Genomic DNA, 90039 nt, shown 5'->3' on the forward strand with positions numbered 1-90039 from the left:
TAAGATTGCCAAAGCGGCGGGTTTCAACCCGCCGAGAGAAAATACACCTTGATGATAAATAATTAAGGAGGATAAGATTACCTGTAATATCGGTTGTTAAATACCAACCCGTTTTGTTTTTGCTGTATAAACGGCCACCGTGCAGGGCGCACCAACAAATTATCAATGTATAAGAGTTCATTGGGCTTGGCTCCGTCTTTTAAAAGTTGTACGCGGGCTTTGCCGTTTGTGGTGGTGTAATTGTATTCTACCAGCATCCAATCGTCCATCACGGCTTGCACATGGTTAAGCACGTGCACCCGTTCAGTCCCTTTTGCCTCATCCACCAGCAGCTTCAACTGTGGTAATCCTTCGGTGCGGGCATATATCCAAAACGATACGGATATACTGTCGCCAAGCTCTACGGATGTTGTATCTATAAGTGTTGTGGTTTCAGTGCCCTTTATTTCCAAAGCACCCGCCCCTTCAAAAAACAGTTTAGAGGGGTGGTTTTCATAGGCTTTAAAAATAAAAGGACTTACCTCGTATTCCGTATTTCCCACAAAATCTATAATGTGCTTTGCCCTTCGTTGTATCAGCGTTTCCAGCTTTTGAGCCGTAATTTCATAAAGCCTGAAACTATCGGTTTGCACAATGGGGTGTAACTCCCGGTAAAAAGGGAGCGACACGCTATCCCGCAAAAAGTGCAGTAATAGATAGGGTTTTGTTGCTTTTTTTAGCAGCGCAGGCACTTGTGTAATCTCGTAACCCATTTCTAATTGCTGCAAGGTTTGAGTAAGCGATGTTCTGCTCATTTTCACTGCCTGCAACGGTATGCCCGTTTGCCACGATAACAGCATACTTTGCCCCACAATGGTATCAGACAAGGGGACTTTGCCAATATTCTCAGAACCTTCGTGGTAAAAGGGAATAGGTATAATGGCTTCGTATCTTTCGGGGGTAAGGTGCTGGGGTACCCACGCAAGCGGTTGGCGAGGATTGTTGATAATACCGTGGGTGTGAATGTTGTACAATACGCCTTCTACGGCCAAAATGCCAATCATTGCCCAAGGCAACCATTGGTATCGGCTCTTTGCACGCACTTTAGTAAACACGTACACCAGCATAAAAATATTAAGCCCATAAAACACCACCCAAAGCAGGCGACCCAAACTGCGGAACTGCTTTAACAATCCTAAGTATTTTGAGATGGAAGGAATATTGAACAAAAAGGGGACAAACGCCGCATACACAAACACCATACAGGCTGCAAGCAGCAACACCCGCAAAAACTGTTGATTATAGGTAGCGATTGATGGAGTTTCCTCAGCCTCTTTTTTAGTTTTTATTTTAGAATAGATACCGTTTCCTATCGCCCACAAAACAAACAGCAACACAGGCAATCCGGCATAGGCAATGGTTTCTACCGATACTTTGCGAACGCCCAATGCCTGCTTCAGCGGTTTAAAATAATCATAATCCAGCGGCAGCAATAAGCCCTCCCAGTAGGCGGCGTATTCAACAATACCGTAAGGTTGGGTGGGGCGGTCGGTAACGGTGTCTGTCAACTTCAGCCACAAAAAATACAACCCAAAAGGCAGTACTATTTGTATGAACAGGTGGGGAATTGCCTTTTTCAGTGTGATACCGTTTCCCTTGCTCACTAAAAACACCAACCAAACACACAGCACCAAAGCTCCCACAATTACCAAGTAATACACGTGTATAAACAGCAATAGCAATAGGGTAAGCCCCATGGCAAGGCTAAGTGTAACAACGGGTTTCTCAAAAAACCGGTATAACCACCAAATAAACAGGGGAACTACAAAGCAATACGCAAGTGCAAAATGCCCGTCGAAACGGTCGATTTGTGGCGACATCATGCCCACGGCAACCGCAGCTGCCACTGCAAACCATTGGTGATTGGTAAAAGCCAGAAACAGTTTATACAAGATGCCGATGGCTACCAGTAAGCCGATAAACAACAGCAGATTATTAATGCCTACGGCAACATTGCCCACAGGGGTAATGTTGTTGTTTACAAAACGGGCAGCATTGCTGATAAGGGGTTGGTTATCAGTAAACACTACGTGTTCGCCCCAAGGGTGATTCATCCCCCTGAAATGGTTGTAACTGCTATCGTACTGTACGTGCCACGCGAAGGTGTAGTAGTTTTTTATCCCATCACCACCGGGACTAAACAAATAGCTGTTAGGGCTAAAGATAAATTTACCGTAAAACAGCAGGATAACTGCACAGCCTATACCCAGTGCCCACCAAATACCGTATTTGCGGGTGGTACTATTCATAAGGCTGGTGACGGCGCACAATGCGCAGTATTTTTATAAAGTTCCAGAATTCGCCTGTAAGAATTTTCAGGTTCATTTTAGAGAAAACCACATCGCTGCGAAGTACCACAAACACGGGTTCCATTTTCACTGTTTTGGTTTTACTGGCAATGGCAATAAACTCCATGTCAAACAAAAACCGTTCAATGGTGGTACTCATAAATACCTTTTTGCCGCGCTGATTGAAGCCTTTTAAACCGCATTGGGTATCGGTAATGGGTAGCCTGAATACCACTTTAAACACAAACCTCAACACCTTCGATATCCATTTACGCTTTAGCGGGGTGTTCTCGTAGTATTCGTTATCGCGGGTGCCGATGGCAATATCACTTCCCTGTTCCAAACTCTGCACAATCTTCACCATGCTTTCGTACTCGTACGGAAAATCAATATCGGTGTACAGTATCAGCCCGTCTTCAATACCCTTTATACCTTCACGCAAGGCATATCCTTTACCGTGATTAACAGGGTAAGTGATATAGGTAACATTGGGCAGGTGTTGGTGCAGGTATTGTAATTGTGCTTCACCGATGCCGGTTGAGGAGGCGTCATTCACCACCACTGGGTGAATCTGATAGGCGGGCAGGTATTGTTTTATATCGCTAAAATGATTGCACAATTGTACTTCCCAGCCCTCATGGGGATTGTAGCAGGGCACAACGATATGCAGGGCTTGGGTCATGTAGCGTTTGTGGCAAAAATATACAAAAAAGGGATGTAGTGTTGGAATATCGGTTAGGTATCGGGGCTTTTAGGTTAGAGTTATTTAAAAACAATTGCTGATTGAGACAAGTTGTTCAAGCTGCAAATACACGAAAACACAAAGCCATAATACTTAGTGATTTCGGGCCGTTGCAGCAAACATAACCAAGGGAGGCAACGATTTGAAAGTCGGGTTAATGTGTTATCAGATAAGGTTGCTTTTCGGCGGATTGAAATCCACCACTTTGGCAATTACCGTATTGTAGCGGACTTAAGTCCGCTACAATACGGTAATCTTAACAGAGCAGGATTTTAATCCTGTTAATAAATAAGGGGAATTTACCTAAAACGCTATTCCCAACTTTGTTCCCAGTTCAGTCAAGTCGTTTATTACCGCTTCGGTAAGAGGTATACCGCCGATTAGTCGGTTTGCGTACTCAAACGTTTCGGGTTCACCCGGTATTAGCACGGTTTGTCCTTCAATGGCAGGAGATGATTTAAACCGTTCAATCCAGTTTTCTATGTGTGTGTTATATTCTTCCAACGGACGGAAACCGTCAACCCGCATTGCTCCCAAAAAATGACCGATACCTTGACCGGGCATATCAGGGGCAAGAGGTAAGAAGCTGACAAACGGCGGTACCCAAGGACCGTAATTTGCTCCCGATAAAACCGCCGAAAATATATCTACTACAGATGCAAGAGCGTACCCTTTGTGGCCGGCTTCTTCCATACTTCCTAATGGCAATAATGCGCCCCCCTTTTTCAATTCGTTAGGGTCGGTACTGGCTTGTCCGTCTTTGTCTTGCACCCATCCTTGCGGAATGCTTTTGTTCAAACGTTGAGCAATCTCCAGCTTACCGTTGGCCGCCGCCGAAGTCGCCATATCGCTCACCACAGGCGGGTATTTACCCCCCGGTATTGCAAAACACATGGGGTTAGTACCCAATAAACGTTCTTTACTATTTGTAGGGGCTACCAGCGGGCTGGCATTCGTCATGCTGATGCCCACCATGTCTTTTTCAACGGCCATTAAAGCGTGGTACGCTCCGATACCAAAGTGGTTAGAGTTTTTAACCGATACCCAACCGCTTCCTACTGCTTGTGCTTTTTCAATAGCCACCTGCATGGCAAAAGGGGCTACCACCAAACCAAGTCCGCCATCACCGTCAATAGTTGCTGTTGAAGGAGTTTGGTGTACTACCTGAATGTTGGGCGTGGCGTTAATCCTACCGGCTTCCCACAACCGCACATAGCCTGATAAACGAGCCACTCCGTGCGAATCGATGCCGCGCATATCGGCCTTTATCAAAACATCAGTCGCCAGCGTAGCGTGTGCATCGCTGCAACCCATTTTGGTAAATACGTTTTTGCAAAAATCTTCGAGGTGGTTTTTTGAGAAATTTTTCATGCGTAACAGCGTTTATACGTTAGCCTTTAGCTAAGTATCGCAGCTAAAAAGACTACCCTATTGCCCTTGCCAGCAAATCTACTATATGTACAGATTTTAGGGGGAGATTTTTCTTTTTGATATAAGCATCCATGTGCATCAAGCAGCCGGGGTCGTTAGAAACGATGTACTCAGCCCCTGTTTTCAACGCATCATTTACCTTCTGCTCGGCTAACGATACTGAAATATCTTCGTGGTCGGTGGCAAAAAAACCACCAAAGCCGCAGCATTCTTCAGGGCGGGTCATTTCAATCAGCTCAATCCCTTTAATATTGTGCAACAAGGTACGCGGAGCAGTTTTAATCCCGCTTTTCAACGATTGGCAACTATCGTGGTAGCAAACTTTGGCGGCAAGGCTCAAACCCAAGTCTTCTTTTTTCAAAACATCCACAATAAACTCGCATATTTCGTGCAGGTTTTTTTGCAAGCGTTTGCAAGGGTTGTGCAGCATACTGTTGTTAAACAAGTGCGTGTACCACTGGCGCACGGCACCAACGCAAGCTCCCGAAATAGAAACCGCATGACGGTCATATTGAAACTCGCGGATAAATTTTTCGCCGATTAGTTTGGCATCATCAAAATTACCGTTGGTATAGGCAGGCATTCCGCAGCAGGTTTGTTCGGTATCATAATTCACCTTACACTCAAGGTATTCCAATACCTTCACCATATTAAACCCTGTTTCGGGGTTTAACTGGTCGATAAGGCATGGGATATGAATGTCCACCACTATTTGCTTGCCTCTCACCTGAACCATCTTAGTGCAAACCTACATTTTTTTGTTGTGATGCCCTTGCCCCGCATACAACATTTGTTAACAGGTGGTTAATAAGCTGTATTTCAATCAATGGTAAAATATGCTTCGTTTGCTATGCAGTTGTAGGGGGTTGTTCGTATTCGTTTAAGAACGGTGATAGGTCCTCTCATCATGTTTATACGTTATTGAAGGTTTGTGCATCTTTACAAAAACCCAATAGGTAGCATATTAAAATAATCGTTTTGTAACTTTCGTTTTCTTTGATTAAACGACCTTACATGAAGAACCTTGCCAATTTTTTGTTGTTGCTTGTATTGATTTTTTCTTTGGGATGTACTTCCAAAAAGAAACAAGCCCGATACCTCGACTATAAGAGTTTTAAAGACGGCTACGCCAAGGTAAACGACAGTTTGTATGTCGGTATTGGTGAGGTAAGCAATGCTGAATTCAATAAATTCCTGAATTATTTGAGAAGTAGCCAACAGGCAACATTAGCGGAAATGTACAACTTTGATACTGCCCAATGGAGTGTCGGCTTGAATGTTTGGGGGCCTATGGGGAAATATTACCACAGCCACGTCGCATACAAAGACTACCCGGCTGTAAATGTAAGTTATGAAGGGGCTGTAGCATATTGCCAATGGCTTACTGATGAATACCAAAAGAACCCTAAGAGGAGGTTTAAGAAAGTTATTTTTAGATTACCCACGGAAACTGAATGGAAACAGGCTGCGCGCGGAGGGAGAGAAAATTTTGAATTTCCTTGGGGAGGTCCATTCTTGCGGAATTCAAGAGGTAATCACTTAGCGAATTATAGAAGCATTCCGGAAAGCAGTGCAAAGGATACTGTAATTAATAATTTAGATGTGGTGATTATCAACCGTAATGTTGCAGGGAGCTTGGCAAGTGCAGTAAGCGACAATAGTATCATCACTACTCCTGTAAAAAGTTACTGGCCAAATTCATACGGACTTTACAATATGGCAGGAAATGTGAGCGAAATGCTGGCTGAAAAAGGACATACTAAAGGTGGGAACTGGCGAAGTTTAGGGTATTATTTAAGAATTGACGCTGAGGATGAATTCGGGGGAAAGCAATTAACACCTTCGCCATTGGTGGGCTTTAGAGTATTTGCAGAAATAGTTGAGAAATAAAAGGAATCAAAAAATCTCAAAATCAAAAATCATTAAATATCAAGGGCAAACCCACAACGGGCGGCGACCGTATTTCTCAAGATTTTGCCCCATAGTTTCGGGCATGGAGTGAAAATAAAAACGGTAATGGTGGTAGGTTAGTGAGTCGTTGCCAAGCGCGGGTAATACATTTATTCTTGTATTAAACACAAACACAGTAACAGCCAATCCCAGCACAATATACATGGGCAGCATATTTCCGTCGCGTTCCCACGTTTTTATCACCCCGAAAACAAGCAACAAAATAAGGACTACGGCGGGCTGGTAGATACGGGCAATCCAATCACCACGCATTTGCCATCCCTCGTAATAGGGAGCCATGTTGTTAAACACAAATACCGTAAGCATACTCACTGCAATAGCCCAAAAGGGCAAATCAAGCACAATGCTGCGGGTCACTTTTCCCATTACAATTACCACACAAAACAGCACCGCCAAATAAAAATACGTAGCATCAAAAAAGTTACGGTACAGCAAGTAGGGTAGTTTTTTGAAATTAGCCCACAACACATCACCCGTTGCGCCCAAATACGCATTGATAATGTTGCCGTATATGTCAGTATTTCCGCTGGATTGTGGTAACGTTCTCCCGCTCAAAAACCATAGCCAAAGGGCAAGGGGTAATACCAACATCACCATTGATACCGGAATAGCGCGCCACTTTTTTTGCAGCAACAGCAACAAACCAAAAGCAGGGATAAAAAATATGTAGGTGTCGTACGCCAAAAAGCTGATACCCGCCAACAGACTATACACCGCCGTTTTACGTAAACTGCGGGTTTCCCAAACTTTATACAGCAATATGGTAAGCACCAGTGTGCAGGCGGTTATTAAAATATGCGGATAGGGCATCCCGCTCCAATACATAGTGGCGGGGTAAGCACTCAGCAACACCAGCCCCACGAAGGAGGCCGTTTTGCCCCAGCGTTTTTTGGCCCACAGGCAAAACCACACCAGTGCGGCAATATTCAGTACTATGGCTATTACAAAACCTCCCCCCGTAAAACCAAACATCTTCATAAACGGGTAGCTTACCATGTACAGCAACGGACGACGCAGTAAATATGCCCAGTTCCATTCTTCCTTCGGTTTGCCATCAATCAGTTTATAGTTAGCTATGTAGTGCTTGTGGTCGTAATTGGCAATGTAATAACAGCCCAGTTCATTAAAATCCGTATCCCCCTCAATGCTAATGTAATCCCCTTGGTCGTTTACCAAATGCGGATTGGCTAGCGTTGCCGCATAGGGAGCCAGCGTGCCGCTGCACAACCACATTTGCAGGGCAAACACCATGCAAAAAAACACCAACAGCCAAGTAAAATACCTTTTTATAAAGGGCATGGTGCAAGTATAACTATTTTACAGATTATGAAGTAACGCCTTATTGCAGGTGTTTACTTTAGGCCACGCAAAGGGCACTACTGTATAATGCTTAAAATGTATTTACTTTGCCGCGATTTTAAATGCGTTTTGCAAGGTAAACTCATCATCATATCAGCCCCTTCGGGTTCAGGAAAAACCACTATTGCCAAGTATCTTCTGGCACAAATGCCTGTGCTCGAGTTTTCAATATCGGCCACTACACGTTCAAAACGTCCGGGCGAAGAACACGGTAAAGATTATTATTTTATCTCAGTAGATGAATTTAATACCCGTGTGGCAAACGGCGAATTTGTAGAACACGAAGAAGTGTACGAAGGTGTTTTTTACGGCACATTGAAAAGCGAAGTGGAGCGGATATGGGCCAAAGGCCATCACGTGGTGTTTGATGTGGATGTGGTAGGAGCTAAAAATTTGAAGCAGATGTACGGCGATAAGGCTCTGCTGATGTTTATTACTCTGCCAGATTTTGAAACCCTCGAAAACCGCCTGCGCAGCCGCAGTACCGAAACTGCCGAACAGCTGGATATGCGACTTGGCAAAGCCCGCCACGAGCTTGAGTATGAAAAATACGCGGATGTGCGGCTGATTAATGATGTGCTGGAAAATGCCCAACAACGGGCACAGCAAATAGTAACCCGGTTTATCCAATCTTAACCCCTGCCCCCTTGAATATAGGACTGTTTTTTGGCTCGTTTAATCCCATACACATTGGGCATCTTATCATAGCCAATTATATGCGCCACTTTGGGCGGTTGGATGAAGTGTGGTTTATTGTATCGCCCCAAAACCCTTTTAAAACCCACAGCGATTTATTGCCCCAACAGCAACGCCTGCAAATGGTGAAACTGGCCATTGGCAACAAAGGATATTTAAAAGCCAGCGATGTTGAGTTTGGCTTGCCCCTCCCCTCGTACACGGTTGATACATTGCGCCATTTGCGCAGCAGTAATCCGCAGCACGTTTTTAAAATAATTATGGGGAGCGATAACCTTGCTTCGTTTAATAAGTGGAAGGATTTTAAGGAGATTTTAGCACACCACCAATTACTGGTGTACCATCGTTTCGGGTATCGGAGCGACGAAATGGAAAAGCATCCTAACATTATTTTTTACGATGCTCCGGTGTTGCATATATCAGCTACATACGTCCGTGATTTAATAGGCCAAAAAGCCCCTATCGGGTATCTTGTTACCCCGGAGGTAGAAGAATACATTGCAGCTAATAAATGTTTTGAAGCGGGCAATGCCTAGGGGAACAGACCACCGCGCTCCTTCGGCAGGCCCAGGATGGCAACCGTACTAATACGACTATCGTCGTGCGGAAGTCCCCTTTTAGGGGATTTAGGGGTCGGGTTTGCTGTCATGCTGAACGATAGTGAAGCATCTTATCACCCCTTATTAACAAATTTGCGATAAGGTTCTCCCCTGCGGTCAGAATGACAACAGTGGTTAATTCTTTCCCAAAAACATACTGCTGTAATGGTCTTGTGCGGCTGATTCCCACTAGTAAGGGGGAACACAAGGGGGTGTCGGAAAGCTTTAACCCATCGCGCTCCTCCGGCGGGCTTTAGATGGCAACCGCACTAATACGACTATGTCGTGCGAAAGTTCCCTTTTTGGGGGTTTAGGGGTCGGGGTTGCTGTCATGCTGAACGATAGTGAAGCATCTTCGCTCACTCTGTTAACACATTTGTAAGAAGGTTCTTCCCTGCGGTCAGAATGACAACCGTGGTTAATTCTTTCCCAAAAACATACTGCTGTAATGAACTTGTGCGGCTGATTCCCACTAGTAAGGGGGAACACAAGGGGGTGTCGGAAAGCTTTAACCCTCCGCGCTCCTTCGGCAGGCTCAGGACGGTAACCGCACTAATACGACTATCGTCGTGCGGAAGTCCCCTTTTAGGGGATTTAGGGTTCAGGTTTGCTGTAATGCTGAACGATAGTGAAGCATCTTGTTTCATCCTTTTTACATACTTGCGATAAGATTCTTCCCTGCGGTCAGAAGGGCAAGCGGATGCACTAAATTTCAACAATCCCTTTTCCTTGGCGTATAATTTCGGGTACTTCACCCGTACAGTCTATCACCGTTGAGGGTTGATTGCCTCCCGCCCCACCGTCAATTACCACATCGGTAATCTTTTCATACACCCCATAAATTTCTTCGGGCTCGGTTAAATATTCCTGAATCTCGTCTTCGCTATGTATCGACGATGAAACCATCGGATGTCCCAGTTTTTCAATAATAGCCTGGCAAATAGCATTATCAGGCACCCGGATACCCACCGTTTTTTTGTTGGTCTTAAAAATTTTAGGCACATTGCTGTTGGCCTTTAAAATAAAGGTATAAGGACCGGGCAGTACCCTTTTCATCAGCTTAAAGGTAGGCGTGCCTATGGGCGTGGTAAATTCTGATAAATTGCCCAAATCTTTACAAATGAGCGAAAGGTTGGCCTTCTCGGGTTTTTTGCCTAAAACACGGCAAACCCTTTCAATAGCGCGGTTATTAAAGGCATCGCAGCCCAAAGCATAAATACTATCGGTGGGGAAAACAACAATCCCCCCTTTAGCAATTACCTCCACTACTTTTTCAATTAATCGGTCTTGGGGGTTATCGGGGTGAATTTCAAGAAGCATACTACAAAGTTCGGTAAAAAACAGCCAATAAACAGGGGTTAAGAAACCGGTAATAAAGCCTGTTATTTATGCCTGAAAAAGTAAGTTCGTGTCATAATCAACACTACTTTGTGTAAAATAAAAGGTGCTATATAACAACATTTAGGAAACCTGAGCTCCCGAATATTAAAAATTATAGGTATGATTTACACTATTTTAGCCCCAATTAAGTACTTTCGCAGTTAACATACCTTACATGGCAAAAAAGTTACTTGCTGTAGATGACGAAAAGTCGATACTGATGATTCTGAACCACGTTTTCGGAAAAAAATACGAGGTGGTGCAGAAAACCAATGCAAAGGATGCACTTGAGTGGATGCAGCAGGGTAATATTCCCGACGTAATTATAGCTGATATGAATATGCCTGAAATGAGCGGTTTGGACTTTATACACCAAATACGTTCAAGCGGCTTTTTCAGAGAAATTCCGTTGGTAATGCTTTCAGGTAACGAGAGTACCGCTGATAAAATAAAATGCTTGAAAGCGGGTGCCGACGATTATATGGTGAAGCCTTTTAATCCCGAAGAATTAGAAGCCCGCATAGAAAATATTTTCCGTAGGATAAAGAATGACTAAGCCCGACGTGAATACTCTACCCCGTATTGCCCTTATTCATCCCGACCTTGCTTATGCCGAAAATATGGTGGAGCGGTTTAAGGATAAATACGAGATAGCCATTTTTAAAAACGGGTTTACCTTTTTTGAGTGGCTTACCCCTGCCGAAAAGTTTGGTTTGCTGTTGGCCTATGGTCCTGTAAACGGCCCCAACACTGCCGGCTTGCAAATGCAGCTTAGGGCTTCACACCAACTTACCAATGTACCGATGGCAGTAGTGGTTGACAAAATCAACTCTACAGTTCGCAAAGAGGCTTTAGAGGCAGGAATTGCCGAGCTTTTTGATACAAAAACTACTGACGATGAGTTTGCCCTGCGTGCGGATTACTTAATTGCCAACCCGCCGATAGCCCCCGGAAAAGAGAAAAAACTCCCTGCAATACCAGAATATTCAATGCCTTGGAACAAAAGGGCGTTTGATATTTTCTTCTCTTCGTTAGCATTATTAATGCTTTCGCCGTTGTTTTTACTAGTTGCCCTTGCGGTGCGATTAGAATCTAAAGGCCCTGTGTTTTATTACTCGCTAAGGGTGGGTACAGGTTATAATATTTTCAGGTTTTACAAATTCCGCAGTATGTACACCAATGCAGATGCGCGACTTAAGGACTTGAAACACCTGAACCAATATCAAAACAAACCCGAAGCAGAACAAAAAGAAAGCAGCGCTCCCCAAAAACAGGTAGCTGATAAAGAAAAACTACTGTTGTATGCCGATAACAAGGTAATGACAGAGGACGAGTATAAGCAGTACCGCCTGCAAAAAGACGGCAGCACGTTTATTAAGATTAAAGACGACCCCCGCGTAACTAAAGTGGGTAAGTTTATACGCAATACCAGTATTGATGAACTGCCCCAGTTGTGGAACGTGCTAAAAGGCGATATGAGTATTGTGGGCAACCGTCCGCTACCCATGTATGAGGCTGAGAAGCTGACTACCGACCGCTTTGCACTGCGTTTTATGGCTCCTGCGGGTATTACAGGACTTTGGCAGGTGACCAAACGCGGTAAAAAAGGCGAAATGAGCGAAGAAGAGCGCATTGGCCTTGATAACGACTATGCCCGCAACTACTCGCTATGGTTTGATATCAAACTGATACTAAAAACCATCCCCGCTCTTTTCCAAAAAGAGAACGTATAGTCCACCTGTCTTGAGCTTGCCGAAAGAAGCTTGCCGAAAGGCTCATCGGGAATAAATCCTAACCCGCCATCCTTCGACAGGCTCAGGACATTAACAGCCGCACAGATAACGCAACAGTTATCAAAAACCATTCGTCGTTCAACGGGCAGTGCGTGGCTTCTCTCCTTGAGTAAGGAGGGACAGAGGGAGGTTTGATATATTATCGGGAATAAATCCCGATGCTATTGGGCGGTTCTTACTTCATATAACCCAACTGCCTTTCCCAACTTGTTTTTAATCCGTTGCTGAAACCTTCGTGGTGATAGCACCTTCATCCGTTCGCCAAAGCCCAGTATTTCGCGCTCCAGCTCAAAATTCATCACCACATTAATAGTAATATAAATACCTTCCTCATCTTGTCGCCTCACCTCTTGTGAGGGATGCAGGGGTTTGGTAATCACATACGGTGCGTTATCCTTATCCACCCACAGTTCAATAAGCTGCGGCCGGTCTTGCAATGTTTTAGTTACGCCAATCACATCGTCAAAAAACGTGTGCGGGTTAAAGGCAGCTTCCACAAAAGGCTCGCCGGGCATCTCACTAAATCCAACAATGCGGTCAAGTGCCAACAGTGTAGTAGTGGTTTCCTTATGGTCTTTACGTCTGCCCAATAAAAACCAGCGGTTGCGGTACTCCTTCAATAAATACGGATACAGCACCAATACCGTAGGCTGTGTTTTCTTAAACGATTGGTAAGTAATCAATAACGGTTTTTTACTCACCAATGCCCTGTGCAAAGGGTCAATATGCTCCAGCCCCTTCAACAATTCATTCTTCTCAAAATCAATGTACGATACCCCCTTGTGTTGCTGTTTATAAATCTTGTCCTCCAAGCGGCTCACCATTTCGGTAAGCTCATCAAAATAGCTAAAGCCCTTAAACTGTTTCAATACCCCCACTACTTCCGTCAGCGTGTCCACATCCTGTTTACTCAGCGGGTTGCTGGTAATGCTGTAATTGCGGTCGTCGTAGCTGTAAAACTTCTTATCCTGCACCACAATGGGTGCATTGTAGCCCAACTTATCACTGCGCATATTCTGCAAATCAAGCTGCACCGTGCGGCGGCTCACGCCTTGCGTAATGCCCTCGTACTCGTACAATGCATTTGCACAGGCTTCCACAAGGTCGTCAAGCGTCCATTTTCTAAAGCGGTTTCGCAGGCATTGGTCGATGGTTTTATAGCGCAAAAGTGCCAGTTTGTTTAAAGGCATGGTTAAAAACGGGGTTATTTACATCCAAAACTACAAAATACTACGCAATGTATTTGCGTACTTCTTCAATTTTCATTTATCATTTAACATTTATTTCAATGATATTAAGTAAGTTAAGTAAATATTTATAAAATACTTTAACTGCGCAATTCGGCTGCGTAGTACGTCCCAACCTTTGTATCAGCAAAACAGCTAAAAAGAATTAAAACAAAAGGAGGACACAAAACATGCGTTTCAACATCTTTAAAAAAGAAAACCCAACAGTAAAGGCCATCAAGCCTACTGTGAACCATGAAAACGCACCTGCGTATACACTTACCCCTGAGGTGGAGTTGTATACTGCCGTAGCAACTGCCGGACTTAGCGATAATTTTTACGAAAAGGCCGGTAACAAGCTGGAGCGTATTCAATCGCTTATTGCAAAAAACAACCCTGAGTTTGTGGCAAAACTGGCGGTTTATACCCGTACCAAAATGCACTTACGAAGCGTGCCCCTTGTATTGGCGGTTGAGTTGGCAAAAACCAACAACGGTAACGGTTTGGTAAGTAAAACGGTGAACGGTGTGGTGCAACGTGCGGATGAAATTGCCGAGTTGCTTGCCTACTACCAAATGGCCAACACCCGTACCGGGGCTAAAAAACTGAACCGTTTATCAAAACAGGTGCAAAAAGGTTTGGCAATGGCATTTAACAAGTTTGATGAATACCAATTTGCCAAATATAACCGGGCTGCCGAAGTGAAACTACGCGATGCGCTGTTTCTTGTGCACCCAAAAGCTGCCAACGAAGAACAACAAGCGGTATTTACCAAAATTGCCAACGATACGTTGCAAACGCCCTATACATGGGAAACTGAATTATCAGCCCTTGGCCAAAAGAAGTTTGAAAGCCCTGTTGTGAAAGCAGCCGTTTTCAAAGTAAAGTGGGAAGAATTGATAGCGAGCAATAAAATGGGCTACATGGCTACTATGCGTAACCTGCGCAATATGTTAGAGGCAAATGTATCAATGGTACACCTTGAAAAAGTAGCTGCTTATTTAAGTAACGAAAAGGCTGTGGCCAATTCAAAACAGTTGCCCTTCCGTTTCTTGGCGGCCTACCGTGAGTTGAAGGAGTTGAATTATAAAGGCGTGAGCATTTTGTTGGATGCACTTGAAGACGCTGTAACCGCAAGTGCGGCAAACATAGCGGGTTTTGATAGCAATACCAGCGTAGTTATAGCCTGCGACGTTTCAGGCTCGATGCAAAAAGCAGTATCGGCCAAAAGCAAAATAATGTTGTACGACGTGGGTTTGATGCTGGGTATGTTGTTGCAATCGCGTTGTAAAAATGTGGTGAGCGGTATGTTTGGCGACCGTTGGAAGATAATAAATATGCCTAAGCGCAATGTGTTATCAAACGTGAACGAATACTATCGTCGCGAAGGCGAAGTGGGTTACTCGACCAATGGTTATTTGGTAATTGACGACCTGATACGCCGCAACGAGATAGTGGACAAAGTGATGATGTTTACCGATGTGCAATTGTGGAGTACAGGTTTGATGGCTAACCAAATGGAGATAAAATGGAAAGCCTACAAACGGATAGCTCCCAAAGCCAAACTGTATTTGTTTGACTTGGCAGGTTACGGTAATACGCCTTTGCGAATGACACGCCACGATGTGCACCTGATAGCCGGCTGGAGCGATAAAATATTCGACTTGCTGGCGGCTATGGAAAACGGCCAAACCGCCGTTGAGGTGATTAATAAAATGGAGTTGTAACTGTTGAACACCCTCTCAGCACTCTCCCTTAATAGGGAGAGGCCGCGCAAAGCTCTGCGCGTTGGATCCCCCCTAAAAAGGGGGAACACAAGAGGGTGTTTATTTGGACCGTAGGCCTAATGGTTAGGGCACCCCACTGTCTATGGGATATTCAAACGGGTTCGACTCCCGTACGGTCCGCAACAACAAACTGTCATCCTGAACTTGTTTCAGAAGCTCAGTATTTATTTGTTGACTTTTGTTATTCTCTGTCATTACTGATGTTTCGTCGAATAATTGACTTTTCTATTTGCTACTTTATGCCACATTTTGTTACATTTGTTGTACCTATGTTGTACCGATTAGGGGTGCAACATGGGTTTAACAACAAACTATGGCGACCATAAAATTACTACTTAGAACGTCCAAAACATTAGCCGACGGTTCCCATCCGATTGTAATCAGGGTAACAGTCAACCGCAAGTCTAAGTTTATCTTCACAGGAAAGACAGCAAAAGTATCCCAATGGGACGCAGCTTTGGGGCTTACCAATAAGAAACACCCTTTACATTCTGAACTAAACATCTATTTAAGCCAACGGTTATTGGATGCCCAAACAGAACTACTCGAACTCCAACGCCAAAAGAAAGGGTTTTCAGCCGGAACCGTTCGGGAGATAATAAAGGATAATAAGCCCTCAATGACCTTTGTTCAATTCTGCGATAAACTGCTTGCAGAACTAAAAGAACAAGGACGCATCGGCACAAGAGGTACTTACCGCAGTATTAAGAACTCAGTCCTTCGATTTACCAACAACAATCAACAGTTAACCTTTTTAGATATTGACCTTGCTTTTTTAGTGAAATACGAACAGTATTTAAAAGCCAACGGGTTTAAAAACTCGTACATCAAAACGATGCTGAATAAACTACAGGCTCTTTTTGGCAAAGCTATCCTTGAGAGAGTAGTTAAAAAGAACAACAACCCGTTTTTAGAATACAGTTTAAGCCATTTGCGCCCCGAATACCAGCACCGCTCCCTTGACAAAGCCAAATTAGAAATTCTGCTCAACTATATCGCCGAAACAGGGTCGATTAAACACGATACCATTAACTACTTTACCTTTTCCTATTACTGTTGGGGCATCAATTTCACCGATATGGCCAAACTGCAATGGAAAGACATCTATAATGGAAGGTTGGTGTATAACCGTGCCAAAACAGGAAAGCTATACAATATATTACTGTTAGAACCTGCCTTAAAGGTAGTGGAGTATTATAAACAACTTAAATACGGTGAGAATGTTATCCCGCCTGCCGAGGATTATATTTTTCCCATCCTCGACCCTGTGAAATATAATACTCCTTCAAAGGCTACCCATCGTATAGAAATGAAACTTTCTTTGACCAATAAATACCTTAAAATCATAGAAGCCGAACTGGGGCTTGGGGAGAAAGTAACCTTTTACATGGCAAGGCATACGTTTGCTACCCAACTGTTACGGAAAGATGTAGCCACTGCCAAAATCCAAAATATGTTAGGGCATTCTACTGAACGCATGACGCAAGTGTATTTGGATAGCTTCAAAAACGATGAATTAGACGAAGTGTCCAAGCTATTGGTGGGATAACCGACCCGTGTCAACCCATACACGGATTAAGGCAACTTTTCCAACAACGCGTTGTTGCAGTCAAAAAATACGTAAAGAGTTAGTAATAAAATAATTACTTAATAAATCAAAAAACACGGTGTTTTTTGGTAAAATTAACTGATTACTACTGAAACACTTGTAAAAACGTCGCGTTGCGGATTTTCCAACACAGCGTTTCTCAGGAATTGTATAACTAATTGGTTACTAATATTATTTGAAAAAACACCTGCAACAACGTGTTGTTTTTTAGCCCCCCTTGCTACCTATGGGGTGTAATACCCGTCATTACATAGTTTGTCGAAAATGTTTAAAAAACTGGCACGTTTTTTACATAATTGCGTTCTACTGAAAAAACAATCGGTATTAACACCGTTGGTTTTACAGTTATGATTTTAGGACACACATTTGTAAGGAAGGAGACCAAACTATGAATTTTCGCAACAACATCTTTGTTGAGGTGATGCACGCCCATTTCAACCATTATTTACAGTATTACAGGCACGAACCGTTAAACAGGGGTAACAGCCACCCCAACCAACCGCCCCCGACACATGGCTACCCTGACGACTTCTTCAGCATCTTTGAGATGATTACCGACCCCACTGAAGAGAAGCGCAAAGCTGTTAATGAAAGGTTGGAAAAGTTATTGGAGGACAATGCAGACCAAATGCCGCAACTGGAGAATGTACCCAAACCGAAGGTAAAGTACAATTCGATATTAGGTGTGCGGATGAACCTTAAACAAATTAAAGTCGGTCACCCCGATAATCGGGTAACTATTGTAACCTATCGGTATCAGTTTTATAAACTGCATTATGTATTAATGTTTCTTTTGAGTCGTGATAAGATGAAAAGGACACACATTTACAACAACCATTTAAGAGCGGCGCATCGGGAAATCTATCCTGACATCCTACCTCAAAGACAAACAAAGGCCGAACGTAACAAACAAGTGGTTGAAAAATTGGAGGTAGCACCATTGAACGATGCAAAATCGCCTGAGTTTACTTTACGCCGTCGTGTAATTGCTTTAATAAATATGTTAGGAGCGTTAGGTGTGGATTTTTCCCGAACTGACTTAACCCAAACAGCAAGGTTTATTCATGTGATACTTGACAAAGAAATACCTACCGATAGGGCAGGAAATGTTAAAATGGACAACTCACCGATATACAAGATGGCCAAAACGCTAAACAAAGTGTCCGTATTTAGGCTAAAAACTGACCTGCTTTCAGTGAAAAATCTGTTCCAGCAATTTCCAAACCTACGCGAAAATGCACCCATGCAGGAGCTAATTAAACAACTGGAAATCAAAGTCAAAGAAAGCGCTAAATAACCTATGGGGTGGGCTTATGGGGTGGGTAACGGGGTAGTCCGACCAACATGACGGGTTACCCCACCAACCCACCCCGACAAAACGGCCAAAAATTAGGCACAAAATTCGGGGTAGGTTGGATGCCCACCCCATGCACTTTTTCTTCTCAGATTTGCTGCACTTACTCGAAACACAAAATGGCAGCAAATCCATTCACCGAACTTTCAGAAAAATTAGATGCCCTTACTCAACAAGTGGCAGAAATGAACCGCAAGATGCAGGGGCAGACTTTTCAAATTGACAAGCCTTTAACCGTGCAAGAGGCAGCCACCTATTTATGCCTTTCAAAAAGCAGATTGTACCATTTAACCTCCCAACGGGCACTTCCGTTTTTTAAGCGCGGGCAAGCTACCCTATTCCGTAAAGAGGAATTGGACAAGTGGCTACAATCCAAACGCCAAAAATCAGCCGACGAAATCAGGCAGGACGCTAAAAGTTACAAGGGCTAAACGTTTAACCATTCGTTTGTATGGACATTTACAAGCCCCAAACCCATCCCTGCACAGGGTGCAAAATGCCTTTGCAAACTGAACCTAACCTTGCTTTGGGTGCTTTTTCAGTAACGGCGGGCATTTTCCGTTGCAATCGTTGCAACAGTGTTTTGGCAGTATCCCTTTCACTCCCTCAAAATCCCAAACAAAACGTATAACAATGGCAAAGAAAACCACAACGCCTGCCCCAGCTATTTCGATAGATGCGGTAAAGGAGCAGGTAAAAACGCACCTCACTCCAAAAGATACAAAGGGCAACCCTGCCCACGACAGGCATTTGACCGACAGCCAGCGCACATGGCTGATTATTGATGAGATAACCGACGGACTAAAATCTCAAAATCCACAGGGAGGTATTACCAAAGCTCTGGTAGTAAAAGCCGTTACCGAACTGGTACAGGAAGGGATAATTAAACAAAGGTTGCGCAAGCCCCCACACATTAGCGAATATACATCCGTTCATTAACAATGCCCCCTCACAAGCAAGTGAACAATAAGCAAGCGCAGGGGGCTGAATAGCCCCCTTTGCCGCTTGGTGAAGTAGTTAAGTAAATTAAGACAGGGGAACTGCAAATGTACCTTCAAAAAGCCAAAGCAGAAACCGAAAAAATACGGCACATACAGCGGTTGCTATTGTTTCCGACCGTACCCCATAACCAAGGGGATACCGAACTGTTAACCCGTCAAATCGCTACCCACCAGCGAATACACAAACGTTTCATCACCCTTGCCCAAAAACACCAACAAAACCCCAACAACACGTTGTTTTTATGAGAACCGACCGCACCACACCTCAAAATACACACCCTGCCCCAATAGACGGGTTTGATTACCGCAGGATAGACATTGCAGAAGTACGCAAGCACCTCAACCAGTTTGTAAAGGACTTCAACCAAAAGGCAGCAACCCCAAAAGAGCGTATCAGAGGCGGTTTATTCCTAACTTTATTAAAAGTATGCGATGCCTACGTGCGCCAAAATAATCGTGTAGGGTGTCTAACAATTAACCCCATACCCTGCCGCATGAACAATGTGCGGTTAGCCCACCTTGTCAAAGTTGATAAACGCACCATTTTAAACCACCTTTCCAAGCTGGAGCAAATGGGGATTGTACAAAAGACCTTTCGGGGTACGAAAGCTGATTACGAATTAACCGTGCCGGCGTGGATACTACTTTACGACCCCCAAAGCTCCAACAATACGTTGTTGGGAAACCAACCCACTGCCGATAGCACTGAAAATACAGATAAAGCGAAAAATGTGCGCCAAAGCAATCTTGTAAACTCTTTAGAAAAGAGTAATATACACTCTATTCCCTGTGAATTGGGGGATAACGGGATAGAAAACAATAGTGGCCAGCCTCCTTTGTCGGCTGATACTGCAAAGCCTCTTGGACTTTTCTCTTGTACACCCCTCAAAGCAGATGGTTGTGTGGAAAACCCACCCTTATCCACAGACGAATTTCCTGAACAAAGGCTGGGCGGCGGCGCGGCGGCCAAAAAATACCCCGCATGGCAGTTGGCAATGGTGTTGGAGTTTTACCGCTATGCTATCAGCTCCCTGTATCCTTACCACCAGTTCGACAAAGAAACGGAGCGTAAAATCAAAAACAAGTTGTTTAACCACGTGTACGGCAGTTTTAAGCAACCACTAACCCGTGATGGATGGGAAAAGTACCAACAAACCTTAATCCAACGGGTGGATTTGATAGCAGCATGGAAGGAGCGGCCATTGGAAGGGGATAAAACCAAAAAGTACCAACAGGGTAAGTTCATTGTGAATCCGATTACCTTTTTTGACAACAAATGCCCTTACGGGTTTATCCAAACCGAACAATGGCTGCTATTGCAATACAAGCGAAAGGCACTGATAAAAGCAGAATTGGAGCTTGACAAAGCCCGCAAAGAGTTGCTGACCGATACCGACCGTTTAAAGGTGTACCGCAAATGGGAAACCCGATTTAAAAACAAGAAGCTGCCGGAGGCTGAGGTAATGTTTTACCACGCTATGACTAATATCCAAAAACAATGGGCACTGCAAAAACAACGTGTTGTTGCCCCAACAACCTAATCTAAACACACAAGCAGAAACATGGAACAAAATCCGCATTTTGTAAAGAAACAACAGGGGTACAAAGCCCGCGCAAAGTACAAACTTATCATCTACTTTAAAGATAAAGCCCATTTACCTGAAGGGATGCAGCACACCACCTTGTTTTCATGTGAATACAGGGATAAGAAAGGAGATACAGGACTGTATGCACTGAAAGGACTGGTAACAGGCCGATACAAAAGGAAATTCTTAACAGCCCTGATTTATGACAACCAAACAGGGGCATTGCTTCATAAATGGGTGTTTGACGGGATAACGGATGAAAAAAGACTATGAACCAACAACGTGTTGTTGGACGTTACTAAACCTGTCAAATCGCATTATTTGGAATTAGGTAAATACTACCAATATATACAACAAAGGCGGGTGTTATCCCGCCTTGCTGGTGTCCATAATTAGATTAATAATCTATTTACTTACTGTAAAACAAACATACTAAAATTCAAACATTGAAATGGCGAACAAAATAAAGTTAGTAAGCAAGAATTTAAGCACATTGAAGGATGAATACGGTGTATCCGAACCCACCATGAAAAAGTGGTTACGCAAAGTACCCAATTTGCTGGTGGATAAACGGAGCACTAAAGATTACACCCCAAAAGAGGTTGAAATGATATACCGTCATTTGGGAGTGCCGGGCATTGAATACGAAGAATAGCGGAATTAATCAATTATGCTATTTTAAACACGGAAGGGATTAGTATTACTCATTCAATATTCTGCTATCTTTCATTAATACACTAAGTATCGACCTTCCGTTGCAACGTCCGTAAATTTTGACCTGTTGCCCCTTAGCCAAGGACTCAAGTCCATTATTGTTCGCGAAATAGCATTGTACATTATATCCATAGTTGTGGCCTTTAATAATTACATACGGGTCGTCGAAAATATCTTTTCCGATGCTTTCTACAATCCCTTCAACGGCAAATAATTTGCCTTTGTAATTATTATCGGCTGCCACCTCGTTTTCGTCATAAGAAACTGTGAGGCTTTCAGCCATTAAAGTAATAACAGCTTCTTTCGGCTGCTCTTGTTTAACATCCGTAGCTAGTTTACTGGTAATATTTGAGTCGGAAGGGTGGTTTTCAGCCAATACCCCCATTCCAATAAAGCCTGTAATAAAAAAGAGGATGCTAAGGGCTATTTTACCTTGAGAAGACATTTTTAGTACTTGCGAAATATAAGCACTGGTAATTGGTAAGATTAATAACCCTGAAAAAACAAATAGTGGCATCAATACTAAATTTATCCCGATGCTTGCAAGCCCGCAGACAAATACAATGACTGCAATAATTATCCGAACCGAAGTGTTTTGTTTCATGTAATTTGGGTGTTAATCATTGCAAGCTAAAATCAGCCATTTACAAAGGGTAAACGGTTTTCCAAAGAAGGTGGTTCTCTTTCCCGAAGCGCATAATAGAATGTATGGTTAACCAAAAGACCATCGCTCCCAATAACAAGTTATTCCTAAAATCTTAACTGTGCAAACGTTTGACGTTATTACAGTGCAGCAACCATAAGGATGAAATGATTAAGGTCAAAGTTTGAGCAATGAAACACTTGACTTTTAAACGACATTAAGAGTATATTTCCATTATACAAATCCTATCAGATTATGTTTGAAATATTGAAGTTTTATACAGACGAGCCTCATAAGTTTACAAAGTTGATTTATGAAGTCTTAAAAGTCCTTTTATCATTGGCATTAATGTTTGTTCTCTATGATTGGGTATTGGGAAGAAAGATTGCCGAAGACTTAACCAATATTACCCAATGGGTTTTGTTATTCAGAGAAGGATTTGTATTAGTAATGATTTTCCTTTTTTTCATCTCCTACGTATTCTTGTTTGAGATTATAGATTTTATAAGATTTTGGGGGCAAGAACTACTCTTACTGATTTTAAGGCAATTCGGATTAAAAAACCCGGTTGTATTATCAAATAGCATTGCAACAACACTGGTAATTGCTAAAGTAATTCATAGACCTGACCCAACACAACGCGGGGTTGCAGGAAAAAATTTTGATGAGTTTTATGATTTTTTCTATTCAATCATGGAGGAGGAGGAAAATGGAAGACTCCCAAGTGCAAAGCAACTTCTTCAATTGTTAATCGCTTTTGCAATCATATATCCAATGTACGCATTAACAACGTATAATATCTCAATAGGATGGTTATCACTAATAATAATCGGTATAATTATAGTTTTTGGTATTTTGATTAAGAGTGTAATACAAGCAATTAAGAATAATAAGACTCAGATTGAAGATACCCTTAATTGGTTAGGAACTGAGAAAATTTTGTTGCACCTAATGCAAAGAATGGGGTTTGAGGAAATTAAGCCAAATAAGATAATCGAAAACACCAACTCAACTGATAATCTATACACAAAATTCAAATATGAAGGCATAGAATATATTGTTTATATACAATGTTCAGACAGTTCAATTAAAAGACCCCAAGTAATTGCAGCTATTGAAGTAAGTAAAATTATGAGAGACTGTCATTTAATTTATGTTGTAAGCAATGAATTAAGTGAAAAAGCAAAAGAAGTTTGGAACAGCTACTCCATAGCCGAAAAGACTTTAATACAATTTGAAAATGGAGAAGATTTGATAGAGAAATTTATTGCAGAATTTGAGTAATTTGTGATATGTGCGGAACTTTTGGACAAAAGAAACTACCTCTTAAAAAGGTAAAACAAGAGTTTTTACCTGAAACCGATATAGCCCCCAAAGAGGGTATGCAGTTAAACTTAAACACTTGGGTGGGCAAGTTTGCAGGTATTTTAACTCCCGAAAAACCCGTCGCTTATCAATGGGCAATGTTTGGTTTATGTCCGGTGTGGAATGATAAAAAGATGTACTTGTTTAATGCACGTGTAGAGGGAAAAGAAAACCCATCCAACGACCCATCTTATAGCGAAACGAAAGGAATATTTACTATGCCGAGTTTTCGGAATGCTATAAAAAGCCGCCGTTGCATTATCCCGATGGATTTTTTTATTGAAGGCTCTGAAAAGGAAAAGTATAATAAGCCGTTTCTAATCCACCGTAAGGATAGCGAACCATTTTTTTCAGCTGGTATTTATGAAGATTGGACGGACAAATCAACAGGGGAAACTATCCGCACGTTCTCAATTCTTACCACAGGCGCAACACCGCTATTACAGGAAGTTGGCCACCACCGTTCACCGCTGCTACTTGACCCTGAAACAATACCCGTATGGCTTGACCACAAAGCTGATTTAGATTTCATCGCAGAACTTATGAAACCAGCAGATACCTCAGAATTTGAGTGTTACCCTGTGGATAGTAAGATTGTAAAGTCAAAAGAGAATAATCCTGAGATTGAAATTGCCGTTAAAGAATAAGTAAAATAAAAAATACTAAATTAGCTTAGTTAAGCATTATGGAAACATTAATTTTATATAGAACCTCCTACATACCCAATGCAGGTAAGTTTAGGGTATTTCTAACCCTTAATGAGGATGTTAAAGAATATACTGGAGAAATCATAATATTCTTTGAACAAACCGATGGTAAGCCATTACTTTGGGGAATAAGAATAAAAAGGAACATTCAGGAATTAATTCTTAAAGCCCTTACAAGCTTTGATGATGATATTCATGACTTAAAGAAAGAGTTTTACAATGCAGATGTCATTCAAATTATATATAACCAAATTGAGTTATTTCTTAATGCAAAAGATATAACTATTCACCGCACAGAGATTGAACTCTATGTTTTGACTAACTACAACTTGGCGGTATTAATTGATATCAAAAATCGATTTCCTCAAGTATTTCAGAAAGTAAAAAGTCTTACGAAGTCTAAGCTATTGACACATTTTATAGAAATAGCTGAAGCGTACCCTGCCTTGGATTTTTCAGAGACAATTAATTTTGATGGGCAAAATTCTAATGGAGCTAATTAGTTGTATTTATTTTTCTGTCTATGATATTACTGAGTGAAGATGATTTTATGCGTTTATTGTCGGAAAAATGAAGCAGGCAATTCAGAACACGTTTTTCCTAAAGCTTTAGGGGGTGCAGATGTCTATCTTGATTGTGTGTGTGACTCCTGTAATAACTTTTTTTCAGGTTTTGAGAGGGATTTTATACAAAAATCCCCAATTGGCTTAATTAGAAGTGACAAACAAGTGAGGGGTTATAAATCCGCTAAACATAGAAAGAACACACTTAAATTTGATGAAATATTCTCTTATGATGAAAAGTCAGGAATAGTTCTTGAGGCAGGCACGGAAAGCGGATTTAAGTCTTATTTAAGACCTCAAATACATTTTCAGGATAATTTATTTGCATCAGTAGGTTCATCCAAAGCAGAGCTTGAGGATTTTTATCGCCTTTTAAATCTCTGGGTTCACGCAAGCCGTAAAGTGGCAATATCTTTTCCCAAAGCAAAAGGAGAGCCATATCAATGCATTAAGTTTGATGTTGAGGATGAAACAGTTCTTGTTACGAATTTTACTGAGTCAAGGATTAATGATAAAATATATCTTATACATAGAAATGTTTCAAATGTAAGTAGTCATAGTGCTTATTTTGAGCCCCGTATTTTTCTTGATGATAATTTAAGACTAATTATACGAAGTAGGTCTGCAAAAGAAAGTATAAACTTTCTTTCTGAATTTTTTAAAAGAATTATAGAAACGAAAAAGCTAAAAATTACAGCTCTTAATGTTGGTTCAACTGATAAAGTCAATACGAGTATGGTTTTTAGTCATGTAAGTTTTTTGGGGGCAACACTAAAAATTGGGCTTAATGCACTTTTCTATTATTACCCTCAATCCAGAGAAGCTAAGTCACTTGACCCATTTAAAGATTTCATCCTTATGGATGAAAATATTCCACCAATTAAAGGTGAGCTTTTTTCCCGACTTTTCGAGTTTGATAAAACACATGAAAATTGTCATTCAATAATTTTTTCACAAACAAGAGATGGCTTAGGAATAAGAGTTTCGTTTTTTGGGTCGCTGGTAAATTTCTTTGTAGTTCCTGAATTGTATTTAGAGAATAGTAGTTTACTATTGATAGATTACAATGAAAGACGTATGTCAATATTACCCTTATAAGATAAAAACTATCAATACTTAATATAGCCTTATTTATTAAAGTTAATTCTTTGTTCCTTTAGTTTTTCGTTTAAGGTTTCTAGCTCTTTTTCGTAACTTGTTAATGGGGCTGAGCGATGTCTGTTTTTTAACATACACTCAATATCATCCAAACGTTTAAATAGTATGACCTGATTGTCTAATATCTGTTCGAGTAATTTTATAGTTTCTTTTTCCATTATTGCAATATTCGGTTAATTCCACTTATTTACACAACCAATAATCAACGCCCCCGTGTCCTGAACAAGCACCTGACCCGGTTGCAGTTGACTCTGTCCCGCCCTTACATCTTGCTCCGCGTCGTTTACTTTGGTGATTTTGACAATCGGTAGTATTTGGTGAAGCACTTCCACTATCTTTTGAACAATTTGACAAAAGAATGCTCAAAGTTAATAAGGTAGGTAAAATAATTTTTTCATATAGCTAAATTACATCATTTGCAGGATTGACATCTGTTTTTTCTTCCTTTTCCAGCTTCATGGAGCTTGTAATTATTTTTTCAAAAAGCAACGGGATAATATCGAGAAAAACTAATGAAGTAAGTAATAATATAATTGCTGTCAGAGCAAGTAAACTGCTAATCGAAAGCCACCACCATCCGAAATTTTGCACGAAAATTTTAGCAAGAATAAATGCTACAACTGCTTTTTGTAGCACTTTTATTGTGTCTTCAATTGGTTTTTTGTTTAAGGCTAAAGCTAATTTTACCTCATCCATATTGACTGTTGCCAGTTGTTGTGCAATAAAAGCGTGAGCTTGAAGAATTTGTTTCGGAGTAATTGTTAAATTGAATTTTTTTTTCGTTTTTTTAATTGTGGCTTTAGCCGCCTCTTCAATGTCAGCTAATGACAGATTATAGTCTGAAACTTTTTTCATCCAACGCATAGAATAAACCCTATTAATATAGGATATTAATAGAGCACTGAAAATTTCAAAGAAGGCAATCACAGATGCAACTAAGCATAAGGGAATGATAAAATCACCAAGCACAAAAAAATTTAGTATTCCCTTATAATCACTTATATCAAGCCAAGTATAATCACCGTATATCTGTTGATATAGTTTTGCTGCAATAAATGCAGTAAAACAGATATTTAACGACTTCCTTATTGGTGTATTTACTGAATTGCCCTTTACATATTCGGCTATAACGAATGTAAACTCAAACATAAAAATGCGTATTTGATTGGAGTAAATTTACAAAATGTTTCAATACCTCGGGTCAGCCACCGCAGGCAACTTTTTAAGCCTTCTTACTTCAATACAGGGATACCCAAAATCCAATACCACTTTTCCAATGATTTGATACACCCCTTTACCGTGTATGGGGTAGTATTTGAGACTATCAGGAAAATGCACCGTATCAAAAAAAGCCCCGTTTTTATCCAAAAACGCTGCAAAGGCCATTTCCTGCCCGTGAACCGTCCTAACAGGTTTGGGAGCAACAAAATTACCTGCAATGCTAACCGTTCGTCCTGCATTGGCTTTCAGTTCTTGGGCGGTGATTAGCCCCTTTTGGGGTATTTCCACCAAATCAAAGGCAGACATCGACAAGGAAAACCCCAACAACTCCATTTCGTCGTATGCGTCTTCTACCATGCTGTGCTCCAACACAGGTAATTCAAACTTCTTTGCCTTGGTCTCGAATAAACACCGGGCATCGGGGGCAGTATCAATGTGGCCTGTTAACAGGTGCGCATCCCATTGCAGGGTTCGTTTGCCCTGTCCTGTAAACCGCAATGCCCCCACACGGATTAACAATAACAGTTGCTCAAGGGGGGCTTTGGTGCGGGTGGCAAAGTCCTCAAAATCTTTGTACACTCCATTGTAAAACCGTTCGGTAATTATGCGTTCGGCCACCCCTTGCTCCAATCCCTTTACATGGATAAAACCTAAATAGGCATCGTCCCCGTTTAGGTTGGTCAGCCAGTCGCTATTGTTCACACACGGCAGATGCATTGTTACTCCTGCCTTTATCGCTTCATGTACATACACCCACGTACTGTAAAAGCCCCCGAAATTGTTTATTACAGCGATATAAAACTCTTTGGGGTGGTAGGTTTTCAGGTACAAACTCTGAAAACTCTCTACTGCATACGAGGCACTGTGTGCCTTGCTGAAAGAATACCCCGCAAAACTCTCAATTTGCCGCCACACCTCTTTGGTCAGTTCTTCGGAATATCCCTTTTCCCTGCAATTGGTAAAGAACTTCTCTACCAGTTTATCAAACTCAATCTTTGAACGGTATTTACCACTCATTGCCCTGCGTAAAACATCTGAATCGGCCAAGTCTAATCCTGCAAAGTGGTGACATACTTTGATAACGTCCTCTTGATACACCATTACCCCAAAAGTTTCTTTCAGTTGTTCCTCCATCACAGGGTGCAGGTATTGTACCGACTCAGGGTGATGAAACCGTTTGATGTATTCCCCCATCATTCCCGACGAAGCAACACCCGGACGGATAATCGAACTTGCCGCTACCAATGTGAGGTAGGTATCGCAATGCAGTTTGTTTAACAATCCCCGCATGGCAGGACTTTCGATATAAAAGCAGCCGATACTGTCCCCCGATTTTAGCTGTGCTTTCACATTGGGGTCGTTCATTATGGGGGCTACCTCGTGAATATCTATCTTCTTGCCCCTGTTTTGCTGCACAAGGTCGGTCGCGTCTTTGATATGCCCCAACCCCCGTTGGCTTAGAATATCCAATTTATCCATGCGGATGCGTTCGGCTTCGTACATATCCCATTGTGCGGTAGGCAAGCCCTTTGGCGGCAAATCAAGGGCGGTATAATAGCTGATAGGCTCTTCACTAATCAATACCCCGCCTGCATGAATGGTGCGGTGGTTCGGAAACCCGTTCAACATTCGGGCAAAGAGGGCTATTTCCTTTGTTACCGTATCCCTGTTAAAATCAAACCGTTTGTTGGCCGCCATTTCGTCAATATCATTCTTGGGCAACCCGTACACTTTCCCCAACTCCCGCACCGCTCCCTTGCGCTGAAAGGTGCTGATAGCCCCTAACAAGGCGGTATGCTCCCTGCCGTAGCGTTTAAAGATGTATTCGTGAACATCGTCCCTGTCTTTCCACGAGTAATCAATATCAAAATCGGGGGGGCTGGTACGCTTGGGGTTTAAAAAGCGTTCAAAGTATAAATCCAGTCCAATGGGGTCAACATCGGTGATGCGCAGGCAATACGCCACAATGCTGTTAGCCCCGCTGCCTCTGCCTACGTGAAAGAAACCCCTTGACATGGAATAGCGGATAATATCCCACGTAATTAAGAAGTAGGCTTCAAAGCCCAAATTTTCAATTACCTCCAATTCATGCAATGCCCTTTTGTGGGCTTCGCGGTTGCTTTTACCGTACCGTTGTATTACCCCGTCTATGGCCAGTTTTCTTAAAAGCTGTCGGTCATCGTAGATGCTGGTAGTAAACAACCGCTTGTTTTTGATGCGGTCAAAGTCCACGGTAAATTGGCAACTCTCCATTAACCGCTGTGTGTTTAGGATGATTTCAGGGTAGGCACTGAAACGCCTTACAATGCGGTCGGGTTCAATTAGGTATTCATCATCGGCAACTCCCATTTCTTTATTCAGCATTGTCAACAACACGTTGTTGTCAATCGCCCGCAAGCGTTTGTGCAGTTCCCTGCCTGTTTGGTTCAGGTAGGTTACAGGTTGCAGTACCACTGCCTTTTTTAATTCCCCCCGTTGCAGGGTAAGCTGGTATTTGGTGAGTTCTGAGGGACGGATACCAATGTATTCATTGTCCCGCAAAGAAGTCCCTTCAGGGGGCAGGTTGTGGGTAGGGTACACCACCGTTACGTGCTTAAATTCGGGGGCTTGTGCGGGTAAAGGGGTTTTGTTGAGATTGTGGTCGGTCAAAAAGACGTTCAGTTCCCTAAATCCTTCCTTGTTGCGGGCAAGCCCAACAAACAACAACGTGTTGTTGCGTCTAAATTCTATCCCTACTATGGGGCTAATACCGCAGCTATTGCATTGTTGCACAAACTCAAACACCCCTGTGGAGCAGTTAATATCCGTGAGTGCCAACACACGAATACCCCATTGGGCAGCTTGGCTAACCAATTCTTTAATGGGTATTGTGCCGTAACAAAGACTATATGTGCTATGGCAATTAATGTACATTGTTTTGTGTCCTCTCTTTCCTTTCTGTGTCCTAAATAGCGGTAGGGTATCACTCAGTCACCACCGGAATAGGTGCTGAGGGTGGCTGTTAATTTTTTTTTTCCTTTCTTATGGTTGCAGCAACTGCCGATGGGTATGCAGCCCCGATGCACGGGTTATTTTCTCTTCGCCGTAGCGCAATTTTATCTTGTCAAGGGCTTGGTAGAGACTGTGCAACTCAATACGGTCTTCAAACATATCCAGTTGCTCTGTGCCGTGTACCAAATGCGATACCCGTACCCCGACCAAACGTATCAGCATCCGCCGCTGGAAAAGCTGGTCAAATTGCTGCAAGGCTTCTTTTATTAAAATATGGTCGCTCGAAGTATAGGGGATGCGTTTTTGTTTGCTTTCCGTGTCAAAATTGCTGTACCGTATTTTTACCGTAATACAGGCGGTTAGCTTTTGTTGCACCCTTAGTTTATGGGTAAGTTCACACACCATATTGGTAAGGATGGACTTGATGGTAACAACGTCTATGGTATCTTTATCAAAGGTGCGTTCGGTGCTGATGCTTTTTTGTTCAGAATACGGCACTACGGGGGTACGGTCGATACCGTTGGCACGTTCCCAAATCACCCTGCCGTTATCCCCTAATACATTCACCAAAAGAGGGGCGGGCATTTGCCGTAGGGTATAGATAGTGCCAATGCCCAAATCGCGTAGCCTGCGGTAGCTCTTTTCCCCCACCATAGGTATTTTGTTGATGGGCAAAGGGTCTAAAAACTCCTGCATGATGTGCTGCAATATTTGCTTTTCGCCATTGGGTTTGGCTTCGCCCGTTGCAATCTTGCTAACAGTTTTATTAGGTGATAACCCGAAGGAAATCGGCAGCCCTGTTTCTTTAATGATGCGCAGCCTTAATTCGTGCATATAGCTGTATGTGCCGTGAAACTTATCCATGCCCGTCATATCTACGTAATGCTCGTCAATGGATGCCTTTTCAAACAGGGGTACTTTCTCGGTAATAATCTCTGTAACCATGTGTGAAAACTTGCTGTAATCCTCATAATCACCGCGAACAAATATGGCATTGGGGCACAGGTAACGGGCTTGTCGGGCTGGCATAGCCGCATGAATGCCGAAAGCCCTTGCTTCATAACTGCACGAAGCCACTACACCTCGGTCAGAAGTACCCCCTACAATAACAGGTTTACCCAAAAGGGCAGGGTTTTTAAGCCGCTCAACGGACACAAAAAAGGTGTCCAAATCGAGATGTACGATTTGATTTTCCATTGTTGAAATTACCGACAAGAATACGTTATATAATTAAACGGGTTTGTGTTAAACAAGTCAACAGGAAATTTGTTACTAACTGATTGTCAATCTGATATTTTACTAAAAGTGTATAGAAAGCAAAACAGTAAACAGGGTGTTATCACCCTTGTCACGATTAGAGTACCCGACTACTTTTGGTTTCCTTTTGATTTTTAGTTGTGCATCAATATATATACTATCAACTTGCCCTTGTTGATGTGTCATCACAAGATTAAAACCGCTCCAATGGGCGGTTTTTTGTTTTGATACAGCACACAACTGTTTTATCCGAAAAACTGGATGATATAAAAGTGTTCCACTGTTTCACCCGTTCCAACATGGAACAAAGTGGAACGGGTGGAACGGCCAACAACGTGTTGTTGGGAAAACTCCCAAAACGATGGATTTTACTTCTATTTGAGGTCATATTGCTTGGGTAGTGACACGCTTAATATTACATGTGCACATACGCTAAAAGCCTGTAAATACTACATTCCTTGTTTAAGAAGTGTAGTATACAGCTTAAAAAACACGGTGTTTAACGGTTAAAAACACCTCATTGAAAAACCCCAACAACACGTTGTTGGAAATCTTCAACGCTTTGTTTTTTGGTTAATCGACAGGTACTTTAAAAGTACATTGATATTGGGTGTTTTCACCCTTGAAAACTTAGCCTGCACCTTCTAATTTTGCTTGGTGTAAATATTTTTAAAACATTGATTTGATAAATTATCTATCCCAAGATAAATAATCAAGTTTCCACGGAGGCAGCAGGGATGAAGCCCTTTTTAATATTGTCTATTCTTTAGCACTCAAAAAACGGGTGTTTTCACTGTATTATTAATAATAAATATGGTTAATGTTTGCACTATTGTTTTACTGTTTGGGTGCAATAGCACCAAAACCATGCTCTTTATACAAACAAAAACAGTGTGTTTCTAAAAACAACGTGTAGTTGAACCGGTGTTGGTGTAGTTTGGGTAGTTTACTACCTTTGTGTAAACGATAGACGTAGTTAGAAACAATAACCTTAGACTATAAGGGAATACATATTATGTGTCCTAAAGATAGTTCTGCACAGAAAATCGCGAAATTTATGTACCGCAGGACTGCATTTAAGGACACGCCCTCAAAAAAGGGCGTGTTGCTTCTATGCTGTTACGGTACGGGCTTTCGCGAGCCTTCTGTGTAGCAGTTATATGGGGTACACGCCCTTTTTGAGTTTCTTAATGTTTACCTAATGAAAAGTATCAATTTGCAAAATTCCGTAAAAGTAAAATATATGCTTGCAATTAGTGCAAGTGGATTAAAAATCGTAATTGCTACCTTAGTAATTGCAAACTAACCTGTTTCAAACTATGAAAAAAACAATTACTTTTTGTCGAAAGGTTAGGTTACAACAAACGATTTACAACAATAAACCGTTATTTATGTATCTTATAAATATGAAGAAATTACTTGTACTATTTGCTTTACTGTGCATCGTTTCCTTTAGTGTTAACTCATGCAAACCCGACGACGATTATGTAGCCAAAGACTGGCCGATACCTCAAGAAGTATTGGATTATTATTTCTTTAAAAAAAGTACGTTTTGGGTATTTGAAAACGATAAAACAGGTGAAAAAGACACCCTCAGAGTTGAGAATACGAATAAATACTGGATTGACGGTAGCAGGGGAGATAGGTTTGAACAAGGGGATGTTTTTATAAAAAGTTCACTGGACGGTTATACATACCATTATTATGTCAACACTCAAGGCAGTGCTGGTTGTATTAGAGATGGCAAAAACAATAGACCATGCTATAGCATTTACTGTACAAAGTATAAGCCGGGAAATTTTGTTGGTGAAAGCTCTTTCTTATTTTATCCCTTCCAAAAAGATTATGGAGGACAAGCTGACGGGTCATTACAAACATCTATAATTCGAATGGTTGACAAAAAGGACAGCATGGAAATTGAAACACTGTCACTCAAAGATGTCCTGATAGTAAACATCTCAAACTCAATAGTATCAAATAGAAAAAATATGACTTTTTATTGGGCAAAAGGAAAAGGACTCATACAAAAAGATAATTTAACCGATAACCAGACATGGAAGCTGATTGACCACATGATCACCATGTAGTCGCTTTTTATACCCATTTCATAAATTTTAGTACATGAAAAACAAACTACTTTTAGTGGTAATGGCATTGATATGCCTGTTACCCACCATTACATTCGGGCAAACATCTCCCGACCCTAATCTTGCCGCAAACCTTAAAAAGTATTGGGAAAACCGAGACCGTTTTCAAAAATTTTTTGTAAAAATAGGGCTTGGGCAAGGCGAAAGCATACCCGCTTCACGCCGCAACCGTTTTGACAATGCACACATTATGCGCTGGCAGGATGCTACGACCCATTTGGGATACTACATCGGCGTATTGGCTACCGAGTACAAATTGTTAAAAGATGCTAATCAACCTACACAAGCAACCTTGAACGAATTGTACTTTGCGATAGAAGCCTTTAATAGATTAGATTTAAGAGGGGAGTTTCATTATGCTGGCAGGCTTAAAGGTGAATTTGCAAGTGAAAGTTTGAATGGATGGTTTATTCGGGACGACGTCCCTGCATTATTTTCACAAAATTGGGCAGATTTGGGTATGCACAAATCGTTTTCAGACTTTTTCAACCCCGATTTACCAACAGGCAAAGAATTTGGTGCAGGCAGCGACCCCAGCCACGACCAAATAATTGCATTATTTTTTGGATTTGCCTTTGTAAAAAAATACGTGGATAATGTGTTTGTACAACCCGTAAGCGGCCATAGGGGGTTCAATGTCGTGTCAGAAGTGCAGGACATTACCCGAAGGATAATGGGACGGTTGCAGGAATTTAAAGATTTTAAAGAGAATGAATTTACCCCTGATGAAAATTCGGCATGGACAGTGAAACGTAATTACTGTTTCGGGAACCCAGTGTACGGATGGGAAACAATTGAAAAACACGATAGGTGGACTTTTGGAATGGCATATCCAATCGTACGGTTGGCGCAAACTGTTACAGGCGACAACAGCTTTGAAGAAGATTTTAAGTTTCAATATTTCAACGGAGATGTAAACTTTATTTTCCGCATTCCGTTTTCAAAGTTGAGTGCCATTTATTACAACCAAATTTGGGATAATAACGCACAAGGGTGTATTGATTTTGCTCAAATAATGATAGACCTTTTATCATTACATGGCCTACAATATGTTGATATCAACAGCCTCCAAGACGTATCAACCCCCATTGATTTATTAAATCCTGCGCACGTTGCCATAGCTATTGCCGGATTAACAAGTGTTTTAGACCTTTTACATGAACCGTTTACAGAGTGCATAGACCCTAAAGGAATTAATGATTTAATGAATATGCGTATTGTTTTTACAGCAGTTGCACAATCAAACATTCAGGATATTTCGGAGTTGGAAGAAAAATGTACCGACTATCTACCATTGCCCATATTTCCGATGATTGCCAAAATATATAACGGTTTATATATCACCGAGGGTAATAGAGACCATTGGCTATCAATATTAAATGAAATGTCAGCGTGTGAAGGTTCTTTTATGTACACAGCCAATAACGACCCGAATAATCCCTTAACAGGTCACGGCGGAGATTACTGGTCGTATGAAAACAGGTGGTTGAAACATACTGATGGATTTCATGAGTTCAAACCCGGAGAAGCCTTTGTTCAGGCAGGTAATTATTCAGCACTGGATTTTATGCTGATGTATAACCTGTTTCACATTCAATTTGGGCAATCCCTAAGCATTCCAACCTATACCCGCGATGTTATTTGCCCCTGCAAATCCGTCAAATTTTCCGAAGTCAGCAATTCAGTAAACAACAGCAATTGGAACGAGTTTACAGAGATTATCCTACCCAATACATCCAGCCTACAACACTTCCATATTGTTAAGAAATACGTAAATGACTATAAAGACATCGGATTAAACCTTGAGCGTTACATTATGCAGGATTTAACCGTGATAGGCACAGGTAATTTACAGATTAGGGAAGATATAAAAGCCTGCAACAATGCCATCCTTAAAGTTGAAAAATTCCCTGCCCCTCAAAACACACAAGGCAAAATTCAAGTGGGTAATACGACTGGTGCTCCCGAAGACCATGCCAATGTAACCTTGCGCTTTATCGCAGGAACGCAATTACAAATAAAAGAAGGAGGTATCCTTGAAATCCATAACAACTCACGGGTGATTATTGAAGAAGGCGCAACCCTAAAGGTTTGGCCAAACAGTACCGTTTTCTTAAACGGTTCAAATGCTGTATTGGAAATAAGAGGCAACATAGAATTAATGACCAACGGTGTGTTTAAGCCCACAGGCACTGGCCATGTGCTGTTTAATATCCCCAAAACAAACAACAACCCCAACATTATTGTAAACGGCAACAACTGCCAAATGGTGTTTGAAGATGCCACAGGAACACGCCCAAAGAAAATGGTAATTGCAGCCAATACTATCGTTTTTCCCCCTGCCAATCTTAACCTGTTTAAAATAGAAGGGGTAAGAGTAGAGTTACTGGGAGCAACAACAGGAATAAAGTTAGGATGTCCCTTTCATCTTGTCAACAGCGATATAGCTGGGACTAATTCTGAGGGCATAACGGTTTATCATTTAACACAAACCAATTACATAACAGGTAATAATTTCAGTAATCATAACAGGGCATTAACCTTCACAGGTTATTCCTCATTGTTTGATATAAAAATACGCTACAACCAGTTTTCAAACTGTGTCAACTCTATTGTATTGTATCAACAACCCGCCCACGTAGGCGGTAACTACTTTGACAACAGCGGAGGTGTTTTAGCAGGAGGTGCAGTTGCAAGTGCAGGGCCAATAAAAGCAGGTTTATATCGAGGGCCATTGCGCGTAGAACTAAACCGCTTTCAAAACTCATCGGCAGTATCTGTTAATGGTTCATCATTTCCCACCGTTAATCTGATGGGTAATGTGTGTAATTGGACAAGTACCTCGCCTTTTGGCAAAGGTTGGGGCTATGGTGGAGATAGGACTACCAGCACCCTTACCTGCAACTATTTTGAAAACCAAGCCGACGCCGTTTTTGTGAGTTCAGGAGGTGAACTCAATCTAAGTACCAATCGAATCAGCAACATTCCCACAGTAACAGGCGGCAACATTGCTGGAGGAAACAACTATTTCAAAAATAATCAACGCAGTATAGCTTTGTTTAGTAACGGAAGTACCCCCGTCACTAATGCTTACTACTACCTCAACAACGGATACAACTCTTTTGATGCTAACCCTGCATTGCACGGTTCCTCATTGAACATAGACAGACAATGGAATTATTTAGGTCTTAACCACCAGTTAAACGCGAACGGTAATATAGTACTTAACAACAACTATTTTGCCCCGCTTCTTGACCATTCCAATTACTCATTCCCACCTGTAAACACAATAGAAAAGAACGGCTATCCTGGATATCATTTCAAAGTGCTTGAATTTGGGGCGAACACTCCTTTTTATATTGTAGGTACCATGCACAACCCAACTCATACTTGCCCAGTTTCGTATTGGAACGATGCTGTGGCCAATCCTACCAGTTTTGACCCGATGACAGTGGGCAGCTTTGGGACTAACAAGCGCAATCAAGAACGTCCCTTTGCCTCTGATGGAGTAACTACTGCTATCGTACCATCAGGTACGTATATGGGTCAAAACATGGGTACTGCTTTTAACAATGCATTAGGGGGCGTATCTGCACCCGCAACAGACCCCGAAGAAGGAGCTGTACTTCGCCCTGTTCCGCAAGGCTTGCTCAACTTAGCCAATTTATTAGCAAGTACAGCTTCGTGTACCGATGTTGCAGGTATGAGCATTTATAAAGACGGATATTCTATTTATCTGAAAACCTTAGCCGATGCTTATGCACTAAATGTGTTTGAGGGCAACCCTACGTTGGAAAACAACCAAATTACCGCAGCTTTAGCGGTATTTACAGCTATTGATGCACACAATCTGCAATTTCAGTCCACCCAACCCAACCGATTTTATGAAACCAAACTAAATACCCGCATTGACAAAGCACACGTTTACAGGGCATTTAAGCGGTTTGATGATGCCTTAACAGTTGTGTCAGACCTTCTTTCTTTTGCCAACAGCACCGACCAAACCTCTGTAATGTTTTTGAACTGCTATATTGAGAATGAAAAGCAGCTAAAAAACAATGTGATTAACTGGTTGGAGTTTGAGGAGTTCACGACCAATTGCGGAGTATTGTACAACCAAAGCTGGCCAACTTATACCGATAGCACAGGCGGAGGGGATACCACCCAACAAGGTGGCGGCACAAGTGAACCTTATGTAACCTACACCTTAAACCCAAATCCTGCCACCGATATTATTACAGTGGATATGAATTTAAACACGGACGGTAATGTGAAGATAGCCGTGTTCAATAAGTTCGGGATTAAGGTGGTTAATGATATACCATTAGGTGTACTATTGGCAGGCAATCACACTCATACTGTAACAATAGCAGGTTTGCCTGTTGATGTTTACAACATGGTGTTGTATGTAGATAATGTGCCTTTTGTAGAGCATTTTATTAAGCAATCGGAATAAGCGTAGAAACTTTTTGAACGTAAAGCAGTTTGTTCTGCTTTACGTTCATATTTATTGAAAAAACTTAATTTTAACTCATTATGAAATACTCGTTTACTCTGTTAATACTTGTTTTAGTATTTGTTTCATTTCAGAGAAAAGCTATTGCTCAACCTACACGTGAGGACTTTGAAAAAATGATGGTTGTGCCAAAAGTCCATTTGGATTGGCTAAAAGAAAATACAAAAGAACTCACCACCCAAAAGTTTAATACTAATAATTCTTTGTGGGAGAACCAATTAAAGGATATTTATGTAAAGGATGCTGAGGGACGATTTACAAAAACTGCATTGTTTAGCTGGCAGGCCAATAATTGGGATACGGTAAGTGCTACCAATTATTACTATCAAAAAGATGCCAGCAATAATGTAACAGGATTGACCATTTTAACCTATCCTTACTATGCTACAATGAAAGGCTCGAGAGTAAATTATTTCTACAAACAGGGGTTAATAGACTCTGCTTATGTTGAAGATATAAAAAGTTTTGGGTCATCCACTGACGGTTATGTATTGTACCGTTATAACTCCAATTTCCAAAGGGTTTTAGATTCTCTTGTTTTGCAGAACGGCTTAATTCAGTCAAGGCATTATTGGTACGATGCCAATGGTAGGTGCATAGGTCAAGCCTACACTAAGATTAACTCCATGAATACATTGGATACTTTGTTAAAAGAGGTAGTGGAATATTCCATTAGTGGTTTGTTGTTGAAGTGGACTCGGTTTTCGTCAAATGGAACTGCGTTATACAAAAGCGATGAAAATGTTTATACCTATACACCAAGCGGAAAAATAAAGTCAATGGAATATTTTTCAATCAATGGAGTCAAGCGTTACTCCTACTTCAACTATTACAACAATTCAGATAAGTTGGTCGCAATGGTTAAGAAGGCAGATTATATTGCTGCCGGTGCAAATGAAGATAGTATTGTGTTAACCTACAACCAAGCTGGTCAACTCGATACTGCGTATTCATATTGGCACTTGGATACATTTAAGTGGAAAGCCCAACCCCCTTTCAGGTATATTTATGAGAAACTGACTGTGGGTACCGAACCGTTTAATAGTGCCCTTGCTCCGATAAATATTTATCCGAACCCCGTTACTCATTCAAATTCCCTTGTGAATATTTCTGTTCCAACGCTTCAAACCGAAACAAGCTGCTCAATTACAATTACTGACTTAACAGGCAGAAGGGTGATGACTAAACACTTTCCTGAAAATCAGTCTTTGTTCTCAATTGAAGTTGGACAGTTGGAAAGGGGTACTTACCTGTTAAATGTTGTTACTGATGAAAGGAATATTGTGGGAACCCGTCGTGTTGTGATACAATAGTCCCGTTCTAATGGGATGCACAGTGTTTTACACCTCAGCCGCACCAAAATTGGTGCGGCTATTTTTAAACTTATATTTATCCGCCTTATGAAGCAACTAACTAACCGATGGAATGAACTTCAAGAACGTGCAAAATCCTTTCTAAACAGTACGGCATTCCAATATTACACAATAGACATTCCCTCACTGCCAAATCAGGGCGGGGTATATTTAATCTGTCTTGCGGACGAAAGTCTCAACGAAACCCCACTTTATATCAACTTCACCAGCAACCTACGCAACGAAATCTTTACCAAGCAGCTTGCTTACATCTTAACCACCTCTGAAAGTTCCAACGGTACGGCTACCATTTTAAGAAGTAATTGTTACCTTCGCTATGTGGTTGAACCCGACCCAAAGGAGCAAATGGCACTCACTGTTGCCGTATCTTTGGAGTTAAAACCGCTCTATCAAAACAACTGAGGTGCTGTACCTATGTTGTACCCAAGATAAAAAACACAAATTTTAATCTTATGTAATCATTTGACTAAAAGCATTTTAATTATAAATTTTAAAACAACAAACGAACTTGTTTCAGGACCTCATTACTAAAAACATAGTTATTAGTGATGCGATGCCGACCTGCGTCGGCATGACAATAAGAATGTTCTTTGAAAAAATATGTTTCAATAGTTACTCACCTTGACCATGGCAAGGAGTTCAAGTAGTTAAGTACACCCCTTTGCAGAAATGCGAAGGGGGAACTTTTAACCAACAAGGTGAGTAAGAAATTTGTAGAAATGCCGTAGGAAAGGGATACTTCGTCCACCTTTGGGCTAGGTTAATGGATTGCAAAATCCATTTTCTCGGGTGCAAATCCCGGTTGACAAGGCCCTGTTCTTTTTCCGCTTTTCGCTTTCTGCAATAAAACACTTCAAACAGTGTCGTAGATAAGAGTTACTTCGACTGTTAATCGGGTGGTCGCGGGTTCGAGTCCCGTCGGGGCGACGTTATCCTGAACTTGTTTCAGGAACTCATAACTAAAAATTTTGGCAATGAGATTCCGACCTTCGTCGGCACAACTGCCAAACAAAACCATCGTCCCGTAGCTCAGTTGGATAGAGCACCATGTTCTCTTTTCGCTTTTTACCTGTTTGAATTATAAAAATACTGAAAGATGCCGTAAACAAGGGATACTTCCGGCAAACCTTAAATGGTAAGCAGGTTCGAGTCCTGCGTATAAAATGTGCCCTTGTTGCACAATGCTCTTTCATTTAAGAAACAAACGGTGCCGTTTGGTAAGGGATACTTCACTTTTAATGAAACCAAGCCCTTGCTTATTAATGCCCGTTTTAAAACGCAGTGCCGTATGGTAAGAAGTACTTCGCTTTTAACGATGACCCGCTTTCTGCCGCTTTTGCCTGCTTTTTTAAAATTATTATATGCGTTCTTTAAAATACTGATGAAAGATGCCGTAGACAAGGAGTACTTCGCTGGTGAACACCTTTTGGTGCGCGGGTTCAAATCCCGTAAATCGCCTTGTTGCCTTTTGCTCTTTCATTGATAAAAAATAAATGGTGCCGTAAGTGAGGAATACTTCGAGAACATTTGTGTGTCGCAGGTTCAAGTCCTGCCCCCGGCGTTAGTTGGGGTAGTTCAGTTGGTTAGAACAACAATAGAAAAGACCCTTGCTGCCCTTTGCCCATTTTTTAAAATATTGGATAGTGTCGTATAACAGGGATACTTCGATTCAGGCCGGAGGATGCAGGCGCAAACCCTGCGGGTCTACAAGCCGTAGTTTAAGTAAAACGTCCGGAGCAAGCCCCTTTTCGCTTTTACCTATCCATTAAAAATGCCGTGCCGTTGTGTAGAGATACTTCGCTTTGGGTGCGTAAGAAGCAGGTGCAATTCCTGCAAGCCTTCGGGCTTTGGTGTAACAGTAACACGTATCATGTTAACTCCACACGCTTTTTGCCGGTTTAAAATACAGTGCCGTTGGCAAGAATTCCTTCGACTCCCATTGAAAATTGAGTCTTGCCGCTTTTGCCTGTTTTTATTTATTTTCAAGTTCACGCAATAGTTGATACATCTTTTTGGGAGTGTTAAGGCTCTTTTGCAAATCCTGTAGGCTTAACTGTTGGTTTCTTGCCTTAAAAAGCAATGACCTATACGGCAATGTCGCGGCAATTTTATTAAAGTCAGCGCCCGCATCCGCCATTAGCGACTGTGCTTTAAGCTCCAACATATTTTTCAACTCGTCCAGCAACGGTTCTCTTTGTGATAGCATTACTGCAATACCCTCTAAATATTCTTTTACCTCGGGGTCTTCTACAAAAGATAATTTTGATAACTGCTTTTCAATTTCATCAAACACCATTTCTTCCCAATTCTTGTTTTTAACTACCGGAAGTTGCCAACGACGTTGTTCTGATGCCCAATAATCTTGGGATACCTTGTATTAATGAAAAATAAAGCCCGGAAGTTCAAGTACGGTAAGAACCCCCCCATGGCAGGCTCCCGTATCAATTCCGTAAGTGTTATTTACTATTTTGGGAAACTCCCCAACCACGTGATGACCATAAACGATGGGCTTTGTGCCACTGTAATAATCTGTCCAATAGGTGTTTTCAGGGTATATTTTTTCCAGATACCTTGCGCCTGAAGTCGAACCGCATAAAACGTCTTCTTTTTGATGCTTTAAAGGAACATTATTTTCAAAAGCGGCGTGCACAATAATGGCTTCGGATGTTTCATAGTAATAACCCAGTGAATTTATCCATTGTATAAATTCAGGATATTCATCACCCATTTGTAGTTTAACAATTTCTTGGGCATAACTTAAAATACCCCGTTGGTGCTTACGCTCATGGTTGCCCATTAATACAACGGTGTTGGGGGTGTTTTTAAAGAAATGATAAACCTCAACTGATTTTGGCCCTCTATCAACAATATCTCCCAAAGAAACGATTACGTCATTTTCAGTTGCATTTAAATCGTTTAGTAGTCCCATCATTTCATCATAACAGCCGTGTATATCACCAAAAACAAATGTGCGGTTCATTTGACAAAAGTAACTTATGTTCTTAAACCTTATTGTCACTCACTTTAACGGCATCCATGCGTTTATAAAAGTATCCTTCGGTAGGGGTTCTTTTCGGCGGGTTGAAACCCACCGTTTTTGCAATTACCCATTAGGAGCGGACTTAAGTCCGCTCCTAATGGGTAATCTTAACAGAACAGGATTTCAATCCTGTTAAGATGTCGGGCTATTGTTACCCCCTTCCCAAATATCGATTGTGTTACCATCATTCAACGACCACTTCCACTATAGGGAAAGGCGACTATTGGGATGTTGGGGGATGTGTTATCGGGCAGGGGTTCTTTTCGGCGGATTTGAGAGGATTTCAATCTTGTAAAAACAACAAGCACCTTTTATCTGTAAAATCAAATAATTTGCCGGGGCAATGAGAACGCAAGTAATAGCACCCGATACTCAAAGGGCTCTTTTCATCAAAAACATTCTTGTTTTTGATGAGGAGAACCACAACGCTACTACTGTTCTTCCGTTTTTTGCCGATGGGTATCCCGGCTTGATATTTCATATTACCCCTAATGGGCAGTGGGTACAGCCGCAAAACAAAAAAATGCCCACCGGCTATCTTTACGGGCAAACTTTGCATCCAATTGAGTTGCAAATTTCAGGCACTTACAAAATCATTGCTTTTCAACTATATCCCTTTGTTCTTGGCATTTTTTTTAATGTAAACTCAAAACACCTAACCGACGAATGTTATGATTTGAACCAACTGCCGGACTGGGTAATCACAGAAAGTGAACTGCTTTCTACTCTAAACACCGATAAACAAGTCGAAATAATTCAATCCTTTCTTTATAAAATTTTTCTTGAGAAGAAGGAGCAGCTCGACCTGACTATTGCGGCAGCTTTGCAAGAAATACTCAGCAACCGGGCTCAACTAACTGTAAAAGAACTTAGCCAAAAGCTGCACATCACCGTTAGAACCTTAGAACGAAGATTCATTAGTGCCGTAGGCATATCTGTAAAGAACTTCATACAAATCACAAAATTTCAGCAATCGTTAGAGCAGCTTACCGTAAAAGACTATAAAAAACTAACGGATATTGTTTATAACAACGGCTTTGCCGATCAATCACACTTCATACGGGTGTTTAAAGCCTTTACAGGAAAAACACCCAAAAGCTTTCTTAAAAAATAGCATTCGCTGCTTTGTCGCATTTGTTCTATTTACGGCCTCCGGGCCACTCTACTTTTGAAGCAGTAAAATTAGAAACAAATGAATAACAGAATTTTAGTATTGGGAAGTAACGGTAAAACAGGAAAAAGAGTTTATGCCGGGCTTACAGAAAAAGGAGCCACCGTAACACCTGCATCAAGAAGCTCCGCGGTACCTTTTGATTGGTACAATGAATCAACATGGCAAAGGGCTCTTACTGGACATGATAGCGTTTACATTACTTTCCAACCCGATTTGGCAATACCGCAATCCACTGATATTATAACTCGTTTTGTGGCATCGGCTAAAAAAGCTGATGTAAAAAAATTAGTCCTGCTCTCAGGCAGAGGTGAAAGTGAATCAATTGCCTGCGAAAACATTGTCAGAAATTCAGGCTTGAAAAACACCATTGTAAGGGCCAGTTTTTTTATGCAAAACTTTAGCGAAGGTTTTTGGCTGGATAGCATTTTAAGTGGTGAATTTGTTATCCCGATAGTAAAAGCAAAAGAGCCGTTTGTTGATGCCGATGATATTGCTGAGGTTGTAACGGAAGCTTTAGTAAGCGATACCCTAAACAATAAGATTATTGAAGTAACGGGGTCGGAGCTGTTATCGTTTAAAGAGGTGATTGATAAGATAGCAGCTGCCTTAAAAAAAGAGATAAAATTAGTTGAGGTAGAAACCGATGAATACGCTGCGTTGTTAAGGAGTTTTCAGATGCCTGAAGATTATGTATCGCTGATTATATATTTATTCACAGAGGTTTTCGACGGTAGAAACGAGTCAGTAAGAATGGATAGCGAAATCATCCTTAAACGAAATGCCACCTCGTTCAATCAATTCATCAACAACACAATTGCGGCCGGCCTTTGGTCTTAATCTCAAACAATGAACGCAATTCAAATACTATACGGGGCTTGTATTGTCCTTACCGGATTATTGGCGGGATTATTTTACGGCTACCAATGTTCAGTAATTCAGGGCTTGGGTAGGCTAAGCGACAAAGAATACTTGTCAGCATTTCAAAGCATTAATAAGGCAATACTAAACCCTGTATTCTTTTTAAGTTTTATGGGAAGTTTGATTGTGCTTATAGTAACAAGTCTTTTAAGCTATAAAGCAGGTAACACAACTATAACACCTTTCCTTATAGCATCAACTATTGTGTATGCTGTAGGTGTTTTTGGAATCACTGCTGCTTGCAATGTTCCTTTAAATGATGTCCTTGCCTCTTATGATATTGCAACAGCAACTAGCAGCCGCTTGTATGATATGCGGTCGCATTTTGAACAAAGCTGGAATAAATGGCACTTGATTAGAACCGTTGCCGCAGTGCTCTCATTCATCCTGCTTATCATACCATTACTCAAAAAAATATAACACTGATAACTATACCGCATTGTTACCGGTAGCATGAATGGCCAACGTTTGATTTTCTGCATTGGTGAGGACTTAAGTCCTCACCAATGCGGTAATCTTAACAGAACAGGATTTCAATCCTGTTAAGAAGTTGGGGTATGTATTATCAGCTAGGGATACCCGCCCAAAAACCCATTCCTCATCACGGTTAAATTCCCTACATTTGCCGTTTTGCAAAAATGGGTATCCTCAATCTAAAAGAAGTAGACCAATACAACTTAGACGACCCGCGCCGCACGGTGGCGCACGGGGATATTATCCGTAGCAAAAAATTTCTTTACCAACTATACCTCGAGTGGTACAACCACTTTAAACAACGGGGTGCCAACCTTCCGCAAGGACATTGGGTGGAGCTGGGCAGCGGCGCAGGTTTTGTAAAAGAAGTGATGCCCCAAATGCTTACCAGCGATGTGATGGAACTGCCCGGACTGGATTACGTGTTTCCGGGCGAAAATATGCCCTTTGAAACCGGCAGTGTAGCAGGCATTTTTATGATTGATGTGCTGCACCACATTCCGCAACCTGCTTTGTTTTTAAAAGAGGCTGAAAGAGTGCTGGCCAAAGGCGGCAAAATTTTAATGACCGAGCCTGCCAACAGTGCTTGGGGACGTTTTATCTACCGCAATTTTCACCACGAACCGTTTGAACCCAAAGGCGGCTGGGAAATACCCGCCACAGGCCCATTGAGCGGTGCCAACGGTGCTCTGCCTTGGATAATTTTTGAGCGCGACCGCCAAAAGTTTGAGGCTGAGTTTCCCCACCTGAAAATAGAAAGTATACGCTACCACACGCCTTTGCGTTATTTGCTAAGCGGGGGCGTATCAAAACGCCAATTGGCCCCTAACGTTAGTTACGGGTTGATAAAAGGCATCGAAAACGCGTTGCTGGCCTTGAGTCCGCAAATTTCCATGTTTGTTACCATTGAAATCACCAGGCAATGAGCCAACTAAAAGAGTATTTTAACAACATAGCCCAAAAGCGCCTGAAAGTACGCCGTAAAAACAGCTACTATTGGGATGATATTACCCGCTACTGCAACTACTTTATTCACGACGATTACAGCGTGATAGAGGTAGGCTGCGGCAATGGCGAGATGCTTGCCCAACTGAAAGGCAGCAAAAAAGCAGGTATTGATTTTAGCCCCGCTATGTTGCAAAATGCCCGCAACAACAACCCCGGTATTGATTTTTACCTGATGGATGCCGAAAACATCACCCTTGATGAAAAATTTGATGTGGTGATTATTTCAAACGTAATCGGCTATCTGGATGATATACAAGCAGTGTTTGAGCAGCTTAAAAAGCTGTGCCACCGCAACACCAAAGTGATAGTTACCTATTACAGCTACTTGTGGGAGCCGCTTTTAAAACTGGCCGAAGCCACCGGGCTTAAAATGAAAACCCCCAACCAAAACTGGCTAAGCGATGCCGATTTAAAGAACCTGCTTGATTTGGCAGGCTTTGATACCTACCGCATGGCTCACCGCCAAATACTGCCCGTTAACATTCCCGGTGTATCGTGGTTGTTTAATACCGTATTGGCCCGTTTTCCCTTATTCCGTCAGTTGTGTATCAGCAAATATGCGTTTGCGCGCCCGCAACCCGATGCCCTGCCTGATTTTAAGAAAGACTTTACCGTAAGCGTAGTAATACCTGCCCGCAACGAAAGCGGTAATATAGAAAACGCCATACTGCGTACCCCAAAGCTGGGTAGCCATACCGAGATAATTTTTATAGAAGGAAACAGTACCGACGATACTTGGGAAAAGATACAAGAGATACAGAAAAAGTACGCCGCTACCCACGATATTAAAATTGGCCAGCAAGACGGCAAAGGCAAGAACAATGCTGTGAAAAAGGGTTTTGCCATGGCTACGGGCGATATTTTAATGATTTTGGATGCCGACCTTACCATGCCCCCCGAAGATTTGCCCAAATTTTACAACGCTATTGCAAGCGGCAAGGGCGATTTCATCAACGGGTCGCGATTGGTATATAAAATGGAAGCCAATGCCATGCAGTTCCTTAATGTGTATGGCAATAAGTTTTTCAGTATGATGTTTACGTGGTTGCTCGAAAGGCCGTTTAAAGACACTTTGTGCGGTACCAAAGTAATTTTTAGGGAAGATTACGACCGCCTGTGTAGCAACCGCAAGTTTTTTGGCGATTTTGACCCCTTTGGTGATTTTGATTTGATTTTCGGGGCGTTTAAACTGAACCTTAAAATTGTAGAAATACCCATACGTTACCGCGAACGCACTTACGGAAGCACCAATATTTCTCGCTTTTCACACGGACTTATTTTGCTGCGCATGGTAATATTTGCCGCCCGCAAGATTAAGTTTTATTAGTTCTGCCTTGTTAGCAAGGTTTCACTGCTTCAGATTACTTATTTCTGATTCGTTGGAAGGAGATAAAAACCTGTCCCAATGAACTAAACCTGCAACTGCTTGTTACCTTGATATGTTTGGATTGTTTAAGAAGAAAACCGAAGCTGAAAAGTTAACCGAAGAATACAAAAAGCTATTGGCTGATTACCATCGCCTTAGCACGATTAACCGAAAAGAAGCTGACCTTAAAATGGCTGAGGCAGAAGCCATTGCAAAAAAGTTAGATGCATTGAAATAGCTTGCTTTCCAACGCCCTGCACATCTAATTATTAATGCACTCTATCGCCCCTAAGCTCTAAAGAAGCAAGTATTTCGGCCTCGCCCTCTAAAATAGCATTCCAACGTTCCTTAACGTGCTCTTCGGGCATGTACTTTTTAGCCAAATCAATAAATAAACGGTAATGTCCTGCTTCCGATACCATAAACTCGTGGTAAAACTCCTTCAACGCAGGGTCGCTGATGTGTAGCGACAATAAACGAAAACGCTCGCAACTGCGGGCCTCTATCAAAGCAAAAATCAATAAATGTTCTACCAGTTGTTGGTCGCGCGTACCACCGTCTTGCCTAAGACCTTTAATCTTTAGTACATATTCATCCCTGCGCTGCTTGCCCAATTTAAGGCCGCGTTTATTCAACTCCTTCACCACCTTGCGAAAATGTCCCCACTCCTCAGCCACCAACGGAGTAACCGCCTGTACAATATCTTCTTTGTCAGAATAATTCACAATCAGCGAAATACCGCTACTGGCTGCTTTTTGCTCACAAAAAGCATGGTCGGTAAGTATGTCCTCTATTGTTTTTTCGGCAATGTTCACCCAGCGCGGGTCGGTAGCCAGCTTTAAACCTAACATAAGCGCAAAGGTACTTTGAAGATTTTAAAATGTGCCAATACCAACGTCATTGGCCGCTCAAAAGGTCTTCGCGCAATTGGGTAAGTACCTCCCCTAGCCAATTTGTACCCCTCCATTCACTGCGGTCAAAACGTTTTGGGTCGTTTTCATCCATACCAATCCCCCAAATTACATCCGTAGGGCTGGCCTCAACCAGTGTCGTGCCTTTTGTATCCAACAAGAATTTTTTTAGGTTTTCGTTTTGTGTAAACTTAGCGTAATTGGCCTTGTACACAATATTCTTTGCTTCACGCTCCCATACTTCGGGTATGAAATTTTTAACCTGTCTGCCCAGTGCTTTTTGGTCGCGGGGATGTTTTACCGTTAATACTTTTTGTGCAATTTCAACGTCTCCAAAAAGCATTGCTTTACCGTACATCATGTATTGTTCAGCAGTATTAAAGTGTATACCGTCAATTTCGTAATTGCTTTCGTACCATTGCGAAAACGGGTGTGCCGTTCTGTAAAAAAATGTAAATTGTTCTTCCATCATTGTTTAAAAGAGAAAACGGAGAATCCATACCGTTATGGCCGCACTAATACCCCATAACAGTAATGACCGTAGTATTGAGAATATACGTTGTTTTCTGAGTTTGCTGCGGATTGCCTGTTTTTGGGCTTCGGTAAGTGGTTCAGGCTTTTCGGTCTTTTGTCCCCGCTTGCCTTTGTGCAGCGAGGTATCAAAATAATCGGGTTTGCTTACTAAAGACGCATTGTGCTTTAGCGTTCTTATCATGTGGCCTATCGAGCCAAAACCCATTCCTCCCATATCACAGAAATAGTTAATCTTAAAACATCCCGATACTCCGTTGGGTGCACATCTATTGACAGGATATAAATCCTGTTCTTTTACGGGTTTGTTTCAGGAGGGTTTAAAACCCTCCTGAAACAACGGGCAAATAGCGACGGGTTCCATACGCGTCAAAAACAAAAATCGCTACCTCTCAAAGCTATTTGGTGTGGGCTTAAAGCCCGGTTTCCGAAACCGTATCATAGGCCTGTCGTATGTTACTGTAAATTCCTCTTTTATACTTGGACAGCAGTGGCCATCACCGTCTTTAAACTCAATATAGGTTCCAAAAAATGTGTTTGAGCTCAAGCTATCAACATGGATAAATCCATCAAAATCAATAGTGAGCGAATCAAAAAAAGAATCGTTAACACGGTAACCTGAATCATTAGAAAGTACTAACACTTGAAATTGTGTCCACATGGCACCGTTACCGCCATCGCATAAATCCGCAATAAACGTAATCAAGCCATCCTTTTTCTTATCTCCATTAACATCACCAAGCCAAAAATCGGTATTGTTGCTATCAGGTAAATTTAGAGGCATTGTGTTAATGTTATGCTCCACTACAAAATCAATATTGCAGGAGTCGTCACCCAAAAACACTCCCTTCTTTTTCTGTTCAAGTAACCACTGATTAAAAGCATCCGTAATTGGTGTAGTGTCCTCTATCTCTGCATTGTTACCTTCTGTTTTCGCTAGGTTACTGTTATTACAACCGAAAAGTATTGTCACCACCAGAAGTGAGGTATAATAGCCGAATGAAGCTCTTTTTTGCATGATTATTATTTAACGTTAGACTGTTGAAGATAGTACAAACCTTAACAGGATATAAAATCCTGTTCTTTTACGAGTTTGTTTTAGGAGGGTTTTAAACCTTCCTGAAACAACACACAAATAGCGACGGGTTTCATACCCGTCGTAAAAAGCTGGATTACATGAAACTATTCCCCGTTTTAAAAAATCTTAATGTTTTAATCGACAGGATATAAAATCCTGTTCTTTAGCATATTTGCTTTGCGAGGGTTTAAAACCCTCGCAAAGCAGTAACCCAAAAACGGCGGGTTTTATACCCGTCGTTAGCCCAACACAGCCACACTGCCCAAATACCACTACACATATACTGCCTTGTTAACAAATCCGTTTATTAGTATAGCTACCCCCTGATAACTTTGCGTAGGCAAAATACGCCCCAAACAAAAAGGCCCTGCAAGGCATGAGCAAGCAAAACACCTTTAAAAATAAGACTACTAAGCCCTCTGACGCTAAAACTGATTTTGAGCGCGAGAAGAAGAACGAGGAGAAGCCGATAACCCGTAAGGTGTTTTGGCAATGGGCACTGCTGCGTGATGAAAGAGCCAAACAGGTATTTGGTGCTTTTATGATGCTGCTGGCGGTGTTTATGGCAGTGGCCTTTATATCGTTTATTTTTACGTGGAAAACCGACCAAAACGTGGTGGTAGGTTACGGCTGGAACGATGTTTTAACCGCCAACCCCGATGCTGCCAAAAACACCATGGGTATTTTGGGCGCATTGGTAGCCCACCTGTTTATACACAAATGGTTTGGGATAGCCAGTTTTGCCATTCCGTTGATATTGTTTGTAGGCGGAGCAAGGCTCACGTTTAAAATACACTTATTGCCGTTGGCAAAAACCCTGCGCTACTCTTTCTTTATTGTGATTTGGCTGGCCCTTACCATGGGATTGCTGTTTGGTTCGTCGCTTCCGTTTTTGGGCGGTGCCTTCGGCTACCACGGCTATTTGTGGCTAAAGGGGTTGATGGGTGTGGCCGGTTCGGGCATATTCCTGTTCTTTTATGCGCTCACCTTTGCCATCATTGTTTACAACCTCAACCTTTCGCTAAAAAATAAACTGGCGGCAAATACCGATGCCGACGGAGATGCTCCGTTTAAAACGGCTGCTGATGGCAATAACCTGCGTACTACAGGCGAAATGGCCGAAGAAATAGCCATTAATACCGCCGAAGAAGAAGCCTATGCAATGGCCGACGAAGATGAGGAAGAAGATGCTGAACCGCTAAACCCCAACGATATTAAGCTGATTGTGAAAGACGACGAGAACAACCCTCCGTTTTCTTTTACTGAAGATGTGCCCAAACCTGACGGCAGCATAGCGTTAGATATACAACCTACGCACCCCGAACCCGTAATAGTTCCTCCCCCGCCAAGCGGTAATATTTCGTTCAGTATTGAAGATACGAAGGAAGAAGAGCCTGCTGCGGTGGTAGAAACTGAACGACCTACCCATTACGGTTTAGATACTCCATACGACCCAACATTAGACCTTTCGGGGTATAAGTTTCCTACGATTGATTTGTTGAAGGATTACGGCGATAGTAAAAAGGTGATTGACCCTACCGAATTGGAAGGGAACAAAAACCTGATTATTGAAACGCTGAAAAACTACGGAATAGGCATCGGGCAGATAAAAGCCACTATCGGGCCTACTGTTACCTTATACGAGATTGTACCCGAGGCGGGTGTGCGTATTTCGCGCATCAAAAACCTTGAAGACGATATTGCCCTTAGCCTTGCCGCACTGGGCATACGTATTATAGCCCCCATACCGGGCAAAGGAACCATTGGTATTGAGGTGCCCAACAAGAAACCTGAAATGGTGCCGATGAATACGGTAATAGCCAGTCAGAAGTTTCAAGCGGCGGATATGGACTTGCCCGTGATTTTGGGTAAAACCATTGCCAACGAAATTTTTGTGGCCGACCTTGCCAAAATGCCCCACCTACTGATGGCGGGTGCTACGGGTCAGGGTAAATCAGTAGGTATCAATGCCTTGTTGGTATCGCTATTGTATAAAAAGCACCCCAGCCAGTTGAAACTGGTATTGGTTGACCCTAAGAAGGTGGAGCTTACACTGTATAAACGCATTGAACGCCACTTTTTGGCCAAAATACCGGGCGAAGGCGAGGCCATTATTACCGATACCAAAAAGGTGGTAACCACGCTGAACAGTTTGTGTATTGAGATGGACGAGCGTTACAACCTGCTGCAAAATGCAGGAGTGCGTAACATAAAAGAATACAACGCCCGCTTTGTTGAGCGCAAACTAAACCCCAACGACGGACACAAGTTTTTGCCCTACATTGTAGTGGTGATAGATGAGTTGGCCGATTTGATGATGACAGCCGGCAAAGAGGTAGAACACCCCATTGCCCGTTTGGCACAGTTGGCAAGGGCCATCGGTATTCACTTGATTTTGGCTACACAGCGTCCTTCAGTAAATATTATTACGGGTACAATAAAGGCCAACTTCCCTGCACGTATTGCGTTTAGGGTAACCTCTAAGATTGACTCGCGCACCATTTTGGACGGCAGCGGTGCCGACCAATTGATTGGTAAAGGAGATATGCTGTACAGCAATGGTAATGATATGATACGCTTGCAATGTCCGTTTGTGGATACACCCGAGGTAGAAGATATTACCAGCTACATTGGTAACCAACGCGGCTACGGCAGTGCCTTTGTGCTTCCCGAAGTACAGGAAGAAGGCGGTACGGGTGCTAATGAAGATTTTGACCCCAGCGAACGCGACAGTATGTTTGAAGATGCTGCCCGTGTGGTGGTTATCAGTCAGCAAGGTTCTACCTCGCTCATACAGCGTAAATTAAAACTGGGCTATAACCGTGCAGGCCGTTTGATTGACCAATTGGAACACGCCGGTATTGTAGGCCCGTTTGAAGGCAGTAAAGCCCGCGAGGTATTGATTCCCGACGAATATTCATTAGAACAAAAGCTACGCGAACTGGATAGCAAAAGTCACGGCTAATTATTAACTAATACCCTGAATATAAAATTCAGGGCTTTTACGAATAACGTCCCGAATGGTTTAAAACCATTCGGGACGACCTTTTTAACAGCGACGGGCTTTATGCCCGTCGGAACGCACAATGAGGCAGACGGTTATAAAAACCGTCGCTATTGAGAATTCTCCCAATGATTTTAGTTTTTCTGAATCTGCAAAATACCCTGAATGTGAAATTCAGGGCTTTTATGAACAACGTCGCGAATGATTTAAAACCATTCGCGACAAACCCCTGCAACAGCGGCAGGCTTCATGCCCGTTGGAATGCCCATCGAAATAGCTATTTACGGAGAACATATTAGCCCGACATTTTAACAGGATTGAAATCCTGTTCTGATACGATTACCTATTAGGGGCGGACTTAAGTCCGCCCCTAATAGGTAATCTCAAAAGCGATAGGTTTCAACCTGTCGCCGTAAAACTGGTGTGAGATTGATTGCTGAAATAGCCTCTTGTGTCCTACGAAAAGGAAACAAGCAAGGCTTACCAATACTTTCCTTCTGTCAGATAATTCTGTACGTAGTCTTTAACCCCTTCCTCAAGCGTATGAAAGGGCGTATCGTACCCTATTGATTTTAGCTTGGCCATATTGGCCTCGGTAAAATATTGGTACTTGTCGCGTATATCAACGGGGGTATCAACAAACTCAATGTTTTCAGGCACTCCCATTGAGGTAAAGGTGGCTTTTGCCAAATCAATAAACTTGCGTGCCGTGCCTGAACCAAGGTTGTATATGCCGTTGTTTTTGCGGTGGTGCATCAAAAAGTAGCACACGTTCACAAGGTCTTTCACATATACAAAATCACGCATTTGGCCGCCATCAGTATAGTTGGGGTTGTGTGAGCGGAACAAACGCATCATGCCTGTGTTTTTTATTTGGTTATACCCGTGCATAATCACTGAGGCCATGCGCCCTTTATGATATTCGTTAGGTCCGTACACATTAAAAAACTTCAAGCCTGCCCAAAAATAGGGCTTGCGCTCTTGCTGCAATGCCCATATATCAAAATCATTCTTCGATTCGCCATAAGGATTCAGTGGTTTCAATTGCGGGATCAAGCTTTCGTTATCATCGTACCCCAATTCACCCAAACCATACGTAGCCGCCGATGAAGCATATACTAACGGTAAACCGTATTGCACACATTTATTCCATACCATTTTGGTATAGTTCAGGTTCAATCGGTTAAACACTTCTACATCAAACTCAGTAGTATCCGTGCGGGCCCCAATGTGAAATATAAATTCAATCTGGTTTTGGTTAGCGTCAATCCACTGCTCAAACTCGTTGCGGTGCACTTGCGCACTGTACGTTTTGCCTGCAAGGTTCTTGTTTTTTTCGGTATTGCTAAAATCATCCACCAATACTAAATCGTTGTAGCCTTCGGCATTTAGCCTGCCTACTAAGCAACTTCCGATAAAACCTGCTGCACCTGTGATAACTATCATGCTGCAAAAATACAGTTTTGTACCCTGCTAAAACAAAAAAGCCGGTCCAAAAGACCGGCATAAATAAACGAGGGCTTAGCGTTTATTTTACTATACTAAATCTACCTGTATGGATGCCTTGTGATGATTGAACAGCGTATACATACAGTCCTGCGGGCAAGCCGTCAAGGGCTACTTGTGTTACATTGCCATCAGTACTTTGGGTTTTAAGTAATTGTCCCGCAGCGTTATAAATCACAATCTCTTGTGCAGAATTGCTTACGGTTTCAATAAACAAAGCTTCTTTGGCAGGAACGGGGTATGCTTTTACCACATTGCCCGCTGTTTCTTCTACACTGTTGGGGTTTTGGTTCAGGTTCATCCACACGTACATATCTCCAAACTCAGGCTTAATGGTAGTTTGCAATTCGCACACACTGCCTACGCTGGTTCCCTTTGCACTGTTTTGCCAGTTGTGGGTAGCATCGGTCATACGGTTGTTAAAATCGGTAGCCACTGCGCCCCTCAAACCAATTTCCATATCAGTAATAATATTGGGGTTAAGTTTTGCATCTCTATAAGCCACCTCAACACGGTTCATAAACTCATACAGCATAATGTGGAAGGTAAGAGTGTCTTCACCTGCAACGTCACCCAAAGAGTTAAACCTTGAAGTGTTTTTCCATTCAATCATCAACTGACGCATTGGAGCAACGCCAATTAACCCTGATTTAATGGTAGTGGTTAATCCGGTATTTACGTGCGGGTGTAAATCGCCGCCCATTGCTGCTACAATACCTTTAACGTTACTGTTGTGGCCGGCAGAAATAGGTTGGGTGATAAACGACATTACATCTTCGGTTTCAGGACCAAACCAGATAAAACCGTTTTCGCTGATGTTTACTGAATCGTAAACAACTCCGTTAAACATAAAAGGGAACGGAATAGCTATGCGATAAGGGGCAACCACATCGTCTGCAACTGTATGGTTGGTTATAGTTACGTCGGGGTAATTGGTAATATCCCAAGGCTGGCCGGTTTCTTTGGCAAAGGTGTAATTGCTTACCTGTGCCGAAGCAGACACGGCACAAAGGGTAAGCAACATGCAAATTGTTTTACTAAACGCTTTCATAGTTTTATAATTATCTGTCGCAAAACAACTACAAAGCCATTACTTACCTTTTATATAAGTGGATGAAGGAGGAAACAACGTGTATGCGGGTGTATAAAAAAGGGATAAAAGAAACCGGCTCTTTTACCGGTTGAGCCATTTTTTAAATGCTCCCGAACGGTCGATACTCACAATGGTATCAAAGGATGCAGGCGGATTCACCTCTATTTTTATACGGCTTTTGGTGTACGAATACATGTTTTTAATGGCAGTGAAAGCCACCAGTTGGCCTCTGTTAATCCTGAAAAAGTGTGCAGGATTAAGCAAACCTTCCAGTTTATCCAGCGTAAAATCAATAATATACTTCTCCCCTGCTTTTGATACCATATACACAAAGCGGTCTTCGGCATAAAAATAGGCGGCATCATCTACCTCCACCGATTTAATCTTTTGTCCCGTAGTAACCATAAACCGTTTTTGGTATTCAGGCGCGGGTGTTTTTATTTGTTGCAATAACTGCATTACTGCATCAGCAGATAAGGCCCCTATCCCGTTGTATTTCTTTATGGCCTGCCTCAGCTCCTCTTTATCAATCGGTTTCAGCAAATAATCAATGCTGTTTAGTTTAAATGCCTGTATGGCATAGTTATCATAAGCAGTAACAAAAATAATGGGTGCTTTTACCTCAACCGTTTCAAATATCTTAAAGCTGATATCATCCGCCAGATGAATATCCAGAAAAATCAAATCAGGGCTGTTGGCCGTCAACCACTCCGCTGCACGTTTCACACTGTCAAGCACAGCTACAATTTCAATGCTGCTGTCTATCTCGTGCAGTAATTGGGCAAGGTTGCCAGCGGCCAGCCTTTCATCTTCAATAATTACCGTTTTCATTCCTGTGGGATAATTAAAGGTATTTTGGCAACATATTCATTATTCACTACGTGAAACTGCGGTTCTACATTGTGCACTATCCTAAAGCGGGCAGTAATATTTTTTATGCCTACTCCGGTGCTTTCAAGCTTTTGCTGGCGAGGTTGCAGGTTGTTACTCACCACCAGCCAGTTTCCTTCGGCATACAGCTTTATCTCCAGTTTTTGCTCTGCTGATATAATGTTATGCTTTATTGCGTTTTCAATCAACATTTGTATGCAAAACGGCGGTATATAATCTTGCAGCAAATGTGCAGGGATGTTCTTCTCCAACACCAGCTTTTCTTCAAACCGTATTTTTTGCAAGTACATATAGTCATCCACCAGCCGCATCTCTTCGGCAAGGGTTATCACCGCATGGTCTTTCAAATCAAGAACACTGCGGTACAAGCGTGAAAATATACCTGCAAATTCAATAGCTCTATCAGGGTTTTGTTTAATGAGCGATGAAAGCGCATTGAGACTGTTGAACAAAAAGTGCGGGTTTACCTGATTGCGAAGCGTTTCATACTGTGCCAGTATGTTCTCTTTTTGCATCAGGCTATTAGCGTCTTCAAGGTTTTTATTGGTTTGCTTTTTAAGCTGTATGTTTCGGTATAAAAAGAAGATTGCCGTAGCCATAGCTACCAGCAATATCAACAACCCGTAACGCAACTGCGCTTGTAAACGCAGCTCGCTTTCTTTTAGTGCTTTGTCGGCATTAAGCAAGGCTAGCTCGCGGTTCTTGCTCTCAAGGTTATAATTCGCCTCAGCCTGCGCCAATTGCGAAATGTGTTGCTCATTAACCAATGAATCGTTAAGAGCCAAGTATTGCTCCAGTACGGGGTACGCCTCGCTATACTTTCCCATGCGCGACAGTAAGTGGGCTTTGTTGCGGTAATAATTAGCAATTATTGACTTTGCTTTAAGCTCCTTTGCCACTTTGTACGCCGCTTCTAAATAATACTCAGCTTTCCGATAGTTTTTTACTTCAATATAGTACCCGCCTAAGGTAGAAGCACTACCTGCATAAGCATTTTTATTATCCAAAATCAGCATATCCACCAAAGCCTGCTCCATGTAGGTAATGGCATTTTTAAAATCACCCTTACCCGCATAAGCAATAGAAAGGCTTGAATAGAGGACGGATGCGTAACTGCGGCTCTTATCCTTTTCAGCATGAGGTAAAGCTTTTTGGTACACCTTCAAAGCACTGTCATATAAGCCTTGCATGATATACGCATTGCCAATATTGTTATAAATGATTACTTGCCTGATATAATCCCCAGTGTCTGATAAGGCCAGTGCGCGGTTAAAAAACTCAATAGCCTTGGGGTAGTTTTTAAGGTACGTGTAATCGCTGCCGGTATTCACCAACACATTTCTGTATCCGTTCCTAAACCCTAATGAATCGTATATATGCAAGGCTTCAAAATGCCTGCTCACAGCATCCATATACTTGCCTTGCATTCTAAAAATGTTGCCCTGCACATCCAACGCCATAGCACGTCCTTTGGGAAAATTGACTTTAAACGACAGTCGCATCAAATCATGCGTTCTTTGCATGGCTGCTTCAGGGTCAGACTGAACCAATGTATATGCTAAATCGTACAGCGTTTTGGCCTTCACGGTATCATCGGGCAACCTGCGGTACACGGCTTCTAAGCTATCTATATCCTGTGCAGATTGCGCCCTGCAAGTAAGCACACAACCAATGGCGGCAAACAGTAGAATCAAGTACTTGGGGTAGGGCATACCAGCAAAATACTTCATAATTTCTGCAATAAGTGCAGCGTATGTGTATGAAAGTGAATTTTTTTGGATGAAGGGGGTTAATAGTTTCCTAATGCGGTATAAACTTTAATATCAAGCCTTAAGCTACTAATTATTATCAAACCAATCCCTGCGGCGGTTGATTTTAAGGTCTTGCAGGATGCTTGATTTTACGTTTAGATTGAATAAGAAGTATTGGCGGGGGCCAATCGGAATCCAGCTTAATTTAAACTCCCAGCAATGCAGTTGGCGGTAAAAATCAATACTGGTTAAGTTCACCTCTTTACGTTTAAAGTCATAGCCTGAACTAAATGCAATCTTCCAGTTTTCGGTCAAATTCATATCCCCGTTAAAGGTGATATTTTGACTGATATTTCGTTCAAAAGCGGGTTTAGAATAATTGTATGAGTAGTTAAAACTCAAACTCCAAGGAATGTTAAAGTCAACAAAATCACCCATGCTGGATAATAATGCCAGTTCATACGCCGTAAGAAACGGGTTTGACAGCATTGCCGCACGTTGCAAGTTATTTATACCCGGTTGTGCAGGTTTTTCATCATTCTCATCCTTTTTGCCGTCAAACATGGTTGAGTTTATAGAAGTGCTTAATGCTATAGAACCGCCTGTAAATCTTGCCAGCTTTCCGGTTTCGTTTACCAGATACTTATCAACGTCGCGCCCTGCACTGTCTTGTGCATACGGGTTAAACGTAAAGCCGTTAAACATTACACTTACTTGTTTAAACAGCACCGTACGGGCATTTATACTTAAAGGTGCCAGCTTAAACTTCTCGGCAAAAAAGTTGTACGAGGTTCCTAAACTCAAACTCTCAAACAACTTCACTTTTTCTTCTTTAAATGCCGTATCACCGTTTTTGCGGCGCACCTTCATTTCAATGTTATTATTCAAGCCTAAACTCACCTGTCCCACACGCCCTTGACCCGGTCCTCCGAATATTCCGTTACTCAACCGCGAATACAACTCTTGGCGGGTATTCCCTGTATCGGCTTGCACCTTCTTATATATCCCAAATCCGGCATCCGAAAAATCGGGACGGAAACCCAAACCCATGTTCACAGTCATTACGTGGCGAATGGCCTGTACTTTGTTACTGTTTTTAAAATACTTGGTGCCATACACCATAGTACTTAGGTTGGTATTAAACGCAAAGTCGGCGGCGCGGGCAAAACCGGGCAAAGTATCCGTTTCAATGCGGGCACTGTCCTTATTCCATGTTTTATTAATGCTTTGCAAGTACCAATACTCATTAAATGATAATGAAGGGCTTAGCGAAAACCACTTCAATACCTTAAACTGCGTACTTACAGAACCCCTGTGTACCCCTCCGTTCTGCATCTTTTTAAGCGTCTCTTCTTTAAGCAAAGTAGAATCGCCTGCGCTAATGTTGTTTTGAGCGTTAAATGAATAGTTAACCCCTATATCCTCGTACCAACGTTTTGTGCCCACTGCCTCTTTGCGCTTAAAGGGGAAGAAACGCATTACATCAAACGTTAGTTGAGGCAACGACATAGTAACCGATTTGGTTTGGTTGTTTTGTGATGCCGAGGCCGAAACACCCACGTTGTATTTACCGCCGCCTAATACGCGACTGTAGTTTACACTTGAGTTTACCTGACTTTGTGTGATTGTAGCCGGATTGTATGAGTTTAGCTGCAAATAACTGGGACTTAGGTAATTTACCCTTGCACTAAAGTTGGTATTCGGTCTTGCCTTTTGGTCAAGCTGGTGATTCCACACAATGCTATAGTTACGCTGGCGCGAAAACCCGCTCACATCTTCGGGAGAACCTTGTTGGTTATTCGCGTAGGCTATTTGTATGTTACCACTGTATTTGTAACGCTTTGCATACGAACTGGCCGTGCGTACTGCCCAAGTTCCTTGTGTAAACGCATCGCCGGTTACTGCTAAGTCAAAATAATCACTGATACCGAAATAGTAACCGCCATTTCGCAAAAAGTAGCCTTGGCCGGGCGAAAAACCATAACCCGGCATCAATATACCCGACTTGCGTCCTTGCCTTACCGGAAAAAAGCCAAAAGGAATCCACGCGGGGGTGGGTATATCACCAATCACAAGGTTGGCAGGACCGGTAACAATTTGCTTACCGGGTACTATTTTAAGTTTGGGAGCCAATATGTAAAAGTGCGGATGCTCAGCATTGCAAGTGGTGTATTTGGCATCGCCCACATAAATATTATCGTGTTCATCCTTCTTTACCTTCGTTCCATAAATAATCCCCTCACCCTCCTTCATCACAAGATTGCTTATTTTGGCACGCTTGGTTTTAAAGTTGTACCCTATCTTATCCGCATCAATTGCCTGGCCGCCATCTTTAAAGTTCGGAACCCCAATCTTCTTCCCTGCACTGTCTGTAGCATACTCGGCAAAAATCTCACTTGTAGTAAAATCAAGCGTAACCTTTGCCCCCTTCAACTCCAGTTTTTCATAAAAAACCTCGGCGTCACCAAACAAAAACACCTTTCGTTGTTTTATATCAATAAGAATAGAATCTTTTGCTTTGAAGCGGACTTTTGAATCGAACATAGACTTTTGAAAACCCGCTTTCTTTAGTGAGTCTTCTCGGGCTAGGCTATCCGATGAAGGAATAGCAAAAGAATCCGTAGCCATTACTCTGTTACTGTCAATTTGCGCACTGGCATTGATATTGTACAGTATTATAGAAATTAACAGTGCTAAACGGATAAAATTATTTACCATTTTTTTCAAGTCCGTGGAGTGTGTGGTAACTTGCACCGTCAACAATAATGCCGATTTACTAGGCGTTTCAAAAATAAGCTACCCGGAATATAAAATGAAACAAACCGCCCACATATTTTCTTTACTTCTGGTTTTGTTACTGTTTACCTCGTTTACAGGAACAAAAAAAGGTGGCGGAGATACGTTGGTGATTGTTATTGATGCAGGCCACGGCGGCAAAGACCCCGGTTCTATCTCTAAAAAAGTTCAGGAGAAGAAAGTTACGCTTGACATTGCCCGAAAGCTGGGTAAAATGTTAACCGATAGCTTTAAAGATGTAAAGGTGATTTATACCCGCTACAATGACTCGTTTGTTGAATTGCACGAGCGGGCTAAAATAGCTAACCGCAACAAAGCCTCTATATTTATCTCAATACACTGTAACCACAACAATAAAACCGCACCTAACGGCAGCGAAACATATGTAATGGGGTTGCACAAAAGCGATGATAATTTAGATGTGTCGAAACGTGAAAATGAGGCTATTTTGTACGAGGATAATTACGAAAAACAGCAAGATTATGAGGGTTTCGACCCTAACTCGCCCGAGGCACACATAATTTTCAGTTTTTATCAAAATGCCTTTCGCGAACAAAGCCTTACGCTTGCCTCAAAAGTTGAGAAGCACCTTTCAGCCCGCAAAAAAGTGAAGAAAAGCAGGGGAGTGAAACAAGCGGGGTTTCTGGTACTTTGGAAAACCACTATGCCCAGCATTTTAATTGAAACCGGTTTTATCTCTAACCCTACCGAACGCGAATATTTAGCTTCAGACTCAGGTAAAAAAGAGGTTGCCGAAGCTGTATTTAAGGCTGTAAAAGAATACAAAGCCTACTTAGGTACTATAAAATAACCTTGTGAAACACGCTCTTGTGTTTGTGTTATGAGCAAGGTTTCTTAACAATTAACAAATTCTTAACATGAGGCCTTAGTTGCAGGTGTAATTTCGCCGCGTCTAAAAACACCTATGTTCGGATTAGAAGATACCCTCCTCATTTCACTGCTGATATTCAGCCTTTTGTGCGCCTGTTTCTTTGAGTTTGTGAATGGTTTTCACGATACTGCCAACGCAGTTGCTACTGTTATTTATACCAACTCTCTTAAACCTTGGGTGGCTGTAGTATGGAGTGCCATTTGCAACTACACCGGGGTAATGATGGGCGGTATTGCAGTAGCCATGGGCATTGTAAACCTATTGCCCGTAGAACTGCTCATAGATCAAAGCTTATCCAGTAGTATGGCCATGGTGATGGCCCTTTTGTTCAGTGCTATTATTTGGAACTTCGGTACATGGTACTTTGGCTTACCCGCCAGCAGTTCGCACACACTTATCGGCTCTATATTAGGTGTGGGTATTGCTTACGGTTTATTGCCAAACACTGCTGATGCAGCCGTTAACTGGAGTAAAGTAAACGATATTGGTTTATCATTACTATTGTCTCCCTTGTTTGGGTGTACACTAACCATTGTGTTGATGTACATACTACGCAGGACTGCTAAAAAGCAAAAAGACATTTTGTTTAACCCTCCCAAAGGCGACCGTCCTCCCCCATTCTGGATTCGCAGCTTGCTTATCCTTACCTCTACTGGTGTTAGTTTTTCGCACGGTAATAACGACGGACAAAAAGGTGTAGGGCTTATGATGCTGATTTTAATTGGTATTGTTCCTTCATACTTTGCCTTAGACAGAGATGCTGACCCCTCTAAAATGAAACCCCACTTGGTAAAAATTGAAGCATATTACCAAGCCCTTAACACAAGTAAACTGAGCGATGAAGATTCAGTGAAAGTGGTAAAAACGCTGGGTTATATAGAGGATATTAAAATTACTACTGACACTCTTACTTCTATTACTTACTTAGGTGATAAAAAACCTTTTGAATTGCGTAAGGATATTTTGATGGTATCTAAAAACACCGATAAGTTTTTATCAGCTGGTGTTTTTGAAATCAGCGAAGCCCAACAGGATGAGCTGAAAGGCGAAGTGAAAAAAATACGTCAATACACTGATTACGCACCTGATTGGATTAAGATATTAATAGCTTTCTCACTTGGTATTGGTACCATGGTGGGCTGGAAACGTATAGTAATCACTATCGGTGAGAAAATAGGTAAACAACACCTTACCTATGCACAAGGTGCCAGCGCTGAGTTGGTTGCGGCAAGCACCATTGGCGTATCATCGTTCCTTGGTTTACCCGTTAGTACCACCCACGTACTTTCATCAGGTATTGCAGGTAGTATGATTGCCGATAAGGGTATCAAAAACCTGCAAGGCAATACCGTACGTAATATATTGTTGGCTTGGTTGCTTACGTTGCCTGCCACCATTATACTTTCGGGCGGTTTATACTTGTTGTTGCGCCAAGTACTGTAAGATTTTAATCTCTCACTAATTATAAAAAGCATTTAAAGGCTACGGCTTTTAAATGCTTTATTTTTGTAGTATGCTGCGAGACGCTTTTGAAAAACTGGTGAAACTTGAAGATGCCGAGTGGGCCGATGCCGAAAGCCGTTTTAAAACCATCAGTTTTGTAAAAGACCAACTGCTTACCCGCGAAGGGGAAATAGAAGCCTACTTTTACTTTATAAAAAGCGGGGTGCACAGCATGTATTACCTAAGCCCTGATGGTGACGAAACCATATTAGGGTTTTCATTTACAGGCAACTTTTCAGGAGCCTACGATTCATTCAGCACACAAACTCCGTCACGGCTATATATTCAGGCACTGTCTTCGGGCGAGGCTTATGCAATCAGTTATGCCGATATGAGCTATTTATTTGACCGCTACAAGAACTTTGAGCGTTGGGGCAGGCTATTTATCCAACACATACTTTTTGGGCGTGGCAGGCGTGAAATTGAAATGCTGGCTACCTCGGCTGAGGAACGCTACAAAGCTTTTGTTGCACGTATGCCGCAAGAGTTGCAACAAATACCGCTGCGCCACATTGCTTCTTACCTTAACATGACTCCCGAAACCCTTAGCCGCTTACGTTCAAAAAGGTAATCCGTTCATTTTCTATCATTTCTTGATTTGCATCAAGGCACGTCCATCGGCTGTGGGGGTAGCTTTGTATCAATAAATTATCAGCAAATGAAAAAGAGTGTACTATTGACGTTAACAGCTATTGGCTTTATCGCCCCTTTCATCCTAATGATGAAGGTTACTATTGAAACGGGCAACATTTTATTGTGGACTCAACCATCGGCCACCATTGCAGGGGCTTTTGGCAATGATATTTCGGCCTCGTTTATTGTTGATTTGTTATGTGTAGTAATGGTGTTCTTTTTCTGGACTTATTACGAAGCAAAACGTCACAACATTAAAAACATCTGGATTATTTGGGTACTTACCTTAGTGTTTGGTATGGCCGGCCCATTCCCGCTATTCCTTTATATGGTGCAACGCGCAAAAGAGCGCGTTTAACATAAAACAATCCCATACATCCCACCACATAACAAAAAAAGAGGCCACCTTGCGGTGGCCTCTTTGGTATTATAGGTTAGGTAGATGATTATTTAACCAAGTTGTATTTAAACGAGGCGCTGCCTTGTTTAGTTTCAACTTGTATGAAGTAAATACCTGCTGCTTGGTTGGTAATGTTAACATCCAATTTGTTGTTAACTACATTAGCAACGTTTACATCGGCAACTTTTTGACCAAGGTTGTTCAACACAGTTACAGCAACCACTTCGTTTGCGTTGATACCTGTAAACTCAAGAGCAAAGTTACCTGCGCCGGGGTTAGGATATACAGCTACTGAGCCATCAATGCCCACAGCTTTCACGCCCAATGCATTAACAAACAGGTCTTGGCTATGTGTACCCACACAACCTTTATCGCTGGTTACAACTAACCTTACAGTGTAACGACCGTCAGCAAGGTATTTGTATGAAGTAGTTTTCACACTGTCAACACCGCCATCACCAAACAACCAGTAGTATTTAGTACCTGTGGCGTTGCTGGTAAAGTTAAACGAACCGTCCATGCTAAGTTTAGAAGTGATAAGAATATCAACCACTGGTTTTGGGTTAATGTTCAAAGTTTGAGTAGCAGTATCAGTACATCCGCCGTTAGCAGTAACAACCAAGCTAACGTTTTTAGCACCTGAACCGGTGTAAACTACGCTAGTATCGGTTGAAGTAGCTGAGAAACCATCCAAATTCCATGAATAAGCAAGGTTGCTGTTATCAGCTATGCTTGAGTTGTTTGTAAACTGAGCAGTTTGACCTTCGCACACATCGCTGGTTACAAAATCAGCAACAGGTTTAAGGTTAATGTTAACATTCACTACTTTTTGTCCTGAGCAACCGTTGCTGCTGGTAGTAGTAAGTGTTACTGTTTTGCTGCCGGGGCCGGCGTATTGGTGGCTTGGGTTAGCATCAGTTGAAGTAACTGCATCACCAAAATCCCAATCGTAAATGTTAGTTGCACCTACAGGAACAGTACTGGTGTTTGCAAAGTTTAAGATATCACCGTTACAAGTTGAACCTGTAATGTTGAAATCAACTAGAGGAGACTCTTTCAAAGTGATGGTTTGAGTGGTTGAATCCACACAACCCAATTCAGTTTGAGAAACAAGAGTTACGTTAAACTGTTGGAATGAGTTGTAAGTGTGGTTTGAGTTAAGGCTGGCTGCTTGCGAACCATCGCCGAACTTCCAAGTGTAGCTTACATTACCAAATGCAGGAGGAGTTGAACCGTTGGTGAAGCTAACATTGGCATTATCACACTGCAAAGTTGAGTATGTGAATGCAGGAACAGCACGTGGTGCTTGTGTTACATATTTAGCAACATCATCTTTACAACCGTTAACATCTACAGTTAATTTAACCATGTAGATACCGGGCTGAGCGTATGTTCTGCTAGTTGTGCTACCTGAACCAACTGCCGAACCATCACCGTAATCCCATGAGTAAGTAGGAGTACCTGAAGGCAGGCTTGAGTTATCGGTCATAGAAACTGCTGTGCCTTCGCAAGCATTGGCAAATGTGAAGTTTGCAGTAGGAATTTGATACACAGCAATTGTTTTTGTTACTGAGTCTTTGTATCCTTTATCAGAAGTTACAACCAATTTTACGTTGTAAGTACCTGCAACACCCAATACTTGTAATGGGTCAGCATCATTGCTGGTAACACCATTACCAAAGTTCCACATATAAGTTAGGTTACCTACTTGGATTGTTGAAGTATTAGTAAACAATGTTTTGTCGCCTTCGCACACAGTGTTGTTAGTATAAGAAGCCTTTGGACGTGGTGCTATATATACATAGCGTTCAATGGTAGTATCGCAACCGTTATCCAGCCTCACCAATTTCATTGATATTTTTATCAAGCTATCATTAAATGTGGTATCAGTATTTAGGTTAAATACACCTGCGCCAGAGCTGTTAGGATTAACAAAAGAATACATAGATGAAGGAACAGTATAACCATTTACTGTTTTCACAGTTAATGAAGTCATGTTCCATGTGCCTGAAGGACCGAAGTTAGCGTTGTTAAATCCTGTAGGAGCAGCCAAGTTGTATGAAATTACATCAGGGCTTGCGTTGAAGTCAGGATTGCTTAAAGTACCACCGTTGAAGAATCCGGCTGAACCAGACTTTGGATTAATGCTGCTACCGGCTGCAGTTGGGTTAACTGTTGCCAACACAGCTACAGCAGAACTTGCACAACCCATTGGTTTGTAATGGATAGAGCCATTGAAACCGCGAGGGCTGAAAGTACCGCCAAACAAAGCTGAAATACCATTACCGCAGTAAATGTCCATATCAGTGTTGCTGTAGGTAGTGAAACCACCCAAAGTAGTATAATCTAATGAAGTTCCGGGGCCGGTGATAATGGTGATATAGAAACCATAAGTTTGACCATTATACATAGGTATGTTGGCAATATCAAACTTAAGGAAACCAGTACCGGTAAACGTAGCGGTATAATCACCATTGCTGGTCCATGCACCTGCGTTCAACTGTGAGCCTATAAATGTACCTGTTTTATAATATACCCTATATGTATAAGTACCGGTAGCAGTATAAGTAGTAGTTAAGTAAAGCGATACAGAGTCGATAAACATATCCTTTTTAGGGATAATATCAAACATCACACCTTGTTGTGCGTTACCAGAAGCTGTTGTAGTAGTTAAAGACGAAGAGCCTGTTGCTGCACCACGCAAAGCAGCTGCATAAAAAGTTGTATTACTTGCAATAACAGGAGTGTTAAATACACGTGAGTTTGCTAAGGGGGCACCTGAAGTGTTGCTGGTAGGGAACCATACAATAGAATCAGTTGATACTTGTGGCGTAGCACTTAATACCACTGAACCTGCTCCGCATCGGCTGCCCGCTGTTACTGTTGGGTTTGCAGGTGTTCCAATTACCGAGTATGTATATAATATGGTATCGTTAGCTGTGTTGTTATCACCTGAAAGTGAAGTAAACGCTTTAATGTTGATGTTACCGCCATTTAGTGTGTTACCACCGGGGAAGCTGATAGTTGCAGTGCTGTTTGCAGCAATGCTACCTGTAAAGGTTGCGCTTTGAGTACCGGCTGAAAGCAGGCTGCCCGAAACTTGAACCGTTACAGGTACGTTGTTAATAGCAAAACCACTGTTGTTTTTCAACTGGATTTTGATACTATCGTAAGAGTTACCGCAAAGAGAAGCAGGAGATAATACCGCTGATGGCTGAACGTCTACCACATAATATGCTTGAACATTGTCCACAATCCACCACCAAGAGTAATCACCTCTCCAACGGAAACGGATTTTAACACCGGTTTTGTTAGCCGCAAACGATGTAATGTTTATTATTTGCGTGTTAGGGTTGCTGGTAGTAGTGCTGTTATTAAAATAAACTTGGTTCCATGTTGAACCGTCAAACACTTCAACAGTGGCAGAACCACCAAAACCTGTTTGGAAATACTGATCCCATTTTAAAGTAACACCGCTGTAACCAGTAGTGTTAAATGCAGGACTTTCAAGTGTAACATCTTCTGCTCCACCACCTGAAGAATACCAGTCGCTATCAAAAATAGCAGCCGGTGATGACATTGGCGAGTTAGCAACCCTTGCTCCGGGGTTGTTAAAAACCCATTTGTCGGTACTTGTGTTTCCCACTAAAGTGTTGTTGGTCCAGCCTGAAGGAGGCGTTGTACCGGATGCGGTACCAAAATTCTCGTTGACGAAGTAAACTTGCCCATTGAGGGACACAATGCCCCCAAGTAACAAGAATACTAAAGTTAGTAAACTTGTAGATAATCTATTCATAATAAGGTAAGGTTTGTCAATGGTAAAATTAATAAATTTTACTTACAAACCACCTATTTAAAAAAAAATCCCCTGCTATTTGCAGGGGATTTTAAGTCATTTATCGAAATGATAATGGGAGTTTATTACCTATTTACAACAATTTTTAGGGTATAAACCGCATTTATTGTTTGTATGTTAAGGTTGTAAACACCAACTGGTTGGCTGCTCATGTCTATTTCAGCTTTACCGTCAACAAGTTGAGAAGCAGATATTACGCTTCTTCCCAAAATATCAGTAACTGTAACTGACTGAATTTCTTCGCCAGAGTAGTTGCTGAAATCAGCAGTTAATTTACCGCTAGTTGGGTTAGGATAAACTGAAAGACCATTCATAGCCTCAGCACCTTTTACAGAAAGTGGGTTAACATTTACAGAAGTAGTTTTGCTGTTTACACAACCTTCTGGTGAAGTAACCACCAAACGAACAGTCCATACACCTGGGAAGCTGTATTGGTAAGTTGGGTTTGAGATGGTTGATGAACCACCGTCGCCAAATGTCCATTGGTAAGTAACACCGGTAGCTGATGTAGTAAATTTGATTTTACCATCGCCGGTTAGGTTACTGGCTACAATAATATCAACTGCGGGAACAGGGTCAACAATTACTTGCATAGTAGCAGTATCTGTACATCCTGCAGCAGAGCTGCTCACAAGTACTACATTGTAGGTTTGTGCAGTAGCATAAGTTACTTTAGGGCTAGTAGATGATGAAGTGGTAGAGTTACCCAAATCCCATGCATAGGTTAGTGTTCCTGCGCTAATGGTTGAGTTGTTGGTAAACTCAGTCTCAGTGCCGAAGCAAACCCTGTTAGCCACAAAATCAGCTTTAGGCTTCTCATCAACAACAATCAATTTATCCGATTCGCCTTGGCAACCGTTAGAGCTGATAGCTTTCAACACTACAGTATATGAATCAGGAGCATCGTATGAATGGCTAGGAGTTGCAGTGGTAGATGTTTTACCATCACCAAAAGACCACTCATAAATGTTTGTGCTGCCTACAGGCACATTAGTGCTGTTGCTAAAGTTGATGATATCGTTGGTACACTTAACGCTTGAGAAGTTAAACACAGGCTTAGGAGATTCAAGCATGGTAATTACTTGCTTGCTGCTATCAACACAACCTAGGTCGGTTTTGGTGTACAAAGTAACTGTGTATGCGCTAAATGTATTATAGGTATAGCTTGGAGATGCTGCAGTAGATTGTCCACCGTCGCCAAAGCTCCATTCAAAGCCCATAAAGCCAAATGCAGGTCCGGTAGAACCGTTAGTAAAGCTAACATTTGCATTATCACACTTTAAAGGAGAGTATGTAAACGCAGGAATAGCGCGAGGAGCTTGAGTTACATATTTAGTGATTGAGTTTTGGCAACCGTTCACATCAACAGTCAACTTAGCATTGTAGATACCGGGAGCAGCAAATGTATGGTTAGATGTAGCACCGCTACCTGTATTACCATCACCGTAGTTCCATGAATATGTTGCAGTTCCTGGAGGCAAAGTTGAGCTTTGGATAAACCTCAATGGTGAGTTCTCGCAAGCGTTTTCAAAATCAAAATCAGCAACAGGTATTTGTTTAACGGTCACTGTTTTGGTTATTGAGTCTTGAATACCCCAGTTGGTAGTTGCTATCAACTTAACTTGGTAAGTTCCTGCACCACCAAAAGTTTTACCTGGGTCAGTAATGATTGATTTTGTACCATCACCAAAAGACCATACATATTCATTAGCTCCTGAAGAAATGGTAGTAGTGTTTGTAAACTCAGTTTCGTCACCCAAACAAACAGTAGTGTTGTTAAAGTTTACAACTGGGCGAGGGGCAACAAAGATTACGCGCTTCAAAACTGAATCGCAACCATTGTCTAACCTACGCAAGGTTACTGAAACTTCAATTGTACTATCAGTATAGGCTGATGAAGGGAAGAATTTAAATACTGCGTTGTTTGAACCTGAAGGAGTAGTGAAGCTATACAAAGAAGTAGGTACAGCAACTCCGTTAACAGTTACAGCACCCCTTGCAGGAATTGTCCACTGGCTACCGTAGTTACCAATAGAGAAACCTGTTGGAGGCATTACTTCGTATGAAATTGAGTCTGGAGCTGCAACAATATCAGGTTGACCTTTTGTACCACCGCTAAATGTTCCTTTAAACAAAGAGCCTTTAGCTAAATCACCGCCCACAGCAAGTGGTTTCGCAGTTGCTTTAACTTTTACCCTTGTAGATGAAACGCAAACTTGCCTGTAATACATTCTACCGTTCCAACGTGCACTACCGTTAATAGTAGCAAAAGTGTCGCGCAAAGCAATACCTGATCCAATGGTTACATCATCATCCGCAGCACCTACAGTGTTGTTAGTAGTGTATATTAAAAATTCGCTCGCATAAATATAGAAGCTGTATTGGCCAGCATTCATTTCAATTGGGTTAACCTTCAATCGTGTAGCATTACCCAAACCGGCACCGGTTACTTCATATTCACCAACACGAGTCCATGCTGATGGATTTGTTTGGCTACCTATGTATGAACCTGATTTCATGTACAACACTACTTTACGAGTATTTGTACCGTTAAGGTGGATGTCAAAACTATCAATAGTGATGGTTTTGCTGATGTTTACATCAAACATGTTACCGGCAAAGAAACCTGCGCCGGCATTAGCGGTTCCGGTTGTAGGGAAACCAATAGAAGTAGGGGCTGATGATTTAGTAGCTGCTACAAAAAAGCTGTCTGAAGCACCACCGGGGATTATTGGCGAGTTGATGTTAGCACCAATACCAACCAATTTGTTTGCATTGTTATACCAATATCCGGTGGTACCGCCGGGAAGGTTTGCCGATAAAGGCATAGTACCGGTTCCGCACCTTGATACATCACTTGCAGTAGTTGTACCTGTTGGCGTACCAACGTTTTTGTACCTTAAACGCAAAGTGTCATCCGTACGGAAAGTGTCAGTAGCATATTTGGTGTAAACCAAAATGTTTAAATCAGCACCGTTAGCGGTGTTAATGTTAGCAAACTTCAAAGATTTTGAAATACCGGGGTTTAATGAATCGGTAAGAGTTGCGTTGAAAGTGTTGCTGTAAGGGCTACCGCCAAGTGTACCGGTAACCACACAGGTAACAGGCACGTTACCGATTTTGTTAAGTCCTTGGTTTGAAACTACAGCACTAATACTATCTGTAGCTGAACCACAACTTGTTACAGGGGCAGACATTCCGCCAATTGAAGCATTGTTTCCCAATGGGTTTGAGAACACAACTGTCATGGTTTGAGTTGGTGCGCTACAAGTAGCTCCACCAATACCACCCCAGTTTAGGTTACCAATGTTTGGACGGAAAATGTAGCCTGGGTTTGTACAGTTACAAGTAAAAGTACTACCAACTACAAGCTCCAACTCAACCGCTGCGCTTGAACAACCACCCCAACAAGCGCCGGCTGTAATAACCCAAGGTTGTCCGTTACAGATAACGCTAAAGTTAGTACCTGTGCGCATAGCGTGTGCTATTTTGCGGGTAAGGTCTGGGTCGTTACAAGTAATACCCACAGGGTCGTTAGAGCCCTTAACTGTTACTTGCCTAAATTTTTTGGTAGTCGTATCAAGCTGACTACGAAAGATTCCCCAATTGTCAAACTGAGATTGACCGGGGCAATAGGAGGTTCCGTTGGTAAACGTTTCCGAGTACACAACATCTTGTGCAACAGCTTGTGGCGCATAAACCACAGCGAGCAGAAGAAAAAGACTCCACTGTACCTTTGCTTTAAAACTGTAAAAAAATCTGTGCATAATGTGAATTTGTTGTTAGGTTTTTATTATGTGATTTTTTGTTTTAAGAATCCTACCTCATAAAACAAGCGATAAAGATAGTAGATTTTACAATTTTATGTGTTAAGAACGTATCAAAATCATAAAAAGAAACCCCACCCCGGTAAACCGGGGTGGGGTTTTATACTCCTTTACTTAAGTATATTACTTCTTAAGGCTCAGCTTAATAGAAAATGGTCCTTGTCGAGTTTCAGCATTCAGGTAATAAATACCGGCTGCCAAACTACTTAAATCGATAGTTCCTTCGTTGCCAACTACAGGTGTAATTGATTCAACAACAACCCTACCTAACATATCAGTAATGTTGATAGCAGTAATATCACCTTCAGCAATATTTCTGTAGTCAATCACAAACACACCATTTGATGGGTTAGGGTACACTGCAAGTTTACCTGCTATACCTGTAACATCAACTGAAAGCGGATTAACAAACAAGCTGCGGTTGCTTATGCCCACGCATCCGTCGGCCGAGGTAACTTTAAGTACCACTTGCATTACACCACTTGTCAAGAAACGGTAAGTAGTATCTTTTTGTGTTGAGTTACCACCATCAGAGAACAACCATTGGTATTTAGCGCCTACAGTGTTGGTAGTAAAGTTAAATGTTCCGTCTTTGCTAAGTGCCGAAGCAATTACAATGTCAACCACCGGTTTTGGATTCACTTTAAGTTGCTTAGTGATAGTATCAGAACATCCGTTTGCTACTGATGTTATCAAAGATACCGGGTAGGTACCTGGTGTGGCATATATAAACGATGTATCTCTTGCCGATGAAGTTTTGGTATTACCAAAATCCCATGCGTAGGTTAATGGTGTAGCTGAGTTTGAAGTGTAAGAGTTGTTTGTAAACTGTGTAGTCTCACCTTCGCACACATCTGCCGAAGCAAAATCAGCCGTTGGCCTTTCGCTCACAACAATTACCTTATTAGATGTGCCGCTGCAACCATTAGTGTTGTCAACTTTTAGCACCACTGTATAGCTACCTTCGGCATTATAGGTGTGGGTTGGGTTTTCGGTATTTGAGAAGTTACCATCGTTAAAATCCCAGTTAAAAATATTCATACCGCCTACAGGTACGTTAGTAGTATTGGTAAAGTCAATTGGGCTGTTTGTACAAGAAATAGCCGAGTTGTTAAAGGTTGGTTTTGGCGACTCGCGCAAAGTTACAGCTTGTGTAGTGCTATCAATACAACCCATATCTGTAGAGGTTATAAGCCTTACATTATAGGTTCTGAATGCGCTGTATGAATGGCTTGGACTTGTAGATGATGAAATTGAACCATCATCAAAATTCCATACGTAACCTATGGTACCAAAAGGCAATGCTGGGGTATTGTTGGTAAAGTTAATGTTTGCATTATCGCACTGCAATGCAGGGAACGAGAAGGCAGGAACTGCACGAGGTGCCTGAGTGACATACTTAGACATATCGCTCTTACAGTTGTTTACTATTACCGTTAGTTTTACGTAGTATATACCCGGGTTAGCATATAGTTTGCTGGTAGCAGAACCTGCTCCAAAGGGCGAACCATCGCCGAAATCCCAAACATAAGTAGGTGTACCGGCAGGTAATGTTGAGTTATCGCTCATTTGTACACTTGTTCCCTCGCAAGCATTCACAAACGTGAAATTTACTTTAGGAATCTCATATACTAGAACCGTTTTCGTCACAGAGTCCTTGTACCCGAGGTTTGAAACTGCATATAGCTTAACATTGTATGTACCGTGTGTAGCATACTTTTTAGAAGGGTTCATTAAGTTTGATGTTGTACCATCACCAAAATCCCACAAGAACGACATTGTTGCTGAAGGAAGAATTGTACTTCCGTTTGCAAAATTGGCCAAATCGCCGTCGCATACGTTCAAAACAGAAAAGTCTGCATCGGGGCGTGGTGCAATATAAATGTAGCGCTCAATAGTAGTATCGCAACCATTATCGTTACGTTTGATTATATAAGTTACTTTAACCACACTATCAATAAACGGTGTTGACGGGGTAAACACAATACGTCCGTTACCTGATGAACTAGGGTTAGTTAAGGCATAATCTGCAGTTGGTACATTGGTGCCGTTTAATGTTTTAAACACAACGCTTGTAAACGTCCAAGTGCTACCGTAAGCCGAGTTTGCAAAACCTGAAGGAGGCAAGATATCATAACCGATAACATCGGGAGGTGAAACAATATCAGGATTAGCCAACGTACCGCTGTTTATTGTACCTGCAAACGGAGTGCGAGGGCTGTAGTTTGAGTTTGAAGGTGCTGGGTTAGCTATCGCTGTAACCGCAGCCTTGTTGCTTTCGCAGAATATTCTGTAAAACAAGTTACCGTTCCAGGTAAAATCATTAGCTACTGTAGAGAATGTTCCCGAAATAGCTTTACCGGCCGATACCTCAAGATCAGCGTTAACAAAATTATTGCTACCACTGGTAAACAACATCTCATAACTGGCCCTGATATAGAATGAATAAGTTTCGCCTGCACGAATGGTTAGCGGGTTTATTTTAATGCTGGCAGGGTTACCGGCACCGGCACCATTACGGGTTACCGTGTTTAGCAATGTCCAAGCAGAAGGGTTGGTTTCAAAACCAACATACGTTCCTTGCTTGTAATACACTGATATATCAACTGAGTTAATGTTGTTAATGTGTGCCGATAAACTATCTATGATGATGTTAGAAAGTGCTTTCACAGAGAACATGTTACCGCCGGGGTTACCTGCTCCCCACCAAACGTTACCACCAAAACCGGTTGTTAACGTGCGGTATGTTGAGGTTTTAGCCTGCGATACATAATAAGTTTGCGACGATGGCGGCATCATTAGCGGTGTGGTAAAGGTTGACCCAGACCATATTGGTGAGGTTGATGACGCTGAATTGTACCAAATACCTGTGTTACCGCTGGCAATAGCACCATCTAACACCACAGTACCGGCCCCGCAACGGGTAACATTACTTGGTGTTGGAACAGATGGAGTACCAAATATCGAGTATCCGGTTACTTTAGTGGTATCGTTAGTTCTGTCAGGGTCACTACCTACTTCAGTATAAGTAGAGTAATTAATAGAACCGCCCAGCAATGTATTGAAACCTCCAATTTTAAAAGAAACTATTTGGCCGGGAACTAATGTTCCGGTGTAAGTAGTACTAATGGTTGAGTTAATAGGATTACCGCCAATTGTACCATTTACATTAGCTTTTACGGGAATGTTGCTTAATGAGTTTGAGCCTACGTTCCTGATGGTTACGTTAACGCTATCATTTGCGCTACCGCATTGTCCGGCAAGCATAACAGCATCAAGTGATGCTCCGTTGTTTGCCACAACGCTTGAGTACACTTTAAGGTTATCAACCTGCCACCACCAAGAGTAGTTACCGCGCCAGCGAAAACGAACACGAGCGTTGGCTTTATTTGCAATAAAAGAAGTAACATTTACTGAATCGGTGACCCATGCAAGCTGGGAAGTACCGTTGGCTACTTGATTCCAGTTAAGTCCGTCAAAAACCTCAACGGCCCAACTACCGCCAAAACCGGATTGAAATTGATGATCCCACTTCACCCAAACGTTATTATAACCTCGGGTATTGATGATTGGCGTGGTTAAACTAATATCCTCGGCAAGAGCATTGTTTGAGTAATTGTCACTATCAAAACAGGCAACCTTACCGGATGCAGGGGCACTGATGGTTCGGTTACCTACGTTATTAAAACGCCAATAGTCAACACCAAAGTCACCTTGGGTAATTACATTCGACCAGTTGTTGTAGGGGAAAATGTTAACGCCGGCCGGGAAAGCATCGAAGTTTTCGTCAACATGATAATAGGTTTGGGCCTTCGTGGAGCTTAGGATTCCAAAAGCTGACAGCAATAATAGGCCCAATTTCTTAAGACTAATTGGTAAATAAGGTTTCATTTGAGTTTAGAGTTTACATATCCTAATTACAATTTAATGACAGTATTAACCAAAACCAAGAAAAACCTTGCTTTTTAGACAAAAAAAACACCCCTTGAGCAATTAATGCCCAAGGGGTGTAGAAATTTTGTAACTTATTGTTACTTAACCATTGTTACTTTTTGGCTGTATGTTTTACCATCAGCATCAGTAATTGTAACTAAGTAAATACCTGCATTGTATTGGCTGATATCAAACGATACTTCTGAAGTAGTTGATACTGGCTCAATTTCAGCAACTTTTTTACCCAAGATATCAGTAACCTTAACAGCAGTAATGCTTGAGTTACCGTTATAGCGGATGAAGAAGCGACCTGAAGCAGGGTTAGGATAAACAACCATGTTTGCGTTGTTAACGCTTTCAGCAGATAGTGGGTTAACAAACACATCAGTGCTGGCCATGTTAACACAACCTTCTGGAGAAGTTACAATCAACTTAACGCTCCATTTTGCACCAAATGGGAATTTGTAAACAGGGTTTTGTACTTCTGATGAACCACCATCACCAAATAGCCACTTGTAAGTAACATTTGTTGTGTTGGTAGAGAATTTCATTGTACCGTCGCCTGTAGCGTTTGATGCAATAGCAATATTAACTGCTGGTATAGCTGCTACCACAGCGGTTGCAGTTGCAGTATCAGAACATCCGGCACCGGTTGATGCAATCATTGTAACATTATAGCTACCTGCGCTGGTGTAAGTTTCTGATGGATTGGTTGAAGTTGAAGTGTTGCTGTTACCAAAGTTCCAAGTATAGCTTAGTGTACCTGTGCTGATGGTTGAGTTGTTTTTAAACTCAGATGGTTTACCCAAGCAAACCCTGTCAACAACAAAATCAGCAGTAGGTTTAAGGTTAACTGTAACATCGCTTTCTTTAACACCTTCGCAACCGTTGTTGCTGATTGCCCTCAACTTCACAGTGTAAGTTCCGGCAGCAGCATAGCTGTGTGAAGGAGTAGCATCAGTTGATGTAAACGCATCACCAAAACTCCACTCGTAAGTGTTGATTGAGCCGGCAGGAACGTTAGTAGTGTTAGAGAAATTCAATGTTTCGTTAGTACAAGTACCGCCGGTAGCAGCAAAAACAGGCTTAGGAGATTCGCGCAATGACACGCTAACTACTGTGCTATCCACGCAACCCAACTCAGTTGAGGCAACCAAAACAGCGTTGTAGCTGCTGAATGTGTTGTATGTGTGAACAACAACAGGACCGGTAGCGGTAGAACCATCACCAAATTTGTATTGGTAAGCGTAATCGCCAAACTCAGGTTTTGTGCTGGTGTTAGTAAACTTCACATCTTTGTTATCGCAGTTACCCAAATCAACTGTAAACGAAGGAATACCGCGAGGGGCCTGAGTTACATATTGAGTGGTGGTGTTTGAACAACCGTTTACTGTTACAGTAAGAGTTACTGGGTAAATACCGGGTTGTGCGTATGATTTTGAAGTAGTAGCTCCTGTACCGGTTGCACTTTGATCACCGTAGTTCCATACGTATGATGGAGCACCTGATGGTACTACAGATGCATCGGTCATTGTTACTGCTGCGCCTTCGCAAGCATTAACGAAAGTAAAGCCGGCAGTCGGAACCCTGTTAACAATTACAGATTTGGTGATTGAATCAACATATCCGTAGTTAGAAATTACATATAGTTTTACGTTGTAGGTACCGAATGCACCGTACAAGTGTGAAGGATCAGCATTGTTTGATGAGTTACCATCACCAAATTTCCAATCGTAAGAAATTGTTCCTGATTGAATTGAGCTACCGTTAGTGAAATCTACATAATCACCGTCGCAAGGAGTAGTGAAAGTGAAATCAGCATCAGGACGTGGAGCTACAAAAATGTAACGCTCAAGTACGGTATCGCAACCGTTATCGTTCCTGCGGATGTTGATTAGCACCCTAATCATACTGTCGGTATAGTTAGCTGATGGTTTGTATTTCAATTTACCATTAGCAGAACCGGGGTTGGTTAAAGTAATATCACCGCTAGGGATAGTAGTACCGTTAACTGTACGTGCAATAACTGATGAAATTACCCAAGCACCTGATGAACCGTGTCCTGAGTTTACAAAACCTGTAGGAGGTGTAATTTCATACTCGATATCATCGGGGTTAGCAACAATATCAGGTTGGTTAGTAGTACCTGCATCGTAAGTACCTTTAAAGTTAGAACCTTTTGCTAAAGTAGCACCAATAGCCAAAGGCTTAGCAGTTGCAACTACTGGAAGGCGTGTGCCGCTTGGGCAAGCTTCGTGGTAGTAGAAAGAACCGTTCCAAACGAAAGTTTGGTTAGTTGATGGAGTAATAACAGTAGCAAAGGTATCGCGCAACGCTTCGCCATGAAGGGTAGCAATTGCTGTATTTTCGATAATCGAGTTTGATTTAGCTATTTGTTGTTGGTTGATAAGGTTTTCGTTTGCATAGATATAAAATGCATAGTTACCTTCACTCAATACCAATGGTTTGCTTAGCACAAAGCTGGTAGCAGCACCAAAGCCTTTTGATTTGATTTCTTTACGTTCTACCAAAGTCCAAGCACCGGCATTTGTAGTTGAACCGCTGTATGAACCGGTTTTCATGTAGATAGTTACCCTTTGGATGTTAGTTTGGTTAATGTGTAAACCAAAGCTATCAACCACAAGGCCTTTTTTCACAGTTACATCAAACATGTTACCACCAGAAAAGCCTGCACCTGAATAAGAAGTACCTGCATAGCCTGTAGTAAGTGCAGAGTCGCCTGATATTTTAGCACCTGCTGCGTAGAATGTACGTGAAGTTGGAGCAGCTACATCAGGGGATTTGAATGATCCGCCTATACCCAAAAGATTACCGCCTGTTGGTTGGTCGTACCAGAATACAGTGTTACCGCTAACGGCACCGCCTGAAAGAGTTACTGAACCAGAACCGCAACGTGAGTTGTTAACAGGAGATGGGTTTGATGTTACACCACCCAATGTTTTAAGGTTGATTGTTTTTGAATCGTCTGTTGGGTCAGCATCACCGGGGGCGTGAACCCAAGAAGTAATAGTTACGTTAGAACCGTTGATGTTGTTGATACGACCAACGTATAATGTAACTGATTTACCAGTGATAAGGCTTCCGTTGTATTGAACGCTGTCAGTTAAGCTAAACGCTGAACCATTTACTGTACCTGTAACAGTAGTACCTACCCAAAATGTAGTAAGAGTGGTTAAACCAATGTTACGCACTTGAACAGAAACTGAATCGGTAGTTGAACCGCAGTTAAGGGCTTTCATACCTGTGTTCATCAACTGAGCGTGAGTACCGGGTCTTGCACCTTGCCAAATTTGAATTTCGCGGTAGTTTAAGTTTGAGTTTTGGCCGGTGCCGGGAACCCAGTTGGCAAGCCTCAATTTGTTGGTTACACAAATAGGGAACACAACATCATTAGTACAAACTTGAGGCAAGCCTGAGAATGTGTAGTGGTTTACCCATGTAGAACCATCCCAGTACTGAATAGTACCGCCGGTCAAAAACCTACCGCCGGTTTCAGCATGGTGTATGGTAATTTTATCAATAGGATACTGTTGGTTCCACTCCCACTCCATGTATTCAGTACCGTTTGGGGGAGAGTTGGTCCAGATAAATGCAGTTTGTGTACCGCATGTACCAAGGTTACCATCATTAATGGTGTTCCAGTTCCATAGGTAGGGAGTTGTACCCCCTGATCCTTGTCCGTTAGTTGTAGCTAGCGGAGCTAAGTTAGTTTGGGCACTTAGGGAGTTGCCCCAAAGTGTTGCAAACGTGAGCAAGATGCCCACAATTGCGATTTTAGTCCATTGGTTTGTAAAAGTTTTTTTCATATCTACCTTAATATTCAAGTGCATAAAGAACGTCTCTTTTTACAGAGTCATAAAATGCAAGGTAAACTAAGTGTAAAAATTTTGCAACTTTTTTTAAAAGTTGAAATGTCATTTTTGTAGTGATGAAATCTTTTTCAAACGTTACAGTATAATTATCATATTGTTATGAATTCCGGAATGCCAACATTATAAATTATCACCCTCAAAAAGATTGTTGCTGTAATGTCATAAAATTAAAAAAAGACACCCTTATAAAACAAAAAAGCAGTTACACAAACGCATCTCTGCGCTGTGTAACTGCCAAAAAATTGCTTTTTTGGTGGCTTAATTAACGGGTGATGGTAAACTTAGTATTGTAAGTACCGTTTTCAGTAGTTACATATACAAAATAAACACCCGCAGTTTCGTTGCTAAGGTCAAGGGCAAAAGTATTTTGGGTAGCATCTGTTACAGTATGTACCAATACTTGCTGACCTAACATGTTAAGTACCTTAATAGTATTTGCTGTTTGGGCGCCGGTTAGTTTTATGTTCAAAGTTGATGAAACAGGATTTGGATAAGCTTCGAACATACCTTCGTTCGAAACGTTTTCAGTACCCATTACATTTATCTTAACTTCTTTGGTTGTGGTTGATGAGCAACCGTTGTCAGATATTTTAAGCGTTACTTTAAAGATACCCAAGCCCATGTATTTATAGGTATGGCCATCTTTGTCAGTACCTGTGCTGCCATCACCATAGAACCACATGTATGAGCCGCTTCCGTTTGCACTCATTGGTGTAAACTTGATGCCGCCGTCGCCGGTTTTGGCCGATTCGATATTGAAATCGCTAGATGGAGTTTGAGCAATTACAATGTTTTTGCTCTGAGTTTCGCTACATCCTGCACCGGTGGTTGCAACCAGTTTCACAGCGTATGTGCCGGGAGTTGCATACGTGGTAGTTGGGTGTGCATCGGTTGATGTACCATTACCCAAATCCCATGCATAAGACAATGAACTGCCTGCAGCAACTGTGCTGTTAGTAATCTCAATATTATCGCCTACACAAGCATTTTCTTTGATGCTGAAGCTTACAATTGGTTTTTCAGTAAAGCTTACCATTTTCTTCAATTCAGCAACGCACATGTTGGTTGATGAAGCAGTAAGAATCACTTCGTAGTCGCCTACAGCAGTAAACATTGTGCTAGCATCTTTGCTTGATGAAGTTGAGCCGTTAACACTCCAACTATAGTTTACAGTGGTTCCGGCTGGTTCAGTAGTAGTATTGGTGAAATTAATGTTTTCGCCGATACATTGGCCTGAGATAGTAAAGTTTGGTACAGGAGCTTCTACAATAGTAAGTGCTTTAGATATTGAGTCAGCACAACCGTATTCGTTCAATGCTACCAAGGTTACTTGATAAGTTCCAGGAGTAGCGTAGTTGTTAATTGGTGAAACCTCTTGGGCTACATTACCGTTACCAAACTTCCATGCATATCCGGTGTTGCCAGAAGGGATTGAAGTGTTGGTAAACGCTACTTGTTTTTGGCTACATGCTAAAGTTGGGAAGCTGAAATCAGCAGTTGGTTTAGCTGAAGTTGTTACAGGTTTGGTAATCTCTTGCATACATCCTTTTGAATCGGTTACACGAAGAGTTGCCATGTATGAACCCGCACTACCGTATGCATAGTTAGGAGTAGCTGAGGTTGAAGTTCCTGAACCGTCGCCAAAGCTCCAGTTGTAGCTTGCTGTACCATTGTAGATAGTTGAGTTATCAGCAAAAGGTACTGCACTACCCAAACAAACGTTGCCATGGGTAAAGTTTACAGAAGGTTTGCGGTATACGTTCACAGTTTTAGTAATGCTTGAGCTGTATCCGTAGTTTGAGGTTGCTGTTAGTTTTACGTTGTAAGTACCGTAAGTAGCATATTTCTTGTTATTATCTGCATAGTTGCTTTGAGTTCCGTCACCAAAATCCCAGTGGTAGCTCATAGTTCCTGAGCTGATGGTTGATGTGCTGGCAAATACTGCTGCATCTCCGTCACAAAAATCACTTACATCTGCACCTGCAACAGGACGAGGAGCAACAAATATCACCCTTTTAATGTCAGGAGCATAACACAAAGTAGTGTTTGAATATACCCTGATGGTAAATACAAGGAAGCTATCAGTAAATGTGCTGCTTGGCTTAACACGCAAGCGAAGTTTTTGTGAGCCGTTAGCAGGAGTAATAGTATAATCAGAAGCAGGAATAGTAAATCCGCCAGAAGTTTGTGCAGTTACTGAACTCAACGTCCATTTTGTGCCATACTCACCATCGGTATATCCTGTTGGCGCTAATAAGTTAAAGTCAACAGTATCGGGGCTGGCCACAATATCAGGGTCGGCCATATTACCTGAGAAGAACTGACCGCTGAATTTAGTGCCTTTCATCCACTCTGCACCCAATGGAGCAGCGTTAACATTCACTACATAAGGTCCTACATAAGGTTTACCTTTAATCCTTGCTTGGAAAGTGTATGCGCCAGAGTTATTGTAGGTTAGTTTTTGAGCAAAAGTAAACTGGGCTGAGTCACCGGGGTTCAATGTGCCGGTAAAAGGTTCTACAACTTCAGTACCGCTGTTTACACGGTAAGACATATTAAATCCTGATTGAGCATAAGGTGAGCTGTTTTTCACCCATACTTTCACTTCTTCAACTTGCATTTGGCAGTTGCTGGTTCCGGCAAGAGTTAAACGGGTTACGTTGGCATTTACATCTGTTACAAACGCACCTTGATCGGGGTCTGTCAAACTGTAATTGTTACCGTTTACGTCTTTCAAAACACCGGTACCTGTTGCACCCTGCCCATCAAGCTGAACAGTTGTAGGTGTCAAATCTCCTGTAGTTACGTTTGCAAATTTTGGATTGGTGAAAACACTATTCGCATCTTTTGCTGTGCCGGCTTTCCATGAAGCAAAGTCGGTGTAAAGAGTAATACCTGTAGCAATGTAGTTTGTACTGCCTGTACCATTAATATAATAGCTGTTGTTATCAATTACAGGAATGCTAGCATAATAGTAATATGCATAGCGGGTACCACCGGGGCGGGTGTTTGAAAACACGTTGTTAACCACAGAAGTACCTGTCATTGAAGTTGTACCGCTATATAAGTACATACAATACCTTACTGAGGTATTAGTAGCTGCTAAATCATCAGACACAGTATTGTGTGCAAACTGGATACCAAAGGGGTAGTAAGCATACAATGCATACAAAGCTCCGTTATGCTCTATATTATAAATAGCGTTTGAAGCAACTACTGAGTTACTGGCACCGCTATAGTTATAGTAGCAATAGATACCATAGGTAGTGCTGGTTAATGTAGTCATCGAGGTAAACAAGTTGTGAATCTTGTTTCCGACAATGTTGTTGCGGTAGCAATAGTAGTACATATTGATACCGTAAGTGGTAGTTGAGTTAGTACGGGTAGGACGTGAAATGTCGTTGTTTAATACATCTACTTTACTGTTGTAGTAAATATAGATACCGTATTGGTAAAAGTCTTGGATGATGTTCTTCTCCAAAGTAATAAAACCATCCACGTTTTGTGATTGGGCAGTTACCTGAATACCTACCACAGGTCCGCGGGTTGCACCCGTTCCTTTAATAGTACTGTTTTTTACGGTAATGTACTTAGCCGCATCTCCCAAAGTGGTGTTTGATGAGGTGCTGTTACACATATTAATACCAATGTTGTTGGCAGCAGTTGTGCTGGTGTTATTGGTAATTTCTACAGTACACCCGTCAAGCGTGTTGTAATACGACGCATTCATAAAGTGTACACCCCATGAATAAGTAGTACCCAACGCCTTTATATAAAGGTTGTTGATGGTTACATAATCTGCACCGTTAAAACGCAGCGTGTGCTGTGCTGTTGAGGTAGTGGATGTAAATTGTAGGATTTGTCCGCCACCGTTAATAGTGATTTTGTTGGATGCACTTGCACCGGGGATGGCGTTGGCCACTACTTGCTCGGTATAAGGACCGTTTAGTACAGTTACGTTTACACTGCCGTTTACTCCTGATGAGGACAACGCGTTGAAAAACGACTGGAAGGTGGTGTAATTGGTTGACGATGCTGCGGATGCTTTGTCGATCGTGTAGCTCCCATTAAGCTGAGCATAACCTCTACCTGCTGTAAGAGCTGTTAAGAGGGTTACTACTAAACAGGCCAATGTGTACCTGCTAACTACCTTGTAAATGTTTTCCATAGAAAAGGATTAAGTTTTAATTGAACACCGAAATTACACAAAAAACATTAAAAACAATAAAAAATTAACAAAAAACTTACTTTTATGTAAGAAAACTTCAAAAACGAAATCTAATGTATCATTTTTAGTACATTAAAGTATCATTTAAGTAAATAAAAGTTAATTTAAGTGTAGTTAATTGTAGTTGTTGATGTTTTTCATGCAATTTATAATGCGTGTATGGATCAACAGAATAAAAATTCATAATTTATTGATTTTAAACATATTACAACATAAATAGAGGGGTAAAGGGGTAGATGTTTGCTAAAAATTCTGCAGAAACGCCCTTAACAAGCATTAAACAACACTATTAAAGAGTTATTTAACGTGTTTTAATTTCAATAAATAAAATATTAAATTGTTTTGACAAACCAATGAAATCAACACATACAGAGTGTTGTGTTTGTCTAATTTATTACTAAAATACGATATATTCCTACAATATCACATGATATTACCTCTATAAAATATACCCCTTGCTTAAGACTGTCAAGGTTTAAACTGTAGTATTTATCGGATATTTCACCAAGAACAGGGCGAGATATTAACTGTCCCGTAATATTAAAAACATTAATGGTATTAATCTCAATTTCCGACTTAATATATGTTGTTCCGCTTGTTGGGTTTGGGTAAATAGTAACGCCCATCTGCTCAGCAGGTATGCGTGCGCTCAATGGGTTTATATACACCTTCTCAGTAGTAAACGATGAGCAACCGTCTTTTGATACCCTTAAAGTTACTGTAAATATGCCTGTAGACGAATACTTAACCGTATGCTCATCTTTGTTCTGGCTGTTTTGTCCATCGCCATACCACCAGTTGTATTGCCCTGTACCGTTAACAATAAGCGGTGTGAATACGATGCTTCCGTCACCCGTTCCGGCTGATTTAATAGCAAAATCACTTAGCGGAAGTTCCGCAATACGAATAGTCCGCTCAGTTGAGTCGCTACAACCTATCCCCGATTGGGCTTTAAGCTTCACTGTATATGTTCCCGGGGTGTTATACACCACATCAGGGTTGGCGTTGGTTGAGGTATCGCTATTGCCCAACTGCCACAAATAGCTCAAACTTCCGTTGTTTATTACAGTACCGTTGCTTAGTGTTATTACATCACCCACACAAGCAGTAAGCCTGGTTGAGAAGTTGGCAATCGGTTTTTCTGATATAACATACTTGCGCTTAATCTCAGACGCACAATTGTTGCCACCATCTGCTTTAAGCACCACTTCAAACTCACCAACCGATGAAAACGCATGGGTAATGTGTTTGGCTGTATCCTGCCGGCCATCTAAAGCCCACAAATACGAAACGGTTTCACCCGGAGGCTCTACGGTAAGATTGGTAAAGTTTATCAAACTTTGAGCGCATTGATTATCCAAAGCAAACTCAACGTTAGGGGTTTGTTTTATTTTAAGGATTCTTGTTGCAGTATCAACACAATCAAACTGGTTGCGCGCAATCAGTTGTACAGTATAATCACCCGGCTGGTTATAGTTGTGGTCGATGTGTTTACCTGTAGCAGTGTCTCCATCACCAAATACCCATACATAGCCTGTTGATCCGGCCGGTATGGTATTATTGGTAAACGAAATATCTTTTTGACTGCATAGCTGTGAAGGGATTGAGAAGTTTGACACCGGCTTTTGCGAAAATGTAACAGGCTTTGTAACCGTAGCCCTGCAACCCATAGCATCAAGAATTGTTAGGGAAACAAAGTATATGTTTGGGTTATTGTATAGGTAAGACGGGTTTGCGGCAACCGACCCTCCAAAGCCATCACCAAAGTTCCAGCTATACATAGCGCCACCGTTAGCAACCACGCTTTGGTTATTAAAGTTAATATCTACACCTTGGCATTTATTGCCATACAAAAAGTCGGGCTTTGGGTTAGGGTACACGGTAACCGCTTTGGTAATGCTATCTATATAACCTCTGTCAGAAATAGCAATAAGCGTAACATTGTACACGCCTGCCAACTTGTATTTTTTTGAAGGATGCGGGATGCTGCTTGTATCACCGTCGCCAAACTTCCATAAAAAACGAAGGGTGCCTAAACTAATGGATGAACCGTTGGCAAACTTCATTTCTGCATCTTCGCATACATTAACTTGGGTAAATATGGCTTTGGGTCTTGGGCTTACCAATACCTCACGAAGTACCACGGGAGCATTGCAATTGCTGGCAATAGCGTACGCTATCAAGCCCATCTCAACGCGCTTTCCGGTTTGTGATGAAGACGGCCTGTACCTTAGTTTACCATTCCCACCCGATACGGGTGCAATCCAAGCTGTATCACCGGCATTTAAACTGCCCCCGCCAATAATATTGGCCGATACATTCTTAATCCCCCATGTAACTCCATACTGCGAGTATGGGAAATTTGGAGCTGCTTGAAACTCATACGTTATGGTATCAGGGGCAGCCACAATATCAGGCTCTATAGTTGTGCCGCCAACAAATAATCCGTTGAAAGGGTTGCCCATTGTCAAAACCCCGCCAATTGGCGCGGCCTGTACATTAATATGATACGGGCCAATGTCTGGTTTAAGACCGATACGGGTTACTATCGAGTAAACTCCAACAGTGGTGTATGCTACGGGCTTGCTGAATGTGAACAATGCAGAATCGCCTGCACGTATTACACCTGCATACTTTTGCGTTACGGGAGTACCGCCATTTAATGAGTACACAACATCAAAGTTGGATATATCCAATATTGAGTTGTTCCTAATCATTACCCGCATACTATCAGCAGAGCCTTGGCATCCGTTACTGTTAAGTATTGCGCGGCTTACGTTAGCATCAATTGTAAATTCAAAAGCTCCGGGGTCTGGCTTGGTAACATCTCTTGCGCTACCGTTCAAGTCGGTAGTGACAATACATGTAGCACCAACTCCATCCACCATTATGTTTTCGGGGGTTAAATTACCCGAGGCAAGATTTGAGAACTTAGGTGTATGTGATACTGAGTTTTTATCAAACGGTGAACCTGAACCTGTTGCTCCCTGCCACCCGATTAATGTTTGAAAGCTCTGGCTGTTTGTAAAACCGATGTATGAGTTTGAGCCTGATGAAACAAACAGGTTGTTGTTGTCAATGTCTATAGCCGAACCGTCTTGATACACTGCGTAGCGGGTGGCTGTACCTCCCCTAACAAGTGACACAATATTGTTCTTAAATGCTGAACCTGATGACGCGCAGGCATTTTCGTGATAGAAACCAAATATACTGCCCGAAGTTGTAGAAGCATTATCGTTAGAAATTGTGTTGTGCAATATGTTTACATTCGGAGAACATCTAAGGTAAACACCATACCATTTGCCTTGATTGCTGTTTTCGTAAATAATGTTGTTTGCAATACGCGCATCGGTGGCGTTTTGGATGTTTAGCCCGTAAAAGTCTACAAACAGTGATGATGAGATTACACTTTTAAAGCAGTCATAAATACGATTCCCCTCAATCACACATTCCCTGTTAGCGTTTATTGCGGCGATACCGTTGCTATTTGAAATATTTTGCAACAAGGGTCTCGAGACATGGTTTTGTGTTATGGCCGCTCCCCTGCAATTGGTCATGTAAATACCTGTTTCCCTAAAGCTCCTAATATGGCAGTTCTTAATCAGCATGTTAGAGGCTACTGAGCCTGACGACTGGGGGTTTAGAAAGATACCGTACCAAGGACTACCGCCCGCACTGCCCGAAACAATACAGCCCTGAAGGGTAAGGTTTGTTGCTGCCGCACCTGATGAAAACGGATTTGATAGTGAAGAGCAAACAACAATGCCCCCGCTTGTATTGTTAAAAGTAGTGTTATTAGGAATTACTATTGTGCAATCCTCAAGTTTATTGTTATCGGCGTTGTTTGTTATGTGTACACCCCATGAATGGGTGCTGTTTATTGCCCTAATCTCAAGGTTCTTAACTGTTATATAATCAGCGCCGTTAAGCCTGAGGGTGTATCCGTTTGCTGCAATTGAACCCGTATAATCATAACTGAGGATTTGATTATTGCCTTGTACAGTAATGGTGTTTATAGAGTTTACTCCACTAATGGCATCAATTTGAACCTGCTCAATATAAGGGCCGTTTGATACGTTTACAGATACTGCTCCGCTTACCCCAACCGAAGCGGCATGGGTAAAAAACGATTGAAAAGAAATGAAGTTGGTGGTACTTGGAGAAGCTAAACGATTAATAGTATAACTACCTGCTAACGGCTGGGCAACAGCACTCACCGCAGTAGTAAGGATGAACCCTACTACCAAAACAAAGTATGCGCCTATGTTTTGTAGCCGACGGTAGAGATATGCCATATAGCCTCTTAAAGGTATAATAAAATACTATCAAAGTTAATTAAATAAAATATAAAACACTATATGTCACAAAATCAGCACAAACCCTCATAAAATAAAAAGGCCGCCCGAAAATTCGGGAGGCCTTTTACATAAGAAACAGACAGTTATCGTGAAATCGTAATTTTTTGTGTGGCTACAGCTCCGTTATTTTGCACTTGAACAAAATAAACACCTGCCGATGCTTCGGTTAGGTCTATTGCCAACTTACCGTTCACAAATGATTCAGCATTGTATTGCCTTACCACTTGACCGGCTACGTTAGTAACAACAACTTGTTGCGCGGCATCAGCTCCCATATCAACTACAAAGTTTCCTGCACTAGGGTTAGGGTATATAACAATGTTAGCAGCGCTTGCATCATTTATACCTGTGGTGTTAAGTGAGAAATCTTTAGTAGTGTATGATGAACAACCGTTATCGGTTATTTTAAGGGTGATTTTGAAAATACCTGTTGCTGCAAAGAAACGGTAGTTATGGTTGCCTTTATCAGCACTGGTGCTACCATCGCCATACAGCCATAGGTATTCACCTGAACCATTTGGAGCTTCAGGCTTAAAGGTAATAGTTCCATCACCGGTTTTAGCTGATTCAAAAGTAAAGTTACTGTTAGGTGTGTTTGCTACCGCGATTGACTTGGTGATTGTTTCTGAACAACCTTGTGTAGTTGAAACAGTTAGTTTCACAGTCATAGTACCGGCAGTAGTATAGGTAGTTGTAGGTTCAGCAACGGTTGAAGTTCCGTTACCCAAATCCCAGTCATAGGTCAAAGTACTTTGGTTAGCTACTGAGCCATTTTTAAATTCAACCAATTGGCCTACGCAAGAGTTTTGAGGAGCATTGAATGAAGCGATGGGCCTTTCAGCCATTGCCACCAATACTTCTTTAGAGTTCTCGCAACCATTGGTCGACATAGCTTTTAGTACAACTTTGTAGCTATCAGTTCCCAAAAATGTATGCGTTTCGTTTTTAGTTGATGAAGTTCCGCCATCACCAAAATCCCAGCTATAAGTAACTGTTGTTCCTGCGGGTTCGGTTGAAGTGTTAGTAAAGCTTACAGGCTCACCAACGCAAGCTGCATTAGTGGTAAAGTTTACAACCGGAGCTTCAACTAAAGTAAGTGCTTTAGATATTGAGTCAGCACAACCGTATTCGTTCAAAGCAACCAAGGTTACTTGGTAAGTTCCGGGAGTAGCGTAGTTGTTAATTGGTGAAACCTCTTGAGCTACATTACCGTTACCAAACTTCCATGCATATCCGGTATTGCCCGAAGGGATTGAAGTGTTGGTAAACGCTACTTGTTTTTGGCTACATGCTAAAGTTGGGAAGCTGAAATCAGCAGTTGGTTTAGCTGAGGTTGTTACAGGTTTGGTAATCTCTTGCATACATCCTTTTGAATCGGTTACACGAAGAGTTGCCATGTATGAACCCGCACTACCGTATGCATAGTTAGGAGTAGCTGAGGTTGAAGTTCCTGAACCGT

The 90039-nt window shown here is 41.9% G+C and carries 62 protein-coding genes, 1 tRNA gene and 1 pseudogene; 35 read left to right on the forward strand and 29 right to left on the reverse strand.

Annotation, left to right across the window (positions count from 1 at the left end):
• Window positions 1–77 precede the first annotated feature (77 nt).
• From F9K23_05885 to F9K23_05900, 4 genes are all read right to left on the reverse strand, one after another.
• Complete coding sequence (locus tag F9K23_05885; protein ID KAB2917285.1) at window positions 78–2288, reverse strand: hypothetical protein; 2211 nt, start codon at window positions 2286–2288, stop codon at window positions 78–80.
• Entirely contained in the window at window positions 2281–3009 is a 729-nt protein-coding gene (locus F9K23_05890; GenBank protein ID KAB2917286.1) for a glycosyltransferase family 2 protein, read from the reverse strand. Before F9K23_05890 ends, F9K23_05885 begins: the two co-directional genes overlap by 8 nt.
• Window positions 3010–3372: 363 nt before the next feature.
• The gene (locus F9K23_05895) at window positions 3373–4440 is read right to left on the reverse strand and encodes an Ldh family oxidoreductase (protein ID KAB2917287.1); all 1068 of its coding nucleotides are present in this window, start codon (window positions 4438–4440) and stop codon (window positions 3373–3375) included.
• Between the two features lie 52 nt (window positions 4441–4492).
• A complete protein-coding gene (locus tag F9K23_05900) occupies window positions 4493–5212 on the reverse strand; it encodes a (Fe-S)-binding protein (GenBank protein KAB2917348.1) in 720 nt (239 codons plus the stop codon).
• A 302-nt stretch (window positions 5213–5514) separates the two neighbouring features.
• Here F9K23_05900 and F9K23_05905 point away from each other — a divergent pair, with 302 nt between their 5' ends.
• A complete protein-coding gene (locus F9K23_05905) occupies window positions 5515–6390 on the forward strand; it encodes an SUMF1/EgtB/PvdO family nonheme iron enzyme (protein ID KAB2917288.1) in 876 nt (291 codons plus the stop codon).
• A gap of 39 nt (window positions 6391–6429) precedes the next feature.
• On the opposite strand, the gene F9K23_05910 is transcribed toward F9K23_05905, so the two are convergent.
• The gene (locus F9K23_05910) at window positions 6430–7770 is read right to left on the reverse strand and encodes a glycosyltransferase family 39 protein (GenBank protein KAB2917289.1); all 1341 of its coding nucleotides are present in this window, start codon (window positions 7768–7770) and stop codon (window positions 6430–6432) included.
• 129 nt (window positions 7771–7899) lie between these two features.
• Here F9K23_05910 and F9K23_05915 point away from each other — a divergent pair, with 129 nt between their 5' ends.
• Together F9K23_05915 and F9K23_05920 are read left to right on the forward strand one after the other, a co-directional pair.
• A complete protein-coding gene (locus F9K23_05915; protein ID KAB2917349.1) occupies window positions 7900–8466 on the forward strand; it encodes a guanylate kinase in 567 nt (188 codons plus the stop codon).
• An 11-nt stretch (window positions 8467–8477) separates the two neighbouring features.
• Entirely contained in the window at window positions 8478–9062 is a 585-nt protein-coding gene (locus F9K23_05920; GenBank protein ID KAB2917290.1) for a nicotinate-nucleotide adenylyltransferase, read from the forward strand.
• Window positions 9063–9830: 768 nt separating this feature from the next.
• Here F9K23_05920 and F9K23_05925 read toward each other — a convergent pair.
• Window positions 9831–10445, reverse strand: a complete 615-nt coding sequence (locus F9K23_05925; protein KAB2917291.1) for a threonylcarbamoyl-AMP synthase — start codon at window positions 10443–10445, stop codon at window positions 9831–9833.
• Between the two features lie 235 nt (window positions 10446–10680).
• Here F9K23_05925 and F9K23_05930 point away from each other — a divergent pair, with 235 nt between their 5' ends.
• Both F9K23_05930 and F9K23_05935 read left to right on the forward strand, forming a co-directional pair.
• Window positions 10681–11061 (forward strand): response regulator, encoded by a 381-nt coding sequence (locus F9K23_05930; protein ID KAB2917292.1) that lies wholly within the window; start codon window positions 10681–10683, stop codon window positions 11059–11061.
• A 433-nt stretch (window positions 11062–11494) separates the two neighbouring features.
• Window positions 11495–12238 (forward strand): sugar transferase, encoded by a 744-nt coding sequence (locus F9K23_05935; protein KAB2917350.1) that lies wholly within the window; start codon window positions 11495–11497, stop codon window positions 12236–12238.
• A 221-nt stretch (window positions 12239–12459) separates the two neighbouring features.
• On the opposite strand, the gene F9K23_05940 is transcribed toward F9K23_05935, so the two are convergent.
• A complete protein-coding gene (locus tag F9K23_05940) occupies window positions 12460–13488 on the reverse strand; it encodes a WYL domain-containing protein (GenBank protein KAB2917293.1) in 1029 nt (342 codons plus the stop codon).
• Between the two features lie 227 nt (window positions 13489–13715).
• On the opposite strand from F9K23_05940, the gene F9K23_05945 reads away from it, so the two are divergent.
• The 11 genes from F9K23_05945 (at window position 13716) to F9K23_05995 (ending at window position 21516) form a co-directional block, all read left to right on the forward strand.
• Window positions 13716–15251, forward strand: a complete 1536-nt coding sequence (locus F9K23_05945; protein ID KAB2917294.1) for a TROVE domain-containing protein — start codon at window positions 13716–13718, stop codon at window positions 15249–15251.
• A gap of 105 nt (window positions 15252–15356) precedes the next feature.
• Window positions 15357–15431, forward strand: a tRNA-Asp gene (locus F9K23_05950).
• 193 nt (window positions 15432–15624) lie between these two features.
• Entirely contained in the window at window positions 15625–16860 is a 1236-nt protein-coding gene (locus tag F9K23_05955; GenBank protein KAB2917295.1) for a tyrosine-type recombinase/integrase, read from the forward strand.
• Window positions 16861–17308: 448 nt separating this feature from the next.
• Window positions 17309–18217 carry a hypothetical protein gene (locus F9K23_05960; protein ID KAB2917296.1) on the forward strand — a complete coding sequence of 303 codons (909 nt, stop codon included), beginning with the start codon at window positions 17309–17311 and terminating at the stop codon, window positions 18215–18217.
• 47 nt (window positions 18218–18264) lie between these two features.
• Window positions 18265–18705 carry a helix-turn-helix domain-containing protein gene (locus tag F9K23_05965; protein KAB2917297.1) on the forward strand — a complete coding sequence of 147 codons (441 nt, stop codon included), beginning with the start codon at window positions 18265–18267 and terminating at the stop codon, window positions 18703–18705.
• 20 nt (window positions 18706–18725) lie between these two features.
• A complete protein-coding gene (locus F9K23_05970) occupies window positions 18726–18905 on the forward strand; it encodes a hypothetical protein (GenBank protein ID KAB2917298.1) in 180 nt (59 codons plus the stop codon).
• Between the two features lie 2 nt (window positions 18906–18907).
• Window positions 18908–19213 (forward strand): hypothetical protein, encoded by a 306-nt coding sequence (locus F9K23_05975; GenBank protein KAB2917299.1) that lies wholly within the window; start codon window positions 18908–18910, stop codon window positions 19211–19213.
• A gap of 107 nt (window positions 19214–19320) precedes the next feature.
• A complete protein-coding gene (locus F9K23_05980) occupies window positions 19321–19521 on the forward strand; it encodes a hypothetical protein (GenBank protein ID KAB2917300.1) in 201 nt (66 codons plus the stop codon).
• Window positions 19518–20816 (forward strand): winged helix-turn-helix transcriptional regulator, encoded by a 1299-nt coding sequence (locus F9K23_05985; GenBank protein ID KAB2917301.1) that lies wholly within the window; start codon window positions 19518–19520, stop codon window positions 20814–20816. Before F9K23_05980 ends, F9K23_05985 begins: the two co-directional genes overlap by 4 nt.
• 21 nt (window positions 20817–20837) lie before the next feature.
• On the forward strand, window positions 20838–21134 hold the full coding sequence (locus F9K23_05990) for a hypothetical protein (protein ID KAB2917302.1): 297 nt from the start codon (window positions 20838–20840) through the stop codon (window positions 21132–21134).
• A gap of 178 nt (window positions 21135–21312) precedes the next feature.
• Window positions 21313–21516 carry a DUF4248 domain-containing protein gene (locus tag F9K23_05995; protein KAB2917303.1) on the forward strand — a complete coding sequence of 68 codons (204 nt, stop codon included), beginning with the start codon at window positions 21313–21315 and terminating at the stop codon, window positions 21514–21516.
• Window positions 21517–21561: 45 nt separating this feature from the next.
• Here the strand turns inward: F9K23_05995 and F9K23_06000 are convergent, their stop codons facing one another.
• A complete protein-coding gene (locus F9K23_06000; protein KAB2917304.1) occupies window positions 21562–22179 on the reverse strand; it encodes a hypothetical protein in 618 nt (205 codons plus the stop codon).
• Between the two features lie 294 nt (window positions 22180–22473).
• Between F9K23_06000 and F9K23_06005 the strand changes: the two genes are divergently transcribed.
• From F9K23_06005 to F9K23_06020, 4 genes are read left to right on the forward strand one after another with little or no spacing between them, the layout of a single operon-like run.
• Entirely contained in the window at window positions 22474–23502 is a 1029-nt protein-coding gene (locus F9K23_06005) for a hypothetical protein (GenBank protein ID KAB2917305.1), read from the forward strand.
• 8 nt (window positions 23503–23510) lie between these two features.
• Entirely contained in the window at window positions 23511–24230 is a 720-nt protein-coding gene (locus tag F9K23_06010; protein KAB2917306.1) for an SOS response-associated peptidase, read from the forward strand.
• A gap of 38 nt (window positions 24231–24268) precedes the next feature.
• Window positions 24269–24793: a hypothetical protein gene (locus tag F9K23_06015; protein ID KAB2917307.1), complete on the forward strand. Its 525-nt coding sequence runs from the start codon at window positions 24269–24271 to the stop codon at window positions 24791–24793.
• A gap of 33 nt (window positions 24794–24826) precedes the next feature.
• Window positions 24827–25951 (forward strand): HNH endonuclease, encoded by a 1125-nt coding sequence (locus tag F9K23_06020; GenBank protein ID KAB2917308.1) that lies wholly within the window; start codon window positions 24827–24829, stop codon window positions 25949–25951.
• 29 nt (window positions 25952–25980) lie between these two features.
• On the opposite strand, the gene F9K23_06025 is transcribed toward F9K23_06020, so the two are convergent.
• From F9K23_06025 to dinB, 4 genes are all read right to left on the reverse strand, one after another.
• Window positions 25981–26169: a hypothetical protein gene (locus F9K23_06025; GenBank protein KAB2917309.1), complete on the reverse strand. Its 189-nt coding sequence runs from the start codon at window positions 26167–26169 to the stop codon at window positions 25981–25983.
• A 244-nt stretch (window positions 26170–26413) separates the two neighbouring features.
• A complete protein-coding gene (locus tag F9K23_06030) occupies window positions 26414–27160 on the reverse strand; it encodes a hypothetical protein (GenBank protein ID KAB2917310.1) in 747 nt (248 codons plus the stop codon).
• Window positions 27161–27199: 39 nt separating this feature from the next.
• The gene (locus F9K23_06035; GenBank protein ID KAB2917311.1) at window positions 27200–30145 is read right to left on the reverse strand and encodes a DNA polymerase III subunit alpha; all 2946 of its coding nucleotides are present in this window, start codon (window positions 30143–30145) and stop codon (window positions 27200–27202) included.
• A 108-nt stretch (window positions 30146–30253) separates the two neighbouring features.
• The gene (gene dinB / locus F9K23_06040) at window positions 30254–31420 is read right to left on the reverse strand and encodes a DNA polymerase IV (protein ID KAB2917312.1); all 1167 of its coding nucleotides are present in this window, start codon (window positions 31418–31420) and stop codon (window positions 30254–30256) included.
• Window positions 31421–32886: 1466 nt separating this feature from the next.
• Between dinB and F9K23_06045 the strand changes: the two genes are divergently transcribed.
• The 4 genes from F9K23_06045 to F9K23_06060 all read left to right on the forward strand — a co-directional run bounded on the left by F9K23_06045 (window position 32887) and on the right by F9K23_06060 (window position 39918).
• The gene (locus tag F9K23_06045; protein ID KAB2917313.1) at window positions 32887–33567 is read left to right on the forward strand and encodes a hypothetical protein; all 681 of its coding nucleotides are present in this window, start codon (window positions 32887–32889) and stop codon (window positions 33565–33567) included.
• Between the two features lie 34 nt (window positions 33568–33601).
• A complete protein-coding gene (locus tag F9K23_06050) occupies window positions 33602–38083 on the forward strand; it encodes a hypothetical protein (protein KAB2917314.1) in 4482 nt (1493 codons plus the stop codon).
• An 80-nt stretch (window positions 38084–38163) separates the two neighbouring features.
• Complete coding sequence (locus tag F9K23_06055) at window positions 38164–39456, forward strand: T9SS type A sorting domain-containing protein (protein KAB2917315.1); 1293 nt, start codon at window positions 38164–38166, stop codon at window positions 39454–39456.
• A gap of 87 nt (window positions 39457–39543) precedes the next feature.
• Window positions 39544–39918, forward strand: coding sequence for a hypothetical protein (locus tag F9K23_06060; protein ID KAB2917316.1), 375 nt, complete (start codon window positions 39544–39546; stop codon window positions 39916–39918).
• 1570 nt (window positions 39919–41488) lie between these two features.
• Here F9K23_06060 and F9K23_06065 read toward each other — a convergent pair.
• Window positions 41489–42496 (reverse strand): annotated as a pseudogene (locus tag F9K23_06065) (metallophosphoesterase).
• Between the two features lie 403 nt (window positions 42497–42899).
• Here F9K23_06065 and F9K23_06070 point away from each other — a divergent pair.
• The 6 genes from F9K23_06070 (at window position 42900) to F9K23_06095 (ending at window position 47734) form a co-directional block, all read left to right on the forward strand.
• Window positions 42900–43670 (forward strand): helix-turn-helix transcriptional regulator, encoded by a 771-nt coding sequence (locus tag F9K23_06070; protein ID KAB2917317.1) that lies wholly within the window; start codon window positions 42900–42902, stop codon window positions 43668–43670.
• 78 nt (window positions 43671–43748) lie between these two features.
• Window positions 43749–44567 carry an NAD(P)H-binding protein gene (locus F9K23_06075; GenBank protein KAB2917318.1) on the forward strand — a complete coding sequence of 273 codons (819 nt, stop codon included), beginning with the start codon at window positions 43749–43751 and terminating at the stop codon, window positions 44565–44567.
• A 9-nt stretch (window positions 44568–44576) separates the two neighbouring features.
• Window positions 44577–45068 (forward strand): DUF1772 domain-containing protein, encoded by a 492-nt coding sequence (locus tag F9K23_06080; GenBank protein ID KAB2917319.1) that lies wholly within the window; start codon window positions 44577–44579, stop codon window positions 45066–45068.
• A 218-nt stretch (window positions 45069–45286) separates the two neighbouring features.
• Window positions 45287–46048 carry a class I SAM-dependent methyltransferase gene (locus tag F9K23_06085; protein ID KAB2917320.1) on the forward strand — a complete coding sequence of 254 codons (762 nt, stop codon included), beginning with the start codon at window positions 45287–45289 and terminating at the stop codon, window positions 46046–46048.
• A complete protein-coding gene (locus F9K23_06090) occupies window positions 46045–47457 on the forward strand; it encodes a glycosyltransferase (protein KAB2917321.1) in 1413 nt (470 codons plus the stop codon). The genes F9K23_06085 and F9K23_06090 overlap by 4 nt, the downstream gene beginning before the upstream one ends.
• 112 nt (window positions 47458–47569) lie before the next feature.
• On the forward strand, window positions 47570–47734 hold the full coding sequence (locus tag F9K23_06095; protein KAB2917322.1) for a Lacal_2735 family protein: 165 nt from the start codon (window positions 47570–47572) through the stop codon (window positions 47732–47734).
• Window positions 47735–47765: 31 nt separating this feature from the next.
• On the opposite strand, the gene F9K23_06100 is transcribed toward F9K23_06095, so the two are convergent.
• The 4 genes from F9K23_06100 to F9K23_06115 form a co-directional block, all read right to left on the reverse strand.
• Window positions 47766–48347: a tRNA-(ms[2]io[6]A)-hydroxylase gene (locus tag F9K23_06100; GenBank protein KAB2917323.1), complete on the reverse strand. Its 582-nt coding sequence runs from the start codon at window positions 48345–48347 to the stop codon at window positions 47766–47768.
• A 46-nt stretch (window positions 48348–48393) separates the two neighbouring features.
• Window positions 48394–48876, reverse strand: a complete 483-nt coding sequence (locus tag F9K23_06105; protein ID KAB2917351.1) for an NADAR family protein — start codon at window positions 48874–48876, stop codon at window positions 48394–48396.
• 6 nt (window positions 48877–48882) lie between these two features.
• Window positions 48883–49155, reverse strand: a complete 273-nt coding sequence (locus F9K23_06110; GenBank protein ID KAB2917324.1) for a hypothetical protein — start codon at window positions 49153–49155, stop codon at window positions 48883–48885.
• 168 nt (window positions 49156–49323) lie between these two features.
• Window positions 49324–49956, reverse strand: a complete 633-nt coding sequence (locus F9K23_06115; protein KAB2917325.1) for a hypothetical protein — start codon at window positions 49954–49956, stop codon at window positions 49324–49326.
• Between the two features lie 436 nt (window positions 49957–50392).
• Between F9K23_06115 and F9K23_06120 the strand changes: the two genes are divergently transcribed.
• Window positions 50393–52981 (forward strand): DNA translocase FtsK, encoded by a 2589-nt coding sequence (locus F9K23_06120; protein KAB2917326.1) that lies wholly within the window; start codon window positions 50393–50395, stop codon window positions 52979–52981.
• A gap of 519 nt (window positions 52982–53500) precedes the next feature.
• On the opposite strand, the gene rfaD is transcribed toward F9K23_06120, so the two are convergent.
• The 5 genes from rfaD to F9K23_06145 form a co-directional block, all read right to left on the reverse strand.
• Window positions 53501–54466 (reverse strand): ADP-glyceromanno-heptose 6-epimerase, encoded by a 966-nt coding sequence (gene rfaD, locus F9K23_06125; protein KAB2917327.1) that lies wholly within the window; start codon window positions 54464–54466, stop codon window positions 53501–53503.
• Between the two features lie 82 nt (window positions 54467–54548).
• Entirely contained in the window at window positions 54549–55577 is a 1029-nt protein-coding gene (locus F9K23_06130; protein KAB2917328.1) for a T9SS type A sorting domain-containing protein, read from the reverse strand.
• A gap of 123 nt (window positions 55578–55700) precedes the next feature.
• Window positions 55701–56450, reverse strand: coding sequence for a response regulator transcription factor (locus F9K23_06135; GenBank protein ID KAB2917329.1), 750 nt, complete (start codon window positions 56448–56450; stop codon window positions 55701–55703).
• The gene (locus F9K23_06140) at window positions 56447–58240 is read right to left on the reverse strand and encodes a tetratricopeptide repeat protein (protein ID KAB2917330.1); all 1794 of its coding nucleotides are present in this window, start codon (window positions 58238–58240) and stop codon (window positions 56447–56449) included. The genes F9K23_06135 and F9K23_06140 overlap by 4 nt, the downstream gene beginning before the upstream one ends.
• Before the next feature lie 108 nt (window positions 58241–58348).
• The gene (locus F9K23_06145; protein KAB2917331.1) at window positions 58349–60979 is read right to left on the reverse strand and encodes an LPS-assembly protein LptD; all 2631 of its coding nucleotides are present in this window, start codon (window positions 60977–60979) and stop codon (window positions 58349–58351) included.
• Window positions 60980–61073: 94 nt separating this feature from the next.
• Here F9K23_06145 and F9K23_06150 point away from each other — a divergent pair, with 94 nt between their 5' ends.
• The 4 genes from F9K23_06150 to F9K23_06165 all read left to right on the forward strand — a co-directional run bounded on the left by F9K23_06150 (window position 61074) and on the right by F9K23_06165 (window position 64443).
• The gene (locus F9K23_06150; GenBank protein KAB2917332.1) at window positions 61074–61868 is read left to right on the forward strand and encodes an N-acetylmuramoyl-L-alanine amidase; all 795 of its coding nucleotides are present in this window, start codon (window positions 61074–61076) and stop codon (window positions 61866–61868) included.
• A gap of 114 nt (window positions 61869–61982) precedes the next feature.
• On the forward strand, window positions 61983–63392 hold the full coding sequence (locus tag F9K23_06155; protein KAB2917333.1) for an inorganic phosphate transporter: 1410 nt from the start codon (window positions 61983–61985) through the stop codon (window positions 63390–63392).
• 52 nt (window positions 63393–63444) lie between these two features.
• Complete coding sequence (locus F9K23_06160; protein ID KAB2917334.1) at window positions 63445–64023, forward strand: Crp/Fnr family transcriptional regulator; 579 nt, start codon at window positions 63445–63447, stop codon at window positions 64021–64023.
• Between the two features lie 87 nt (window positions 64024–64110).
• Complete coding sequence (locus F9K23_06165; protein KAB2917335.1) at window positions 64111–64443, forward strand: DUF2834 domain-containing protein; 333 nt, start codon at window positions 64111–64113, stop codon at window positions 64441–64443.
• Window positions 64444–64531: 88 nt separating this feature from the next.
• Here the strand turns inward: F9K23_06165 and F9K23_06170 are convergent, their stop codons facing one another.
• The 7 genes from F9K23_06170 to F9K23_06200 all read right to left on the reverse strand — a co-directional run.
• Window positions 64532–68281, reverse strand: coding sequence for a PKD domain-containing protein (locus F9K23_06170; GenBank protein ID KAB2917336.1), 3750 nt, complete (start codon window positions 68279–68281; stop codon window positions 64532–64534).
• A 125-nt stretch (window positions 68282–68406) separates the two neighbouring features.
• On the reverse strand, window positions 68407–72108 hold the full coding sequence (locus F9K23_06175; protein ID KAB2917337.1) for a PKD domain-containing protein: 3702 nt from the start codon (window positions 72106–72108) through the stop codon (window positions 68407–68409).
• Between the two features lie 183 nt (window positions 72109–72291).
• Window positions 72292–76059 (reverse strand): PKD domain-containing protein, encoded by a 3768-nt coding sequence (locus tag F9K23_06180; protein KAB2917338.1) that lies wholly within the window; start codon window positions 76057–76059, stop codon window positions 72292–72294.
• 140 nt (window positions 76060–76199) lie between these two features.
• Window positions 76200–79952 (reverse strand): PKD domain-containing protein, encoded by a 3753-nt coding sequence (locus F9K23_06185; protein ID KAB2917339.1) that lies wholly within the window; start codon window positions 79950–79952, stop codon window positions 76200–76202.
• A 304-nt stretch (window positions 79953–80256) separates the two neighbouring features.
• Entirely contained in the window at window positions 80257–84162 is a 3906-nt protein-coding gene (locus F9K23_06190) for a PKD domain-containing protein (protein KAB2917340.1), read from the reverse strand.
• Between the two features lie 446 nt (window positions 84163–84608).
• A complete protein-coding gene (locus tag F9K23_06195) occupies window positions 84609–88517 on the reverse strand; it encodes a PKD domain-containing protein (protein ID KAB2917341.1) in 3909 nt (1302 codons plus the stop codon).
• A gap of 146 nt (window positions 88518–88663) precedes the next feature.
• Window positions 88664–90039: PKD domain-containing protein (locus F9K23_06200; GenBank protein ID KAB2917342.1), on the reverse strand; the 1376-nt coding region annotated here is incomplete at its 5' end.

This window comes from Bacteroidota bacterium (assembly GCA_008933805.1).
Taxonomy (GTDB): domain Bacteria; phylum Bacteroidota; class Bacteroidia; order UBA8524; family UBA8524; genus SB11.

Excerpts from the sequence above, each read along its gene's own strand:
- F9K23_06185 (KAB2917339.1), bottom strand. The coding sequence starts at position 79,952 with ATGCACTTGAATATTAAGGTAGATATGAAAAAAACTTTTACAAACCAA.
- F9K23_05940 (KAB2917293.1), bottom strand. The coding sequence starts at position 13,488 with ATGCCTTTAAACAAACTGGCACTTTTGCGCTATAAAACCATCGACCAA.
- F9K23_06075 (KAB2917318.1), top strand. The coding sequence starts at position 43,749 with ATGAATAACAGAATTTTAGTATTGGGAAGTAACGGTAAAACAGGAAAA.
- F9K23_06175 (KAB2917337.1), bottom strand. The coding sequence starts at position 72,108 with ATGCACAGATTTTTTTACAGTTTTAAAGCAAAGGTACAGTGGAGTCTT.
- F9K23_06000 (KAB2917304.1), bottom strand. The coding sequence starts at position 22,179 with ATGAAACAAAACACTTCGGTTCGGATAATTATTGCAGTCATTGTATTT.
- F9K23_05985 (KAB2917301.1), top strand. The coding sequence starts at position 19,518 with ATGAGAACCGACCGCACCACACCTCAAAATACACACCCTGCCCCAATA.
- F9K23_06115 (KAB2917325.1), bottom strand. The coding sequence starts at position 49,956 with ATGCAAAAAAGAGCTTCATTCGGCTATTATACCTCACTTCTGGTGGTG.
- F9K23_06035 (KAB2917311.1), bottom strand. The coding sequence starts at position 30,145 with ATGTACATTAATTGCCATAGCACATATAGTCTTTGTTACGGCACAATA.
- F9K23_06055 (KAB2917315.1), top strand. The coding sequence starts at position 38,164 with ATGAAATACTCGTTTACTCTGTTAATACTTGTTTTAGTATTTGTTTCA.
- F9K23_06030 (KAB2917310.1), bottom strand. The coding sequence starts at position 27,160 with ATGTTTGAGTTTACATTCGTTATAGCCGAATATGTAAAGGGCAATTCA.
- F9K23_05945 (KAB2917294.1), top strand. The coding sequence starts at position 13,716 with ATGCGTTTCAACATCTTTAAAAAAGAAAACCCAACAGTAAAGGCCATC.
- F9K23_05935 (KAB2917350.1), top strand. The coding sequence starts at position 11,495 with ATGCCTTGGAACAAAAGGGCGTTTGATATTTTCTTCTCTTCGTTAGCA.
- dinB (KAB2917312.1), bottom strand. The coding sequence starts at position 31,420 with ATGGAAAATCAAATCGTACATCTCGATTTGGACACCTTTTTTGTGTCC.
- F9K23_06110 (KAB2917324.1), bottom strand. The coding sequence starts at position 49,155 with ATGGGAGGAATGGGTTTTGGCTCGATAGGCCACATGATAAGAACGCTA.
- F9K23_06005 (KAB2917305.1), top strand. The coding sequence starts at position 22,474 with ATGTTTGAAATATTGAAGTTTTATACAGACGAGCCTCATAAGTTTACA.
- F9K23_05965 (KAB2917297.1), top strand. The coding sequence starts at position 18,265 with ATGACGGGTTACCCCACCAACCCACCCCGACAAAACGGCCAAAAATTA.
- F9K23_05990 (KAB2917302.1), top strand. The coding sequence starts at position 20,838 with ATGGAACAAAATCCGCATTTTGTAAAGAAACAACAGGGGTACAAAGCC.
- F9K23_05980 (KAB2917300.1), top strand. The coding sequence starts at position 19,321 with ATGTACCTTCAAAAAGCCAAAGCAGAAACCGAAAAAATACGGCACATA.
- F9K23_05890 (KAB2917286.1), bottom strand. The coding sequence starts at position 3,009 with ATGACCCAAGCCCTGCATATCGTTGTGCCCTGCTACAATCCCCATGAG.
- F9K23_06095 (KAB2917322.1), top strand. The coding sequence starts at position 47,570 with ATGTTTGGATTGTTTAAGAAGAAAACCGAAGCTGAAAAGTTAACCGAA.
- F9K23_06140 (KAB2917330.1), bottom strand. The coding sequence starts at position 58,240 with ATGAAGTATTTTGCTGGTATGCCCTACCCCAAGTACTTGATTCTACTG.
- F9K23_06155 (KAB2917333.1), top strand. The coding sequence starts at position 61,983 with ATGTTCGGATTAGAAGATACCCTCCTCATTTCACTGCTGATATTCAGC.
- F9K23_06180 (KAB2917338.1), bottom strand. The coding sequence starts at position 76,059 with ATGAAACCTTATTTACCAATTAGTCTTAAGAAATTGGGCCTATTATTG.
- F9K23_06165 (KAB2917335.1), top strand. The coding sequence starts at position 64,111 with ATGAAAAAGAGTGTACTATTGACGTTAACAGCTATTGGCTTTATCGCC.
- F9K23_06050 (KAB2917314.1), top strand. The coding sequence starts at position 33,602 with ATGAAAAACAAACTACTTTTAGTGGTAATGGCATTGATATGCCTGTTA.
- F9K23_05905 (KAB2917288.1), top strand. The coding sequence starts at position 5,515 with ATGAAGAACCTTGCCAATTTTTTGTTGTTGCTTGTATTGATTTTTTCT.
- F9K23_06085 (KAB2917320.1), top strand. The coding sequence starts at position 45,287 with ATGGGTATCCTCAATCTAAAAGAAGTAGACCAATACAACTTAGACGAC.
- F9K23_06145 (KAB2917331.1), bottom strand. The coding sequence starts at position 60,979 with ATGGTAAATAATTTTATCCGTTTAGCACTGTTAATTTCTATAATACTG.
- F9K23_05930 (KAB2917292.1), top strand. The coding sequence starts at position 10,681 with ATGGCAAAAAAGTTACTTGCTGTAGATGACGAAAAGTCGATACTGATG.
- F9K23_05910 (KAB2917289.1), bottom strand. The coding sequence starts at position 7,770 with ATGCCCTTTATAAAAAGGTATTTTACTTGGCTGTTGGTGTTTTTTTGC.
- F9K23_06060 (KAB2917316.1), top strand. The coding sequence starts at position 39,544 with ATGAAGCAACTAACTAACCGATGGAATGAACTTCAAGAACGTGCAAAA.
- F9K23_06120 (KAB2917326.1), top strand. The coding sequence starts at position 50,393 with ATGAGCAAGCAAAACACCTTTAAAAATAAGACTACTAAGCCCTCTGAC.
- F9K23_06015 (KAB2917307.1), top strand. The coding sequence starts at position 24,269 with ATGGAAACATTAATTTTATATAGAACCTCCTACATACCCAATGCAGGT.
- F9K23_06190 (KAB2917340.1), bottom strand. The coding sequence starts at position 84,162 with ATGGAAAACATTTACAAGGTAGTTAGCAGGTACACATTGGCCTGTTTA.
- rfaD (KAB2917327.1), bottom strand. The coding sequence starts at position 54,466 with ATGATAGTTATCACAGGTGCAGCAGGTTTTATCGGAAGTTGCTTAGTA.
- F9K23_06045 (KAB2917313.1), top strand. The coding sequence starts at position 32,887 with ATGAAGAAATTACTTGTACTATTTGCTTTACTGTGCATCGTTTCCTTT.
- F9K23_05885 (KAB2917285.1), bottom strand. The coding sequence starts at position 2,288 with ATGAATAGTACCACCCGCAAATACGGTATTTGGTGGGCACTGGGTATA.
- F9K23_06130 (KAB2917328.1), bottom strand. The coding sequence starts at position 55,577 with ATGAAAGCGTTTAGTAAAACAATTTGCATGTTGCTTACCCTTTGTGCC.
- F9K23_05975 (KAB2917299.1), top strand. The coding sequence starts at position 18,908 with ATGGCAAAGAAAACCACAACGCCTGCCCCAGCTATTTCGATAGATGCG.
- F9K23_06090 (KAB2917321.1), top strand. The coding sequence starts at position 46,045 with ATGAGCCAACTAAAAGAGTATTTTAACAACATAGCCCAAAAGCGCCTG.
- F9K23_06195 (KAB2917341.1), bottom strand. The coding sequence starts at position 88,517 with ATGGCATATCTCTACCGTCGGCTACAAAACATAGGCGCATACTTTGTT.
- F9K23_05925 (KAB2917291.1), bottom strand. The coding sequence starts at position 10,445 with ATGCTTCTTGAAATTCACCCCGATAACCCCCAAGACCGATTAATTGAA.
- F9K23_06135 (KAB2917329.1), bottom strand. The coding sequence starts at position 56,450 with ATGAAAACGGTAATTATTGAAGATGAAAGGCTGGCCGCTGGCAACCTT.
- F9K23_06160 (KAB2917334.1), top strand. The coding sequence starts at position 63,445 with ATGCTTTATTTTTGTAGTATGCTGCGAGACGCTTTTGAAAAACTGGTG.
- F9K23_06070 (KAB2917317.1), top strand. The coding sequence starts at position 42,900 with ATGAGAACGCAAGTAATAGCACCCGATACTCAAAGGGCTCTTTTCATC.
- F9K23_06025 (KAB2917309.1), bottom strand. The coding sequence starts at position 26,169 with ATGGAAAAAGAAACTATAAAATTACTCGAACAGATATTAGACAATCAG.
- F9K23_05895 (KAB2917287.1), bottom strand. The coding sequence starts at position 4,440 with ATGAAAAATTTCTCAAAAAACCACCTCGAAGATTTTTGCAAAAACGTA.
- F9K23_05995 (KAB2917303.1), top strand. The coding sequence starts at position 21,313 with ATGGCGAACAAAATAAAGTTAGTAAGCAAGAATTTAAGCACATTGAAG.
- F9K23_06100 (KAB2917323.1), bottom strand. The coding sequence starts at position 48,347 with ATGTTAGGTTTAAAGCTGGCTACCGACCCGCGCTGGGTGAACATTGCC.
- F9K23_06080 (KAB2917319.1), top strand. The coding sequence starts at position 44,577 with ATGAACGCAATTCAAATACTATACGGGGCTTGTATTGTCCTTACCGGA.
- F9K23_05970 (KAB2917298.1), top strand. The coding sequence starts at position 18,726 with ATGGACATTTACAAGCCCCAAACCCATCCCTGCACAGGGTGCAAAATG.
- F9K23_05955 (KAB2917295.1), top strand. The coding sequence starts at position 15,625 with ATGGCGACCATAAAATTACTACTTAGAACGTCCAAAACATTAGCCGAC.
- F9K23_06105 (KAB2917351.1), bottom strand. The coding sequence starts at position 48,876 with ATGGAAGAACAATTTACATTTTTTTACAGAACGGCACACCCGTTTTCG.
- F9K23_05960 (KAB2917296.1), top strand. The coding sequence starts at position 17,309 with ATGAATTTTCGCAACAACATCTTTGTTGAGGTGATGCACGCCCATTTC.
- F9K23_06150 (KAB2917332.1), top strand. The coding sequence starts at position 61,074 with ATGAAACAAACCGCCCACATATTTTCTTTACTTCTGGTTTTGTTACTG.
- F9K23_06170 (KAB2917336.1), bottom strand. The coding sequence starts at position 68,281 with ATGAATAGATTATCTACAAGTTTACTAACTTTAGTATTCTTGTTACTT.
- F9K23_06010 (KAB2917306.1), top strand. The coding sequence starts at position 23,511 with ATGTGCGGAACTTTTGGACAAAAGAAACTACCTCTTAAAAAGGTAAAA.